This is a genomic window from Streptomyces sp. NPDC002784 (assembly GCF_053592135.1).
In genome coordinates, this window is record NZ_JBSFVD010000006.1 from 45,413 (window position 1) to 157,954 (window position 112,542).

Annotated in this window: 99 protein-coding genes, 1 tRNA gene and 2 pseudogenes (1 of these 102 running past the window's edge); 43 read left to right on the forward strand and 59 right to left on the reverse strand. The window is 71.4% G+C overall.

The genetic code is table 11. From position 1 onward, the window contains the following. The 8 genes from ACWD1Z_RS14250 to ACWD1Z_RS14285 all read right to left on the reverse strand — a co-directional run. The coding region (locus tag ACWD1Z_RS14250; RefSeq protein ID WP_451118545.1) for an MFS transporter at nt 1-662 on the reverse strand (662 nt) is incomplete at its 3' end. Between the two features lie 65 nt (nt 663-727). Continuing rightward, on the reverse strand, nt 728-1,750 hold the full coding sequence (fbaA, locus tag ACWD1Z_RS14255; RefSeq protein ID WP_451118546.1) for a class II fructose-bisphosphate aldolase: 1,023 nt from the start codon (nt 1,748-1,750) through the stop codon (nt 728-730). A gap of 127 nt (nt 1,751-1,877) precedes the next feature. Then, a complete protein-coding gene (gene pyrE, locus ACWD1Z_RS14260) occupies nt 1,878-2,426 on the reverse strand; it encodes an orotate phosphoribosyltransferase (RefSeq protein ID WP_451118548.1) in 549 nt (182 codons plus the stop codon). 10 nt (nt 2,427-2,436) lie between these two features. After that, entirely contained in the window at nt 2,437-3,234 is a 798-nt protein-coding gene (locus tag ACWD1Z_RS14265; RefSeq protein WP_451118549.1) for an aldose epimerase family protein, read from the reverse strand. Nucleotides 3,235-3,461: 227 nt separating this feature from the next. Further along, nucleotides 3,462-4,529 carry an SRPBCC domain-containing protein gene (locus ACWD1Z_RS14270; RefSeq protein WP_451118551.1) on the reverse strand — a complete coding sequence of 356 codons (1,068 nt, stop codon included), beginning with the start codon at nt 4,527-4,529 and terminating at the stop codon, nt 3,462-3,464. 51 nt (nt 4,530-4,580) lie between these two features. Continuing rightward, the gene (locus ACWD1Z_RS14275) at nt 4,581-6,218 is read right to left on the reverse strand and encodes a polyamine aminopropyltransferase (RefSeq protein ID WP_451118552.1); all 1,638 of its coding nucleotides are present in this window, start codon (nt 6,216-6,218) and stop codon (nt 4,581-4,583) included. Between the two features lie 62 nt (nt 6,219-6,280). Continuing rightward, the gene (locus ACWD1Z_RS14280) at nt 6,281-6,817 is read right to left on the reverse strand and encodes a DUF2617 family protein (protein ID WP_451118554.1); all 537 of its coding nucleotides are present in this window, start codon (nt 6,815-6,817) and stop codon (nt 6,281-6,283) included. Nucleotides 6,818-7,190: 373 nt separating this feature from the next. Further along, nucleotides 7,191-7,439: a hypothetical protein gene (locus tag ACWD1Z_RS14285; RefSeq protein WP_451118555.1), complete on the reverse strand. Its 249-nt coding sequence runs from the start codon at nt 7,437-7,439 to the stop codon at nt 7,191-7,193. A 137-nt stretch (nt 7,440-7,576) separates the two neighbouring features. Between ACWD1Z_RS14285 and ACWD1Z_RS14290 the strand changes: the two genes are divergently transcribed. Next, nucleotides 7,577-8,767 (forward strand): pyridoxal phosphate-dependent aminotransferase, encoded by a 1,191-nt coding sequence (locus ACWD1Z_RS14290; RefSeq protein WP_451118557.1) that lies wholly within the window; start codon nt 7,577-7,579, stop codon nt 8,765-8,767. Nucleotides 8,768-8,872: 105 nt separating this feature from the next. On the opposite strand, the gene ACWD1Z_RS14295 is transcribed toward ACWD1Z_RS14290, so the two are convergent. Both ACWD1Z_RS14295 and clpB read right to left on the reverse strand, forming a co-directional pair. After that, entirely contained in the window at nt 8,873-9,403 is a 531-nt protein-coding gene (locus ACWD1Z_RS14295) for a YbjN domain-containing protein (protein WP_451118558.1), read from the reverse strand. Nucleotides 9,404-9,505: 102 nt separating this feature from the next. After that, nucleotides 9,506-12,115 carry an ATP-dependent chaperone ClpB gene (clpB, locus tag ACWD1Z_RS14300; RefSeq protein ID WP_451118560.1) on the reverse strand — a complete coding sequence of 870 codons (2,610 nt, stop codon included), beginning with the start codon at nt 12,113-12,115 and terminating at the stop codon, nt 9,506-9,508. 130 nt (nt 12,116-12,245) lie between these two features. On the opposite strand from clpB, the gene ACWD1Z_RS14305 reads away from it, so the two are divergent. After that, a complete protein-coding gene (locus ACWD1Z_RS14305) occupies nt 12,246-12,656 on the forward strand; it encodes a pyridoxamine 5'-phosphate oxidase family protein (RefSeq protein WP_451118562.1) in 411 nt (136 codons plus the stop codon). Between the two features lie 152 nt (nt 12,657-12,808). On the opposite strand, the gene ACWD1Z_RS14310 is transcribed toward ACWD1Z_RS14305, so the two are convergent. Then, nucleotides 12,809-13,147 (reverse strand): hypothetical protein, encoded by a 339-nt coding sequence (locus tag ACWD1Z_RS14310; RefSeq protein ID WP_351984511.1) that lies wholly within the window; start codon nt 13,145-13,147, stop codon nt 12,809-12,811. A gap of 312 nt (nt 13,148-13,459) precedes the next feature. On the opposite strand from ACWD1Z_RS14310, the gene ACWD1Z_RS14315 reads away from it, so the two are divergent. After that, entirely contained in the window at nt 13,460-14,437 is a 978-nt protein-coding gene (locus tag ACWD1Z_RS14315) for a helix-turn-helix transcriptional regulator (RefSeq protein ID WP_451118563.1), read from the forward strand. Further along, the gene (locus ACWD1Z_RS14320; RefSeq protein WP_451118565.1) at nt 14,434-15,432 is read left to right on the forward strand and encodes a LuxR C-terminal-related transcriptional regulator; all 999 of its coding nucleotides are present in this window, start codon (nt 14,434-14,436) and stop codon (nt 15,430-15,432) included. Before ACWD1Z_RS14315 ends, ACWD1Z_RS14320 begins: the two co-directional genes overlap by 4 nt. On the opposite strand, the gene ACWD1Z_RS14325 is transcribed toward ACWD1Z_RS14320, so the two are convergent. Next, nucleotides 15,386-16,432 carry a LuxR C-terminal-related transcriptional regulator gene (locus tag ACWD1Z_RS14325; RefSeq protein ID WP_451118566.1) on the reverse strand — a complete coding sequence of 349 codons (1,047 nt, stop codon included), beginning with the start codon at nt 16,430-16,432 and terminating at the stop codon, nt 15,386-15,388. The genes ACWD1Z_RS14320 and ACWD1Z_RS14325 overlap by 47 nt on opposite strands. 95 nt (nt 16,433-16,527) lie before the next feature. Beyond that, entirely contained in the window at nt 16,528-17,634 is a 1,107-nt protein-coding gene (locus ACWD1Z_RS14330; RefSeq protein ID WP_451118568.1) for a sugar ABC transporter substrate-binding protein, read from the reverse strand. Between the two features lie 259 nt (nt 17,635-17,893). Here ACWD1Z_RS14330 and ACWD1Z_RS14335 point away from each other — a divergent pair, with 259 nt between their 5' ends. Further along, nucleotides 17,894-19,318, forward strand: coding sequence for a PA14 domain-containing protein (locus ACWD1Z_RS14335; protein ID WP_451118569.1), 1,425 nt, complete (start codon nt 17,894-17,896; stop codon nt 19,316-19,318). 69 nt (nt 19,319-19,387) lie between these two features. Here ACWD1Z_RS14335 and ACWD1Z_RS14340 read toward each other — a convergent pair whose 3' ends face one another. The 5 genes from ACWD1Z_RS14340 to ACWD1Z_RS14360 all read right to left on the reverse strand — a co-directional run bounded on the left by ACWD1Z_RS14340 (nt 19,388) and on the right by ACWD1Z_RS14360 (nt 24,655). Next, nucleotides 19,388-19,837, reverse strand: a complete 450-nt coding sequence (locus ACWD1Z_RS14340; protein ID WP_351984515.1) for a heat shock protein transcriptional repressor HspR — start codon at nt 19,835-19,837, stop codon at nt 19,388-19,390. A 6-nt stretch (nt 19,838-19,843) separates the two neighbouring features. Beyond that, entirely contained in the window at nt 19,844-21,022 is a 1,179-nt protein-coding gene (gene dnaJ / locus ACWD1Z_RS14345) for a molecular chaperone DnaJ (RefSeq protein ID WP_451118571.1), read from the reverse strand. 24 nt (nt 21,023-21,046) lie between these two features. After that, the gene (grpE, locus tag ACWD1Z_RS14350; protein ID WP_451118572.1) at nt 21,047-21,700 is read right to left on the reverse strand and encodes a nucleotide exchange factor GrpE; all 654 of its coding nucleotides are present in this window, start codon (nt 21,698-21,700) and stop codon (nt 21,047-21,049) included. After that, on the reverse strand, nt 21,697-23,541 hold the full coding sequence (dnaK, locus tag ACWD1Z_RS14355) for a molecular chaperone DnaK (RefSeq protein ID WP_451118574.1): 1,845 nt from the start codon (nt 23,539-23,541) through the stop codon (nt 21,697-21,699). Before dnaK ends, grpE begins: the two co-directional genes overlap by 4 nt. A 94-nt stretch (nt 23,542-23,635) precedes the next feature. After that, a complete protein-coding gene (locus ACWD1Z_RS14360; protein WP_451118576.1) occupies nt 23,636-24,655 on the reverse strand; it encodes an MraY family glycosyltransferase in 1,020 nt (339 codons plus the stop codon). Nucleotides 24,656-24,861: 206 nt separating this feature from the next. Here ACWD1Z_RS14360 and ACWD1Z_RS14365 point away from each other — a divergent pair, with 206 nt between their 5' ends. Both ACWD1Z_RS14365 and ACWD1Z_RS14370 read left to right on the forward strand, forming a co-directional pair. Further along, complete coding sequence (locus tag ACWD1Z_RS14365; RefSeq protein WP_451118578.1) at nt 24,862-27,129, forward strand: (Fe-S)-binding protein; 2,268 nt, start codon at nt 24,862-24,864, stop codon at nt 27,127-27,129. Nucleotides 27,130-27,232: 103 nt separating this feature from the next. Next, a complete protein-coding gene (locus tag ACWD1Z_RS14370; protein WP_451118580.1) occupies nt 27,233-27,520 on the forward strand; it encodes a zinc-ribbon domain-containing protein in 288 nt (95 codons plus the stop codon). Nucleotides 27,521-27,537: 17 nt separating this feature from the next. On the opposite strand, the gene ACWD1Z_RS14375 is transcribed toward ACWD1Z_RS14370, so the two are convergent. After that, nucleotides 27,538-27,888, reverse strand: coding sequence for an SCO4225 family membrane protein (locus ACWD1Z_RS14375; RefSeq protein ID WP_451118581.1), 351 nt, complete (start codon nt 27,886-27,888; stop codon nt 27,538-27,540). A 62-nt stretch (nt 27,889-27,950) separates the two neighbouring features. Continuing rightward, a complete protein-coding gene (locus tag ACWD1Z_RS14380; protein ID WP_451118583.1) occupies nt 27,951-28,286 on the reverse strand; it encodes an SCO4225 family membrane protein in 336 nt (111 codons plus the stop codon). A 184-nt stretch (nt 28,287-28,470) separates the two neighbouring features. Between ACWD1Z_RS14380 and ACWD1Z_RS14385 the strand changes: the two genes are divergently transcribed. The 5 genes from ACWD1Z_RS14385 (at nt 28,471) to ACWD1Z_RS14405 (ending at nt 35,529) form a co-directional block, all read left to right on the forward strand. Next, a complete protein-coding gene (locus tag ACWD1Z_RS14385; protein ID WP_451118585.1) occupies nt 28,471-29,772 on the forward strand; it encodes an FG-GAP repeat domain-containing protein in 1,302 nt (433 codons plus the stop codon). Between the two features lie 190 nt (nt 29,773-29,962). Further along, nucleotides 29,963-31,435: an FG-GAP and VCBS repeat-containing protein gene (locus ACWD1Z_RS14390; protein ID WP_451118586.1), complete on the forward strand. Its 1,473-nt coding sequence runs from the start codon at nt 29,963-29,965 to the stop codon at nt 31,433-31,435. A gap of 161 nt (nt 31,436-31,596) precedes the next feature. After that, complete coding sequence (locus ACWD1Z_RS14395; protein WP_451118588.1) at nt 31,597-33,015, forward strand: FG-GAP-like repeat-containing protein; 1,419 nt, start codon at nt 31,597-31,599, stop codon at nt 33,013-33,015. 32 nt (nt 33,016-33,047) lie between these two features. After that, nucleotides 33,048-34,382 carry an FG-GAP and VCBS repeat-containing protein gene (locus ACWD1Z_RS14400; protein ID WP_451118589.1) on the forward strand — a complete coding sequence of 445 codons (1,335 nt, stop codon included), beginning with the start codon at nt 33,048-33,050 and terminating at the stop codon, nt 34,380-34,382. A 175-nt stretch (nt 34,383-34,557) separates the two neighbouring features. Then, nucleotides 34,558-35,529 (forward strand): Yip1 family protein, encoded by a 972-nt coding sequence (locus ACWD1Z_RS14405; protein ID WP_451118591.1) that lies wholly within the window; start codon nt 34,558-34,560, stop codon nt 35,527-35,529. An 86-nt stretch (nt 35,530-35,615) separates the two neighbouring features. On the opposite strand, the gene ACWD1Z_RS14410 is transcribed toward ACWD1Z_RS14405, so the two are convergent. The 4 genes from ACWD1Z_RS14410 to ACWD1Z_RS14425 all read right to left on the reverse strand — a co-directional run bounded on the left by ACWD1Z_RS14410 (nt 35,616) and on the right by ACWD1Z_RS14425 (nt 37,857). Beyond that, nucleotides 35,616-36,398, reverse strand: a complete 783-nt coding sequence (locus tag ACWD1Z_RS14410; RefSeq protein WP_451118593.1) for a calcium-binding protein — start codon at nt 36,396-36,398, stop codon at nt 35,616-35,618. A gap of 92 nt (nt 36,399-36,490) precedes the next feature. Continuing rightward, nucleotides 36,491-37,000 (reverse strand): phosphoribosyltransferase, encoded by a 510-nt coding sequence (locus ACWD1Z_RS14415; RefSeq protein ID WP_451118595.1) that lies wholly within the window; start codon nt 36,998-37,000, stop codon nt 36,491-36,493. A 2-nt stretch (nt 37,001-37,002) separates the two neighbouring features. Continuing rightward, on the reverse strand, nt 37,003-37,578 hold the full coding sequence (gene dcd, locus ACWD1Z_RS14420) for a dCTP deaminase (protein WP_451118597.1): 576 nt from the start codon (nt 37,576-37,578) through the stop codon (nt 37,003-37,005). 96 nt (nt 37,579-37,674) lie between these two features. Next, nucleotides 37,675-37,857 (reverse strand): hypothetical protein, encoded by a 183-nt coding sequence (locus ACWD1Z_RS14425; RefSeq protein WP_389416762.1) that lies wholly within the window; start codon nt 37,855-37,857, stop codon nt 37,675-37,677. A 273-nt stretch (nt 37,858-38,130) separates the two neighbouring features. Between ACWD1Z_RS14425 and ACWD1Z_RS14430 the strand changes: the two genes are divergently transcribed. Further along, nucleotides 38,131-38,204 (forward strand) — tRNA-Gly (locus ACWD1Z_RS14430). Between the two features lie 194 nt (nt 38,205-38,398). Beyond that, nucleotides 38,399-38,737: a hypothetical protein gene (locus ACWD1Z_RS14435; RefSeq protein ID WP_451118599.1), complete on the forward strand. Its 339-nt coding sequence runs from the start codon at nt 38,399-38,401 to the stop codon at nt 38,735-38,737. A gap of 235 nt (nt 38,738-38,972) precedes the next feature. Here the strand turns inward: ACWD1Z_RS14435 and ACWD1Z_RS14440 are convergent, their stop codons facing one another. Beyond that, complete coding sequence (locus ACWD1Z_RS14440; protein WP_451118601.1) at nt 38,973-41,228, reverse strand: protein kinase domain-containing protein; 2,256 nt, start codon at nt 41,226-41,228, stop codon at nt 38,973-38,975. Nucleotides 41,229-41,289: 61 nt separating this feature from the next. Here ACWD1Z_RS14440 and ACWD1Z_RS14445 point away from each other — a divergent pair, with 61 nt between their 5' ends. Continuing rightward, nucleotides 41,290-41,691, forward strand: a complete 402-nt coding sequence (locus tag ACWD1Z_RS14445) for an ASCH domain-containing protein (RefSeq protein WP_451118924.1) — start codon at nt 41,290-41,292, stop codon at nt 41,689-41,691. Here ACWD1Z_RS14445 and ACWD1Z_RS14450 read toward each other — a convergent pair. The 3 genes and pseudogenes from ACWD1Z_RS14450 to ACWD1Z_RS14460 form a co-directional block, all read right to left on the reverse strand. Beyond that, nucleotides 41,650-42,706, reverse strand: a pseudogene (locus ACWD1Z_RS14450) (HTTM domain-containing protein). The gene ACWD1Z_RS14445 and the pseudogene ACWD1Z_RS14450 sit on opposite strands and share 42 nt — an antisense overlap. Further along, complete coding sequence (locus tag ACWD1Z_RS14455; protein ID WP_451118926.1) at nt 42,696-43,337, reverse strand: DUF5819 family protein; 642 nt, start codon at nt 43,335-43,337, stop codon at nt 42,696-42,698. The pseudogene ACWD1Z_RS14450 and the gene ACWD1Z_RS14455 overlap by 11 nt, the downstream one beginning before the upstream one ends. Nucleotides 43,338-43,445: 108 nt before the next feature. After that, the gene (locus ACWD1Z_RS14460) at nt 43,446-44,690 is read right to left on the reverse strand and encodes an ice-binding family protein (RefSeq protein ID WP_451118603.1); all 1,245 of its coding nucleotides are present in this window, start codon (nt 44,688-44,690) and stop codon (nt 43,446-43,448) included. A gap of 756 nt (nt 44,691-45,446) precedes the next feature. Here ACWD1Z_RS14460 and ACWD1Z_RS14465 point away from each other — a divergent pair. Beyond that, nucleotides 45,447-46,923 (forward strand): annotated as a pseudogene (locus tag ACWD1Z_RS14465) (GMC family oxidoreductase). Here the strand turns inward: ACWD1Z_RS14465 and ACWD1Z_RS14470 are convergent. The 3 genes from ACWD1Z_RS14470 to abc-f form a co-directional block, all read right to left on the reverse strand. Continuing rightward, the gene (locus ACWD1Z_RS14470; RefSeq protein ID WP_451118605.1) at nt 46,904-47,464 is read right to left on the reverse strand and encodes a carboxymuconolactone decarboxylase family protein; all 561 of its coding nucleotides are present in this window, start codon (nt 47,462-47,464) and stop codon (nt 46,904-46,906) included. The pseudogene ACWD1Z_RS14465 and the gene ACWD1Z_RS14470 overlap by 20 nt on opposite strands. A gap of 2 nt (nt 47,465-47,466) precedes the next feature. Then, nucleotides 47,467-48,543 (reverse strand): NAD(P)H-dependent amine dehydrogenase family protein, encoded by a 1,077-nt coding sequence (locus ACWD1Z_RS14475; protein WP_451118607.1) that lies wholly within the window; start codon nt 48,541-48,543, stop codon nt 47,467-47,469. A gap of 110 nt (nt 48,544-48,653) precedes the next feature. Next, nucleotides 48,654-50,261, reverse strand: a complete 1,608-nt coding sequence (abc-f, locus tag ACWD1Z_RS14480; protein ID WP_451118609.1) for a ribosomal protection-like ABC-F family protein — start codon at nt 50,259-50,261, stop codon at nt 48,654-48,656. A 324-nt stretch (nt 50,262-50,585) separates the two neighbouring features. Here abc-f and ACWD1Z_RS14485 point away from each other — a divergent pair, with 324 nt between their 5' ends. Both ACWD1Z_RS14485 and ACWD1Z_RS14490 read left to right on the forward strand, forming a co-directional pair. After that, on the forward strand, nt 50,586-51,548 hold the full coding sequence (locus tag ACWD1Z_RS14485; RefSeq protein ID WP_451118611.1) for a glycoside hydrolase family 11 protein: 963 nt from the start codon (nt 50,586-50,588) through the stop codon (nt 51,546-51,548). A 19-nt stretch (nt 51,549-51,567) separates the two neighbouring features. Continuing rightward, nucleotides 51,568-52,527, forward strand: a complete 960-nt coding sequence (locus ACWD1Z_RS14490; protein WP_451118613.1) for a polysaccharide deacetylase family protein — start codon at nt 51,568-51,570, stop codon at nt 52,525-52,527. Nucleotides 52,528-52,554: 27 nt separating this feature from the next. On the opposite strand, the gene ACWD1Z_RS14495 is transcribed toward ACWD1Z_RS14490, so the two are convergent. The 3 genes from ACWD1Z_RS14495 to ACWD1Z_RS14505 form a co-directional block, all read right to left on the reverse strand. Then, the gene (locus ACWD1Z_RS14495) at nt 52,555-53,472 is read right to left on the reverse strand and encodes a LysR family transcriptional regulator (protein ID WP_451118928.1); all 918 of its coding nucleotides are present in this window, start codon (nt 53,470-53,472) and stop codon (nt 52,555-52,557) included. Continuing rightward, on the reverse strand, nt 53,469-54,164 hold the full coding sequence (locus tag ACWD1Z_RS14500) for a type 1 glutamine amidotransferase domain-containing protein (RefSeq protein WP_451118615.1): 696 nt from the start codon (nt 54,162-54,164) through the stop codon (nt 53,469-53,471). Before ACWD1Z_RS14500 ends, ACWD1Z_RS14495 begins: the two co-directional genes overlap by 4 nt. Nucleotides 54,165-54,293: 129 nt before the next feature. Then, complete coding sequence (locus ACWD1Z_RS14505; protein ID WP_451118617.1) at nt 54,294-58,835, reverse strand: CHAT domain-containing protein; 4,542 nt, start codon at nt 58,833-58,835, stop codon at nt 54,294-54,296. Between the two features lie 88 nt (nt 58,836-58,923). Between ACWD1Z_RS14505 and ACWD1Z_RS14510 the strand changes: the two genes are divergently transcribed. Both ACWD1Z_RS14510 and ACWD1Z_RS14515 read left to right on the forward strand, forming a co-directional pair. Then, nucleotides 58,924-59,307, forward strand: a complete 384-nt coding sequence (locus ACWD1Z_RS14510; protein ID WP_451118618.1) for a hypothetical protein — start codon at nt 58,924-58,926, stop codon at nt 59,305-59,307. A gap of 2 nt (nt 59,308-59,309) precedes the next feature. Continuing rightward, nucleotides 59,310-60,143 carry a hypothetical protein gene (locus ACWD1Z_RS14515; RefSeq protein ID WP_451118620.1) on the forward strand — a complete coding sequence of 278 codons (834 nt, stop codon included), beginning with the start codon at nt 59,310-59,312 and terminating at the stop codon, nt 60,141-60,143. Nucleotides 60,144-60,166: 23 nt separating this feature from the next. Here ACWD1Z_RS14515 and ACWD1Z_RS14520 read toward each other — a convergent pair whose 3' ends face one another. The 3 genes from ACWD1Z_RS14520 to ACWD1Z_RS14530 all read right to left on the reverse strand — a co-directional run bounded on the left by ACWD1Z_RS14520 (nt 60,167) and on the right by ACWD1Z_RS14530 (nt 64,359). Further along, nucleotides 60,167-60,850, reverse strand: a complete 684-nt coding sequence (locus tag ACWD1Z_RS14520; protein ID WP_451118622.1) for a response regulator transcription factor — start codon at nt 60,848-60,850, stop codon at nt 60,167-60,169. Next, nucleotides 60,847-62,073: a sensor histidine kinase gene (locus tag ACWD1Z_RS14525; protein ID WP_451118623.1), complete on the reverse strand. Its 1,227-nt coding sequence runs from the start codon at nt 62,071-62,073 to the stop codon at nt 60,847-60,849. The genes ACWD1Z_RS14520 and ACWD1Z_RS14525 overlap by 4 nt, the downstream gene beginning before the upstream one ends. Before the next feature lie 84 nt (nt 62,074-62,157). Continuing rightward, nucleotides 62,158-64,359, reverse strand: coding sequence for an MMPL family transporter (locus ACWD1Z_RS14530; protein WP_451118625.1), 2,202 nt, complete (start codon nt 64,357-64,359; stop codon nt 62,158-62,160). Between the two features lie 272 nt (nt 64,360-64,631). On the opposite strand from ACWD1Z_RS14530, the gene ACWD1Z_RS14535 reads away from it, so the two are divergent. Continuing rightward, nucleotides 64,632-65,957: a lipase family protein gene (locus tag ACWD1Z_RS14535; protein ID WP_451118627.1), complete on the forward strand. Its 1,326-nt coding sequence runs from the start codon at nt 64,632-64,634 to the stop codon at nt 65,955-65,957. Here the strand turns inward: ACWD1Z_RS14535 and ACWD1Z_RS14540 are convergent. Then, entirely contained in the window at nt 65,948-66,715 is a 768-nt protein-coding gene (locus ACWD1Z_RS14540; protein ID WP_451118629.1) for an MBL fold metallo-hydrolase, read from the reverse strand. The two genes, ACWD1Z_RS14535 and ACWD1Z_RS14540, sit on opposite strands and share 10 nt — an antisense overlap. Nucleotides 66,716-66,798: 83 nt before the next feature. Between ACWD1Z_RS14540 and ACWD1Z_RS14545 the strand changes: the two genes are divergently transcribed. Further along, nucleotides 66,799-67,407 (forward strand): CGNR zinc finger domain-containing protein, encoded by a 609-nt coding sequence (locus tag ACWD1Z_RS14545; RefSeq protein ID WP_451118631.1) that lies wholly within the window; start codon nt 66,799-66,801, stop codon nt 67,405-67,407. A gap of 241 nt (nt 67,408-67,648) precedes the next feature. Further along, a complete protein-coding gene (locus tag ACWD1Z_RS14550; RefSeq protein WP_451118633.1) occupies nt 67,649-68,194 on the forward strand; it encodes a DUF7144 family membrane protein in 546 nt (181 codons plus the stop codon). Between the two features lie 38 nt (nt 68,195-68,232). Here ACWD1Z_RS14550 and ACWD1Z_RS14555 read toward each other — a convergent pair whose 3' ends face one another. From ACWD1Z_RS14555 to ACWD1Z_RS14570, 4 genes are all read right to left on the reverse strand, one after another. Then, a complete protein-coding gene (locus ACWD1Z_RS14555; protein ID WP_451118634.1) occupies nt 68,233-68,589 on the reverse strand; it encodes a DUF6479 family protein in 357 nt (118 codons plus the stop codon). 22 nt (nt 68,590-68,611) lie between these two features. Then, nucleotides 68,612-69,388 (reverse strand): carboxypeptidase regulatory-like domain-containing protein, encoded by a 777-nt coding sequence (locus ACWD1Z_RS14560; RefSeq protein ID WP_451118636.1) that lies wholly within the window; start codon nt 69,386-69,388, stop codon nt 68,612-68,614. Between the two features lie 109 nt (nt 69,389-69,497). Beyond that, on the reverse strand, nt 69,498-71,144 hold the full coding sequence (locus tag ACWD1Z_RS14565; protein ID WP_451118637.1) for a glycoside hydrolase family 13 protein: 1,647 nt from the start codon (nt 71,142-71,144) through the stop codon (nt 69,498-69,500). Nucleotides 71,145-71,231: 87 nt separating this feature from the next. Next, on the reverse strand, nt 71,232-72,017 hold the full coding sequence (locus tag ACWD1Z_RS14570) for a hypothetical protein (RefSeq protein WP_451118639.1): 786 nt from the start codon (nt 72,015-72,017) through the stop codon (nt 71,232-71,234). 293 nt (nt 72,018-72,310) lie between these two features. Here ACWD1Z_RS14570 and ACWD1Z_RS14575 point away from each other — a divergent pair, with 293 nt between their 5' ends. Continuing rightward, nucleotides 72,311-73,273 carry a nucleoside hydrolase gene (locus tag ACWD1Z_RS14575; protein WP_389416737.1) on the forward strand — a complete coding sequence of 321 codons (963 nt, stop codon included), beginning with the start codon at nt 72,311-72,313 and terminating at the stop codon, nt 73,271-73,273. On the opposite strand, the gene ACWD1Z_RS14580 is transcribed toward ACWD1Z_RS14575, so the two are convergent. The 4 genes from ACWD1Z_RS14580 to ACWD1Z_RS14595 all read right to left on the reverse strand — a co-directional run bounded on the left by ACWD1Z_RS14580 (nt 73,270) and on the right by ACWD1Z_RS14595 (nt 77,203). Then, nucleotides 73,270-74,022, reverse strand: coding sequence for a GAF and ANTAR domain-containing protein (locus ACWD1Z_RS14580; protein WP_451118641.1), 753 nt, complete (start codon nt 74,020-74,022; stop codon nt 73,270-73,272). The genes ACWD1Z_RS14575 and ACWD1Z_RS14580 overlap by 4 nt on opposite strands. A gap of 112 nt (nt 74,023-74,134) precedes the next feature. Further along, on the reverse strand, nt 74,135-74,812 hold the full coding sequence (locus ACWD1Z_RS14585; RefSeq protein ID WP_451118643.1) for a TIGR03943 family putative permease subunit: 678 nt from the start codon (nt 74,810-74,812) through the stop codon (nt 74,135-74,137). Continuing rightward, nucleotides 74,809-75,777: a permease gene (locus ACWD1Z_RS14590; RefSeq protein ID WP_451118930.1), complete on the reverse strand. Its 969-nt coding sequence runs from the start codon at nt 75,775-75,777 to the stop codon at nt 74,809-74,811. Before ACWD1Z_RS14590 ends, ACWD1Z_RS14585 begins: the two co-directional genes overlap by 4 nt. Before the next feature lie 82 nt (nt 75,778-75,859). After that, nucleotides 75,860-77,203 carry a tetratricopeptide repeat protein gene (locus ACWD1Z_RS14595; RefSeq protein WP_451118645.1) on the reverse strand — a complete coding sequence of 448 codons (1,344 nt, stop codon included), beginning with the start codon at nt 77,201-77,203 and terminating at the stop codon, nt 75,860-75,862. Nucleotides 77,204-77,327: 124 nt separating this feature from the next. Between ACWD1Z_RS14595 and ACWD1Z_RS14600 the strand changes: the two genes are divergently transcribed. After that, complete coding sequence (locus ACWD1Z_RS14600; protein WP_451118647.1) at nt 77,328-77,528, forward strand: hypothetical protein; 201 nt, start codon at nt 77,328-77,330, stop codon at nt 77,526-77,528. 32 nt (nt 77,529-77,560) lie between these two features. Further along, nucleotides 77,561-78,802 carry an amidohydrolase gene (locus ACWD1Z_RS14605; protein ID WP_451118649.1) on the forward strand — a complete coding sequence of 414 codons (1,242 nt, stop codon included), beginning with the start codon at nt 77,561-77,563 and terminating at the stop codon, nt 78,800-78,802. An 11-nt stretch (nt 78,803-78,813) separates the two neighbouring features. Here ACWD1Z_RS14605 and ACWD1Z_RS14610 read toward each other — a convergent pair whose 3' ends face one another. After that, on the reverse strand, nt 78,814-79,866 hold the full coding sequence (locus ACWD1Z_RS14610) for a hypothetical protein (RefSeq protein WP_451118650.1): 1,053 nt from the start codon (nt 79,864-79,866) through the stop codon (nt 78,814-78,816). A 52-nt stretch (nt 79,867-79,918) separates the two neighbouring features. Then, complete coding sequence (locus ACWD1Z_RS14615; RefSeq protein WP_451118651.1) at nt 79,919-81,109, reverse strand: PP2C family protein-serine/threonine phosphatase; 1,191 nt, start codon at nt 81,107-81,109, stop codon at nt 79,919-79,921. Between the two features lie 114 nt (nt 81,110-81,223). Between ACWD1Z_RS14615 and ACWD1Z_RS14620 the strand changes: the two genes are divergently transcribed. Further along, the gene (locus ACWD1Z_RS14620; RefSeq protein ID WP_451118653.1) at nt 81,224-81,670 is read left to right on the forward strand and encodes a hypothetical protein; all 447 of its coding nucleotides are present in this window, start codon (nt 81,224-81,226) and stop codon (nt 81,668-81,670) included. A gap of 58 nt (nt 81,671-81,728) precedes the next feature. Here ACWD1Z_RS14620 and ACWD1Z_RS14625 read toward each other — a convergent pair whose 3' ends face one another. Further along, nucleotides 81,729-82,265, reverse strand: a complete 537-nt coding sequence (locus tag ACWD1Z_RS14625) for an SH3 domain-containing protein (RefSeq protein WP_451118655.1) — start codon at nt 82,263-82,265, stop codon at nt 81,729-81,731. Nucleotides 82,266-82,418: 153 nt separating this feature from the next. On the opposite strand from ACWD1Z_RS14625, the gene ACWD1Z_RS14630 reads away from it, so the two are divergent. Both ACWD1Z_RS14630 and ACWD1Z_RS14635 read left to right on the forward strand, forming a co-directional pair. Then, nucleotides 82,419-83,264, forward strand: a complete 846-nt coding sequence (locus ACWD1Z_RS14630; protein WP_451118657.1) for a hypothetical protein — start codon at nt 82,419-82,421, stop codon at nt 83,262-83,264. 76 nt (nt 83,265-83,340) lie between these two features. Further along, nucleotides 83,341-85,281, forward strand: coding sequence for an FUSC family protein (locus tag ACWD1Z_RS14635; RefSeq protein WP_451118658.1), 1,941 nt, complete (start codon nt 83,341-83,343; stop codon nt 85,279-85,281). Nucleotides 85,282-85,294: 13 nt separating this feature from the next. On the opposite strand, the gene ACWD1Z_RS14640 is transcribed toward ACWD1Z_RS14635, so the two are convergent. After that, nucleotides 85,295-87,361: a PhoX family protein gene (locus ACWD1Z_RS14640; protein WP_451118660.1), complete on the reverse strand. Its 2,067-nt coding sequence runs from the start codon at nt 87,359-87,361 to the stop codon at nt 85,295-85,297. Nucleotides 87,362-87,597: 236 nt separating this feature from the next. Here ACWD1Z_RS14640 and ACWD1Z_RS14645 point away from each other — a divergent pair, with 236 nt between their 5' ends. From ACWD1Z_RS14645 to ACWD1Z_RS14660, 4 genes are all read left to right on the forward strand, one after another. After that, a complete protein-coding gene (locus tag ACWD1Z_RS14645) occupies nt 87,598-89,169 on the forward strand; it encodes a VWA domain-containing protein (RefSeq protein ID WP_451118662.1) in 1,572 nt (523 codons plus the stop codon). Between the two features lie 139 nt (nt 89,170-89,308). Beyond that, entirely contained in the window at nt 89,309-91,033 is a 1,725-nt protein-coding gene (gene metG / locus ACWD1Z_RS14650; RefSeq protein ID WP_451118664.1) for a methionine--tRNA ligase, read from the forward strand. Between the two features lie 93 nt (nt 91,034-91,126). Next, complete coding sequence (locus tag ACWD1Z_RS14655) at nt 91,127-91,492, forward strand: PH domain-containing protein (protein ID WP_250077801.1); 366 nt, start codon at nt 91,127-91,129, stop codon at nt 91,490-91,492. Nucleotides 91,493-91,610: 118 nt separating this feature from the next. Then, complete coding sequence (locus tag ACWD1Z_RS14660; RefSeq protein WP_451118666.1) at nt 91,611-93,098, forward strand: polysaccharide pyruvyl transferase family protein; 1,488 nt, start codon at nt 91,611-91,613, stop codon at nt 93,096-93,098. A 4-nt stretch (nt 93,099-93,102) separates the two neighbouring features. Here ACWD1Z_RS14660 and ACWD1Z_RS14665 read toward each other — a convergent pair whose 3' ends face one another. Further along, nucleotides 93,103-93,315, reverse strand: coding sequence for a DUF397 domain-containing protein (locus ACWD1Z_RS14665; RefSeq protein WP_451118668.1), 213 nt, complete (start codon nt 93,313-93,315; stop codon nt 93,103-93,105). Next, nucleotides 93,312-94,187 (reverse strand): helix-turn-helix domain-containing protein, encoded by an 876-nt coding sequence (locus ACWD1Z_RS14670; RefSeq protein WP_451118670.1) that lies wholly within the window; start codon nt 94,185-94,187, stop codon nt 93,312-93,314. Before ACWD1Z_RS14670 ends, ACWD1Z_RS14665 begins: the two co-directional genes overlap by 4 nt. Before the next feature lie 162 nt (nt 94,188-94,349). Between ACWD1Z_RS14670 and ACWD1Z_RS14675 the strand changes: the two genes are divergently transcribed. The 3 genes from ACWD1Z_RS14675 (at nt 94,350) to ACWD1Z_RS14685 (ending at nt 95,616) form a co-directional block, all read left to right on the forward strand. Beyond that, the gene (locus tag ACWD1Z_RS14675) at nt 94,350-94,904 is read left to right on the forward strand and encodes an ATP-binding protein (RefSeq protein WP_451118672.1); all 555 of its coding nucleotides are present in this window, start codon (nt 94,350-94,352) and stop codon (nt 94,902-94,904) included. A gap of 149 nt (nt 94,905-95,053) precedes the next feature. Next, on the forward strand, nt 95,054-95,302 hold the full coding sequence (locus tag ACWD1Z_RS14680; RefSeq protein WP_451118673.1) for a hypothetical protein: 249 nt from the start codon (nt 95,054-95,056) through the stop codon (nt 95,300-95,302). A 74-nt stretch (nt 95,303-95,376) separates the two neighbouring features. Beyond that, complete coding sequence (locus tag ACWD1Z_RS14685; protein WP_451118675.1) at nt 95,377-95,616, forward strand: hypothetical protein; 240 nt, start codon at nt 95,377-95,379, stop codon at nt 95,614-95,616. Nucleotides 95,617-95,821: 205 nt separating this feature from the next. Here ACWD1Z_RS14685 and aspS read toward each other — a convergent pair whose 3' ends face one another. Beyond that, a complete protein-coding gene (aspS, locus tag ACWD1Z_RS14690) occupies nt 95,822-97,585 on the reverse strand; it encodes an aspartate--tRNA ligase (RefSeq protein ID WP_451118677.1) in 1,764 nt (587 codons plus the stop codon). 141 nt (nt 97,586-97,726) lie between these two features. Here aspS and ACWD1Z_RS14695 point away from each other — a divergent pair, with 141 nt between their 5' ends. Further along, a complete protein-coding gene (locus ACWD1Z_RS14695; protein WP_451118679.1) occupies nt 97,727-99,856 on the forward strand; it encodes a SpoIIE family protein phosphatase in 2,130 nt (709 codons plus the stop codon). An 8-nt stretch (nt 99,857-99,864) separates the two neighbouring features. Here ACWD1Z_RS14695 and ACWD1Z_RS14700 read toward each other — a convergent pair whose 3' ends face one another. The 4 genes from ACWD1Z_RS14700 to ACWD1Z_RS14715 form a co-directional block, all read right to left on the reverse strand. Continuing rightward, the gene (locus tag ACWD1Z_RS14700) at nt 99,865-100,914 is read right to left on the reverse strand and encodes an AI-2E family transporter (RefSeq protein WP_451118681.1); all 1,050 of its coding nucleotides are present in this window, start codon (nt 100,912-100,914) and stop codon (nt 99,865-99,867) included. A gap of 76 nt (nt 100,915-100,990) precedes the next feature. Further along, the gene (locus tag ACWD1Z_RS14705) at nt 100,991-101,962 is read right to left on the reverse strand and encodes a pirin family protein (protein ID WP_389416711.1); all 972 of its coding nucleotides are present in this window, start codon (nt 101,960-101,962) and stop codon (nt 100,991-100,993) included. Nucleotides 101,963-102,073: 111 nt separating this feature from the next. Beyond that, nucleotides 102,074-104,002, reverse strand: a complete 1,929-nt coding sequence (locus tag ACWD1Z_RS14710) for an Ig-like domain repeat protein (protein ID WP_451118682.1) — start codon at nt 104,000-104,002, stop codon at nt 102,074-102,076. A gap of 191 nt (nt 104,003-104,193) precedes the next feature. Beyond that, on the reverse strand, nt 104,194-104,667 hold the full coding sequence (locus ACWD1Z_RS14715; RefSeq protein WP_389416709.1) for an SseB family protein: 474 nt from the start codon (nt 104,665-104,667) through the stop codon (nt 104,194-104,196). 136 nt (nt 104,668-104,803) lie between these two features. Here ACWD1Z_RS14715 and ACWD1Z_RS14720 point away from each other — a divergent pair, with 136 nt between their 5' ends. From ACWD1Z_RS14720 to ACWD1Z_RS14735, 4 genes are all read left to right on the forward strand, one after another. Further along, nucleotides 104,804-105,610 (forward strand): dioxygenase family protein, encoded by an 807-nt coding sequence (locus ACWD1Z_RS14720; protein ID WP_451118685.1) that lies wholly within the window; start codon nt 104,804-104,806, stop codon nt 105,608-105,610. Nucleotides 105,611-105,655: 45 nt separating this feature from the next. Further along, nucleotides 105,656-107,482, forward strand: coding sequence for an acyl-CoA dehydrogenase (locus ACWD1Z_RS14725; protein WP_451118686.1), 1,827 nt, complete (start codon nt 105,656-105,658; stop codon nt 107,480-107,482). A gap of 78 nt (nt 107,483-107,560) precedes the next feature. After that, nucleotides 107,561-108,853, forward strand: coding sequence for a M18 family aminopeptidase (locus ACWD1Z_RS14730; RefSeq protein ID WP_451118688.1), 1,293 nt, complete (start codon nt 107,561-107,563; stop codon nt 108,851-108,853). Between the two features lie 61 nt (nt 108,854-108,914). Continuing rightward, nucleotides 108,915-109,172: a DUF6458 family protein gene (locus ACWD1Z_RS14735; protein ID WP_451118690.1), complete on the forward strand. Its 258-nt coding sequence runs from the start codon at nt 108,915-108,917 to the stop codon at nt 109,170-109,172. Here ACWD1Z_RS14735 and ACWD1Z_RS14740 read toward each other — a convergent pair. Both ACWD1Z_RS14740 and ACWD1Z_RS14745 read right to left on the reverse strand, forming a co-directional pair. Further along, nucleotides 109,160-110,989 carry an NHL domain-containing thioredoxin family protein gene (locus tag ACWD1Z_RS14740; protein ID WP_451118692.1) on the reverse strand — a complete coding sequence of 610 codons (1,830 nt, stop codon included), beginning with the start codon at nt 110,987-110,989 and terminating at the stop codon, nt 109,160-109,162. The two genes, ACWD1Z_RS14735 and ACWD1Z_RS14740, sit on opposite strands and share 13 nt — an antisense overlap. Before the next feature lie 29 nt (nt 110,990-111,018). Further along, a complete protein-coding gene (locus ACWD1Z_RS14745) occupies nt 111,019-111,411 on the reverse strand; it encodes a cupin domain-containing protein (protein WP_451118694.1) in 393 nt (130 codons plus the stop codon). A gap of 52 nt (nt 111,412-111,463) precedes the next feature. On the opposite strand from ACWD1Z_RS14745, the gene ACWD1Z_RS14750 reads away from it, so the two are divergent. Together ACWD1Z_RS14750 and ACWD1Z_RS14755 are read left to right on the forward strand one after the other, a co-directional pair. Further along, complete coding sequence (locus ACWD1Z_RS14750) at nt 111,464-112,474, forward strand: GlxA family transcriptional regulator (protein ID WP_451118695.1); 1,011 nt, start codon at nt 111,464-111,466, stop codon at nt 112,472-112,474. Then, nucleotides 112,471-112,542, forward strand: the start of a protein-coding gene (locus tag ACWD1Z_RS14755) for an LURP-one-related/scramblase family protein (protein ID WP_451118697.1). Its footprint extends 426 nt past the window's final position; only the first 72 of its 498 coding nucleotides appear in the window; it begins with the start codon at nt 112,471-112,473; the stop codon falls past the right edge of the window. The genes ACWD1Z_RS14750 and ACWD1Z_RS14755 overlap by 4 nt, the downstream gene beginning before the upstream one ends.

The window sequence follows — 112,542 nt, forward strand, 5'->3', positions numbered from 1 at the left end:
ACGATCAGCGCGTACGTCACCAGCGCGAGCGCCAGCGCGCCGAGGGCGGCACCGAGCACGTCGAAGCGGCCGTGTTTGCTGCCGTCGCCCGATTCCGACACATGGCGCAGGGCGACCGGCACGCACAGCAGGGCCAGCGGCACGTTCAGCAGGAACACCCACCGCCAGCCGGGCCCGTCCACCAGCCAGCCGCCGAGGAACGGCCCCACGGCCGCCCCGATGCCGCCGAAACCGGACCACAGGCCCACCGCCCGGCCCCGGTCGTCGGGGTGGAAGGATGCCTGGATGAGGGCGAGGGAGCCGGGCGTGAGCAGCGCCCCGCCGATGCCCTGGAGGGCGCGGGCGGCGATCAGGATCTCGGCGTTCGGGGCGAGCCCGCACAGCAGGGAGGCGACGGCGAACCAGATCACGCCGATGACGAAGATCCGGCGGCGGCCGTAGCGGTCGCCCAGGGAGCCGCCGAGCAGGATCAGCCCGGCCAGGGCGAGCATGTACGCGTTGACCGTCCACTGCAGCGCGGAGAGGTTCGCGTCCAGGTCCTCGCCGATCCGCGGGAGGGCGACGTTGACCACGGTCGAGTCCAGCAGGGCCATGCTGGATCCGAGGACGGTGGTGAGCAGGATCCACTTGCCCTGCGCGGAGGCGATCCGGACGTCACGCATGCCCCCAGGTATACAGCGAGCCCGGCGCCGTAGACAGGCGCCGGGCTCAGCAGTGCACTCGGGAACTACTTGATCCTGGTGCCCGTGGAGCGCAGGTTCCCGCAGGCCTCGACGACGCGCGCGGCCATGCCCGCCTCGGCCAGCTTGCCCCAGGTGCGCGGGTCGTAGGTCTTCTTGTTGCCGACCTCGCCGTCGACCTTCAGGACGCCGTCGTAGTTCTGGAACATGTGGGCGGCGACCGGACGCGTGAAGGCGTACTGGGTGTCGGTGTCGAGGTTCATCTTCACGACGCCGTTCTCCAGCGCGGTGGCGATCTCCTCCGCGGTGGAGCCGGAGCCGCCGTGGAAGACGAAGTCGAACGGGCTGGACTTGCCGTACTTCTCGCCCACGCCCTGCTGGAGGTCCTTCAGCAGCTCGGGACGGAGGACGACGTTGCCCGGCTTGTAGACGCCGTGCACGTTGCCGAAGGAGGCGGCCAGCAGGTAGCGGCCCTTCTCGCCCAGGCCGAGGGCCTCGGCGGTGCGCAGGGCGTCATCGACGGTGGTGTACAGCTCGTCGTTGATCTCGTGGGTGACGCCGTCCTCCTCGCCGCCGGTCGGGGTGATCTCGACCTCGAGGATGATCTTCGCGGCGGCGGCGCGGGGCAGCAGCTCCTGGGCGATGGCCAGGTTGTCGGCCAGGGTCTCGGCGGAGCCGTCCCACATGTGCGACTGGAACAGCGGGTTGCGGCCGGCCTTCACGCGCTCCTCGGAGACCGCGAGCAGCGGGCGTACGTAGCCGTCCAGCTTGTCCTTCGGGCAGTGGTCGGTGTGCAGCGCGATGTTGACGTCGTACTTGGCGGCGACGATGTGCGCGAACTCGGCCAGGGCGACGGCGCCGGTGACCATGTCCTTGCTGTGCTGGCCGCCGAGGAACTCCGCGCCACCGGTGGAGATCTGGACGATGCCGTCGCTCTCGGCCTCCGCGAAGCCGCGCAGCGCAGCGTGCAGGGTCTGGGAGGAGGTCACGTTGATGGCCGGGTAGGCGAACTTGCCTGCCTTCGCCCGGTCGAGCATCTCGTTGTAGACCTCGGGGGTTGCGATGGGCATCTGTCCGCTCCTTGTGATGTGCGGGTTGCGTTCTGCGTGCTGACGGCCCTGACCTAGACCTGGGGAGGCGACATCGTCGTCGTCGCGCCCATCCTTCCAGACGAACCGGGATGCTCCGAGAGCTGTCTCAGTCCAGACCCAGCTCGTCCTTGGAGTACGCGAAAAGGTACGGCACCCCGGCGCCCGCCTCGATCTTCTCGGCGGCCCCGGTCGCCCGGTCGACGATCGTGGCGACGGCGACGACCTCGGCGCCGGCCTCGCGCACGGCCTCCACGGCGGTCAGCGGGGAGCCGCCGGTGGTGGAGGTGTCCTCGACGACGAGCACCCGGCGGCCCGCGATGTCCGGGCCCTCGACGCGGCGCTGGAGCCCGTGCGCCTTGGCGGCCTTGCGGACGACGAAGGCGTCCAGCTTGCGGCCCCGGGCGGCGGCCGCGTGCAGCATCGCCGCGGCGACCGGGTCGGCGCCCATGGTCAGGCCGCCGACCGCGTCGAAGTCCAAGCCGTCGGTGAGGTCCAGGAGCACCTGGCCGACCAGCGGGGCGGCCTCCCCGTCGAGGGTGATGCGGCGCAGGTCGACGTAGTAGTCGGCCTCCAGACCCGAGGAGAGGGTCACCTTGCCGTGCACCACGGCCTTGTCCTTGATCTGCTGCAGCAGTGCGCCACGTGCGTCCGTCATGCCGAACAGCTTATTCGGCATCGAGGCGGGTCCAGCTCCAGGTGGTCGTGGCCTCCAGCGGCTCCAGCGGGGTGACCAGGCGGGGGAGGGTGTTCAGCCCGTTCGGCGGACCGGTCTGCGGCTCCACGCAGACGGCGGCCTCCTGCTCGTCGTAGACGACGACCCACTTCTCGCGGCTGGTCACCCTCAGCGCGAGCCGGCCCGGCCAGGTGAGGGTGACGTCCACGCCGTCCGGCATGCCGAAGCAGTCGTCCCACGGGCCCGGCTTCGGGTCGGTGCGGTGACCGGTGGGCAGGTGGTCCTCGCCGCGCTCCTCCTGCCAGGCGGGGGCGAAGTCGAGGGTGGCGTCCGCGCCGCCGAGGGTGCGGTTGAACCACGGGTGCCAGCCGATCTGGGCCGGGAAGGAGTCCTCGTACGTCTCCACCGACATGGTGAGCGTCAACGAGCTCTCGGTCAGGCTCACCACCTGGGTGACCCGTCCGCTGTGCGGCCACGGGTCCACCAGGTCGTACGTCATCACCGCCTCGTCCGGTGTCCGGCGGGCGGTGCGCCAGGCGCCGTCGCGGGCCGTGCCGTGGATGGCGTGGGGCGGGGAGTTCAGGGGCATCTGGACGACGTCGGCGCCGTCCCTGAAGCGGCCGTCCCTGATGCGGCCGCACCACGGGACCATCGGGAAGCACCCGAACCGGTCGCCCTGGCGCAGGAGTTCGGTTCCGCCGACACGGAGTCCTCCGATCCGGCCGCCCTTGCCCGGTTGTACGGTCACCTCCGCGTCGCCCGCGGTCAGCGTGATCTCTGCGTCACTCACGGGACGACCCTACTGGGCCGTTCAAGAGGGCCTACGCCCACTGGGGAACGGGGACGGGGGACCGGCGGGGCCGGGACGGGACGTAGCAGCCGCGTCGGCCCTACCGACGTCTCCGCAGAGCCCGGCCCACGACGATCGCGGAGGCCACGGCGAGCGCCGCCCAGCGGAGCGCGGAGACGGGGACGGCGGACTGGGGGCGGGGCGGGGGCGTACCGGCTGCGTCGGTCCTACCGACGTCTCCGCAGAGCCCGGCCCACGACGATCGCGGAGGCCACGGCGAGCGCCGCCGCAGGGGCCGCCCAGCGGAGCGTGGAGGCGGGGACGGTGGAGTGGGGGGCGGGGACGGGGGCGTACCGGCCGCGGGGCGGGGCGTGGTCGACCTCTTCGGCGCTGCGGCCGATCATGGTGCGGCGCGCGTGCGCGGCTTCGGGGGCGACCTGCGAAGCCTCCTCGCCGTTCGCGGCCGGGGGCGGGCCCGGCGGATTCTCCGCGACATCCGCGGACTCGGGGGCCTCGGGCGCCGGGGTCTCCGGCTCGGGGGTAGCGGGCTCTGCGGTCTCGACCGCCGGGGCTTCCGGCTCGGGCGCCGGGGTCTCGGGCGCCGAAGCTTCCGGCTCGGGGGGCGCAGGCTGTGGGGTCTCGGCCGCAGGCGCCTCCGGCTCGGAAGTGGCGGGCTTTGTGGTCTCGGCCGCCGGAGCCTCCGGCTCAGAGGTAGCAGGCCCCGCGGTCTCAGCCGCCGCAGGCTCCGGCTCAGAGGTAGCAGGCCCCGCGGTCTCAGCCGCCGCAGGCTCCGGCTCGGAAGTAGCAGGCCCCGCGGTCTCAGCCGCCGCAGGCTCCGGCTTGGGCCGTGTGGGGGCCGGGGTGTGCTGGGGGTCCGCCGTCGGCAGGTTTTCCGCGAAGCGGGTCAGTAGTCTGGTCATCGCCGAGTCGACCTGGTCCGGCGGGAGTTGGGCGATGCGGCCGTCCGCCGTCGCCGTGGCGTCGAAGGTCAGCGTCGAGCCGTTCTCCGCCTCGCTCACGCGCAGCGTCAGGGACAGCTTCACCGAGCCCGTCCCCCGCGCCTCGGTCGCGTCGCCCTCCACCGCGTACGTGCCGTCCTCGCGCGGTGCCAGCCGCAGAACGCCGCGGTACGTGATCGTGTGGCCGCCCACCCGTACCTTCAGGCGTCCGCTCATCGGGGTCCGCGCACCCGCGTCCTGCTGGAGCCCGGGAAGCGCCCGGGCAACCCGCGCGGGGTCGGACAGCGCCTCCCGCAAGCGAGCCGTGGCTACCGGAACGAACACGTCAAGCTCCATGTCAGCGGAGCCTACCCAGGGAAGGCGCCACAGCACCCCCCGTCGCCGCAATCAGTAGCGCGGATGCACCAGCGTGGACGCCGGCAGCCCCCGTACCCGTGAGGCCCCCGCCGCCTTCGCGTCCTCCCGCAGCCGGGCCTCGGTCAGGGTGCGCAGGCGCGGCCCCTCGGGGGGCAGGCCCAGGGCCGGGGCGGAACCCCGCGCCGCCAGGACGAACCCCCAGTCGTGCGGTGCGTCCGCCCGCCTGGCGGAGCGGTCCGGGCCCGCCGCGAAGCCGTGGTCCCGCCCCGCCACGCAGTACGGCGCCGTCCGCAGGCCCGCCGCCCGCAGCGTCGCCTCGACCGTCCAGAAGACCCCGGGCCGGGACACCGCCGGGCCCGCGTGCACCACCAGGCGTCCGTCGTCGGCCAGCACCCGCCTGACCAGGCCGTAGAACTCCTGCGAGTACAGCTTGGTGCTCGCCGTGATGCCCGGGTCGGGGAGGTCGGAGACGACGACGTCGTAGCGGACGGCGGGCGTTCCGCGCAGATGGCGGAAGGCGTCCGCCGTGACGACCCGGACCCGGGGGTCGGCGTGGACATGGCCGTTGAGGCGGCTGAGGGCCGGGTCCTCGCGGGCCAGCCGGACCACCTCCGCGTCCAGTTCCACGATGTCCACCCGGCGCACCCCGCGCTGCCGCAGCACCTCCCGCGCCGCCAGCCCGTCACCGCCGCCCAGGATCAGCACCCGCTCGTGCGGACCGTTCATCGCCGGGTGGACCAGGGCCTCGTGGTAGCGGTGCTCGTCGCGGCCGCTGACCCGGAGGCGGCCGTCGAGGTAGAGGTCGACCGGGTCGCCGTCGGTGCCGCCGGTGAGGACCACCTCCTGGACGTCGGTCTGGACCGCCACGCGGACGTCGGCGCCGTACACCGCGTGCCGGGCGGCCCGCTCGAAGTCGTCGACATGGGCGGCGGCCGCGGCCAGGATGCCGAGGGCCGCGAGATTGCCGGCGACCAGCAGCAGCCGGGCACGCCGGGTCAGGTCGCCGCGGAACAGGCCGAGCACCAGGGCACCGCCGGCCAGCGCGTTGACCGCGCCGGTGATCAGGGCGCCGGTCAACTGGCCCAGCAGGGGCAGCAGGAGGAACGGAAAGGCGAGGCCCCCGACGAGCGCGCCGACGTAGTCCGCGGCGAACAGGTCGGCCACCGCGCCGCCCGCGTCCTGCCGCCGGATGCGCTGGATCAGCTCCATCAGCAACGGCACTTCGGCGCCGATCAGCAGGCCGATGGCGAGGGAGAAGGCGACCAGCAGCACCCGGGGCCCCTCGCCCCAGGGGCCGCCCCAGTCGCCGGTCCAGGCGAACACGCCGTACAGCGCCGGCGCGCTGCACCCGCCGACCAGGGCGAGGACCGTCTCGATCGCGCCGAAGCCGGCGGCGGCGTGCCAGCGCAGGCGCTTGGCGACGAGCGAGCCGAGGCCCATGGCGAAGACCATGACGGACAGCACCACGGAGGCCTGGGTGACCGAGTCGCCGATCAAGTAGGAGGCGAGGGCGACCAGTTCGAGTTCGTACACCAGTCCGCAGGCGGCGCAGACGAAGACGCACGCGAGGACCAGGAACCGGCCCGTCGCCGGCCGGACGGGCAGCCGCGCCGGGCCGCCCCAGGGTGCCGGGGCGGCGGGCGGGGCGGGCGCGTGCGGTTCGATCACGCTGCGACGTTACGTCACCGGCGCGTCACGCTTTGTCACCCACACGTGTGGAACTGCCGGTCTCAAACCCCCGATGCGCTCAGGGCGCTTGCCGGCACCCGGACCCCGACCCGGCTCCGGGTCGCCACCAACTGGCCGTCCTGCGGGTAGGCGTGCCAGGTCCGCCAGTGCACCTGGCCCTCGCGCCAGTGCGCCAGCATCGCGGTGAACGCGTGCGGGCTGCCGGGGAAGACGCCGGCCAGACCGTGCGGATGGTCGGCGACCAGGGCCAGCAACTCCTGGGCCCGCCCGGCGAACTGACCCGGCGCCAGCACCTCGACGCGGGCGGCGAACTCGTACTCCCAGTCGCCGACGCGCTTGGCGACGCCCAGCGGGAGGGGCGTGCTGCTGCCCGGGATGCACGCCACCGTCTCCGAGGAGCTGCCCCGTTCCTCCTCCAGGATCACCTGGTGGGACGCGCCGAGGAGTCTCAACTGGAGCTTCGCCGAGCACAGTTCGAGGTCGAGGGTGGCCAGTGCGGGGAGCGGCTCACGCCCCAGGGCCCAGGCGAGGTCGGCCGCGCGCGTGTCGGTGTAGGAGGTGTTCAGGGTCGTGAGCATGGATCGGCTCCGCTAGCGAGCAAAGAAAAGGGGAGGGGTGGTCCGGCGCATCCCGGTCGGCACCGGGAGATCGGCCCGGTCAGCCCGGTCGGCGAGTCAGGGGGGTGGCCGCGGGGCGTACGAGGGCTGCGTTGGTGTTTTAGAGGGAATCATGAACGGCGGTGCCACCACAGCGTTTTTACCCAACTTCGTAGGGTTTCCATCCCTCAGGGGGCTGCACAGCGCAACTGTTCAACCCCCGCGTGCGCCGTGTCGGCTGGGTCGTACGCCGGAGCACGGCCCCAGCCGCGCACACGACGGCGGGGCCCGCCCTCGTGGGCGGGCCCCGCCGGACCGGACGCGGTTCCCCCTGCCGGAGCTCAGCTGCCCCGTGTCAGCTGCCTCCCCCGCATCCGCCCCCGCCGCCGCCCCCGCCGCAGGACGACGATCCGCCCCCGCACGACGAGCCGCCGCTGTCCCCGCCCCCGGCCCACCAGCCGCCGCTGCCGCCGTCGGTGCCGTCGTGACGGCGGGACGAGCGCCGGCTGCCGTGGGCCATCTGCCGGTTACCGGCACCCACGAGCACCAGCATGATCAGACCCGCGAACAGAACCACCAGGATGATGCCGATAGCCATGGGCATGACGTCACCCTCCTCCCGTTTGGCGCAGCTCCCCCGAAGCGGCCCCCGTGGGCGCCTCGCCAGCTGCGTGACCGGGAAATGCCCTTCCCGCCCGCGGCCCAAAGCAGAGTTGAGGAACTCCAGAGCTTCGGCGCAGGATGACCGCCATGACCTCACGCGCGCGTCCCCTTCTCAACCGCAGCCTCGCCGAGTTCGGAACGACGATCTTCGCCGAGATGTCGGCGCTGGCCCTGACCACCGGAGCGATCAACCTGGGCCAGGGATTCCCCGACACCGACGGCCCCGAGGAGATCCGGGAGGCGGCGGTGCGCGCGCTGCGCGACGGACGCGGCAACCAGTACCCGCCGGGCCCCGGCGTGCCCGAGCTGCGCACCGCGGTCGCCGCGCACCAGCAGCGCCGGTACGGCCTGTCCTACGACCCGGACACCGAGGTCCTGGTGACGGCGGGGGCGACGGAGGCGATCGCCGCGTCCCTGCTGGCGCTGCTGGAGCCGGGCGACGAGGTGGTGGCGCTGGAGCCGTACTACGACTCCTACGCGGCCTGTATCGCGATGGCGGGTGGCCGCCGGGTCCCGGTCACCCTGCGCCCGGACCAGGGGCGCTTCCGCCTCGACCTCGACGAGCTGCGCGCCGCGGTCACCGACCGCACCCGGCTGCTGCTGATCAACACCCCGCACAACCCCACCGGCACGGTCCTCACCCGCGAGGAGCTGGCCGCGGTGGCGGAGCTGGCCGTGGCGCGGGACCTGCTGGTGGTGACGGACGAGGTGTACGAGCACCTGGTCTTCGACGGCGCCGAGCACCTGCCGCTGGCCGGCTTCCCCGGGATGCGGGAGCGGACGGTCACCATCGGCTCCGCGGGCAAGAGCTACTCGTTCACCGGCTGGAAGGTCGGCTGGGTGACCGCGGCTCCCGGGCTGGTGGCGGCCGTACGCTCGGCGAAGCAGTACCTGACGTACGTGGCCTCCGGGCCCTTCCAGTACGCCGTCGCCGAGGCGCTCGCGCTGCCCGACTCCTTCCTCGCCGGGTTCCGCGCGGACATGCAGGCCAAGCGGGACCTGCTGGCGGCGGGCCTGAGGGACGCGGGCTTCGGGGTGTTCACCCCGTCGGGCACCTACTTCATCACCACCGACATCCGCCCGCTCGGCGAGTCGGACGGCTTCGCCTTCTGCCGCGCCCTGCCCACGCGCGCGGGGGTCGTCGCCATCCCCAACGCCGTCTTCTACGACCACCGGGACGAGGGCGCGCCCTTCGTCCGGTTCGCGTTCTGCAAGCGGACCGAGGTGCTGGAGGAGGCCGTGCAGCGCCTGAAGCACCTGGCCGGCTGACACCGACCGGTTGACCGGCTGACCGGCGCGTACGGCAAGAGCCCGCCCCGGGCACGCGACCGTGACGGTCGGTGCCCCGGACGGGCTCTCGTGGGTCCGGGCCGGTTACTCCTCGTCGCCCTTGGGCTTCTCGGTGTCGTTGACCTCCTGCTCCAGGCCGAGCTGCTCCACCAGCCACTTGTCGAACTCGATGGCGGCGCGCACCCAGCTGACCGTGGAGGAGACGAAGTGCTCCAGGCTGACGCCGGTGCCGATCAGCATCTGCGCCTCGCCGATCAGGCGGACGGTGCCGTCGTCGTGGGTGTGGGTGTACAGCTTGGGCCACAGGGTGCGCCGGTTCCAGTCGTCGATGGACTCCAGCAGCTGCGGCTTCTCGTCGATCTGGTGGGGGCGGTCGTAGAACGTCCGCACCGAGAAGATCTGCTGCTCACCCTCGCCGCGGAACATGAAATACGTACGGAACTGCTCCCACGGCGCCGCGAGGTCACCCTCGTCGTCGACGACGTACTTGAGCTCCATCTGGTCGAGGAGCTGCTTCACGAGGTCCTGATCCGGGACGACGGGGCCCGCCGGACCTTGGGGCTGCGGCTCGGGCTGGCCCCCGAAGTTCGGAATCGAGGACGGGTCGATGGTCACCGTGTATTTCCCTTCGTACGGATCCCGCCATCCTCTCCCATGCGGGGAGGGGGGTGGCAAGCCCCGCCCCGCTTGGTTCACCTGCGGTTGGCGGATTTCAGCTCAGAGCGTTTTTCCGGTCGCCGGTCCTACGATCAGACCGTCGCCGAAGGTGTCCACGCGGACCGTGTCGCCGTCCTTGATCTCACCGGCCAAAATCTCCTTGGCGAGGCGGTCGCCGATGGCCGTCTGGATCAGGCGGCGCAGCGGCCGGGCACCGTAGGCGGGGTCGTTGCCCTCGTCGGCGAGCCAGGTCAGGGCCTCGTCGGTGATCTCCAGGGTGAGGCGGCGCTCGGCGAGCCGCTTGGCCAGGCGGTCGATCTGGAGGCGGGCGATCCGGCGCAGCTCGTCCTTGCCGAGCGCCGAGAAGACGACCAGGTCGTCCAGGCGGTTGAGGAACTCCGGCTTGAAGGCGGTCCGCACCACCTCCAGGACCTGTTCCTTCTTCTCCAGCTCGGTGCTGATCGGGTCGACCAGGAACTGGCTGCCGAGGTTCGAGGTCAGCACGAGGATGGTGTTGCGGAAGTCGACCGTGCGGCCCTGCCCGTCGGTGAGCCGTCCGTCGTCCAGCACCTGGAGCAGGATGTCGAAGACCTCCGGGTGCGCCTTCTCCACCTCGTCCAGCAGCACCACGGAGTACGGCCGCCTGCGCACCGCCTCGGTCAGCTGGCCGCCCTCCTCGTACCCGACGTAACCGGGAGGCGCGCCCACCAGCCGGGACACGCTGTGCTTCTCGCCGTACTCCGACATGTCGATGCGGACCATGGCCCGCTCGTCGTCGAAGAGGAAGTCGGCCAGCGCCTTGGCCAGCTCGGTCTTGCCGACGCCGGTGGGGCCGAGGAAGAGGAAGGAGCCGGTGGGCCGGTCGGGGTCGGCGATGCCCGCGCGGGTGCGCCGTACGGCGTCGGACACGGCCTGGACCGCCTCCGTCTGGCCGATGAGCCTGCGGCCCAGCTCCTCCTCCATGCGCAGCAGCTTCTGCGTCTCGCCCTCCAGCAGGCGCCCCGCCGGGATGCCGGTCCAGGCGGCCACGGTGTCGGCGATGTCGTCCGGCCCGACCTCCTCCTTGACCATGGTGTCCTTGGCGGCCTCCTCCTCGGCCTCGGAGGCTGCCTCCAGGTCCCGTTCCAGGGTCGGGATCTCGCCGTAGAGCAGCTTGGAGGCGGTGTCGAAGTCGCCGTCGCGCTGGGCCCGTTCGGCCTGGCCGCGCAGTTCGTCCAGCTTCTCCTTCAGCTCGCCGACCCGGTTGAGGGACTGCTTCTCCTTCTCCCAGCGGGCGGTCAGGCCGCGCAGCTCCTCCTCCTTGTCGGCGAGGTCACGGCGCAGCCGTTCCAGGCGCTCCCGGGAGGCGGGGTCGGTCTCCTTGCTCAGCGCCAGCTCCTCCATCTTCAGCCGGTCGACGGCGCGCTGGAGTTCGTCGATCTCCACGGGCGAGGAGTCGATCTCCATCCGGAGGCGGGAGGCCGCCTCGTCGACCAGGTCGATGGCCTTGTCGGGGAGGAAGCGGGAGGTGATGTAGCGGTCGGAGAGGGTGGCGGCGGCGACCAGGGCGCTGTCGGCGATCACGACTTTGTGGTGGGCCTCGTAGCGGCCCTTGAGTCCGCGCAGGATGGCGATCGTGTCCTCGACCGTCGGCTCGGCGACCAGCACCTGCTGGAAGCGGCGCTCCAGCGCGGGGTCCTTCTCGATCCGCTCGCGGTACTCGTCGAGGGTGGTGGCGCCGACCATGCGCAGCTCACCGCGGGCGAGCATGGGCTTGAGCATGTTCCCGGCGTCCATGGCGGAGTCGCCGCCGGCGCCGGCGCCCACGACGGTGTGCAGCTCGTCGATGAACGTGATGATCTGCCCGTCGGAGTCCTTGATCTCCGCGAGCACGGTCTTCAGCCGCTCCTCGAACTCACCCCGGTACTTGGCCCCGGCGACCATCGCGCCGAGGTCCAGCGCCACCAGCCGCTTGTCCTTCAGCGACTCGGGCACGTCCCCCTTCACGATCCGCTGGGCGAGGCCCTCCACGACGGCGGTCTTGCCGACGCCGGGCTCGCCGATGAGGACGGGGTTGTTCTTGGTACGGCGGGACAGCACCTGGACGACCCGGCGGATCTCCTGGTCCCGGCCGATGACGGGGTCGAGCTTGCCCTCCCGCGCGGCGGCCGTGAAGTCGGTACCGAACTTCTCCAGGGCCTTGTACTGGCCCTCCGGATCGGCTGTGGTCACCCGGCGTCCTCCCCTTGCCTTCCGGAACGCCTCCAGCAGCTTCTTCGCGGTGGCGCCCTGCTGGGAGAGTACGTCGGCGGCCGGGCCGCCCTTCGCCGCGATGCCGATGAGCAGGTGCTCGGTGGAGAGGTACTCGTCCCCCAGCTCCTGGGCCTTGGCCTGCGCCTCGGCGATCGCCGCGAGCAGTTCCCGGTTGGGCTGCGGGGGCGCCACGGTGGAGCCGGTGACGCTGGGCAGGCCGGCGAGCACCTTCTCGGCCCCGGCGCGCACGGCCGCCTGGTCGGCCTCCACGGCGGCCAGCAGGTCGGTGATGTTCTCGTTGTCCTGCCTGCGGCCTTGCCCCTGCAGCAGAGCCAGGAGCAGATGGGCGGGTGTGAGGTCGGGGTGGCCCTCCGTCACGGCCCGGTTGCCGGCCGCGTTGATGGCGTCCCGGCTCCTGTTGGTCAGCTCTGCGTCCACGGTCGACTTCTCCTCCTGTCGAGAGCCCTCATCCACGCTGACTCAGCCAACGTACACAAAGTTGAGTCTATTCCACTCAAGGTGGGAGTCGAATAGTGCCGGGAGGTTCCGGCGGCTAAGTTCCGGCGGCATGAGCTATTCCGTGGATCCGGGTGCCCCCGACGAGCCGTATCTCAGCTTCTGGCGGGAGCGGCACCTGTGCACGCTGACGACGCCGCGCCCGGACGGCAGCCCGCATGTGGTGCCGGTCGGGGTGACGTACGACCCGGAGGCGGGCCTGGCCCGGGTGATCACGAACAGGACGAGCGCCAAGGTGGCCCATGTGCTGGCCGCCGGGCCCGCCGGGGCGCGGGTCGCGGTGTGCCAGGTGGCCGGGCGGCGGTGGGCGACGCTGGAGGGGCGGGCGCGGGTGCGCACCGAGCCGGAGCGGATCGCGGAGGCCGAGCGGCGGTACGCCGAGCGCTACGAGCGGACACCGGCCCCGAATCCGGCGCGCGTGGTGATCGAGATCGAACTGGAGCGGGCCATGGGGCGCGGCTGACCGGGTGCGACCGGCGGTTTTCGGCCAGCACCGGATCAGGTGGATAACCCGACATGTCCCGTAAAACTGCAGCGGCGTCACCGTGTTCAGGTCACGGTGACGCCGCTGCGGGGGGAAGCACCTGAGCGATCTGTTACGACGGGGGAATCGCGTCAGGCACTGCGGGGGGTGGCTGAGATGGTCCGGTCCACCGGGACCTCCGGGTCCACCAGTTGCTCGTGGTCCCGCTGGTCCAGGTTCACAAAGATCATTCCGTAGCGGATGGCACAGCGCACCGGCTGCGGCGCCCCCCGGGGCCGTCGCAGACACCGGTAGGCACGCAGGTCCTCGTCCTCGTCCCGGGTGACGACGACCGGTTCTCCGAAGACAGTCACCATCAGCGAGTCACCAGGGTGGGGGATGGCGGTGACCAGATCGATGAAGTGCCAGCCGGAGCGGTAGGCGGTGGCCATTTCGCGGCGGAAGGAGCGGTCGTCGGGTGGGGTCGTCACGTCAGCTCCACGCGCTGTCATCCGTGTGGACAGGAGTATCGCCCCCAGCCGCGCCGGCGGCCGGACTCGACCAGGCACTGTCACCGTTCACACCCGAGAGCCCACTCAGCGATCCGAAGGCCACAACGGCGGAGAAGGCGGCGACAAGTACCGAGCGAAGCATTCTCTTACGCATAGTCGGCTTCGTCCTCACTTGAAGGTCCCCTCTTCCCCCGTCGGATAAGACGATGGCTCATTCGGGCACGTCATGGCCACACGATCGGTGCATCATGTTCCTGCATGTTCAGGACCCTGGGGGGTGGAGATTTAGCAATGAATCGGACTAAAGCGACGCATCCCCACGCTGTGACGGAGCTGTGCGAGGAAGGCGGTCGTCTTTACGCGAACGCGTTGCGCATGGGACGTATCGCCCGCTCGGACACGGAATCCGCCCCGTGCCTGATGGAGTTCGCCCTGCTCCACCCCGACCCCGACGACGCGAGCTGGCTGCGCCCGGTTCCGCCCGCGGTCGCCCTGGCACAACGGCTCAATCCCATAGAGCGGGAGATCACCGAGCACCGCCGGCTCTCGATCGAACTGGCCAACGCTTTCGAGCCGTTCATGGCCCTCAGCGCCCAGGGCGCGGCGTCCACCCACTCCATCACCGTATTGGAGGGCCTCGACCGCATCAATGCGGCGCTCGACCTGGCGATCGCCCAGTGCCAGAACGAGATGCTCACCGTCCAGCCCAGCCACCGGCACCCCGAGCGCCGGCTCGTCGAGGCGCTGGAGCGGGACAAGCTGCTGATCGAGCGCGGGGTCCGGATCCGCACCCTCTACCAGCACACCGCCCGCTACAGCCCCGAACGGCTCGCCTGGGTCGACCACTTCGCCGACGGCAAGGCGGAGTACCGCACCATCGACGAACTGGTCGAGCGGCTCATCATCTGCGACGAGGCGGTCGCCTTCATCCCCATCCGGGACGACCGGCAGGTCGCCCTGGAACTGCGCCACCCCGGCCTGGTGGGCTACCTCATCAAGGTGTTCGAGTTCATGTGGAGCCGCGCGGTCCCGCTGAGCGCCGGCGCTCCCTACGAGGCCGACCCGGACGGCATCACCGACATCCAGCATTCCATCGCCAAGCTGCTGGTGGAGGGCCATGTCGACGAGGCCATCGCCCGGCGCCTGGGCATGAACGTCCGCACCTGCCGGGCCCACATAGCCAAGCTCGCCAACGCCCTCGGCAGCGGCAGCCGGGCCCAGCTCGGCTACCTCATCGCACAGTCCGGGATCCTGGACCGCGCGCAGTGAACGGCACCGGGCACCCCGAACACGGCGTGGACGAGCTGTGCGCGCCCGGCGCACGCCTGTACGAGTACGCCCTGCGGCACGGCCCGATAGGCGCTCAGGAGGCCGCCCAGGCCCCTTGCCTGGTCGATGCGGGGCTGCTCCAGCCGACCGTGGGGGACATCGGCCTGCTGGAGCCGGTCGCCCCGGCCACCGCCCTGCACCGGCTGCTGCGCGCCTCCGCGGAACGCGTCGCCGAGGAACGCCGGCGCGAACTGGCCCTCGCGGAGACCTTCGAGGCGTGGATGCGGATCGACGGCCGGCACGCGGCCGACGACCGGCAGCCGCTGATCGAGGTGATCGGCGGCAAGCGGCGCATCAACGACGTCCTCACCGAGGCCATGGCCGAGGCCGAGCGCGAAGTGCTCAGCATCCAGCCGCACACCAGCTACGGCTCCCGCGCCAACCCCGCCACCCACCTCGCCGCCATGGCCCGCGACCAGGACCTGCTCGACCGCGGCGGCCGCATCCGCACCCTCTACCCGCACACCCTGCGCCACTCCCCCCAGGTCATGGCGCGGTACGAGGAACTGGTGGGCGATGTCGAGGCGCGCACCCTGGACGAGGTCACCGACCGGCTGATCTGCGTGGACCGCACGGTGGCCTTCATCCCGGCGAGCGCCGACGCCACCCACGCCCTGGAGATCCGCCACCCGGCGCTGATCTCCTACTTCGCCACCACCTTCGACCGGCTGTGGCAGCTGGCGACGCCGATGTACCCCGAGGCGGTCCAGCAGCCGACGCTCAACGGCATCACCCCGCGCCAGCGCGCCATCGCCCGGCTCCTGGTGGAGGGCCACACCGACACCGCCATCGCGGACCGGCTCGGCATGAACGTCCGTACCGCCCGGGTGCACATCGCCAAGCTCGCGGCGACGCTCGGCAGCGAGAGCCGGGCCCAGCTCGGCTATCTCATCGGGCAGTCGGGGATCCTTGGCCGGGAACATCGGGAAGGCTGACCGGTCCGAGGCCGCCCGGCCGGGGCGGTCCGTCCAGGCCGGCCTGGGCGATCCGGACGCCGAGCTGGGTACGGCTGGCCGCGCCGAGCGTCTCCGAGAGCCGGGCGATATGGGCGCGGCAGGTGCGGACGCTGATGCCGAGGCGCTCGGCGATCACCGCGTCCTGATGGCCCTCGGCGAGCAGGGCGGCGATGGACCGCTCCCGGGAGGAGATGCCCTCGATGCCGGTCTCCGGCAGCGGCGCGGTGAGCGGGATCGCCAGGCGCCACAGCCGTTCGAAGACCGTCACCAGGTACTGCACGAGCGCGGGGTGGCGCAGCTCCAGGGCGAGGGTGCGGTCGGCGTTGGCGGGGATGAAGGCGACCGTGCGGTCGAAGAGGATCAGCCGGTCGATGACCTCCTCCAGGGTGCGCGCCTCGACCGTGTCGCCCATCAGCTCCAGGTAGTTGAGCAGCCCCTGCCCGTGCCGGGCCACGTGCGTGTACAGGTCGCGCATCCGCACCCCGCGGGCGCGCAGGGCCATCGCGCGGTGCAGGCCCTCGGTCAGCTCGTGCTCGGGGCGGATGCCGCCCGGCTGCACGGTGAGCACCTCGGTGGTGCAGGCGTCGGTGGCCTCGTCCATCGCGGCCTGGATCCGGGAGAGCCCGTCCAGGACACGGATCGCGCTGCCCTCCGCGGGACCGTTGTGCGGCTGCGGGCCGAGCCCCGCGTACCACTCGAAGGCGGCGACCGCCGAGCCCATCCGCCGCTGGCCGGCGCTGACCTCGTCGTACACCCCGCGCAGCAGCCGGGTCATGACCTCCTGCGGGGAGGTCGGCACCAGCCAGGCCATGTCGTCGGGGTCCGGGTGCAGCAGCGCCAGTTCCAGCAGGCAGGGCACCGCCTCCGCGTCCTGGCGGGGCACACGGCCGCGCCGTACGGCCCGGGAATACACCCGATCCCCGGCCTCGCACAGTCGGTCAGCACCGTGTGGATGCCCGTCCGTCCCGTGCCCGGCCATCGTCCATCCCACCCCCGGTTCCAGCGTCTTCCGCAGCGCAAACTATGCGCGGACGGGACGTGGTCCGCAACACGCCTCGGCGGCCCCGGCGGTGGCTACGTGAGCCCGATCTCGTCGCACGCCGTCTCGTACTTGGCGGTGCAGATCTCGGAGAGCTTGTAGATGCCGTCGTCGACGACGGTGTCCTTGATGTTCTCCCGCGTCAGCGCGACCACCGGGACGAGCTGGGCGGGGATGTCCTGGGTGGTGGGGCTGTCGACGCGGTCCGCGGTGAGCGAGTCGAACTTGATGTCCTTGCCCTGGATCTTGGCCACGGCCATCTCGGCGGCGGCCTCGGCCTCCTCCGGGTAGGACTTGTACACGCTCATGTACTGCTCACCGGTGACGATCCGCTGCACGGCGTCGAGTTCGGCGTCCTGGCCGGTGATCGGCGGCAGCTCGGTGACGCCCGCCGCCTCCAGGGCCTTGATGACACCGCCGGCCATGCCGTCGTTGGCGGAGTAGACGGCCGCGATGTTGGCGGCGCCGATCTCCTCGATCGCCTCGGCCATGTTGGCCTCGGCGTTCTCCGGCTTCCAGTCCTTGGTGTCGTAGGACTTGGCGATCGTCACCTGGCCCTGGAGCTCGGAGAGCGCGCCCGCCTTGAACTGCTTGGCGTTCGGGTCGGTGGGCGAGCCGTTCATCATGACGATCTTCGTCGAGGTGTCGACGTCACCGCCGAGCTCGGCCATCAGGGAGCGGCCCTGCACCTCGCCGACGAGTTCGTTGTCGAAGGAGATGTACGCGTCGATCGGGCCCTCGGCCAGGCGGTCGTAGGCGATGACCGGGATGCCGGCGTCCTTGGCCTTCTGCACGTCGGTGGCGATGGCCTGGGAGTCCACCGCGTCCAGCAGGATGACGTCGACCTCGTCGTCGATCATCTTCTGCATCTGCCGGCTCTGCGTGGCGGCGCTGGCGTCGGCGTTGGCGTACGCGACCTGGCCCTTGTTGTCGGTGAGCTCGGCCACCTTGGCCCGGATGATGGGGTGGTCGAACTTGTCGTAGCGGGTGTTGGCCTTCTCCGGCAGGAGGAGGCCCACCGTGATGTCGTCCCCCTTGGTCGGGCTCGCGTCGGCGCTGTCTCCCGTCACTCCCAGGGCTCCGCAGGCGGAGAGCGAGAGGGCCATCGAGGACGCGGCCAGACATATGGCGGTACGACGCATTGGGGAGCTCACTTCTGGTGCCTTCCGGACGAGGGCGCAGCATTGCGACCCAGGTGACTGAAAAGCCAACGCGGCGGTGCCATCCCGCGTCAAGCGGAATCACTTAACGAGTGCGCAACACCACGCTCCGCTTGGCTTGTGAAGGTATGGCGGAACCCCCTCCAAACAGCCGTTACGACCCCTCCGTACAACCAACCCCCCTCCTCGCGGGTCGTGATCACGACAGCTGTCCCATGGCTGCCCTACCTCAGAGGACCGAATGAACCCAGCCAGAAGCACGGCCGCCGCGACCGTGCTCGCCACCGCGGCGGGCCTGCTCGCCGCCGTCGTCACCCCCGCCTCCGCGGCGGTCAGTTGCACCTCCCCCGTCTTCAAGCGGGCGTTCTACGCGAACACCACCTTCTCCGGCGCCCCGAAGAAGACGGACTGCGACAGCGTGATCGACCAGAACTGGGGCACGGGCGCCCCCGCGTCCGGCCTGCCGTCGAACAAGTTCGGCGTCCGCTGGACGGTGACCCGGGACTTCGGCTCCGGGGGGCCGTTCACCCTCAGCGCCTCCGGTCTCGACGGCATCCGGGTCTACCTGGACCCGGGCACCGAGAACGCCCGCAAGCTCAGCCTGTGGACGAACACCTCCACCACCGTCTCCAAGACCGTCGGCGTCACCATCCCCGAGGGCAAGCACACCCTGCGCGTCGACTACGTCAACTGGACCGGCTCCGCCAAGGTCAAGTTCGCCTACACACCCCGCACTTCGGCGAGCGTCGACAAGGTCGGCCCCCTCACCCCGGCGGGCGCCGCGGTGACGTACGACCGGACCACCGGCAAGGCCAGGGTGAGCTGGGCGAAGAACAAGGAGATGGACCTCGCGGGGTACCGGATCTACCGGCGCGAGAAGGGCGGTGCCCATCCCGCCACCCCGCTGGCGACGACGACTTCGCTCGCGTACACCGACGCCACCCTCCCGGTCACCGGCGCCGCCTACGAGTACACGGTCCGCGCCTACGACAAGGCAGGCAACGAGTCCTCGGGCACGGCGGCCCTGCCCGTCACCACCGCCGACCGGACGGCGCCTGCCGTGCCGGGCGGGCTGAGCACCGCCTCCGAGCTGGACGGGCTGTGGATCGGCTGGAGTGCCGTCGAGGGAGCCGCGTCGTACCGGGTGTACCGGGCGGCGAGCGCGGACGGGACGTACACGCGGGTGGCGACCGCCTCCGGGGTCTCCTCCGTGGACACCTCGGCCGAGGAGGGCGCCACCGCCTTCTACCGGGTGACCTCCCTCGACGCGGCCGGCAACGAGTCCGCGCCCTCCGCCGCCGTCAGCGGCAAGCGCAAGGACCTCACCCCGCCGTCCGCGGTGACCGGGGTGGAGGTCACGCCGACCGAGTACGGCTTCCTGGTGACCTGGGACGCCAACCCCACCCCCGACCTGGCGCGTTACGTGGTGCGCCGGGGCGAGCTGTGGGGGGACGAGGAGGCGCGCGTGTGCTCCCTCCACCCGGGCTACTACGTGTCCGCCGACACCACCTCGTACGAGTACCAGACCGTCCCGGACGGTGAGGAGTCCTGCTTCATCGTCGATGCCGTGGACGACGACGGGAACTCCTCCTTCCAGTGGACCGGCGAGGCGCAGATCGTCGTCGCGACCGAGCTGGACCTGGCGACACCCGACTCGACGGCATGAGGAAATCGGCATGAGAGAACCGGGCCCACCGCGGTGGGCCCGGTTCCTTCGTGCGCTCGCGCGCCGCGCTCAGTCCGACTGCTGCCGCTTGGGCCGCCACACCACCAGCGCGCTGGTCTGCTGGACCTCCTGATACGGCACCAGGTCGCGGCGGTACGACGCGTGCACCGCTGCCTCCCGCTGCTGCATCGCCGCCGCCGCGCCGTCCAGGGCCGACTGGAGTTCGGCGACCCGGTTCTGCAGGGCCGCCACCTGGTTCTCCAGCTCGATGATCCGCTTGATGCCGGCCAGGTTGATGCCCTCGTCCTGCGACAACTGCTGCACCTGGCGGAGCAGTTCGATGTCGCGGGCCGAGTAGCGCCGGCCCCGCCCGGCGGTGCGGTCCGGGGAGACGAGGCCGAGCCGGTCGTACTGGCGCAGCGTCTGCGGGTGCAGACCGGAGAGCTGGGCCGCCACCGAGATGACGTAGACCGGGGTCTCCTCGGTCAGCTCATACGGGTTGCGTCGACGGCCGTCCATCTGGCATCAAGCTCCCTTCGCGGACTGGAACAGCTCCGCCCGCGGATCCTCACCCGCGGTCGCCTCGCGATACGCCTCCAGTGCGTCACGAGCCTTCCCCGTCAGGTCCTTCGGGACACTCACCTCGACGGTGACCAGCAGGTCCCCGCGGGTGCCGTCCTTGCGGACCGCGCCCTTGCCCCGGGCCCGCATGGTGCGGCCGTTGGGGGTGCCGGGCGGCAGCTTCAGGGTGACCGGCGGTCCGCCCAGGGTGGGCACCCTGACCTCGCCGCCGAGGGCCGCCTCCGGATACGTCACCGGGACGGTCACCGTGAGGTTGTCGCCCTTGCGGCCGAACACCGGGTGGGTGTCCACATGCACCGTGACGTACAGGTCTCCGGCCGGGCCGCCCCGCTCGCCGGGCGCGCCCTTGCCGCGCAGCCGGATGCGCTGGTTGTCGCTCACCCCGGCCGGGATGCGCACCTGCATGGTCCGCGACGACTTCGCGCGACCGCTGCCCTTGCAGATCTCGCAGGGGGTCTCCGCGATCAGACCGCGGCCCTTGCAGTCCGGGCAGGGGTCGGTCAGCGAGAATCCGCCGCCGGAGCCCCGGGCCACCTGGCCGGTGCCGACACAGGTCGGGCACACCCGCGGGTTGCCGTTCTTGTCGCCGGTGCCCGAACAGGCCTTGCACGGAGACTGCGAGGACATCCTGAGGGGCACGGTCGCGCCCTCGATCGCCTCGGTGAAGGTGAGCGTGACCTCGGTGTCGATGTCCTGGCCGCGCCTGGGCTGGACCCGGGTGGTACCCGCGCCGCCCCGGTTGAACAGTCCCCCGAAGACGTCACCGAGTCCGCCGCCGAAGCCGCCCGCTCCCTGGCCGCCCTGGGCGGCGCCGCCGAAGAGGTCGCCCAGGTCGAAGTTGAACGAGCCGCCGCCCGCTCCCGGCCCCGGACGGAACCCGCCGTTGCCGAAGAGGGCGCGTGCCTCGTCGTACTCCTTGCGCTTCTTGGGGTCGCCGAGGATGTCGTTGGCCTCGGAGATCTCCTTGAAGCGCTCCTCGGCCTTGGTGTTGCCCTTGTTGGCGTCCGGGTGGTACTCGCGGGCGAGTTTGCGGTACGCCTTCTTGATCTCGGCCTCGGTGGCGTCCTTGGGGACGCCGAGGACCTTGTAGTAGTCCTTCTCGATGAAGTCCTTGGTGCTCATCCCCGACGTCCCTCCTTCCCGTGATCAGCCCTCTTCAGAGCTGCTGTCCTTCTCCTCGCCGGCCTCGGACGCCTCCTCGGCCTTCACCGTCTGCGCGCCCGGCTGCGGTTCGGCGACGGCCACCCGCGCGGGGCGGATGGTGCGCTCGCCGATGCGATACCCCGGCTGGAGGATCGCGACGCAGGTCGTCTCGGTGACATCCGGCGCGTAGCTGTGCATCAGGGCCTCGTGGATCGTCGGGTCGAAGGGCTCGCCCTCCTTGCCGAACTGCTGCAGACCCATCTTCGCCGCGACGGTCTCCAGCGACTCCGCGACGGACTTGAAGCCGCCGACGAGCTCGCCGTGCTCCCGGGCGCGGCCGATGTCGTCGAGCACGGGCAGGAGCTCGGTCAGGAGGTTCGCGACGGCGATCTCCCGCACCGTGATCCGGTCCCGCTCCACGCGGCGGCGGTAGTTCTGGAACTCGGCCTGGAGCCGCTGCAGGTCCGCGGTGCGCTCGTCGAGCGACTTGCGCACCTGGTCCAGCTGGGCCGTCAGGCCGGCGATCTGTGCTGCGTCCCCGGCCGGGGCCGCCCCCTCGTCGTCCGACGGGGTGGCGGCCTGCGGCTCGGCGTCGTCGGGGGTCGCGCCGGAGGGGACGTCGGGCTTCTCCTCGAAGCCCGGGGTCTCCTCGGTCACGCGGCACCGTCCTTGCGCTCGTCGTCGACGATCTCGGCGTCGACGACATCGTCGTCGGCCTTCGGGGCCTCGTCACCGGCGGACGCGCCGCCCGCGGCCTGGGCGCCCTGGGCGTCGGCGTACATCGCCTGGCCGAGCTTCTGCGAGACCGCGGCGACCTTCTCGGTGGCGGTACGGATCTCGGTGCTGTCCTCGCCCTTGAGCGCGGCCTTCAGCTCCTCGACGGACGCCTCGACCTCGGTCTTGATCTCGCCCGGGACCTTGTCCTCGTTGTCCTTGAGGAACTTCTCGGTCTGGTAGACGAGCTGCTCGCCCTGGTTGCGGGTCTCGGCGGCCTCGCGGCGCTTGTGGTCCTCCTCCGCGTACTGCTCGGCCTCCTGGCGCATGCGGTCGACCTCGTCCTTCGGCAGCGAGGAGCCGCCGGTGACGGTCATCTTCTGCTCCTTGCCCGTGCCCAGGTCCTTCGCGGTCACGTGCATGATGCCGTTGGCGTCGATGTCGAAGGAGACCTCGATCTGCGGGACGCCACGCGGCGCCGGCGGCAGACCGGTCAGCTCGAACATCCCGAGCTTCTTGTTGTACGCCGCGATCTCGCGCTCGCCCTGGTAGACCTGGATCTGCACGGACGGCTGGTTGTCCTCGGCCGTCGTGAAGATCTCGGACCGCTTGGTCGGGATCGTGGTGTTGCGCTCGATGAGCTTGGTCATGATGCCGCCCTTGGTCTCGATGCCGAGGGACAGCGGGGTCACGTCGAGGAGCAGGACGTCCTTGACCTCGCCCTTGAGGACACCGGCCTGGAGCGAGGCGCCGATGGCGACGACCTCGTCCGGGTTCACACCCTTGTTGGCCTCCTTGCCGCCGGTCAGCTCCTTGACGAGCTCGGCGACGGCGGGCATGCGGGTGGAGCCACCGACGAGGACGACGTGGTCGATCTCGTTGATGGAGATGCCGGCGTCCTTGATGACGTTGTGGAACGGCGTCTTGCAGCGCTCCAGCAGGTCGGCCGTCAGCTGCTGGAACTGAGCGCGGGTGAGCTTCTCGTCCAGGTGCAGCGGGCCCTCGGCGGACGCCGTGATGTAGGGCAGGTTGATCGAGGTCTCGGTGGAGGAGGACAGCTCGATCTTGGCCTTCTCGGCGGCCTCGCGGAGGCGCTGGAGGGCCATCTTGTCCTTGCCGAGGTCCACGCCGTGACCGGACTTGAACTGCTGCACCAGGTAGTCGACGACGCGCTGGTCCCAGTCGTCACCACCGAGGTGGTTGTCGCCGTTGGTGGCCTTCACCTCGACGACGCCGTCGCCGATCTCCAGCAGGGACACGTCGAAGGTGCCGCCGCCGAGGTCGAAGACGAGGATCGTCTGGTCGTCCTTGTCGAGGCCGTAGGCGAGGGCCGCCGCGGTCGGCTCGTTGACGATGCGCAGGACGTTCAGACCGGCGATCTCACCGGCCTCCTTGGTGGCCTGGCGCTCGGAGTCGTTGAAGTACGCCGGGACGGTGATGACCGCGTCGGTCACCTTCTCGCCCAGGTAGGACTCGGCGTCCCGCTTCAGCTTCTGCAGGATGAAGGCGGAGATCTGCTGCGGGTTGAAGGGCTTCCCGTCCAGCTCGATCTTCCAGTCGGTGCCCATGTGGCGCTTCACGGACCGGATGGTCCGGTCCACGTTGGTGACCGCCTGACGCTTGGCCACCTCGCCGACGAGCACCTCGCCGTTCTTCGCGAAGGCGACGACGGACGGCGTGGTCCTGGCGCCCTCGGCGTTGGTGATGACGGTGGGCTCGCCGCCCTCCAGAACGCTGACGACGGAGTTAGTCGTGCCCAGGTCGATGCCGACCGCACGTGCCATGGTTGATTCCTCCAGCTGACTTGAGTGGAACGGACTCAAGTGTGCATGAGCCGCCCCTCCCGGTCAACAGACCTGAGTCACCAGGGCTCAACTCTTATCCGTTCCTTACACGCAACTGCGGCCTGACCTGCAAGGATGCCGTAGGGCGAGGCCGCGTCCGTTTGACTTTCAGCAGCAGGAGTACGGCGATCAAGGCCGCGGCGCCCACCCAGAGCGCCGCCGACGCGGCGATCCACCCCAGGTGCACCAGCACCCCGACGAGCACCCCGCCGAAGCCGCCCGCACCGAGGACGACGGCCGCCCCCTGCGCGGTGAGCCCGAGCCGCCGCAGCCGGTGGGCGAGATGGTCGGGCCCGCCGCGCAGCACCGGCCGCCCGGCGAGCCGGCGCGCCGCGACCACCAGGACGACGTCGGCGCTCGCCACGGCGGTGAGCGCGAAGAGCGCCCCCGCGCTGGCGGAGCCCTCGTACCCGGCGCGGGTCAGCACGGCCGCCGAGGCGAGCAGGAACCCGGTGAACAGGGAGCCGCAGGCGCCGAGTCCCACGCGCGCGGGGGGCCAGTTGTGCATGAGGAACCCGGTGAGCGCGGCGGCCAGCACGCTCAGCAGCACCGCGAGCCCGTCCATCACCTCGGCCGCCGCACAGGCGCCCACCCCGAAGGCGGTGACCACGGCCACGGTCCCGGCGAGCGCGTCCGCGTGATCGAGCGACCGGAAGGCGAGCGTCACGCCCACGATCCAGCCGACGGCGGCCAGACCGCCCAGCACCCCGGTCTCCTCGTACGGCACCGCGCAGGCCGCCGCCACGGCCGTACCGCCCACCAGGAACCGCGCCTTGACCCGCCGCACGTCGGCGACCAGGCCGAGCGCGGCGACCGCCGCGGCCGCGACGAGCAGCCGGGCGATGTCCGAGCCGAGGGGGGCGAAGCCCGTCCGGTCGCCGGCCGCCGCGACCAGACAGGTGACGAGCACGACGGCCACACCGCCGCCCAGCGGCAGGGCACGCCGGCACCGCCGGTCCAGCAGCCCCAGGCGCAGGGCGGGAGCCCGGACCAGGGCGGTGAGGACGGCGGAGAGGAGCAGGGCGGCGGTGGCGGCGGCGATCCCGTAGAGCACGGCTCTAAATTAGCGCCGTATGTACTAATTTGGCGTGAATAACACGATCGGTTCTTAAGGCAACCCTCAGCGACACAGATCACCGAGGCGCTGACTACAGTGCGACGGAGGATGGGGGTAGTCTCAGACGGACTGCATAAGTTACCGCTTAGTAATACCGCTAAGTGTCCTCCCCGAAGAACCTCGCAGGCCCGAGGAGCCCCGAAATGCAACTCGCCGCGATCATCGTGTCGATGGTCCTCATGGCAGTCGGCGTCGCCCTGTTCGGCCGTGCCATCCTGCAGATCGTCCGCTTCATGATGCTCGGCCAGCCGCTCCCGGCGGGGGCCCGGACCAACGACCCCGTCCTGCGGACCGTCACCGTGGCCAAGGAGTTCCTCGGCCACACCCGGATGAACCGCTGGGGCGTCGTCGGCATCGCGCACTGGTTCGTGGCGATCGGCTTCTACACGCTGCTGCTGACCATCGTGAACGCCATCGGCCAGCTCTTCCAGGCCGACTGGCTGCTGCCGGTCATCGGCGAATGGGCGCCGTACAACGTCTTCGTCGAGTTCATCGGCACCATGACGGTCCTCGGCATCCTGGTGCTGATCGTCATCCGGCAGCTGTCGCGGCCGGGCAAGGCGGGCCGCAAGTCCCGGTTCGCGGGCTCCAACACGGGCCAGGCGTACTTCGTCGAGGCGGTCATCCTCACCGTCGGCGTCTGCATCTTCATGCTGCACGCCCTCGAGGGCGCCCAGCACCACGTGGACAGCTACGAAGCCTCGTTCTTCATCTCGTACCCCGTGGTCTCCGCCCTGGAGGGCCTGGACCTCTCGACGCTCCAGAACCTCACCTACTTCTTCGCGGCCCTGAAGATCGCGGCCTCCTTCATCTGGATGATCACGGTCGCCCTGAAGACCGACATGGGCGTGGCCTGGCACCGCTTCCTGGCCTTCCCGAACATCTGGTTCAAGCGCAACGCCGACGGCGCCACCTCGCTGGGCGCGCTGCTGCCGATGACCTCCGGCGGCAAGCCGATCGACTTCACCGACCCCGGCGAGGACGACGTCTTCGGTGTCTCCCAGGTCGAGCAGTTCTCCTGGAAGGGCCTGCTGGACTTCTCCACCTGCACCGAGTGCGGCCGCTGCCAGTCGCAGTGCCCGGCCTGGAACACCGGCAAGCCGCTCTCCCCGAAGCTCCTCATCATGTCGCTGCGCGACCACGCGCACGCCAAGGCGCCGTACCTGCTCGCGGGCGGCGGCAAGACGATGGAGGGCGAGGAGAAGGCGTCCGAGGAGCAGCTGGCCCAGGTGCCCGCCGCCGCGCTGGCCGAGGCCGAGCGTCCGCTCATCGGCACCGCCGAGGAGAACGGCGTCATCGACCCGGACGTCCTGTGGTCCTGCACCACCTGCGGCGCCTGCGTGGAGCAGTGCCCGGTGGACATCGAGCACATCGACCACATCGTCGACATGCGCCGCTACCAGGTGATGATCGAGTCCGCGTTCCCGTCCGAGGCGGGCACGATGCTCAAGAACCTGGAGAAGAAGGGCAACCCCTGGGGCCTGGCCAAGAAGCAGCGCCTGGAGTGGACGAAGGAAGTCGACTTCGAGGTGCCGGTCGTCGGCAAGGACATCGAGGACCTGTCCGAGGTCGAGTACCTGTACTGGGTGGGCTGCGCCGGCGCCCTGGAGGACCGCGCCAAGAAGACCACCAAGGCCTTCGCGGAGCTCCTCCACATGGCGGGCGTCAGCTTCGCCATCATGGGCGGCGACGAGAAGTGCACCGGTGACTCCGCCCGCCGCCTCGGCAACGAGCCCCTGTTCCAGGAACTCGGCATGGAGAACGTGGCCGCGCTGAACATGGCGTTCGGCGAGGATGACGACGACGAGTCGACCAAGAAGCCGAAGACGGCCAAGAAGATCGTCGCCACCTGCCCGCACTGCCTCAACACGCTCGGCAACGAGTACCCGCAGCTCGGCGGCGACTACGAGGTCATCCACCACACCCAGCTGCTGCAGCACCTGGTGGACGAGGGCAAGCTGGTCCCGGTGACCCCGGTCGAGGGCATCATCACCTACCACGACCCCTGCTACCTGGGCCGCCACAACAAGATCTACACGCCGCCGCGCGAGATCATCGCCAACGTCCCGGGCCTGCGCAACGAGGAGATGCACCGCCACAAGGAGCGGGGCTTCTGCTGCGGCGCCGGTGGCGCGCGGATGTGGATGGAGGAGCGGATCGGCAAGCGCATCAACAACGAGCGCGTGGACGAGGCCCTGTCCGTGAACCCGGACATCGTCTCGACGGCCTGCCCGTTCTGCCTGGTGATGCTGACCGACTCGGTCAACGGCAAGAAGAACGAGGGCAAGGCCAAGGAGTCGATCCAGGTCGTCGACGTCGCCCAGCTCCTGCTGGAGTCCGTGAAGACCCCGGCCGACCCGGAGGACGCCGCGGAGACGGAGAGCGAGCCCGAGCCGGAGCCGGTGAAGTAACGGCCGCCGCGCCACGACGGACGCCCCCTGCCCGCCCGGGTGGGGGGCGTTTGCCGTGATGGCCCACACTGGGACCAAGGAACCGATCCGGGAAGGCTGCGGCATGATCATCTTCGGTACCAAGGGCTACCTGTACCAGCTGGCGATACTCACCCTGATCTGCGCCCAGTGCGGCAACCCCGCCGCGCACACCCTGCGCAAGCGGGTCACCAAGTTCACGCTCTTCTTCGTGCCGCTGTTCCCGGTCTCGACGAAGTACGCCACTCAGTGCACCTTCTGCGGCGCCGAGCAGAAGGTGACGAAGGAACAGGCCGAGCAACTGCAGGCGCAGGGCGCGGGGGGCGCCGCCCAGCCGTACGGGCAGCCGCAGCAGCAGCAGCCGTACCAGTGACGCCCCACCACTGACGCTCAGGCCGCCGGGCGGGGCTGCGGGACGCGCACCCGGCGCACCAGCAGTCCGAGCACGGTGGCGTTGACCAGTCCGGCCACCGCCACTGCCGCGCTGAAGACGGCCGGGCTCAGCCACTCCACCGCCTGGACGGGAGTGGTCACCAGCAGGGCGAGGAAGCTGAACGGCGCCGTGGTGATCAGCGGATAGATGCCGGCGAACCCCGCGTCCGGCGAGAGATACACGGCGTACAGAAAGAACCCGACCGACGCGGCGACGAGCGCGAGATACCCGCGCGAGAGCCAGTTGTCGGTGGCGGGGGCCAGCAGGGTGCGAAGACGGCGGCTGCGGGGGCGGGAGGAGCGCTCCATGTGTGTGTCCTTTGTCCGGGGCGTGGGAGTGGTCGGGGCGATCAGTGCCGCAGGAGCCGACTTCACGCGTGCCGCGCGGCGCGGCTGTCGTGGATGTGGTGGGTGAGCGTGCCGACCGCGGCCGCGTTGATCAGTGCGGACAGCAGCAGCCATCCGGCCGAGAAGGTCAGGGCGAGCGTCTGGGCCGGTCCGCCGCCCTCGGTGCCCGGGCCGAAGGGGAGGGCGATCGTCATGGTGGACAGCGGCGCCGTGAGCAGCGGATGGGCCGAGGCGAAGAGGCTGTCCGGGAAGACGAACGCGGCCCCGAGCGAGGCCGCGCAGACGCCCAGATAGCCCCGGGCGGGCCAGCTGTCCGTGGCGAGCGCGAGCAGCCTGCGCGGGCGGGAGTCCTTCGGCATGGTCAGTCCCCTGAGATCGTCGTCCGTGGTGCGGTGAGATCCACAGTGGCCCGGCGGGCGCGGCCGGACATGAGTACGCGTACCTAACGGCAGCGGTGGGGCGTACCCACCCCACCCCTGTCGCCGTCGCTCGAACACATGCATCATGTCGAGGTCGTTGCCAGTGATGCTGACGAGGTGAGCGGTGCGCGTGCGAAGCAGCGGGACCTGTGTGGCTGCCCTGTTCCTGCTCGCCGCCTGCGGGCCGGCCCCGGACACCGCGACCCCGGACACCGCGGCCCCCACCCGGACCCCCTCTCCGTCGGTGCGGGCCGCCGACGCCCCGGCCGTACTGCCGGTCCCGCGCGGCGACGGCAGCCGCACCCCGGACGACTTCAACGGCGACGGCCACCGCGACCTCGTCCTCGACGAACTGGCCAGGCCGCAGCCGCACGCCGACGACCCGGGCATCGGCATCGTCTACGGCGGCACCCGCGGCCTCCTCCCCGGCGCCCGCCAGCTCCTGAGCCCCGCCGAACACGCCGCCGCGACCGACGGCCGGCTCCCGGCGCTGTTCGAGGCGGAGACCGCCTGCGACCTGGACGGCGACGGCTTCACCGACCTCGTCGTCGCCACCGATCCGCCCTACGACGGCCAGGGGCAGCCGCCGGTCCCGCTCCAGCTGCTCTTCGGCTCGCCCGGGGGCCTGACCGGCAAGGGCGTCGTCCTGGTCGTCCCCGCCCGGGCCCGCGTCGGCAACGACTGGCCGGACCGGCCGGTGTGCGGCGACTTCGACGGCGACGGCGCCGAGGACCTGGTCCTGCACGCCTCCGGCGGCCGGCTGAGCTTCCTGCGCGGCCCGTTCAGCCGCGCGGGCGCCCCCGAGACCGCCGCCGCCCCGATCGCCGCCCCCGGCAACCTCCCCACCGGCCCGGCCACCGACGTCGACCTCGACGGCGACGACGACCTGCTGATCCGTACCGCGGAGGGCTCCGGCCCCTCCACCGTGGTCCTCGGCGGCCCCGAGGGCCCGACCGGCGCCGGCGCCGCCCTGCCCGCCGGGATCGACGTCGCCCTCGGCGCCTTCGGCGAGGGCAAGGCGCTGGACGCCGCCGTCGGCACCATGGGCGAAACGTCCCTGCGCTACGACCTCCCCACCGCCGCCCGCGCCACCCTCGCCTCCGCCGGTTCGATGCTCGACGCCGCCGACTTCGACGGGGACGGCCTGAGCGAACTCGTCTCCAGCGGGGCCCGCCTGCGGCTCTTCCCCGGCCGTACGGCGGGACTGTCGACCCGGGGCATGGTCACCGTCGAACCGGCCGCGTCCGGCACCACCCGTGTGGTGTCCGTCGCCGACCTCGACGGCGACGGCCGGGCCGACCTGACCGTGCGGACGTACGCGAGCCAGACGCGCGACACCGTGGCCGTGTATCCGGGCACGGAACAGGGTCTGGTCGCACAGGAACCGGCGGTCACGTTCTCGACGGCCGGGTTCCTGAGCCGCTGACGCCCGGGCGGCTCACAGGTGGTTCAAAAATTTACCGAACTCACGTACAACCCTTGCGCACCAGCGCGGGTCTCTTGATCGCCGACCGAGACGTGAATCGCGGGACAACTCCCGGCGAACGCGACCGGCCGCACCCCGTTGACTGCGGATGCCCCGCCAGGCATCCCCCGCATGCAGCAGGAGAACCCGCATGCACCAGACGCTGCGACTCGCCCTCGCGACGGCCACCGCCGCCGCTCTGACGGGCGGGCTGCTCACCTTCACGGCCGCCACCGCGACGGCCGCGGACTCCACCGCCGTCGCCCAGGCCGACTTCAACGGCGACGGGGTCGGGAACCTCGCCTTCTCCGCGGACGGCGCCTACGTCAGCGGCAAGAAGGGCGCAGGCCAGCTGGTCGTCCTCTACGGCTCCGCCACCGGAGTCACGTCCACCAAGCGCGCCACCGTCAGCCAGAACACCACCGGCACCCCGGGCACCGCCGAGGCCGGCGACCGCTTCGGCTACGACACCGCCTACGCCGACTTCAACGGCGACGGCTACGACGACATCGCCGTCGGCTCGGCCGGCGAGGACATCGGCGGCGACACCGACGGCGGCAGCCTGGCCATCCTGTGGGGCTCGGCCTCCGGGATCACCGGCAGGGGCGTCACCGTCGCCGACCCGGCCCCCTCCTCGCACGACCGCTGGGGCGAGAACCTCGCCGCCGGGGACTTCGACGGCGACGGCAAGGCCGACCTGGCCGTCGGCACCAACACCGCCACGATCCACGTCCTCAAGGGCGGCTTCTCCGCCACCGGCACCGCGGGCGGCCGCTACACCGTCAAGCCCCCGATCATGGGCTCGGACGCGGGCGGCCCGATGAACCTGACCGCCGGCGACGTCAGCGGCGACGGCCGCACCGACCTGGTCGTCGACGGCTTCGAGACCCAGACCGAGTACGGCTGGAACCGCAACTACTACCTCCCCGGGTCCGCCGGCGGCCTGTCCACGGCCGGCATCAAGACCCTCAAGCCCGGCACGATCACCGCCATCGGCGACATCGACGGCGACGGCTTCGGCGACATCGTCAGCGGCGCCTCCTGGAACCCCACCCTCAGCGACGGCACGACCATCCCCGACTCCGGCAAGGGCGGCAAGGTCTGGGTGACGTACGGCACGGCCACCGGCCCCGGCACCGCCACCGGCATCACCCAGGACACCGGCAACGTCCCCGGCACCGCCGAGGGCAACGACTGGTTCGGCCACGAGCTCGACCTCGGCGACATCAACGGCGACGGCTTCCTCGACCTCGCCATCGGAGTCGCGGGCGAGAACATCGCCGACGCCGCGAACACCGGCACGGTCACCGTCCTCTACGGCACCCCCGACGGCCTGAACACCTCCTCCGGCGCCCAGTCCTTCGCCCAGAGCACCGCGGGCGTGCCCGGCACCGACGAGGACGACGACTACTTCGGCCTGGACGTCAAGCTCGACGACGTCACCGGCGACGGCCGCGCCGACCTGGCCGTCGGCTCGGGCGAGAACGCCTACAACGGCGCCGTCACCTACCTGCCGTCCAACGGCACGAAGATCATCACCACCGGTTCCCGGGCCATCTCGCCGAGCACCTCGGGCGTCTCGACGACGGGCACGCCGTACTTCGGCGCGAACTTCGCCGACTGACCCGCCGTAGAGCCACTGACCGGCCGTAGCGCCCAGTGACCAGCGCTGGAGCCCAGTGACCGGCCGTAGAGCCACTGACCGGCCCTAGAAGCCCACCGATCCACCGCAGAACCGCCTCGGGCCCGCACCGCGCGTGCGGGCCCTCCGACTGGAGTCCCGTCTTGCGCACTCTCGTGATCGCCGCCGCACTCACCACCGGCGTGCTCACCGTCCTGCCCGCGACCCCCGCCGTCGCCGCCCCCTCCGGGCCGGCGAGCGACTTCAACGGCGACGGCTACCGGGACATCGCCATCGGCGCCATGGGCGCCGACGTCGGCTCGGCGAGCAGCGCCGGTGCCGTGGTCGTGCTGTACGGCTCGTCCTCGGGCGTTCCGTCCACCAAGAAGACCGTGATCACCCAGAACTCCACCGGAGTTCCCGGCACCGCCGAGTCCGACGACCGCTTCGGCGCGAGCCTCGCCACCGGCGACCTGAACAAGGACGGCTACGCCGACCTGGTGGTGGGCGCCGAGTTCGAGAGCATCGGCACCCGCAAGGGCGTCGGCAGTGCCACCGTCATCTGGGGCGGTTCCGCGGGCCTGACCGGCGGCTCCGCGCTGCCGCAGCCCCCGGCGGAGGAGCTCAGCGAGTGGGGCGGCTACTCCCGGGGCGTCGCCACCGGCGACTTCGACGGCGACGGCGACACGGACGTCACCGCCACCGGCCAGACCCACACCCACCTGTACCAGGGCCCCTTCACCCGCACCGGCACCCCGCTCACCCACTCCGGCGTCTCCGAGCTGGGCACGACGTACGAGGTCGTCGCGGGCGACCTCACCGGCGACGGGAAGGCCGAGCGCGTGTACCCGCTCGCGCACGACGGCGACGTGGGCGGCGACATCCGCTACTTCCACCACGACCTCGGCGGCTGGGACCAGCACCCCGAGTCCGACTACGCCATGGTGGCGCTGCCGAAGGCCGACGGCTCCCTCGGCGCGAGCGGCGACATCAACGGCGACGGCTACGGCGACCTCGTCCTCGGCGACCACGCGGGCCCCGCCGCCCCCAAGGGCGGCCGCATCACCGTCTGGTACGGCGGCCCGAGCGGCCCCGACCCGCGGCAGACGCCCACCGTCGTCCACCAGGACACCCCGGGCGTGCCCGGCACCGACGAGGAGGCCGACCTGTTCGGCTCCGCGGTCGACGTCGGCGACATCAACGGCGACAAGTACGCCGACGTCGTCGTCGGCGCCTGGGGCGAGGACATCGGCTCGGCCCGCGACGCCGGCTCGGTGACCGTCCTGTTCGGCTCGGCCACCGGACTGCGCACCACCGGCGCCAAGTCGTACACCCAGAACACCGCGGGCGTGCCCGGCTCCGCCGAGACCGGCGACGCCTTCGGCATGACCGTCCGGCTGCTCGACCTCGACAAGACCGGCAAGGCCGACCTGGTGACCGGCGCGGGCTACGAGAACAGCAACGGCTCCGTCACCTACCTGCGCGGCACCGCCTCCGGCCTGACCACCACCGGCGCCAAGTCCCTCACCGCCGCCGGCGCCGGCCTCAAGGGCTCGACGTTCGGCTGGGACCTGGCCAGGTGACCCGACCCCGAGCCCGTCAGGAGACCTCCGTCATGTCCCGACGCACCGCCGCCGCACTCGCCGCGGCCCTCCTCGCCACCGGCGTCACCCCGCTGGTCCTCACCGCCCCCGCCGCGGCGGCCGTCGCCAAGCACTACGACGACTTCAACGGCGACGGCCACCGCGACGTGGCGTACGCCGGCCACAACGGCGTCGGGCAGCACGGCGGCACGGTCACCGTCGTCTACGGCACCGCGAGCGGCCTCGACACCGCGCACCCGAAGGCCGTCCACCAGGACACCGCCGGCATCCCCGGCACCGACGAGGACGGCGACCGGTTCGGCGACTCCCTCGCCGGCGCCGACCTCAACAAGGACGGCTACGCGGACCTGGTCGTCGGCAACCCGACCGAGGATGTGAGCAGCCACCAGTACCGCGGCTCGGTCACCGTCGTCTGGGGCTCCGCCTCCGGCCTGTCCGGCGGCACCGGCCTGGCCCTGAAGTCCGGCGCCCAGGGCCACTTCGGCCGCGACCTCGCCACCGGCGACTTCAACGGCGACGGCTCGCCCGACCTCGCGGTGGTCGGCGGCGGCGAGACCTGGCTGTACCGGGGCGGCTTCGGCAAGTCCGGCACGACCGGCGCCGTCAGCGAGATCGACAAGGAAGGGGCGGGCTGGTACTCGTACGGTCTCACCGCCGGAAAGGTCAACGGCGACGGGCGGACCGACCTGGTCGTCCTCGGCGAGCAGTTCACCGACGGGCAGCCCGTCGCGCGGGCCTGGTACCTCAAGGGCGCCCCGGGCGGCCTGACCTCCGGCCCGTCCAAGACGGTCACCGCGACGACCGCCGCGATCGGCGACTTCGACAAGAACGGCTACGGCGACATCGCCTTCGGCAGGCCCGACTCCCACGACGGGAAGGGCTCCCTCCTCGTCTGGCGCGGCACGTCCGCCGGCCCGAGCGGCTCGGCGATGTACAACCAGGCCACCTCCGGCGTCTCCGGCAGCGCCGAGGCGGGCGACAACTTCGGCTACGCCCTCTCGGCGGGCGACGTGAACGGCGACGGCTACCCGGACCTCGCGGTCGGCGTCCCGCACGAGGACGTCAGCGGCAAGGAGGACCAGGGCGGGGTGACCCTGTTCCACGGCGGCCCCGGCGGCCTGGACGGCCTGCGCTCCGCCTGGATCCCGCAGACCGTGAACGGCCCCGCGGACTCCCATTCCTCCTTCGGCCACACCCTGCGCCTGCGTGACGTGACGCACGACGGCAAGGCCGATCTCGGCATCGGCGCCGCGAACACCTCCCTGGTCCTGCGCGGCACCACCGCCACCCCGACGGCCACCGGCGCCTTCGTCCTGCCGGAGCTCGGCGGAAACTTCGCGGACTGAGGCCGCGCTCCCTCCACGAACGGAACCTGATGCACAAGGAGACCGCGACGGTGACCGGCGCGAAGTCCTGCAGCAGCACCACGCTGGGGGCCCGTCGGGCACGGCTTACTTCGGCACCGTACTGAAGGGTTGAGCCGCCGGTCCCTGACCCGCCCCCCAAGTCCCCCCTTAGGGGATGTCACAGCTCGGCCGCAAAGCCGGGCCCGGAAGCCCGGGCCCGGCACGCCACTCTCCGGGACCAGGTACGTTCGAAGACGTGGCTGGATTCAGGATCGGACGCGGCGGCCGGGACAACCGGGCCCCGCAGGCGCGAGGGCAACAACCTCCGTACGGGCAGCAGGGGCCGTCGCAGGGCTACCCCCCGCCGCCGCAGCAGCCGTACCACGGCGGCTACGGCGGCCAGGGCCATGGCCAGGGCTACGGCGGCCAGGGCGGCGGCTACGGCGGCCAGGGCGAGCCGGAGTACTTCGGCGACGGCGGCGCACACCACCCGCAGGGCCCTGACCCGTACGCGGCGAACAACCCTGGCCACACGCAGGCGTTCTCGATCCACGAGGACCCCTACTCCCAGGGCCAGACCTACCACGCCGGCGCGGCCCCGGTCGGGCCCCGCCTGCACTGGAAGGACCTCTTGAGGGGCATCGTCCTGTCCCCCGCCAGGACCTTCCTCCAGATGCGGGACTACGCGATGTGGGGCCCCGCCCTGGTCGTGACGTTCCTCTACGGCCTGCTCGCGGTCTTCGGCTTCGACGGCGCCCGCGAGGACGCGATCACCGCGACCCTGTCCAACGCGGTCCCGATCGTGCTGACCACGGCGATCGCCATGGTCCTGTCCGCCTTCATCCTGGGCGTGGTCACCCACACCCTGGCCCGCCAGATCGGCGGCAACGGCGCCTGGCAGCCGACGGTCGGCCTGTCGATGCTGATCATGTCGCTGACGGACGCCCCCCGCCTGGTGGTGGCCATGTTCCTCGGCGGCGACGCGGCCTTCGTCCAGGTCCTCGGCTGGGCGACCTGGGTGGCGGCCGGCGCGCTGCTGACGATGATGGTCAGCCGCTCCCACGACCTGCCGTGGCCGAAGGCGCTGGGCGCGTCGGCGATCCAGCTGGTGGCGTTGCTGTCGATCGTGAAGCTGGGCACGTTCTAGGACGTATCCAGGACGGACGCGGAAAGGGCCCCGGCGTGCAGTGCACGCCGGGGCCCTTTCCGCTGCTGTGTTCTTGTGCTGTGCGACTACTGGACGTCCACGAAGTCGCCGGCCGCGCTGACCGCCGGAGTGGTGCTCGTGCCCGCGAAGCTGTAGCGGAAGTAGCCGTCGGTGGCGGCGGTGACGGTCGTCCTGAGGCTGCCCGTCGAACTGGACTTGATCGTCCTCACCGTGGTGTAGGTGCTGCTGCCCTTCTTGCGGAACTGCAGCTTCACCGACTGGTTGGCGTAGCCGTGGTACAGGTTGTCCTCCCAGTTGGCCCGGGAGAGCTTGCCGGTGACCGTGATGGTCCGGCCCTTCTTCACCGGCTCCGGCGAGGCGTTGACCGTCAGCTTGGAGTAGCGCTGCACCTTGAACGTGGTGGCCGCGTCCCGGTGGATGTAGTCGGAGTCCAGGGCTGCGACCAGCGTGCTGAGCCTCCAGGTGGCCGCCGCGTTGTTGCCGTTGATGGCGGAGCCGCCCTGCGGGTCGAACGTCAGCGTGCCGGTGCAGGTCGAGGTGGTGGCGCTCACCTTGACGCAGCTGATCTCGCCGTCGTCGTACCAGATCTGGTCGTAGTTCGGCGTCGGGCCGTAGGCGCTGATGTACGTGGTCTCGTCGATGCCCGAGTCGTCCGACGCGGTGACGGAGACCTTGGCGGACACGACGTTGGTGGTACCGACCACGACCGGCTTGCCGCCGTTGACGACGACCTTGTCGATCGTGATGTCGCCCGAGCCACCGTCCGCTGCCCGGGCGGTGGCACCGGTCGCCCCGGCGACCAGCGCGACGCTGGTTCCGAGCACGGCAAGGCGCATGGCTGAGCGCATGAACATCCCCCACGGAGTATGCGGATGACCAGAATTTGATCAGAGGAAGCGTACGTGACGGCAGTGACGGCAGTGACGGCAGTGACCGCAGGTCAGAGCGCTTCCCGGTTTTCCTTGGCCGCTTCCCCCGACCTGCTGACGGGCGGCAGGACGCTCCACGGGAAGTTGATCCAGTCGTCGGTCCGCTTCCACACGTACTCGCACTTCACGAGGGAGTGGGACTTCTCGTAGACGACGGCGGAGCGGACCTCGGCGACGTGGTCGAGGCAGAAGTCGTGCACCAGCTTGAGCGTCTTGCCGGTGTCGGCGACGTCGTCGGTGATCAGGATCTTCTTGTCGGAGAAGTCGATGGCGTTGGGGACGGGAGCGAGCATGACGGGCATGTCCAGCGTGGTGCCCACCCCGGTGTAGAACTCCACGTTCACCAGGTGGATGTTCTTGCAGTCCAGGGCGTAGGCGAGCCCGCCGGCGACGAAGACACCGCCGCGCGCGATGGAGAGGACGATGTCGGGCTCGTACCCGTCGTCGGCGATGGTCTGCGCGAGCTCGCGGATGGCGACGCCGAACCGCTCGTAGGTGAGGTTCTCGCGTATGTCGCTCATGCTCACACCTGGGTCCGGTGGAAGTTCAGGAAGGACCGGGAGGCGGTCGGGCCGCGCTGCCCCTGGTACCGGGATCCGTACCGCTCGCTGCCGTAGGGGAACTCGGCGGGCGAGCTGAGCCGGAACATGCACAGCTGCCCGATCTTCATGCCGGGCCAGAGTTTGATGGGGAGCGTGGCGAGGTTGCTCAGCTCCAGCGTGACGTGCCCGGAGAACCCGGGGTCGATGAACCCGGCGGTGGAGTGGGTGACGAGCCCGAGCCGCCCGAGGGAACTCTTCCCCTCCAGCCGCGAGGCGAGATCGTCGGGCAGCGAGATGACCTCGTACGTGGAGGCGAGCACGAACTCCCCGGGATGGAGGATGAACGGCTCGTCGCCCTCGGGCTCCACGAGCCGCGTGAGGTCGGCCTGCTCGATGGAGGGGTCGATGTGCGGGTACCGGTGGTTCTCGAACACCCGGAAGTACCGGTCCAGCCGTACGTCGACGCTGGACGGCTGCACCATGGTCTGGTCGTAGGGATCGATCCGTACCCGCCCGGCGTCGATCTCGGCCCGGATGTCCTTGTCTGAGAGAAGCACGTCCCGAGGATACGCAAGGCGCGCGGACCGACCGAATCGGACGGCACCCGCGCGCCTGCGCCCCAGCTCTGTCTTGCTACGGCCTACTGCCGCTCGCTACCGCTTACTACTGCTTACTGCCGGCTCCAACGCCACCGGCACCGGCACGACACTGCGGAGCCGGGCACAACGCGGACACCGGACCAGTCGTCCGGGACCGAGCCGCTCGGCCTGCTGCATCGGGAACGAGGCGGTGCTGAATACGTGCCCATCGGCACAACGGACGACGGTGTGCTCCATCAAGTCCTTCGAGTCCCTTCCCCAAGAGCCGCGCCCGGCTGCTGCCCGCCGGACGACGAAAGCCCACATTACGGGATGAAAGGGACGGCCCTCCAGGCGGCACTCCGACCCACCCGAACCCTCTCCCACGCCTCCACCGTACGCCCCAACTCCGGGCGCCCGCAGCCGCATCCCACCCCTGAAACACAGTCAGACCCCGCGGCCTGAGCGCCGAGGGTCTGCCATGAGGTACAGTGAGCGAGCATTCGACACCGACTCCGGTCGGGGTCTTACGCGGGTGTAGTTTAATGGTAGAACATCAGCTTCCCAAGCTGAGAGCGCGAGTTCGATTCTCGTCACCCGCTCCAATACGAACCCCCAGGTCATGGGCCCGGGGGTTGTTTGTTGTCTAGACCGGTGGGCGGGGCTCCGCACCACCAGCTCTCGGTCACCTCCTCGCTGTGATGCTCGGGGCGCGCTTGTGGTGCTTGACACGAGTTGAACACGGTTTTTCCCCCTCGACGACTATCCGCCGGCGGTCGCCACACGGGAGCTCCGGCCGGTGCTGTTCGCAGCCGCCTACGCCTTCCTCGATGACGCCGACCGCCACGTGCGCGAAGCAGCCATCGCAGCATGCATCCCGCTCCTGGACGATGCCAGGCTGCTGCACCACCGAACTGCCCTGGTCCCCCTGCTCCGACAGGTACTGGGAACAAGCGAACTCTGGCAGCACCGCGAGCGCGCCATCGACGCACTCGACGCGTGGGGAGAGGACTCCACAGGCATAGAAGGCCAACGGAGCCCATTCCTCTTCTGCGACACCGACCCGCAGCCAGACGACTCCCTATGGCGGACAGACCCGAGCAACGCCCAAGGACGGACCGAAGAGCCGCCCTTCTGACGCAGCGCTCCCCGGTAACCAATGCCACCGGTCGTTGAGTGACAACTTTCTCTACTGGTTCAAGGCGGCTCGCTCCGCTCCCCGCGCGCGGCCCGACCCCCGGCCGGGCCTGCGCTCCTGTCTCCGCCCCGCCGGCGCCCGTGCCGCGCTCACAGCAATTAGCCGCCTAATGCCAGAGAAGGGGTACGTCGTGGCTGAGCGGTCGGCTCCGCGGACCTATTCATGCATGAAGATCCTAGCCTTCGAGAGCGGAAAAAACACTGCGTAGCATTTCGGCAAGTTGCGAGACGTCACTGCGAGTCATACGACTTGGGAACCATTCAACGAAAACCTCGTATGCGCCGCGCTGTCCAGGATGCCGAGCCGCCTTACTCCTGTAAGGCTGTATCGCTTGATCAACTCTCCTGTTGAGAATTCTCCTCATCCTGTCGTTCTTTACGTTCTCCAGTGAAACGCGACTAGTAGGTGCTATGCGCAACACCAATAGAGGGCGATATTCGCGGCCAGCGACTTTCTCTCGCCATTCAACGGAAGCTTCCCAAGCACCCGAAGCGCTGAGAAACGATGTAACTTCATCCTGCCTCTGCGCCTTGCGAGTAATCTGGAAGGCGAGCTCCTTTGCGTACTGAGTGGTGCTAACCTTGGCATCCAGTTCTGTATACTGAAGTCCATTGTAAATCTCCCCTAGGCGCCCGACCACTTCGGAGAACTCTTGGATGCGCTGGCGAGGGTCAAATTTCACGCAGTCTTCATAGATTTTCATAAGCTTAGCCGCAGATTCATTAGAGCAGGAACCCTTGACTGAACTATTAAGCTTCTCTGCATTTCCTGCCACATTGAGTGGATCGGGGTCGCGGTTAACGAAGCAGAATGCGAGAAGCTGCCCGAACGAGAAAACGTCAAGAGTGGGCTCTCGGCTGTAAGCTGCTTTAGGATCAAATGCAATATATTGTTCGGGGGCGGCGTAGTACACAACTCCCATCGCGCTCTTAGTGGCTCTCTGTGTCTGCGTGCTGAACCAAGCTAGATCGAAATCAGTAAGATAAGGAAGATATTCCCCTTCATCCGTGTACCTGCACACAATGTTTTCAGGCTTAATATCGCGATGAATCACGCCATGCGAATGGGCGTGCTCGATAGCCTCCGCAGATTTCAAAAGAATGGCAATGATTTCTGCAGGAGATAGGAAGGTGCCGGGCTGCAATTCTCGCAAATTACTGCCATCGACATAATCCATTACAAACCCTGTCGGACAGTCACTGTAGCGATGCACCCTGACAATCTGAGGATGGGCCAGCAGCTGCATGGCATCGTAACCATTTCGGAAGCGCTTCACTTTCTCCCGGTCGTGCAGTTCGTGCGGATGGTAGACCTTGTAGGCGTAAACAGAACTATCGCCCTCTTGGTCCTCCACCTTAAAAACCGAGCCGAACCCGCCAGCACCAATCTGCCTTGTAACGATGCCCTCTCGCGTCTTCGTTCCAGCTTCGATCAATCCAAGCTCAGTCTGATAACGCGTGAGCGTATCGCGCGCCTGCTTGTACTTTAATCGAGTAGCGAGTCCTTGGATTCTGTCTTTCTCATCGAACCACTTTGAGATATTCTCTAGCCTGCGACATGAGGCATAGTGCCCATCACTGCGCCAAGTGTTGATGTCAAAGCCGGACTTGAACCTGTTATAGGAGTCCAAAAATTCCTGAGCTTCTAGTTCATAACGCTCATATTCCGACTCCGGAGGAGGAGGTGCTAGTTCCGGCGTGAATCCAGCACCAATCAGGAGACGTCCACGAACGTGACCTCCAAAAATAGGCAGCTGGTCATGATCTGAGCTGCTTTGCGACATTTCACGCGAGATCACCTCATAGATACTGTGCGCAGTTACGCTGCCTGTATGGTCTGCTGCGGCGCCAGTCAAGGCGTAGAGCAGATAGTAAGTGAAAATTCCATGACCAAGGTTATTCACTTCCCAAGCGGTTTGATTTTCCGAGCAAGCTGCAACTACAGCTGAAGAGGAGTCAACCTGCCGCACGACATCCAGGATTTCCGAATTACGCAAATTCGTTACACGCATCACAGAGCCGCTGCGCCCACTTACTGCTCCGCCCGAGTGGCAGCAGTCAAGAAGCACAAAAACCTGAGAGTCTTGGGTGTCATTTGGTTCCAGGATTCGGAGGATATCCGGTAGGGGTACACCTTCGTCGAAATCACGGTTGTCATATGTGACAATGTAGTGTCCAAGCTCTGTGGAAGCCCCGTGTCCGGAAAAGTAAAAAAGAAGCTTGTCGGCTCCCGAATTTTTGGCATCGACAAGCCATCTCAAAATATTGGTTTTCGTGGCATCTTCATTCTGAAGAAGTGTCACGTTGAATTCGTACTCCTGCATCTGCAGGAGAGCTGCGACCTGATCTGCATCATGGACACAGCATGAGAGCTTCGGCCAGCGATCTTTGTAGGCGTCAATCCCGACAACCAAAGCAAGTGCTAGCACCACTGGCCCTCCTTGTGATCTGTGGCGCACCATTCTAAGGGGCGCCGTGTGGCTTAGCACCCCGATTGGGCAACTCCGCACTCGCTACTTCGGTAGGCCCCCACTCCACCTCTACCGGCAGTACTTCGGCCTCGTCACCGCGGGCACAAAGACCATCGAGGTACGGGTGAAATACCCGCACCTCGCCGTCCTGGTCGCAGGCGACACCATCCGCTTCCGCATCAAGGGCACCGACGAGACCTGCGAGGTCAAGGTCGTCCGGGTCACCGAGTACGCCGATTTCGAGACTCTGCTCGACGGCAAGGGGGCGGGCAACGTCAACCCGACCGCCACTCGCGACGGGCAACTGGCCAACATCCGCGCCATCTACCCACCCGAGAAGGAAGCACTTGGCGCCTTGGCCATCAAGCTCGCTCTTCGCTCGTCACAGCTGGGAGGGCGCCGGTTGGGACGGCACGAGGGGTAGTTCTGCGTGTGGTGGAGCGCCCGCCGTGTTCCTGGTATCCGGTTGGCTGGTCGTGGGTCGGCGGCGGGGCAGGGATTGGTAGAAGCGGTCCGGTAGGAAGGCTGCGTCCGCGATGATCATTGCTGCGGAGAAGAGCGGCAGGCCCATGAGGACGGCGATGCCTGCGTGCATGCCCAGCAGCATCGTCAGGACCGGGTACTTGAGTCGTCCGAACAGGACGAAGGGGAACGCCACCTGCAGCAGCACCGTCAGGTAGCAGGCGATGCTGATCAATACCTCGTGCTGGTCCACCATGTGCGAGAGCTCGGGCCAGGGGGCGGAACAGGTCGAGGTTCAGGACGTAGTGGAGGGCGGTGCCGTTGGCCCAGGTGGCGCCCTGCACCTTGTAGAGGCCCGCGGATCCGTAGAGGAAGCAGATCTGGGCCGCGATGACGAACATGGCGCAGTTGTGGAGTACGGCCGTCAACGTCCGTTGGGCGTCGCGGAGTCCGGTCGTCGGCGGACTTGTGGTCTTGTTCGCGGCAGCTCGTCGGCGGGTTCTTCTCGCGTCCAGGGACCAGCGTCTGCCACAGGCTGTGAAGACCAGGTAGATGGCCATCAGGAGGACCAGGTTGTCTCCGCCGTCGGTCATCAAGATGGCTCTGGCGTGGAACGAGGCCACCACCACCGCGAACAGCACGGACACCGCTCTGGTCCGCCAGCCCAGCATGAACAGCGCTGACGTGATGACTGCCAGCACGTAACACGTCTCGAAGTACGCTCGGCTGTCGGAGAGGGTGAGGATGCTGGCCCATCCCGTCTGGTCGAACAGCTGCCTCGCCAGCTCGGGCGTCCACGGGGACCCGGGGCCCCAGATCTCGTCGCGGTGCGGAAACTCGCGCAACAGGAAGACGAGGTAGAGGAGCCCGTACCCGATGCGCAGGACCGCCGCGGCGTAGAGCGAGACCGGCTGCTCGGTCAGGACGGTGAGGAGCGCAACGATCCGGTGCGGTGCGCGCGGCTGCTCAGTTTGCATGGGGGGTCACCTTCCGCCAGGGCAGGTACCGCGTTTCGGCAGACGTCGGTGTGGCGGCGGCCGGGCCCGCGGCGCCGTGCACGGCGATGGGCGCCGTGACCACCCGCAGCTGGACCGACTCGAAGGCGCCGCCCCGGTGGCCGGCGATGCGTTCCGCGGCGATGTTGGTCAGGTACTGCTGGATCATCAGCGCCCGCTCCGAGCGGGGGACGTCGTCACTCCCGTGTGTTTCCACGTACGAACTCCAGGCCCTCCGCAGCGTGTTCTGCGCCGTATGGCTCGGGAACGCGTTGTGCTTCACCGCCGCGTTGTCGACGGCCGTCAGATCGAACCAGCCGCTCACCTGCGCCGTGCCGTCCGGTCCGGTGTGCATGGTCCTCGCCGAAATCTTCCGGTTGACCGACTCGGGATCCGGAGCGAAGAGCCGCCAGTTCTGTTCGAACAGGGGGAAGACCCACGCGTTTACCTGGCGGGTGTACTGCCGGGAGAGGGGGTTCGGTGGTGCCACGTGCAGAAACACGAGGAGAACATGGATCAGGGTCGTCGCCAGGCAAAGGATCACCGCGGCAGTCGTTCCCGCTTTCAGGAGACCGGGCAAAGGCTTGGCCGCTCCGGTCCTGGCTTCTCTCATCGCTTCTCCTGAGAATTCGCCAACGGCGCGCGACGGAATCGACAACGATCCGCCGCGCGCCGCTCGTTCTGCTCGCTCCCATGGGGGCATGGGGCATGGGGGTCGGGGTCAGGCAGTCTTCTTGTGGTCACCTTCGTGATCGCTGCCGTAGCCCTCGGGCTTGCCAGGCTTCTCAGGCTTTTCGCCATGGCCATGGCCGCCGCCCGGCTTTCCACCGTGATCGTGGTCTCCGGGCTTCCCGCCGTGATCGTGGCCGTGGCCGTGCCCGTTGCCGCCGGTCGTGCCGCCGGTCGTGCCCCCGGTCACACCACCCGTTCCGCCACCCGTGACGCTGCCCGTCGTGCCCGCGACGAGGCCGCCCAGGACGCCTCCGGTGGTTCCGCCCGTCGTCAGGACGCCGCCGAGAACGCCGCCGGTTCCGCTACCCGTCGGCACGCCGCCGATGACGCCGCCCGTGGTACCGGCCGTCGTGGTACCGCCCGTGGTGCCACCCGTCGTACCGCCCGTCGTGGTACCGGCGATCACACCACCCGTGATCAAGCCACCGGTCGTGCCACCCGTACCCCCGGTCTCGCACGGCCCCAGGAAGATCCTGTTCGTGTCCAGCGTCACGGCGCCGCCACCGGTACCGCCCGCGTCGGCCGGCAGCCGGCCGTTGATGACCGCCCCCGTGGTGGCGCTGATCGAGGTGTTGGCCAGGATGGTGCCCACGAACGAGGTGTTGGTGCCGAGCGTGGCCGAACTGCCCACCTGCCAGAACACATTGCACGGCGAGGCGCCGTTGACGAGGCGCACCGTGCTGTTCTCGGCCGCCGTCGTCAGCGTCGAACCGATCTGGAACACCCAGACGGCATCGGGGTTGCCCTGGGCGTCCAGGGTGAGGGTGCCGGTGATCTCCGCGCTGCTGTTCGCCCTGTAGAGGCCCGCCGTCAGCGTCTGGCCACCGAACTCGTGGGGCGCGTCGTTGTACACCGCGTCCGTCAGCGCCTGCCCCGCGGCCTGGTTGTACGCCGTGGTCAGCTCGGTCTTGGCCTGGCCCGCGTGGGCATCGGCACTGTGCAGGGTCCCGGGCGGGGTCACGCTGCCGGGCGGGAACCCGGTGATGGCCGCACCGGGGCTGACACCGACGTTGAGCCCTTCGATCACCGTGGGGCCGGTGTTGGTGACGGTCGCACCACCCAGCACTCCGTAGGTGGCCAGGGTCGTACCCATGGGCACGGGGGTGGCAATGGCATTTGCGCGCGTCGGCGTCAGAGCGAGGATCACGGCGGCGATGACCACGGCCACCACCGCCGCGATCCACATCGACATGGTGCGCCGCAGGGGCGGCGCGTCAGGAATGTTCAGCGTCATCGAGGGGCCAGCTCCTTGTACGGGTGGTCTGGCAGATCCCGGTTGCGCAGAGTCGCCTGTTTTCTGCCGTCGGAATATTACTGAGGAGTGTGCCGGTCAATGATTCTGCTGAGCGGGTTCTCCCCAATCGCTGAATGGACCTTGAATTACATAGGAATACTTAATGGGCTGGATGGCTCAGGAATCCGAGCAGGCGGCGGAGGCGGTCGTCCGGCACGTTCGACGGGACGGCGGACCGCCTCCGGAAGATCGCACTGCCCTCCTGGCAGGCCGCCGCGTCTCTCGGTATCGCCGGATGCGGGACGACTTGATGATCTTGATATCCGTGGCGCGGGTCCGGCCCACCACCTGGGGATATCCGGTACGGGAGGGCCTGCTCGCCGGCGTCGGGTCACGGGTGATGCAACCGGCACGCTCGAAACGGCGCACCAGGGCCTCCGGCGCCGGGACAGCCCCGGGGAGAGTGCCGCCGAGGCATCGCTCGGCCGCGTCCGGCCCGCACCGCCCGCAGCACCACTGACCGCCGGTCGATTAACCCTCCCGCGCCGCCACCCGGAAGGCCGACTCCGGCGTGTTGCGCGGCGCGTGCGGCATGGGGTGCGCCTGTTGCGTCAAGCCCTGTCAAGCCTCGCCAAGTCCCGTCAAGCCCCGCCAAGCCCTCCGATCAGCAGTCAAGTTACCGGCAGGTTTCTCGTGGCTTGTTTCGTTGATTTCAGTAGAACCCGTTTCGATCGAGCAAAACGAAAGGGGATCTGCATGAGATCCGAAGCAGACGTCAGACCGGAAGGAAGAGAACTTCCCCGACGACGTTTCATTGGTAGAACTGGTTCTATTTTTGGCGCCGCCGCATTGGGGGCATTCGATCTGCCCGCCACCGCGGCGCTTCCTCTCGAAGAGCAGGTCGACGCTCTCGTCATCGGCACCGGATACGGCGGTTCCGTCACCGCGTTGCGGCTCGCTCAGGCCGGGGTGGACGTCCGCATGGTGGAAATGGGCATGGCCTGGGACACCCCGGGAACGGACGGCAACGTATTCGCCAACACCACCAGCCCGGACTACCGGTCCTTCTGGCTCCGCACCCGGACCAGGCAGCCGCTGAGCAACTTCCTCGGCTTCCCGCTCGACAAGGACGTGCCGCGGTACACGGGGATCCTGGACGCCGAGGACTTGGGCGGCATCGTCGTGTACCAGGGGCGGGGCGTCGGCGGCGGGTCGCTCGTCAACGGCGGGATGGCGGTCACGCCGCTGCGCTCCCGCTTCCCCGGGATCCTGCCCTCCGTCGACGTCGACGAGATGTACGACGTCTACTACCCGCGCGCCAACAGCACCCTCGGCGTCAGCGGCATCGACCCCGCCTGGTTCGAGACCGCGGAGTGCTACGGGTACGCCCGCGTCGGCCGCAAGCACGCGGGACGGTCCGGCTTCCGCTTCCTGTTCGTGCCCAACGTCTACGACTGGGACTACATGAAGCGGGAGGCGGCGGGAGCGGTGCCCGAGTCGGCCCTGGCCGGCGAGATCCTGTACGGCAACAACCACGGCAAGAAGTCCTTGCCGAGGACCTATCTCGCGCAGGCCCGCGCGACCGGCCGGGTGTCCGTCTCACCGCTGCACCGGGCCACCGGCGTCACACCCGCCACCGGCGGCTACGCCGTGACCGTCGAGCAGCTCGACACGGGCGGCGCCGTCATCGCCACCAAGTCGGTACGGGCCCGGCGGGTGTTCTTCGCCGCCGGCAGCGTGGGCACCAGCAAGCTGCTGGTCCGGCTGAAGGCCACGGGCGCGCTGCCGAACCTCAACGGCGAGGTCGGCAACGGCTGGGGCGAGAACGGCAACGTCATGTGCGGCCGGGCCAACCACCTGTGGGACCCGACCGGCGCGCTGCAGTCCTCGATCCCGACGGCGGGCATCGACAACTGGGCCGCGGGCGGGGCGTTCGCCGAGGTGGCGCCGCTGCCGACCGGCATCGAGACCTGGGCGTCGTTCTACCTGCTACCTGTCGATCACCAACAACCCCCACCGCGGCCGGTTCACCTGGAACGCTGCGGCGGGGAAGGTGGAGCTGAACTGGCAGACGGCCTGGAAGCAGCCGTCGATCACCATGGCGAAGACGATCTTCGACAAGATCAACGCCACCGAGGGCACGATCCCCGGCAACGTCACCGTCAATCCGTTCGTGACCATCACCGCGCTCGCCGAGCGCAACATCGAGAGGATCATCGCCGAGGATTTCTGAGCCGCCCGTGATCCACGCATGACTGTGGGCCGTGGCCCCTGGCCCGGCCCACACCCTCAACCGCGCGCCGACGGAAGGCGCAGACGCTGTCCAGCCCCAGCACGTGGTTGAGGCGGCCGAACGCCAGCCAGGAGCCGATGCTCATGCTCAGCTCCACGATCTCCGCCTGGCTGTAGTGCGCCGTCATCCGCTCCCAGAACTCCCCGTCCAGGCGGCGATGGTCGAGTGCGTAGCGCTCCGCGTACTCGGCGGCCAGCCGGGTCCGTTCGTCGAAGGCGTCCGTCGTACGCCACCGGGTGACCGCGTCGAGGAAGCCCTCCTCGACCTTCCGCCCGTCGCGTTCGGTGCGCCAGTCCAGGCAGAACAGGCATCCGTTGATCTGCGCGACGCGCAGCCGGGCGGCCTCGAACTCCCGCAGCCCGAGCGTCGAGTGCTCGTAGACGGCGAGGGAGAAGGCACTGGCCGCCGGGCCGATCCCGGGCACCATCTCGCCCCAGACGTACGCGAGGGGCTCGGCGCCCTCGGGAATGTCGATCCGCATGGTCACCTCTTTCCGAGCCGGCCCACGGCCGGGCGCAGCGGGACGTCGAGGGCGTCGTAGAGGCCCGGTTGGGCTGCTACGAGCCAGTCGACGGCGTTCACCAGACGGCCGGCCGCCGTGGCGTTGCCGCCGGCGGCCCGGTTGTCCCCCTCGTCCGTGGCCTCGACCGTGACCTCGATGCGGGGGCGGCCCTCGATGATCACGCGGTGTGCGCCCGCGCCGCCGCCGGGCGGCACCGGCCAGTCCGGGGCGCAGCCGGGGTGGATGCGGGTGATGTGCTCGATGACGAGGCGGGCCTCGCCCGCCACCATGCCGCGCACCTCGAGACGCACCGCGCCCTGGGTACCGGCCGCGAACTCCCCCATCGTGTCCGTGCGGACGGACGCGTCGAGCTCTCGCCGCTCCAAGTGCTCCTCGATGTGGTCGAGTTGGGCGCCCATGGCGCGGGCCATCATCCGCAGCTGGCCGCCCCAGATCATCGTGGGGATGCCCTCGGCGAGCATCAGCGGCTGGTAGTCCAGCGGGTGCCCCATGCCGATGAGATGGCGGACCGATTCCTCCTGGTCGTACGTCGAGTAGTCGAAGATCTCCTGGCAGCGGACCGCGTCGATGTCCGACCCCAACCCGCTGACCAGGAGCGGGAGTACGTCGTTGGCCCACCCGGGGTCCACGCCGGAGACGAACAGGGCGCCGCCCCCGGCCCTGGCGGCGTCGAACAGGCCGGCACGGATCTCGTCGGGGGCGTTGGCGCAGTCGTACATGCCGTACAGGGACGGGGTGACGACGACGGCGCCGGCGCGCAGGGCGCGGCTGATGTCCTCGATCGCGCCGTCCGGGCGTACGTCACCGGAGGCGGCGTACACGACCGCGCGCGGGCCTGCGGAGAGGACGGCGTCCACGTCGTCCGTCGCCGTCACGCCGAGGGTGCGGCCGAGGCCGCCGAGTTCCCCCGCGTCCTTGCCGACCTTGGCGGCAGTGGAGACCAGCACGGCCACCAGGCTGAGCATCGGGTGTGCCGCGACGGCCCGCACCGCCGCGCGCCCGACGTTGCCCGTGCCCCAGACCACCGTGGGAATCATGGGCGGAGGGTAGCGACGCACCCCGGAACTTCCCATAGCCGTGCACGGGGAATCGGGGGCCGGGGCAACAGGCGGCCGGATGCGCCCAGGGCAGGGGGGCGGGACGGTCGTCAGATCGGGCTCAGTTCCAGGGTGGGGCCCGGTAGGGCCGAGCGGAGGCGGCGGTCGTGGGTCGCGATGATCACTGTTCCCGTGTAGTCGGCCAGGGCCGCTTGCAGGTCCTCCACCAGGGCCGGGGCCAGGTGGTTCGTCGGCTCGTCGAGGAGGAGCGCGTCGTGCGGCTCGGTCAGGAGGCGGGCCAGTTCCAGGCGGCGGCGCTGGCCCGTGGAGAGGTCCCGCACCCGCCGGTCCAGGTCGGGCTCGCGGAAGAGGCCCAGCGAGAGCAGTTCCTGCGCCCGGTGCGCCCCGAAGGCCGCCGCCAGGGAGAGGTCGTCCTCGCTCGGTGTCCGCGGTGTCACCTGGCGGAGGAGACCGGCCCGCGCGGGCCGCCGTACCGTCGCGCCGGGCTCCGGGGTCAGTTCACCGGCCAGGACTCGCAACAGGGTCGACTTTCCCGCGCCGTTGGGACCGGTGACCAGCAGCCGGCCGCCCGCGGGCACGTGCAGGGAGTCCAGCAGCAGGCGTCCGGGCACCCACACGTCGGCCACCTCCACCGCCCGGTCCGCCGCACCCTCGATCCGCGCGGCGAACCGCAGCGGTTCCGGCGGTGCGGGCACCGGGTTCTCCGTCAGCCGCTGCACCCGTTCGCGCGCGTTGCGGATCCGGCTCATCGCCCCGTGCGCCCGGGAGCGGGCCCGGAAGGCGCCCGCCCCGCTGAACGCCCACGGCGCCTTGCGGGGGATCGCGTCCAGGCGCCCGATGTGGGAGTCGGCGAGCCGGGACTGGCGGGCCACCTCCGCCCGCCAGTCGGTGTACTCCCGTTCCTGGCGGGCGCGTTCGGCGGCCTTGGCGGTGAGGTATCCCTCGTAGCCGTCGCCGTAGCGGCGGACGGATCCGGCGTCCACCTCCAGGATGGTGTCCGTCACGCGGTCCAGGAAGGTCCGGTCGTGGGTCACGGCGACGAGCGTGCCCCGGTGGGCGCGCAGCCGCTCCTCCAGCCAGGCCACCGCCTCGTCGTCCAGGTCGTTGGTCGGCTCGTCGAGGAGGAGCAGTTCCGGCGAGGAGGCCAGCGTCGCCGCCAGGGCCAGCCGTGAGCGCCGGCCGCCGGAGAGGGTGCCGAGCCTGCGGGACCGGTCCAGGGCGGCCGACTCGCCCAGGTGGCGCAGGATCACGTCGACCCGTCGGTCCGCGTCGTAACCGCCGCGCGCCTCGAACTCCGCCTCCAGCGCGGCATAGTGCTCGTACGCCGAGGAGTCGGCGAGTTGGGCGCCGGCCGCCCGCAACCGGCGCTCCAGAGTGCGCAGTTCGGACAGCGCCAGGTCGACGGCGTCACCGACGCGTGCCGTGTCGGGCAGGTCCAGGGTCTGCGCCAGGTGCCCGGTCCCGCCCGGTGCTACGACGGTCAGGGCGCCGTTGTCGGGCGGTACGGCGCCGGCGAGCAGCCGCAGGAGGGTGGACTTGCCGGAGCCGTTGTCCCCGACGACCCCGGCCCGCTCACCGGGCCGGACGGTGAACGACACGCGGTCCAGGACGAGTCGGGTGCCGAAGCGCTTGCTGACATCGGTGACGGTGAGCTGGGGGACGGCGACGGGGGAGGGTGCTTCGGGAGCATGGAACAAGTGGGTCCTCTTTCGATGGCTGATGACTGATGACTAATGACTGGTAGCGAGACGAGACGTCTCGTCTTTCAGTACTCCTGGACCGTACTCCCCGCGCCCGATTGACGCAAGACGCCGCGTCTCGCTCACCTACGATCGACGCATCCGGCGAATTATTTCGGAATCAGACTCGGGCTTCTTGATCAGAAATATGGCGAGTAAAAAGTCAGGCGTCATCGGAACGGCATCTGAAATGCAGCGATGACCGATTCACCGTCTTCGAATGTTTCGTAACAGTAACCGAAACTATTGACACTTGACGTGCCCCGGCCAACACTCCGCCGCATGAAGAACTCACTCACACGGCTCCGGCTGCTCATCAGCAGCGCCTGTGCCGTCCTGCTGCTCGCCATCGGCTCGGTGACCGCTCACGCGGACACCGTCGTCACCACGAACCAGACCGGTACCAACAACGGCTACTACTACTCGTTCTGGACCGACGCCCAGGGCACGGTCTCCATGAACCTCGGCTCCGGCGGCAACTACAGCACCAGCTGGCGCAACACCGGGAACTTCGTCGCCGGCAAGGGCTGGGCCAACGGCGCGCGCCGGACCGTGACCTACTCCGGCACCTTCAACCCGTCCGGCAACGCCTACCTGACGCTCTACGGATGGACCGCGAACCCGCTCGTGGAGTACTACATCGTCGACAACTGGGGCACCTACCGCCCCACCGGCACCTTCAAGGGCACGGTCACCACCGACGGCGGCACGTACGACATCTACAAGACGACCCGGTACAACGCCCCCTCCGTCGAGGGCACCAAGACCTTCGACCAGTACTGGAGCGTCCGGCAGTCGAAGCGGACGGGCGGCACCATCACGACCGGCAACCACTTCGACGCGTGGACCCGTGCCGGAATGCCGCTCGGCAGCTTCAACTACTACATGATCATGGCGACCGAGGGCTACCAGAGCAGCGGCAGCTCCAACATCACGGTGGGCGGCACCGGTTCGGGCGGAGGGGGCGGCGGTGGCGGCACCGGCTGCTCCGCCACGCTCTCCGCCGGCCAGCAGTGGAGCGACCGCTACAACCTCAACGTCTCGGTCACCGGCTCCAGCAACTGGACCGTCACGATGAACGTGCCCTCACCCGCGAAGGTTCTCTCCACCTGGAACGTCAGCGCCAGTTACCCCAGTTCGCAAGTCCTCACCGCCAGGCCCAACGGCAGCGGCAACAACTGGGGAGCCACCATCCAGCACAACGGCAACCACACCTGGCCCACCGTCTCCTGCACGGCGAGCTGACCGCGAAGGAGGCCCGACCATGCGTCCCTTGATCGCGAAACTGGCGGTGGCGGCACTGGCAGTAGCGAGCACGATCACCGTCAGCACCGCCAATCCCACCCCGGCACAGGCCGCGACCTGCAACGGCTACGTCGCCCTCACCTTCGACGACGGCCCGTCCGGCAGCACCCCGGCCCTGCTGAACGCACTCACCCAGAACGGCCTTCGGGCCACGATGTTCAACCAGGGCCAGTACGCCGCCGCCAACCCGGCACAGGTCCGCGCCCAGGTGAACGCGGGCATGTGGGTGGCCAACCACAGCTACACCCACCCGCATCTGACCCAGCTCAGCCAGGCGCAGATCGACTCCGAGCTCTCCCGTACGCAACAGGCGATCAGCAACGCGGGCGGCGGTACGCCGGTGCTCTTCCGTCCGCCGTACGGCGAGACCAACGCGACCGTGAAGGCCGTGGCCGCCAAGTACGGTCTCACCGAGGTCATCTGGGACGTCGACTCCCAGGACTGGAACGGCGCGACCACGGACGCGATCGTGGCGGCCGCGGGGCGGCTCACCAACGGACAGGTCATGCTGATGCACGACTGGTCCGCCAACTCCCTGGCGGCGATCCCGCGCATCGCGCAGGGACTGGCGAGCCGTAATCTCTGCGCCGGGATGATCTCCCCGCAGACCGGCCGGGCGGTGGCGCCGACCGGCTCCGGCGGGGGCGGCGGCGGCAGCTGTACGGCCGCCCTGTCCGCAGGCCAGCAGTGGAGCGACCGCTACAACCTCAACGTCTCGGTCACCGGCTCCAGCAACTGGACCGTCACCATGAACGTGCCCTCACCCGCGAAGGTTCTCTCCACCTGGAACGTCAGCGCCAGTTACCCCAGTTCGCAAGTCCTCACCGCCAGGCCCAACGGCAGCGGCAACAACTGGGGCGTCACCATCCAGCACAACGGCAACCGGAACTGGCCCACGGTCAGCTGCACCGCGAGCTGACCCGGGGAGCGTGGGCCCCACCCTGTGTCACCAGGTGGGGCCCACGCGCAGCAAGGTGTCCCGGACCCGGGTGACATGAGGGTTTCCGGCGGGTCCCGGGCGCTGGACCACGTACGCCGTGTTGATCGGTGGGTCCTCGGGATCGTGCAGGAGGGTGAGGGCGGCCGAGGCGAGTTCCTGTTCGCACAAGTAGCGGGGCAGGACCGAGAAGCCCGCGCCCGCGGTGACCGCCGCCAGGACGCCGCGCAGGTCGGGCAGAGTGACGGCGGCGCGGCAGTTCAGGCGCTGGCCGAAGACGTGGCGCCAGTAGCGGCGGAGGATCGGCAGATCCTCGGCGTAGGCGATGAGCGGGACGGTGTGCAGGACGCCGGGGCCCTCGGCCGTCACCCGGCCGCCGATGCGGTCCGCCCACCCCGGCGCGGCGACCAGCACGAACTCCTCGTCGACCAACGGGGTCGCGAGCAGGGTACGGCCGCGCGGGCGGGTGGTGGCCAGGACCAGGTCGTGGCGGCCCGCGCGCAGTTCGTCGAGCAGGGGATCCGTCAGGCCCGGTGTCACCCGCAGCCGCAGCCCCTCCGCGACCAGCGGGGCCAGCGCGGGCAGGACGCGCAGGCAGAGGAGTTCCGCCGGGCCCGCGAGGTGGACCGGCGCGGGCGGGCCCGACTCCGCCGGGCCGTGGCCGGTGGCCGCCAGCAGCGCGTCCAGCGGGCCCGCGATCCGCGCCGCCAGGTCATGGGCGTACGGCGTGGGCGCCACGCCCCTGGGCAGGCGGGCGAAGAGCTCGCGGCCCGACTGCCGCTCCAGGGCCTTCACCTGCGTGGTCACCGTGGGCTGGGAGATGCCCAGCAGCTGCGCGGCGGCGGTGAAGGAGCCGGAGCGGTAGACGGCCAGGAACGTCCGGGCCAGGTTGAGGTCCTGGATGCCCGTTCCCGGGGACGCGCTCAGCCCAGCCTCTTCAGCAGTTCGGCCGCGAGCGGGGCCGAGGAGGCCGGGTTCTGGCCGGTCACCAGGTTGCGGTCGACGACCACGTGCGGCGCCCACGGCTCGCCCGCCTCGACGTGCACGCCCGCCTCCACGAGCCGCGACTGCAGCAGCCACTTCGCCTTGCCGGCGAGCCCGGCCTGGGTCTCCTCGGCGTCGGTGTAGGCGGCGATCCGGTAGCCGGCGAAGGCATTGGCGCCGTCCTCGCGGGTGGCGGCGAGCAGCGCGGCCGGGCCGTGGCAGACCACGCCGAGCGGCTTGCCGGAGTCCAGGGCGTCGACGAGGAGCCGGCCGGAGACGGCGTCGACCGCCAGGTCCTCCATGGGGCCGTGGCCGCCGGGGTAGAAGACGGCGGCGTAGTCGTCGAGGTCGACGTCCGCCAGGCTGACCGGGTTCTTCAGCTCGGTCATCGCGTCGAGGGCCCGCACGGTCTCGTCCGCGCCCTCCTGGCCGCCGTTGGCCTCCGGGGCGAGGCTGCCCCGGTCGACGGTGGGCTCGACTCCGCCGGGCGTGGCGACGACGATCTCGTGGCCCTCGGCCTTGAACCGCTGGTAGGGGGCGACGACCTCCTCGGCCCAGAAACCGGTGGGGTGGCGGGTGCCGTCGGCGAGCGTCCAGTGGTCGACGCCGGTCAGCACGAACAGGATCTTCGACATGGTGCGATCTCCAGAGGTTCGGTGGGACCTCGAACGTAAGCCCGTGGACCCATAGGTTTCCAATGAGGACTCCGATCCCGGGCATCGGAATTCCAATGGGTCACGGGGAATACGCCATCTCCCGCGAATCTAGGTCCCCGCGTGCACGTACGCCGCCCAGACGTGCGGCCGGTCGGGGATGCGGCGGCGGAGTCCGCGGACCGCCTCGTGCAGGGCGTGGGCCGCGCCCGGGGTGTCCGGGGCCGTCGTACGGCGGTAGAAGTCGCGGGTCATGTGGTCCGCGTGGGTGCTGTCGATGGTCCACAGGGTGCCGACCGCCGCGGGGAACCCGGCCAGCAGGAACGAGCTGGTGATGTGGATGGCCTCGTCGGTGAGGCGTTCCGCCGTCCGGGCGGTGCCGCACGCCGCCAGGAACGCCAGCCGCGCCGCGCTCGGCCGGGCCCGGCAGATCTCCAGCACCGACACCGGCTCACCGCTCGGCAGGCGGAGCAGGGCGCCGGAGGGTTCCGCGGGGTCGGTGGCCGCGTGGCAGCCGAAGTGGGCCCAGGAGGCGTGGTGCAGGGCGCCGAGGACGGCCTCGCGGGTGGCGGCCGCACCGATCAGGGGGGCGGGCGCGCCGAGGAGTCCGGCGGCGTAGGCGGTGGCCGCGGCGACTCCCGGGAGTTCCTGCTCCGGCTCGGCGACCAGCAGGGCACCGCCGGGGCCGGGCCGGCGGCGGGCCCGGGAGCGGGCGTGGGCGAGGGTCTTCAGGCCCGGGACGTACGACGACACCACCGCGTCCAGCGCCGCTCCGCAGCCGTCCAGCGCGCAGTCCGCTGCCGTGCACTGGGCCGCGTGCAGGGGCAGCGCGCCGAAGGCGCCGGTCGGCACCCACCACAGGCGGGGCCAGCTGCCGTGCCGGGGGACCGGCTCGGCGGCGCCCACCAGGTCCAGGACCGGACGGACGACCTGGTGCCAGGTCCACGCCAGCGTCTCGCGGACCGTGGTGCCCGCGGCGACCAGTTGCCGGGGGGAGGGCCGGGCGGTGCCCTGGGCGTTGATGGCGTCGACGGCGTCCCGCAGCCGCCGGGCGGCGCCCGCGACCTCGTCGGCCCCGACGTCGAGGTGCAGGGCGGTGATCGAGCGGGCGGTGACGACGAGGGCGTGGCAGTGGCGGCGGCCCTGGTTCAGGACCACGACCGGGCCGTCGGCCGCGAGGTCCCGCAACTGCGGTGCGGCCAGGGGCCGCAGGAAGTCCTCGAAGCCGGGCGCGGTCCGGATGCGGGCGATCAGCGCGTCGAGTTCGCGTGAGGCACGCAAGGCCGCGAGCCGGGCCCACTCGGCGTGTCCGGCGGGGGCGTCGGCGCCCTCGGGACCAGCGTCCCCGGGACCGGCATCCCCGGGACCGGCATCCCCGTGTCCGGCATCCCCGGGACCGGCGTCCCCGGGACCGGCGGCGAGCGTGTCCGTCAGCCGTTCGAACTCGGCCGCCAGATCCGGGTGCCCGGCGCGCAGGGTGTCGAGGTCGGCGCGGGCCTCGATGCGCCGGGCCAGCAGCAGCCCGCGGCCCCGGTCGAGGAGTTCGGCGGCCCGGTCCACCTCCGGCCCGGACGCGGTGCGGGGGTGCGCGGACGGCAGGCGCAGGGCCGCGAGGGCCTCGCGTACGGCGTCCGGGTCGTCGCCCGCCGCCGCCCGCTCGGTCACGGCCTTGAGACCGGCCAACTCCCCCGGCAACCGCGCCGCCAGGTCCCGTCCGACGAGGTGCGTGAGGATCAGCTCGACGATCGTCCGGATGTCCCCCTCGAACGTGGACAGGCCGTGCTCGGCGGACCGCTGGTCACTGCCCCGGTCGGTGAGCCCGGCCATCGCCTCGACGCCCGCTTCGAGATGGTCCAGGGCGAGGTCGACCCGGGGCCGGGGCCTGCCCAGCGCACCGGCCGCGGCAGCGATCTCGCCGTGGGCCCGCATCCACACCGGGACCGCCGGATCCCGCCACACCCTGGGGTCCGCGGCACCGGCGAAGCGGTCCCGCAGGGGGCCCATGACCGTCTCGAACAGGTCCGCCGACGGCCTGCCCGGTGCCTCACCGGTGGTGGCCTCGGGGAGCCGCCCCCTGGCCATGAGGTCGACGAACATACGGATCGTCCCGGCGATGTCCGGCGCCCCCTGCGGCGTCTCCTCGCCGAGCGCGCGCCCCAGTTCGTCCGCCTCCGCGACCAGGGCCGCCGCCCGCTCCGGGTCGGCCGGGCGGAGCAGCAGCGCGCGCTGGACGAGCGCCCGGGCCAGTGTCGTACCGGCCATGGGCCGCATCGGATGTCCGGCGGGGCAGGCCGCGAAGGTACGGCGGCACTGCTCGACGATCTCGTCGCCGAGGTCGCCGCGGGGGCCGCCGCCGGGGCCGACGGTCTCGACGAGGTCGGCGTAGGCGTCGCCCATCAGGTCGTACCAGGGCCGGCCGCCGGGCGAGGGCCGGCGGGTCAGCTCCCGCATCCGGGCGGCGGTCCGCCGGGCCCGCTCCAGCTGGGCCGGTTCATGGCCGAGGAGGTAGTTCTGGAGGGCGCTGTGGAATTCGGTGCGGGCCGCGAGGACGGCGTGGTCGGTGTCCGTCAACGTCGTCTCGCCGTACGGGGGTTGCGGTCCGTCCGTGGGGGCCGGGGAGGTGGCCGAAGCCAGCAGGGCGGAGGCCTCGCGGGCGTTCTCCGGGTCGAAGCGGCCCACGGACAGGGCGGTCAGCGCGTCGGCGAGGAGCTTGTCGAGGTGGCCCGCCGTGTCGGGGGCGTGGGTGCGGGCGTAGCGCAGCAGCTCGACGACCTCGTCCAGGGTGGCCGGGTCGCTCCGTCCGGCGGACCGGGCGGACAGGGCGCTGCCGAGGGCCGCGGCGAGGTAGGGGCGCAGGGAGGTGTCGTCCTCGTCGACGTCCGCGAACATCTCCCGGATGACCGCGATGTCGGAGTCGAGGTTCTCGGGGGCGTCGAGACGGATGTCCTGCATACGGGACAACTGCGCGGTGAGCTTGACCAGTTCGTCCGGCAGGGGCTCGCCGCTCACCGACACGACGGCGATGGGCAGGGCGGCCTCGTAGGCTTCCCGGCGCAGCAGGTCCGTCGCCGGGAAGCCGGGCGGGGCCTGTGCGGCCACCTCCTCGGTGAGCTCCCGGGACTCCGCCGCGAGGAGGTCGGCGCGGGCGGGCGCCGTCGGCCGCAGCGCCTGCGCCCGCATGCCGGTGAGGGCGGCCAGGACGGCGACGTAGGCGTGGCGGCGGGGGCCGTGGGCGGGGAGGGCCGCCCGGTAGCGGGCTATGCGCGCGTCGGCGGTGTCGTCGGGGACGAAACCGGAGGCCAGGTCGAGGATCTCGACGTCGATGTCGGGCGGGCCACCGGTACGGGTGGTGTGCCGCCGCACCTGCTCGACGAACCGGCCCAGGGCGACCGGCGATCCGTCGGACTCCAACTCCCGGTAGGCGTCGAGCACGGCCCGCTGTTCGTCGCCCAACAGGCCCGCGGAGCCGAGGATTTCCATCGCCTCCAACGCCGCGTCACCGTCCTCGCCCGCCCTGGCGAGCGCTGCCAGCGCCTGAGCGACGGCGGGGACGGGGGTGGGGGTCCCGGGAGCCGCGGGGTGGCCGGAGGTCGGCGCGGGTCGCCGTGCCTTCGGGGCAGTGGCGCCGGGCTCGGTCAAAGAACCCAGTGAATGCAGGAGTTGGGCTGCCTCTCCGGCCGCCTCCCGGTCGTTGCGGGCTCGGGCGAGGGCCGTGAGGGCCTGGGCCAGGGCGGTGGCGGTCCGGGCGTGGGCGGGGTGGTCGGTGGGGGTGGCGGCGAGGGCTGTGCGCAGGCGTCGTACGGCGCAGGCGATGCGGCTCGGGTCCTGTTCGGCGACGCCCGCCTCCGCGATGGCCGCGCCGATCCGGAGGTCGCGTTCGCCGGGCCAGGTGACGGGCTGGGCGACCAGCAGGCGGAGCGTCGCGAGGCCGTCGGAGTTCTCCTGGGTGAGCGAGCCGTCCGGAGCCATCGCCACCAGCCGCTCCACTACGGCGAGTTCGGGGGATCCGAGCAGCCGGGCCGCGTCCACGACCGTGCGCAGGGCGACCGAGGCGGCGGCCCGCGCGAGGTCGGGGCCGAGGAGGGGCAGGCGTTCGCACACCGCGCGGCCGTAGCGGGCGGCCGCCGCCAGGGAGCCGGGCTCCGCCTCGCGCTGGAAGCGGATGACGTGGAGTTCCAGGGCCTGGACCGCCACCTCCACGAACCCCGCGTGGTCGTCGTCCCGCACGTGATCGAGGGCCGTCTCCGCCCACGCCAGCGAGCGGTCGAGGGCCACCGCCCCGCCCTCGCCGGTGACTTCCTCCCCGTACGCGGAGCTGACCAGATGGGCGAACCGGGCCTCGTGGGAGGGGTCCCCGGGATCGAAGCCCTGACGGAGGGCGTCGGGGAGGTCGGCCTCCGCGGGCAGCCGGGGGCACAGGAAGCCGAACGTGCCGAAGACGACCGTCAGGTTCAGCTGGGCCTCGGGGTCCTCGTCGCCCCCGTGCCGGAACCAGAAGGTCCAGAACACCGCCGCGACCGATTCGAGGTCGATCGTGTCCTCGGGCGCCGACGCGGCCTCCCGCAACAGGGCCAGCGCGTCGGCCGCCGCCTCCGCCGCGCGCAAGGGCGCGGGATCGCGGGCGCTCTGGGCCGTGACGAGACGTGCGACCACTCGATCCCGAAGCTCCGTCATCGCTCGTTACATTAGTCTGACCGCCTGTCAGGGGGCAGTGGTTCTCGGGAGTTGCAGGGAGGCCGCCGTGGGCGACGGGGCGATGGCGCGGCAGGTGTACGAGGACGCCGTCGAGTATCTGTGCCGCAACATGGACGATCTGCGCGCCCTGGTCGGGCCCGGTGCCTGGGAGGCCGCCTTCCCGGCCGTACGGGACGCGGATCCCGCGAGCCCCGAGTGGCGGGACGGCGTACGCGCCCTGCACGACGCGGTCGAGGCGGCCGGGGTGCCGGGCGGACTGGGGCTGGATCCCACGCTGGGCGTCGGCGGCTGGCCCGGCGCTCCGACGCCCCGGTCGGCCGGCTGGGTGTGCCCCACGCGCCGCTGCGGCCGGGTCGACCTGCGCGAGGGGGACGTGGCCGCCACCCCGGCCTGCGCGCTGAACGGGCAGCCGATGCGCCTGGTGGACTGACCGTGGTGGGACTCCTCGCGGAGCTGCAAAAACGCATACCCGACGGCTGGTTCCTGCGCCGGCTGCTGCCCGCTGCGCTGTTCGTCGTGGTCGCGCTGGTCGGCGGCGGGGCCCTCGGGCACAGCCGGTGGAACGACGTTCCGCTCGCCCGCGCGCGGATCGCCGACGCCCTGCGCACGAGCGGGGGGCTGACCGCCGACGGGGTCGCCTCGCTGGTGCTGTTCGCGGTACCGGTGGTCGCCGCGGCGTTCGCGGTGCCGTATGCGGCCGCCGCGATCGGGGCGCTGGCGTCCGGGGCCTGGCCCTGGTGGCTGATGCCGGTGGGGCGGCGGGTGACCGCCTGGCGGGTGGGGCGCTGGGTGCCGCCGGACCTGCTGGCCCGGCAGTCGGTGCGGGCCCGCGCCGACGGCCACGCCCTGCGCGCCGACCGGCTCGACGCGCGGGCCGCCCGCGCCCGCTCCGCAGACCGCCCCGGCTCCCCCACCTGGTGCGGCGACCGGTTCCGGCGTACGGAGGCGCGGGTCGCGCGGGACACCGGCGGGGACGTGACGAGCGGCTGGACGGCCCTCCTGCTCGGCGCGGAGGAGGCACCGCGCGCCGCGCTGGCGGAGACCCGCGACTCCTACGACGCGGCCTGCGAGGCGCTCGCCTGGAGCGCGGCGTTCACGGTGCTCGGCGCCTGGTGGTGGCCGGCTGCCGTGGCCGGGGTCCTGCTGGGGCTCGCGTCCTGGCGGTCGCTGCGCACGGCGGTGGAGGCGCTGTGCCGCACGACGGAGGCGGCCTTCACCCTGCACCCCCCGGCCCCGCCTGCACCGGGCCCGCCTGACCCGCGATGACGACCGTACGACGGAGGCGACCCTCACCCCGCACCCGCCGGACCCGCCTGGACCAGCCCCGTCTGATACGCGATGACGACCAGTTGGGCCCGGTCGCGGGCGTTGAGCTTGGTCATCGCGCGGTGGATGTGGGTGCGGACGGTCAGGGGGCTCACCGTGAGCAGGTCCGCGATCTCGCCGTTCGACTTGCCCTCCGCCGCCAGTGCCATCACCTCCCGCTCCCGGACCGTGAGTTCGGCCAGCCGCTCGGGCGGCGCCGGCTGGTCGCCCGGCGCGGGAGAGGTGAGGAAGCGGGTGATCAGGGTGCGGGTGGCGCCGGGGGAGAGCAGGGCCTCGCCGGAGGCCACCGTGCGGATGCCGGCCAGCAGGGCGTCCGCGGTGACGTCCTTGCCGAGGAACCCGCTCGCCCCGGCCCGCAGCGCCTGGGCGACGTAGTCCTCGGTCTCGAAGGTGGTGAGGATCAGCACCTTCGTGGCGGTCAGGCCGGGGTCGGCGCAGATCGCGGAGGTGCCGGACAGGCCGTCCGTGCCGGGCATCCGGATGTCCATGAGGACGACGTCGGGGTGGTGGGCGCGGGCCAGTTCCAGCGCCTCGGCGCCGTCGGACGCCTCGCCGACGACCTCCATGTCGGGGCAGGAGTCGAGCAGGATCCGGAAGGTGGCCCGCAACAGGGCCTGGTCGTCGGCGAGCAGCACCCTGATGGTCATGGACGGTCTCCTTCTGGGACGGCGGCGGACGGCTGCAGCGGCAGTGCGGTGGTGACCTCGAAGCCGCCCTCGGGGCGCGGGCCCGCGCACAGTTCGCCGCCGATGGAGTGGGCGCGTTCGCGCATGCCCATCAGCCCGAAGCCGCCGGACCGCGGGGCGGGACCGACCGGTCCGTCGTTGCTGACCGTGATGAGCAGCCGGGAGTCGGCGTAGGTGAAGCGGACGCGGGCGCTGTGGGCGGCGGCGTGCTTGGAGACGTTGGTCAGGGCCTCCTGCACGATCCGGTACGCGGTCAGGTCCACGCCGGGTGACAGGGACCGCGGTACGCCCTGAGTGGTGACGGTGACGTCGAGGCCGGCCGAGGCGCACGCCGAGATCAGCTCGGGCAGCCGGGCCAGGCCGGGGGCGGGCTCCAGGCCCCCGTTGCCCGGGTGGTCGTCGTCGCGCAGCAGACCGAGGGTGGCCTTCAGCTCGCGCAGCGCCGAGGAGGTGGTGCCGGTGAGGTCGTCGAGGATCTTCTGGGTCTGCTCGGGGTCGCGGCGCGCGAGGTGGGCGGCGGTACCGGCCTGCGCGTTGGCCAGGGCCAGGTGGTGGGCGACGACGTCGTGCAGCTCGCGGGCGATGCGCACGCGCTCCTCGGTGACGCGCAGGCGCGCCTCCTCCTCCCGGGTGCGCTCGGCGTGCTCGGCGCGGGCCTGCACGGACTCCAGGTAGGCGCGCCGCAACTGGGTCATCCGCCCGGCGGCGAGCGGCAGCGCCAGCCAGAAGACCGGGCCGATCACCCGCAGGACCAGGGTGAGGCCGTCCATGGAGTCGGCGATCACGTTCGCGGTGCTCAGCGCCACCACGATGACGGTGCCGAAGACCCGGACGGTCTTCGGCTCGCAGAGCACCGCCAGCCAGTACAGCGCCGCGAGCAGCGGGGCCAGCAGCAGCGGGGTGAGCAGATAGCCGCGGGTGATGGCGGCGAGGGTGATCAGGGCGACCACGACGAGGACCGTGCGCGGATGGGTGCGGTACTTCAGCAGGACGAGGCAGCTCAGGCCGAGGAGGATCTCGGTGGGCCGGCCGGAGTCGGGGGGCCGGCTGCCGGGGAGGCTGAGCTGGGTGCCGAGGACCGCACAGCCGATCAGCGCGACGACCATCATCACGTCGAGGATGCGCGGGAAGCGTTCCGCGTACTGCTCGAAGCGGTCGGCGTAACGCTCCAGGCTCTTGCTCATCGGGGGGCTCTCCCGGTCAGGTACTGAGGTCCATGGTGGACGACGGACGGGCCGCCCGGCTCGCGGGCGGCCCGTCGCCCCGGCTCAGGCGCGGGCGACCTCCTTCGCGGCCGGGGCCGGTGCGGCCTCGGCGGGGCGGCTGAGCGCCTCGCCCTCCACGTCGACCCGGGGCAGGATCCGGTCCAGCCACTTCGGCAGCCACCAGGCCCGGTCGCCGAGCAGGGCGAGGACCGCGGGCACGATCGCCATCCGGACGACGAAGGCGTCGAACAGGACGGCGGAGGCGAGCCCGAAACCGATCATCTTGATCATGGAGTCGCTCTCGCCGATGAACCCGGCGAACACCGCGATCATGATCAGCGCGGCGGCCGTGACCACCCGGGCGCTGTGCCGGAAACCGGAGGTCACGGCCTGGGCCGGGCTCTCCCCGTGGACGTACGCCTCCCGCATCCGGGAGACCAGGAAGACCTCGTAGTCCATCGCGAGTCCGAAGACGATGCCGACCAGGAAGATCGGCATCAGGCTCATGATCGGCCCGGTGGTCTCCACGCCCAGCAGTCCCGCGCCGTGGCCCTGCTGGAAGACCACGACCACCGTGCCGAGGGAGGCGAGCACCGAGAGCAGGAAGCCGAGGGCCGCCTTCAGCGGGACGAGGACGGACCGGAAGACCACCAGCAGCAGGACGACGGCGAGCCCGACCACGACGATCAGATACGGCACCAGCGCGGACTGCACCTTCTCGGCGATGTCGATGTTCAGCGCGGTGGTGCCGGTGACGTCGAAGGTCGCCCCGGTCGCGGACTCCACGTCCGGCCGCTCGCCGCGGATGGCGGTGACCAGGTCCTTGGTCTTCTCGTCGGTGGGGGCGGTGGCCGGTACGACGGAGAGGACGGCGGTGTCACCGGCCTCGTTGAAGCGGGCGGGCGACACGGAGACCACGCCCTCGGTACCGCCGATCTCCTCGGCGACGGTCGCCGTGGCGGCCTTGGGGTCCTCGGCGCCCCGGGCGTCGACGACGACGGTCAGCGGCCCGTTGAAGCCGGGCCCGAAGCCCTCGGCGAGCGCGTCGTAGGCCCGCCGCTCGGTGGTCGACGTCGACTTGGCCTCGTCGCCGGGCATGCCGAGCTGGAGGTCGGCCACGGGTATCGCGAGGGCGCCGAGGCCCACGACGCCGAGCAGCAGCACGGGCAGCGGGCGGCGCAGCACGAACCGGGCCCAGCGGGTGCCGCCGTTGTCCTGGGCGGTCTCCTCGGTACGGCCGCGGCGGCGGGCCCGGCGGGAGAGCACCGCGTCGGGCCAGAAGCCGAGGAAGGCGGGGACGAGCGTCAGCGCGATCAGTACGCCGACGACGACCGCGCCCGCCGCGGCGAGCCCCATCTTGGTGAGCATCGGGATGCCGACCACGGAGAGTCCGGCGAGGGCGATGACGACGGTGAGGCCCGCGAAGACGACCGCGGATCCGGCGGTGCCGGTGGCGAGGGCGGCGGCCTCCTGGGGCGCGGCCCCCTTGGCGCGCTCCTCGCGGTAGCGCGAGACGACGAAGAGGGCGTAGTCGATGCCGACGGCCAGGCCCAGCATCATCGCCAGGGTGCCGGTGGTGGTGGACAGGCCCAGGGCACCGGAGAGGGCCAGGATCGTGGCCATGCTCACGCCGACGCCGATCACGGCGGTCAGCAGCGGCAGCCCGGCCGCGGCCAGCGAGCCGAAGGTGACCAGCAGCACCACGGCCGCGATGGCGATACCGATCGCCTCGGCCGCGCCGCCGGGTCCGCCGCCGTCCTCCAGGGCGGTCCCGCCGGCCTCGACGGTGAGCCCGGCGTCCCGGGCCCGCTCCAGGGTCTCCTCCAGCTGGGCCGTGCTCGCGTCGGTGAGGTCGGCGGGGCCGACCTCATAGGTGACGGTCGTGTACGCCGTGGTGCCGTCCTTGCTGACCGCGCCCGCCTGGAAGGGGTCGACGGCACCGGCCACCTGGGAGCCGTCGGCGAGTTCGGCGACCGCCGCCTCGACGGCCTCCTTGTGCTCGGACGCGGTGACCTTCTCGCCGCCCGGCGCGACGAAGACGACCCGGGCGGTCGCGCCGTCCGCCGCGGTGCCGGGGAATCGCTCCTCCATCAGGTCGAACGCCTGCTGCGACTCGATCCCCGGCATGGAGAACTCCTCGTCGGCGGCGCCCGGTGCCTTCATGGCGCCGAGCCCGACGGCGGCCAGCACCGCCGCCCAGACCAGGGCGACGTACCAGCGCCGCCGGAAGGCCAGGCGGCCCCATCGGTAAAGGAAAGTAGCCACGGGGGGAGGTCTCCACATCTGGACGTCGAAGGTGCCTCCAGGCTCTCCGGGCAGGGGGTGCCGTGTCGTCGTGCGGCTGCCGACACTGCGGCGTACTGAAAACGCAGTACGCCCCGCTTCACGCCTCACTCCCGGGGACGAGGACCCCTCCCCGGACGCACATTACTGAAACGTAACCTACCGGCCGGTATCCCCCGAGGTGTTACCGGCGGTACGGTCCCTGGCGAGCCCTTCCGCACCTTCCTGCCAGCCGCTTCACCAGGAGGTTCGCCATGCCCGCACGCAGACGGCTCGTGGCCGGGGGCGTCATCGCCGCCGCCTGCCTCGGCGCCCAGACCCTCACCGGCACCGCCGCCACGGCGGCCGACGAGGTGGTGTCCCGAGGGGTCACCATCCCCGCGTTCTACAACCCGCCCGCCACCCTGCCCGCCGCCGACGGCACCCTCGTGCGCACCGAGCCGCTCAAGCTGGCCCTGAGCCTGCCGAGCCTGAACGGCCCGCTGCCGGGCCGGGCCACCCGCCTGATGTACAAGTCCACCGACTCCACCGGCCGCCCGGTCGCCGTGACCGGCGCCTACATCGAACCCGCCGCCGCCTGGAAGGGCGAGGGCCCCCGCCCCCTGGTGGCGCTCGCGCCCGGCACGATGGGCCAGGGCGACCAGTGCGCCGCGTCCATGGGCCTGGAGCACCCGCTCCGGCTCAACGGCGAGACGGTCTCCGTCGGCTACGAGGACCTGGCCATCTACCGCCTCCTCGCCACCGGTACGGCCGTCGTCGTCACCGACTACGCCGGGCTCGGCGCGACCGACCGGCTGCACACCTACGTCAACCGGGTCGACGGGGCCCACGCCCTGCTGGACGCCGCCCGGGCCGCCCGCGCGGTGAGCGGGGCCTCGGTGACCGACCGGTCCCGGGTCGGTCTGTTCGGGTACAGCCAGGGCGGCGGGGCGAGCGCGGCCGCCGCGGAGCTCCAGCCCTCCTACGCCCCCGACGTCAACCTCGCCGGGACGTACTCCGGTGCCCCGCCCGCCGACCTGACCGAGGTCACCCGGGCGATCGACGGCAGCGAACTGGCCGGCGCGCTCGGCTGGTCCCTCAACGGCTTCGTCCAGTCCGAACCGGCCCTGAAGCCGATCGCGGACGCCCACCTGAACGCGGCGGGCAAGGCGGCGCTCAACGACCTGTCGACGATGTGCGTGGGCGACGCGCTGTTCGGGTACGGCGGGGCCAGGAGCACGGCGTGGACGACGGACGGCCGCTCGGTCAGCGAGATCATCGCCGCGACCCCGGCACTGAAGTCCTTCCTGAACAGCCAGCGCATCGGCGCCCTGAAGCCGGCCGGCCCGGTACGGGTGGCGACCGGCGTCAGCGACAACCTGGTCCCCCACGCCCAGTCCCGGCGCCTGGTGACCGACTGGTGCGCGAAGGGCGCGAACGTGACCTACGACCCGGTGCGCCTGCCCGACTCCGGCAGCGCCCTGCTCAACCACTTCGCCCCGCTGCTCACCGACCAGGGCGACGCGGTCGACTGGCTCACCGACCGTCTCAAGGGCAGGCCGGCCTCCTCCAACTGCTGGAGCATGCCGCTTCAGCCGTGAAGGTCGAGCACCTCCTGGAGACCGGCCTCGGCGAACGCGGCCACCAACTCCTCGCGCCCCTCGGTGAAATGGGCCCAGCTGTCGTAGTGGACGGGGACCACCCGGCGGGCGCCGAGGAGGCGGGCGGCCTCGGCGGCCTGGGCGCTGTCCAGGACGAGCGGGGCGTTGTCGAAGAGGACCGGGAAGCGGGGGGCGCCGGCGAAGAGGACGGCGGTGTCGACCGGGCCGAAGCGGTCCGCGATCTCCTTGACCGCTTCCAGGGAGGCGTTGTCGCCGCTGACGTAGACCGAGGGCAGGCCCTCGCCGGTCAGCACGAATCCGACGACCTCGCCGGTGAGCGGTTCCACCGCCTCCCGGGGGCCGGGGCCGTGGATCGCCGGTACGGCCGTCACCGTGACGGTGCCGCCGCCGGGGCGGTCGAGGTCGAGCGTCTCCCAGTCCGCCATGCCCTTGGCGTTGCCGCCGAGCCGGCTGCCGCCGCCGGGGGTGGTCAGGGTGAGCGGGACGTCGGCCAGCAGGGCGCGGCCCGCGTGGTCGAGGTTGTCCGCGTGCTCGTCGTGGGAGAGCAGCACCACGTCGATACGGCCCAGGTCGGCGGGGGTGACGGGGGCCGGGGCCAGCTTGCGCAGGGTGGGGCGGCCGGGGTCGCCGTACTCGCCGGGGGCGTCGAAGGTCGGGTCGGTGAGGAAGGTCAGGCCGCCGTACTCGAAGAAGGCGGTCGGGCCGCCGAGGACGCGCACGGGCAGGGGTATGGACATGGATCAGGTTCTCCTCACGGATGGTGAATCGTCTATCCGTGAGAGACGGTAGCCCTGTCTCACGGATGGGCGCAAGACGTACCATGAGAGTCATGACAGAGACCGTGGCCGCCGACGGTGCGCTGCCGCCCGCGCCCGGCGCGGAGCAGTACCCCGCGCTCGACTTCGCCAACAGCGCGATCGCCCTGCCCGGGGGGCACTACGTCGACTTCCTCGGCACACCCGGGGGCGCCGGGCGGTGGCTGGAGGAACACGGGCTCGCGCCCGCGGACGCGGGCATCCGGGAGATGTGCGCCGCGCAGTTGCGGTCGCTGCGCGAGCAGATCCGGGCGCTGCTCGCCGCCCGCCTCGACGGGGCGCCCGCGCCCACCGGGGCACTGGCCGCGGTCAATGACGCGCTCAGGCGGGCTCCGGCCGCGGCCCTGCTGCACTGGGACACCGGCCGGGGGCTGTACCGGGCCACCGCCCACCCCGTCGACCAGATCCTCGACCACGCGCTGGCGAACCTCGCCACGAACGCGGCCGACCTGCTGACCGGACCCGACGCCGACCGCCTCACGGCCTGCGGCTCACCCCCCTGCAACCGCTACCTCCTGCGCCACGGCCGCCGCCACTGGTGCTCCACCCGCTGCGGCGACAGAGCCCGCGCAGCCCGCGCCTACGCCCGCCGAACGAGCACCCCGGAGCCCTGACGAGGGGACCACGGAGTCCTGCCCACGTCGCCGACCGCACCCGCGCCGCGATGCCCCCGGGGGCAGGCGGACCGCGGAAGACGAATCCGCACCGAACCGCCTCCCACCCCCGCCTCACGACCCCGCACCCCGCGGCGCGGGCCCGCGCCGGTCACCCGGACGGCCCGCCCCCGTGGCCGGAGGGTGGGGGTGCGCGGAGGGTGGGGGCAATGACTGCCTATGAAGGAAGCGGGGTAGGTCCATGACCCAGCAGCCGCACGCCACGCCGCCGCCGGCCGGCGGGGGGCGCCACTCCCAGGCGCCCGCGCAGGAGGCACCCGTCTGGGACGACGCCCACCGTCCGGCCGGGACCGCACCCGGGACCAGGGGCTCCGCCGGGGCCGGCGGACCCGGCACCGACTGGCAGACCGGCGGGCTGGTCTTCGCCGGTGTCCTGATGATGGTCAACGGCATCGTCGCCATCCTCCAGGGCATCTCCGCGCTCGCCGCGGACGACGTGTACGACCGCATCGGCGAGTACGTCTACGAGATCAGCCTCACCGGCTGGGGCGTCATCCTGATCTGCCTGGGCGCACTGGTCGCGGCCGTCGGCTACGGCATCCTCAAGGGCGCCTGGTGGGCCCGGATGACCGGCATCTTCCTGGCGTCCCTGAGCCTGGTGGCGCACTTCCTCTTCCTGCCCTACCAGCCCGTCTGGTCGGTCCTCATGGTCGCGCTGGACTTCTTCGTGATCTGGGCCCTCGCCACGGCGCCCGGCAAGCCCGGCATGTCCCCCGCGGACCGGTAACCCCGGCTCCACGCGACCGGCCGGTGAGCGGCCACGGCTCAGACGTGCCCGAGACCGCCGCTTCCGAAGGACCCACTCGACCCCGGAAGCCAGCGCTTGCGCTTCTGGTCCGCGCCGCGCCTGGTGCTCTGCCGCCGGAGATCGTGCGGCATGAGCCGCTCACCGCCCGCCGCCAGCGGTATCTCCTCCGCCTCCCGCATCTCCCTGATCTCCCGGATGGGCCCCCCGACGGGCGGCGTCGGCTGTTCCTCGGGGCTCGGGTGCGGAAGCTCCCGGTCCATGACCCGCATGCCGAACTGCACGGCGAACACCAGCGCACCGGCGATGAACAGACCACCGGCGAAAGCGGCGACCACATTGAGGACGTCGCTTCCCGCGGCCGCAAGGTCAACCATCGAAGCACTCATAGCCCAATTATCACCCAATCAGCCGATTAGGCTCCTTATGGGCGTGAGGTTTCCCGGGCCGGCCCTCGACCGTCACCGCGATCTGCTCGCTCACCGCCCCGGCACCGTTCAGCGTGGCCACCGCCTGGAGCAGCGCCGGGCCCGCCGCGAGCGGGAGGCCCGGCACGCAGGACCAGTCGCCGTCGGCGGTGGCGGTCGTGGAGCAGACCTCGTTCTCCAGGGCGTCCCGCACGGTGACCTGCGCGCCCGGGTAGGCGGTCCCGGAGGTCTCCGGGCGCGCGCTCAGCGTTACGCCCGGCCGTGGCCGCAGCAGCGCCGGCGCGGGCAGGCCCACGGTGACCGCACAGCTGCCCCGGTCCCGCGGCACGCCCGCCGCGTCCGTCAGCACCAGCGCGCAGCCGGTGAGCCGGGTGCCGGGGACCGCCTGCGCGGGCACCGCCAGCACGAACGGGAAGCCGCGGCCCCGCCACGGCTCGTCCGCCGAGGGCCCGCCGAAGGTGTACGTGCCGCTGCGGCCGCCGCTGCCGACGGCACCGCGGTAGCCGCGGGCGTCGAGGGGCGTGCCCGTGACGACGGCCGGGGCGGGAGCCGTCAGCGTCAGCGCCGATCCGGTGCCGGGGCCGGGCCCGGTGTACCCGGCGACCTCGACCACGCCCTCCCGGCCCGGCTCGATGGTGGCGGCGCCCCACAGCTCGCCCCCGCTCTCCGCGCGGGCCTGCCCCGGCGCCCCCGCCAGCAGGGCGCCCGCCAGGGCGAGCCCGGACACGGTCGTGCGGTACCTGTTCATCGTCGGCAGAGCTCCTCGCACCGGGGGCGACACACCTGCTGCGATTCTCGCGGCCACCCCCGCGACCGACCTGCGCAGGTGGGCCGTACGGACGAGCCCCGGGCGCCGGTCAGGTGAGCCAGACGGTCGTGTCGTCGCCCAGCCGTCCGTCCGGCTCCAGCGGGGAGCTGCTGATGACGACCTCGCCCGCCGGAAGCGACACCGGCTCCCCCGACAGATTGGCCACGCACCGCCACCCGTCGGACCGGGCGAACTGCAGCACGCCCTCCGGCCCGTCCTCGGCCCAGGTCAGGAACTCCCCCTCCAGCAGCTTGCGTCGCAGCCGCAGCGCCCGCCGGTACAGCTCGAGGGTGGACTCCTCCACCCCGTCCTGGGCCTCGACGGAGTACTCGGCGAACCACTCCGGCTGCGGCAGCCAGGCACCGGACCCGCCGAACCCGTAGGAAGGGCCGCCGGTGGTCCACGGCAGCGGCACCCGGCACCCGTCCCGCCCCTTGCGCACCCGCCCGGTCTGCTCCCAGATCGGGTCCTGCAGGACGGTCACCGGCAGGTCGGCGACCTCGGGCAGCCCGAGTTCCTCGCCCTGGTAGACGTACGCGGATCCCGGCAACGCGAGCATCAGCAGGGTGGCGGCCCGGGCGCGCCGCAGCCCGGCCGCCCGGTCCACGGCCGGGGCCCGGCCGCCGGACAGCAGCCAGGCGTTGTCGTCGGTGCCCGGCGGGAGCATCAGGCGGGAGGCGTGCCGGACGACGTCGTGGTTGGACAGCACCCAGGTGGCGGAGGCGCCGGCGGCATGGGCCTGGGCGAGGGAGTCGCCGATGACGCGCCGCAGCTCCCGGGCGTCCCAAGCGGCTTGCAGGTACTCGAAGTTGAACGCCTGGCCGAGTTCTTCCGGGCGGGCGTACAGGACCCGGCGGGGGCCCGGGACCCAGGCCTCGGCGACGGCCATGCGGGGCGGGGAGTAGCCGTCGAGGAGCTGCCGCCAGTCGCGGTAGATCTCGTGGACCTCGTCGCGGTCGAAGAAGGGGTGGCTGCCGGGGGGCATCCCGGCCAGGGCCTCCTCCCCGCTCAGCGCCGGATCGCCGAGGTCGCGCAGGGGCTCGGCCAGGTCCTTGGCGAGGGCGTGGGCGACGTCGATCCGGAAGCCGTCCACGCCGCGGTCGGCCCAGAAGCGCAGGGTGGTGCGGAAGTCGGCGCGGACCTCGTCGTGGGCCCAGTTCAGGTCGGGCTGCTGGGCCGCGAACAGATGCAGGTACCACTGCCCGTCCGGCACCCGCTGCCAGGCGCTGCCGCCGAAGACGGACTGCCAGTCGGTGGGCGGGAATTCACCGTGCGCGCCCCGGCCGTCCCGGAAGACGTACCGCTCCCGCGCGGCCGAACCGGGCCCGTCCGCGAGCGCCTGCCGGAACCAGACGTGCTGGTCGGAGGTGTGGTTGGGCACGATGTCGACCATGACCTTCAGCCCGAGGCGATGGGCCTCCTCGATCAGGGCGTCGAAGTCGTCGAGGGTGCCGAGGCGGGGGTCGACATCGCGGTGATCGGCGACGTCGTACCCGCCGTCGGCTAGCTCGGAGGGGTAGAAGGGGCTCAGCCACAGGGCGTCGACGCCGAGGGCGGCGAGATGGGCGAGCCGCTCGGTGACACCCCGGATGTCGCCGAACCCGTCGCCGTCGGCGTCGGCGAAGCTGCGCGGATAGACCTGGTAGACGACGGCCTGGCGCCACCAGTCGGGGTTGCGGGACGAGAGGTCGGGCACACGGTCTCCTCTGCTCTGCGAGGCGGAACTAGGGCGGCAACCAGAACACTGTCCACTTCGGGCGGCGCCCAGTGCGGCAAGGCGCGATCACACCTCCACGCGCCCCAGTCTCCGTACCTCCGCCAGCCTGCGCGCCCCCAGGTCGGTCGCCGTCCAGGTCGCCTCCGCCGGTACGTCGCCGAGGCCGCCGTTGGTGAGGACCAGCGTGTCGTCGCCGACGCGGACCGCGGCCAGGTCGAGCGTGAGGGTGGTGTCGTCGGGGGTGCTCAGCATGATGCGCAGGCCCTGGCGGGCGTCACCGGCGTCCGGCAGGTCGGTCTCGTACACCTCGGCGTACTGCCGCTTCCCGGTCGCGGTCACCGCCGTGAACTCGCCGCACCTTTCGGGCAGGGACCGCAGCCAGGCCAGGGTGCGGTCGACCTCTTCGGCCGGGTGCGCCACGACCTGGTAGCGGAGCTGGGCGCCGTCCCAGTCGTCGTCCAGGCCGGTCACCGCGCGGGTGCGGGCCTCGGGGCCGAAGAACTCCTCCGTGTAGAGGACGTCCAGCAGCCGCCGGCAGTCGGCCCGGTCGGTGCTCGCCTTGAGCATGCCGTCCCGCCAGGTGGCGGCGCCCTGGGTCGCCGACCAGGGTTCCCCGAGGTCCGCCTCGGTGATCAGGGCCGCTCGGGCCTGCGCCTCGGTGAGGGCGGGAGCGGACGCCCGGGACGGGGCGGGGGCGCTCGGGACGGCGGTGGGGGAGGCGGGGGAAGCGCTCGCCGGGGGCTTGGCGGTGGCGTCCGGTCCCTCGGCGCCGCAGGCGGTCGCGGTCAGCAGGGCGCCCAGGGCGAGAGCCGGGGCGGTGAGAGCGCGGGTGCGGGCCGGGGGTCGGGGCATAGGGGAGCCTCCTGGGGGCTGGGAGCGGGAGCCGGCGGACCGGCGATGATCGACGGCGTGCTTTCAAGGCACCATCACGCGCGGCCGTCCACCAGTGCGCCGGTCCGTCCGGGTGAGCACGACACCCGGCCGGAGGCGCCCGCAAGGCTCGGGACCCCGTCGCCCGGATTGCCCCGGCCGCGAGATGCGGCACCTCTCGGGCCATCACGCGTGCCGGAGGCCGGGACGGTGGGGTGATCCGGACGGCAGGCTCTAAGGTCGGTCGGGTAGGGACCGACGATGAGGGAGCGCCCGTGACCGGTCAGCCCATTCCGGTGGTCATCGACTGCGACACCGGGGTCGACGACGCCCTGGCCCTGCTGTTCGCCGTGCGGCATCCGGGCCTCGATGTGCGGGCGGTTACCTGCGTGGCGGGGAACACCGACGTCGAGGGCGTCGTCCGCAACACGCTGACGGTGCTGGAGCACGCCGGTGCCGGGGACATCCCGGTCGCGCGGGGCGCCGAGCGGCCGCTGATCGAGCCGGTGCGCACGGCGCGCCATGTCCACGGCCAGGACGGGATGGGCGACCTGGGCCTGCCCGCGCCGACCCGGCGGCCGGTGGACGTGGACGCGGTGACGCTGCTGCGCCGCGAGATCCTGGCGTCGCCCCGGCCGGTGACGCTGATCCCGACCGCGCCGCTGACCAACATCGCGCTGTTGCTGCGTACGCACCCCGAGGTGGTGCGGAACATCGAGCGGATCGTGTTCATGGGCGGGGCGGTGGCGACCGGGAACGCCACACCGGTCGCCGAGTTCAACGTGTGGCACGACCCGGAGGCGGCGGCGGTGCTGCTCACCGCGGGGGTGCCGATCACGATGTACGGCCTCGACGTGTTCCAGCGGGTGCTGGTCCCGGCGGGGGACGTGGAGCGGCTGCGGGCGAGTGCGCAGCCGCGGCTGCGGCTGGCCGGGGAGCTCCTCGCCCACCGCGACCCGGCCCTGTCGGGCGACCCCACGCCGTCCGGCGGTCTCGGTGACGCGGGCGCGGTCTGCGCGGTCGTCGACCCGGCCGGCATCACCACCGAACTCCTCCCGGTGGAGGTCTCGTTGGCGCCGGGCCCGACCCGGGGCCAGACGATCGTGGACCGCCGCGCGCGGCCCGGCGAGGCGGAGATCCACGACGGGGAGCGGGAACAGCGGCTGGTGGACGTGGCGTTGGACGTCGACGTCGAGCGGTACGTGAAGCTGTGGCTGTCGGCGGTGGAGGGCGACTAGGCGCCCGGGGAGAACCGCAGCCGGTGGCTCACCACGTCGCGGGCCACGTCCGCCACCGTGCGGCCGCGGGCGAAGGCGTGGGCGCGCAGCCGGGCCACGGCCTCGTGGGCGCCGACGCCGAGCTGGGCCATCACCATGCCGATGGCCTGGTAGATGCCGTCGTGATCGGGGGCCAGCCCGTCCAGCCAGCCGGACCGCCCGTGACCGTCCTCGCCGCCCTCCCAGCCCTCGCCGTCCTCGCCGTCCCGGGACAGCGCCATCACCGCCATGGTCATGGCCCCGGCCAGGGCCCGCGCCGTCCGCAGCTCGGTGGCGGAGAGCCCGCCGGGGGTGTCGCGGTACAGGTCGAGCGTGCCCACGCAGACCGCGTCGTCGCCGAGCGGCAGCGAGTACGCCGCCAGCACCCCGGCCTCCGTGGCCTCCTCGGCGAAGACCGGCCAGCGGTCCACGTCCTGCCCCTGCGTCAGGTCGGAGGCGAGCACCGGCCGCCCGCTGCGCACCGCGCTGGGGCAGGGCCCGTCGCCCAAGGTGGCCTGGAGGTCCGTCACATACGCGGCCTGCGCGCCGGTCGCGCACAGCCGTACCGGCATCTCGTCGTCGTGCAGCGAGACACTGGCTCCGGTCACCGGGAGCAGTTCCAGCGCGACGGCACAGAGCCGGCGCGGGATCTCCGCGGGGCCGTTGCCCTCGGCCGGACGGTCGTCGCCGCCTGCGGCACCGCGGTGGTCGTCCCTGGGCCGCACGGTCACCGCCTCCTCACACCGTCGGCGCGGCGCACACCGTCCCCCGTGCTCGACGGCCCTGCGGCCGTCCCGCCCCGGACTCCGCCCGACTACCCGGCGCCCAGGGGGCGAAACCCGCTCACCGCTTCTCGTAGGGGTTGGCCGGCTGCGCGATCCGCCGCACCGACTCCGCGTCGAGCACGGCCGGCCAGGCGTCCTCGCCGCCGAGTGTCCCCTCGGGGTGCCAGGTGCCGGTGACCGTGACCCAGGTGTCGTCCGGCGCGGCGGCGGCGCCCCGGATCTCGACCTTGCCGGCGGTGGCGTCGGCGGCACAGCAGGAGACCAGCAGCCGGGTGACGTACCAGGTGCCGTCGGCGTCGTGGGTGACGAACCCGGTCAGCCGGACCGTGCGGCCCTTCAGCGACCGTTCGCTGTCGTAGACCGCCCGCGAGGAGAACTCCCCGAGGGTCAGGTCGACCGGGTCCCCGGCGGGCAGCGCGGGAAAGGTCCCGACGCCCTGCGCGGCCCGCTCGGCGGCCTCGCGCTCGGCGCTGTAGGAGCCGAGGGCGGGCGGCGGGAAGAGCAGCAGGGCCAGGGCGGGCAGGGCGAGCAGCCAGGCGACCCGGGGACCGGGACCCGTATGGGCGGAACGCCCCGCCGCCACCAGTCCCAGCACCACCAGCACCGCCCCCGACACGACCAGGTACGGCCGCAGACCGGGCTGGACGTACCGCAGATACACCTCGCTGAACAGCGAGATCCGCAGCACCGCCGCGCCGAGGAGCAGCAGCAGGACGGCCGGTCCGTACCGCCTCACAGCAGCCACCACCCCACGAGCGCACTGCTCGTCACGGCGACCACCCAGGTCGCCGCCGAGAAACGGATCGCGAAGGCCCGCCCGAAGGTGCCCGCCTGCAACGCGATGAGCTTCAGGTCGACCATCGGGCCGACCACCATGAACGCCAGCCGGGCGGTCGGCGAGAAGCCGCTCAGCGAGGCGGCGACGAAGGCGTCCGCCTCGCTGCACACGCACAGCAGCACGGCCAGCAGCGCCAGCATCAGGACGGCCGCCCACCCGGGGACGTCCAGCAGCGAGCGGGGCACCACGATGTTGAAGGTGGCCGCTGCCGCCGCGCCCACCACCAGGAAGCCGCCCGCGTGCAGGAAGTCGTGCTGGAGTCCGGCGACGAAGGCCGTCGCCCCGGAGCCGTGGTCGTGCCCGCGGCGTTTGCCGGGCCGCAGCCACTCCTCCCGGCCGAAGCGCACCCACAGCCATCCCATGACCACCGCCGTGGCCAGTGAGGCGACGAGCCGCCCCAGCACCATCTCGGGCTGTCCGGGGAAGGCGACGGAGGTGGCGACGAGCACCACCGGGTTGATCGCGGGCGCCGAGAGCAGGAAGGCGAGCGCGGCGGCGGGGGCGACCCCGCGGCGCATCAGGCTGTCGGCCACCGGCACGGACGCGCACTCGCACCCCGGCAGCACGACCCCGGCCGCACCGGCCACCGGCACGGCGAGCGCCGGGTTGCGCGGCAGCAGCCGGGTGAAGACCCGCTCGGGCACGAAGGCCCCGATCGCCGCCGACACCACGGTGCCGAGCAGCAGGAAGGGCACGCTCTGCACGGCGATGGCGGTGAACACGGTCCACCAGGCGGCCACGGCGGGCGTGTACAGGTCGAGCGCGAGGGTGGGCCCCAGCACGGACGCGACGGTGGCGATGGCGAGCAGCGCGGATCCGCCGACCACGGTGTACACGAGGGCGCGCAGGCCGCCGTAGACCATCGTCCGTTGGTTCGCCACGTGCCCGCCCTGGTTCCCGCTCGCCCTGTGCCCCGGGCAGGCTAACCGCAGGTGCTGTGCGCGGTCACAGCGGAGGCTGTGCGGGTGCGGGTCCGAGGGTGGTGGTGCCGGGGGCCGTACGGTGCCCGAGACCCGTCCGGTACGCGTCCAGGGCGGCCTCCACCCGGCCGGTACGGCGGAGCAGATCGCCGAGCAGCCGGCACAGGTCGGCCAGGTCGCCGGCCGCGCCGGCCCGCTCCAGCAGGCTGAGCGCGCGGACGTAGTGCTCCTCGGCGGCCTCGGTGTCGCGGGCGTCCTCGGCGATGATGCCGAGCAGCCGGTGGGCGGCGGCGGAGTGCAGGGCGCCGCGTTCGGAGCTGAGGTCGGCCAGCACCTCGTGGAGCAGGGCGGCGGCCTCGTCGGACTTGCCGCGCCGGTGCAGGACGTCGGCCAGCTCGACGGCGACCTGGCTGGTGTAGAGGGCGGCGCGCTTGGCCGACAGCATGGCCCGCGCCTCCCGCAGCTCGGTCTCGGCCCGGTCCAGCTCGCCGTTCTGCGCGCACACGTACCCGCGCATCCAGTGGCAGTGCGCCAGCTCGGTACGGATCTGCAGACCCCGGTACAGCTCGGCCGCCTTGGCCAGGGAGGCGTCGGCCTCGGCGATCCGCCCCTCGGCGAGCAGGGTGCGGGCCACGGACCGGTGCATCCGGGCGACCAGCGCCGGGTCCCCGGCCCGCGGCGCCAGGGCGAGCGCCAGCTCGGCGGCCTGGGCGGCGCGCGCGTGGGCGCCCAGGTCCATGTACGGGCCGATGACACTGGCGTAGAGCAGCAGCAGCGCGTCGGGGTCGTGCAGTCCGCCCCGGTTCAGCTCGTCGAGGGTGGACTCCAGCAGGTAGACGGCGTACCGCAGCTCACCGGCGAGGTAGTGGGCGACGGCCCGTCCGCGCAGCGCCGGGACCCGCGCCGGCAGCGGGGCCGCCCCGAGCGCCTGCTCGGCCTGCTCGAAGTGGCGGCGGGCGGCGTCCAGGTCGCCGGTGTCGATGCCGCACTCGCCAAGCCCGAGCAGCGCGGCCACCCGTTCCTCGACCAGCCCGTGCGTCTCCGCCTCGCCGAGCACCGCCGTGAACGCCTCGGCGGCGGCCTCGGTGGCGCCGGTGGCCAGGGTGCGCTGGGCGCCGGTGAGCTGGAGCCGCAGCTCGGTGGCGAGCCGGGCGGAGCGCCCGGTGACCAGCTCGTCGTAGGCCACGCCGAGCCGTTCGGCGATGTGCCGCAGCGCCTCGTCGGAGGCCCGCACCCGCCCGGCCTCCAGGGTGGAGACGTAGGCGGGCGTGTAGGCGGGCGCCGCCAACTGCTTCTGGGTCAGCCCGCGTTCCGCCCGCAGCTGCTGCACCCGGCGCCCGATCGTCACCGGGTCGTCGCGCTCCGACATGCCCAACTCCCCTGGTGCCCCTTGCCGTTCGCCTCGGACAGCCCCTAGGTTAAACCGGGAATTAAGCCTGCTTACCCGAACCGCTTAATACATCGCGTCCATACATGGCCGTTGCGAGGTCGCCGTGCTCGAACGCACCAGCACCACCGAGCGTTACGCCCGAGGCATCGCCGCCGCCGTGGTGGCGGTGGCCGCGCTGATCCTGGCCGCGAACGCCGGTCCGGCGAGAGCCACGGAGCCGGTTCGGGAACCGAGGGCGGGGTGTCCGACAGCGGCGGAGCAGGGTCACACAGCCGGGAGTGACCACCTGGCTGCGCACAGGTGACGGACGTCATGAAGGTCTGACAGGCTGATGTCATGACCTCCCCCGCCGCTCGTGCCGCGCTGGATCTCACCTCCGATCTCCCCGTCACCGGCCTCGAGGACTTCTACCGGGACCTGCACCGGCACCCGGAGCTGTCCTTCCGGGAGCACCGCACGGCGGTCCGGCTCGCGGCGCGGCTGACCGCGGCGGGGTTCGAGACGGCCGAGGGGATCGGCCGTACCGGCGTGGTGGGGCTGCTGCGCAACGGCGAGGGGCCCACCGTCCTGCTGCGCGCCGACATGGACGCCCTGCCCGTCGAGGAGCAGACCGGCCTGCCGTACGCCTCCACCGTGCCCGGGGTGATGCACGCCTGCGGGCACGACCTGCATGTCACCTGGCTGGCCGGGGCCGCTGAGGCGCTGGCGGCGGGGCGGGACGCCTGGTCGGGGACGCTGCTGATGGTGGGGCAGCCCGCGGAGGAGTCCGGCGGCGGGGCGGCGGCGATGGTCGCGGACGGGCTCTACGACCGGTTCCCCCGCCCCGACGTGCTGCTCGGTCAGCATGTGGCGCCGGGTCCGGTGGGCGGGATCGCGCATGTGCCGGGGCTGATCATGTCGGCGACGACGGATGTGGAGATCGTCGTGCACGGGCGGGGCGGGCACGGCTCGCGGCCCGAGACGACGGTCGATCCGGTGGTGACGGCCGCGTTCCTCGTCACGCGCCTGCAGACCGTGGTCAGCCGGGAGATGGCCCCGCGGGAGCAGGCCGTGCTGACCGTCGGGCGGATCGAGGCCGGTACGGCGGCCAACGTCATCCCGGCCACCGCCCGCATCTCCCTCAACCTGCGGACCCAGTCCGAGGCCGTCCGGGACCGGATGCTCGCGGCGATCCGGCGGATGGCGGCCGGGGAGTGCCTGGCCGCCGGCTGCCCGCGCGAGCCGGAGGTGACGGTGAGCGGCACGTTCGCCGTGACCGTCAACGACGCCGACACCGACCACCGGGTGGCCGCGGCGCACCGCGAGGTCTTCGGCGCCGACGCCGTGTTCGACCCGGGCCCGGCGATGGGCAGCGAGGACTTCTCGCACCTGGCCGTGGGCGAGCTGCCGTACTCCTACTGGTTCGTGACGAGCACCCCGCCCGCGCTCTGGGACGCGGCGCCCGGGGACGATGTGCCGGCCCGCTCGGAGTCGGTACCGAGCAACCACAGCCCGCTCTTCGCCCCCGACCTGGCCACGGTGCCGACGGGGGTGCGGACCCTGGTGTCGGGGGCGCTCTCCTTCTTGTCGGTGGCGTGACTACTGCATCCTCACGAGCCGAGCCGCTGCAACTGCCGCTGGACGTGGTCCAGCGCGCCCTGCCGCCGTCCCGGCACCCGGGTCCGCAACTCCGCCAGCGCGGGCCCCAGTTCACGGGCGCGCGCCGGGTCGTCGATGCGGCCCCACTGGTGGTGGGCCCGGTCTACGGCGGACTCGACGTCCGGGTCCGCCGCCGACTGCCCGGCGGCCAGCCGGGCGGACGCCACCCCCAGCCAGGCGCGGCAACTGCGGACGGCGTCCCCCGCGAACATCGCCAGATCGGCCCGGACTCCGGCCCAGTGCAGGGCCTCGGGCGAGCCCGGCCCGTGGGCCAGCACGGCGCTGCGCTCATGGTGGGCGGCGACCGCGTCGGCGTCACCGTGCCGGCCGGCGTTCACGGCCTCGGTGATGACGGTGTGGGGGTCGGGCGCGGGGGCGCCGACGGCCCCGAGGACGAGGTCCGCGTACCCCTCCGGGCCCACCCGCGCCCACGCCTGCTGGTGCAGCTGCGCCAGCTCCGGCCGCCGGCCGCTGCGCAGAATCGTGGCGACCGCCTTCATGTACGAGGGTGCCGCCACCGTCCGCCGTCGCGGGGGCGGCGCGATACGGCCGTAGACCGCGCTGGTGCGCCCGCAGTCCAGCGGCTGGGTCCGCAGCAGCTCCCAGGTCGCCGCGTCCGCGTGCAGATCGAGCACCAGGCTGGTGCTGCCCGGCGCGCGCAGCCGCAGCTCCTCCCGGATCCAGTGCCAGGGCAGGGCCGTGTAGCGCACGGTCGACGCGGTCGTGCGGGCCAGCGCCAGGTGCACCAGCCGTTGCCTGCGGTCGAGTTGGAGCTGGCCGGTGAGGAACACGGTGAGCGGGCCGGGAGCCGCGGCGGCGGCGCGCAGCCGGGTCAGGACGGCCTGCGGTTCGAGGGGGTCGGCGAGTTCGACGACGTTCGCCGTGTCCGTGCCCGCGAGCACCGCGGGCGGTACCGCCGCGAGGACGGGGAGCACGGACGCCGCGTCCACCAGACAGTCCTTGCCCGCCGGGGCGGCGGCGAGCAGCAGCACGGTTCCGGGCATCGGTCCCTCCCCATCCCCCGTCGATCACGTACGGCAGCACCGTAACGGGCTTTCACCCCGCCCGTCGTACGGCGAACACCGTGGTGTCATCGGCCAGCAGGCCGCCGCAGTGGCGCAGGGTGCCGTCGCGGACGAAGGCGACCAGCACGTGCGGGTCGGTGCGGCGGGGGTCGGCGGCCACGGCGCGGGCGACCTCGTCGGCGAGCGGGTAGAAGGCGCCGGTGGCGTCCCGGGCCTCGGTGACACCGTCGGTGGTCAGCAGCACCGTCTCGCCGGGGGCCAGGACGGAGTGGAGCACCGGGGGCGGGCCCGCGGGGCGGGTCAGTTCGCCCAGGCCCAGCGGAAGGGCCTCGCCCGGCGGCAGCTGCCGTACCCCCGAGGGGCCCGCGACCAGGGGCGGGTCATGGCCGAAGACGACCGATTCCAGGGTGCCGGGCTCGTCGGCGGGGAAGCTCAGCAGGACGGCGGTGGCGAAGCGGTCGGCGTCCTCCCGGCCGAGGGCCGCGCAGTGGCCGGCGTGCCGGACCATACGGATCTCCAGGCGCTCGGCGACGGTGGCGAGGTCCGGCTCGTGGTACGCGGACTCGCGGAAGGTGCCGAGCAGGGCCGCGGCCGCCTCCACCGCGCCGAGCCCCTTGCCCTGGACGTCACCGAGGAGGACGCGGGTGCCGTGCGGGCCGGGCTGGATGTCGTAGAAGTCGCCGCCCACCGCCGCCTCCACGTCGGCGGTGAGATAGACGGCGGCGTGGTCCAGGCCGCCCCAGCCCGGTGGCAGCGGACGCAGCACGGTACGGCGGATGGTGTCGGTGACGTCCCGCATGTGCAGCATCCGCCGCTCGCCGCGCACCCGGACGGCGCAGGCCAGCGTGGCCAGGACGCCGCCGATCGCGCAGAGCAGGAAGTCGGCGAGCCCGGCCTGGAACTCCTGCGGCCAGGTGCTGTCCGCGACGAAGTAGGTGGTCGTGGTGAGCACCGCGAACGCGGCGGTGCCCCCCACCCCGCAGATCGCCGCGGCGATACCGGGGACGAGGACCACCCAGGAGATGATCCGGAAGTCCCGGGCGGTGTTCCAGTCGGTCGCCACGATCGCGACGAGCAGCAGCAGCGGCGGCACCCAGGTCACGCTCCGGCCGCCCACCCGCAGGATCTGGTGCCGCTGGAGACGGTCCGGGGCAGCGGTGGCCGGAAGCCTCCGGCGGCGGGCCGGGGGACCGCTCACCGGTCTCAGTCCGCGCCCGCTCATGCCGCCAGCGAAACACGCGGCCGTACGCACCGCATCTTCGAGTTGCCAGGCTCCCCGCCCCGGGTGTGCTCTGGAAGCCGGGGGTGGACAAGACCCCAAGGAGGAGGTGCTCCCATGGCTCATGCGGCACCCAGACCCGGCCGGCGTACGACCGGGGTGACGGTCACATCCGACGTCTTCAGCGAGCGCACCCACACCCTCGCGCGGTTCGGCATCCCGGTCGTCCTCGGTCTGGTCTACGGCTACTGGGCCGCGGCCAACCGGCGCGACGGCGGTGAGATCACCGGCTGGAACATCCTGTTCGGCTTCACCACCGCGATCACGTTCATGGTGCTGTGCATCGCGGTGGCCGTGCTGGCGCCCAGGCTGAAGAGGGAGCTGCACTCGCTGACGAAGTCCGCCTTCGCGGGCGCGGCCTTCGGCTTCCTGTACAGCCAGGCCGGCGCCACGGTCCTCAGGTCCGTGACGATGAGCCTGCTGGTCACGGCGGCCGTCTTCGCGGTGTTCTTCTACCGCTACTACACGCACGAGGACGGCGAGGGCAATCCGCTGCCCCGCTGACCCCCACGCGTGGGCCCCGGCACTGCTGCCGGGGCCCACGCGCTCCCTCACCTTCCCCTCACCAGCCGCCCAGCAAGCTCCAGCCGCTGGACGACGATCCGGAGGCGCTCCAGCTCCACGAGCCGGACGCGCTCCACGAGCCGGACGCGCTCCAGGAGCCGTTGACGTACGGGTCCTCCCAGTTGGTCCAGGACCCGTCCTTCCATACCGGACAGGGGTCCGCGCAGTTCGGCACCCGTGCCCCGCCGGTGTCGACGAAGGCGGCGCTGGCCCAGCCCTGGGCGCCCTCCAGCCAGTACCAGTGCGGGTTGCCGTTGACGCTCTGGCCGCGGACCTTGCACTCCACGCGGTCCTGGCTGCCCGGCGCGAGCCGGTCCACGACGGGCGAGTGAACGGTCGGTTCCAGCCTGACGTTGAGCTTCGTGTGGGAAACGACGGTGCCCCAGATCGGACCGCCATGGCCGCCTCCGCCGTGTCCGTCGGCGTAGCTGGGCGGTGCTGCCGCGGCTGCCGTCGCGCCCGCTGTGGCGGCGATCAGGGAGCCGCCGGTGAGCAGGGCCACGGCCAGGGTCCGCAGGGCCGGAGTGGTGCGCATGATCGCCTCCTTCTCCCCAGCACCAGGAAACACCCGTTCGGGTGAACCCTCCACCGGAGAGCCGGGAGCCCAGTTCCCCCAAGGGGTCCGGCCGCTCGGCCAGACGGCCGCTCACCGCTGGCGGGCCCGGCCCGGTCCGGCTTGCCTGAAGGCGTGTCCTCCCGGCTGCACAACGCCCTCTCGGCCGCGCTGATCGCGCTGGCCTGCCTCCTGGTGCCGTTCGGCGCGCTGGCCGCCTGGGTGTCGTACGGGCTCGCCGACACCGGCCGGTACGTCACCGCGATGGCACCGCTGGCCGCCGATCCGGCCGTGCGGGACGCGGTCGCGGACACGGTGGGTGACGGGATCGTGCGGGAGACGGACGCCGGGGCGCCGATGCGGCCGTTCGTGCACGACGCGGTGCGGTCCTTCACCGGCACCGCCGCCTTCCGCGCCGCCTGGGACAGCGGCAACCGGGCCGTCCACGACGCGGTCCTGCAAGCCGTGCGCGACGGCGGCGAGGGCGAGGTGCGGGTCGATCTCGCTCCGGTCGCCGCCGAGGTGAAGCAACAACTGGCCGCCGACCACGTGCCGCTGGCGCACCGGATCCCGGTCGAGCACACCGAGGTCGCCGTGCTCCCCGCCGGTGAACTGGAGCGGCTGCGCCGGGGGTTGTCGGTGGTGGAGGTCGCCGGTTTCTGGCTGCCCGTCACGGCCGCGCTGCTCGCCGTCGCCGGGATCGCCGTCGCCGCCTGCCGCCGGCGCGCGGTGACCGCGACCGCGCTCGGCACCGCGCTGGGCGGCGCGTTCCTCGCCCTCGCCGTCTTCCTGGGCCGCCGGCTGACCCTGGCCGACCTGCCCGACACCGTGCACCGCCCGGCCGCGGAGGCGGTGTACGACGCGCTCACCGCGACCCTGCGCACGGTGTCCTGGCTGCTGGTCGCCGTCGGCCTGGCGGTGGCGCTCACCACCTGGCTGATCGCCCGGTACAGGCAGTCTCCGGCGGCCCCCCGTCCTTGAGGACCACCGGGCCGTGCTCGCCGATGTCACGCCGCACGGGCCCGGCTGATCCGCGCCGCCCGCCCATAATGGGCGCATGTCCCGCGAGTTCCCCATCGGCCTCACCCCTCCCGACTGGCTGGTCCGGAACCTCCAGGCACAGCCGGCCCCCGTCAACCGGGCGGCCGTGGCACGGGCGGCCGTCGCGATGGCGCTGCCGCTCGCCGTCGGACTCGTCGCCGGCGAACCGGCGTACGGGGCGCTCGCCTCCATGGGCGCGCTGTCCGGGGTGATCGGGGACACCGCCGACGCCTACCGCATGCGGCTCCTCAACATCGCCGTACCGCAGCTCTTCGGCGCCGTCGGCATCACCCTGGGCGCGCTGGTGTACGGGCACGGGTGGCTGGCGGTCGCCGCCGTGACGGCTGTCGCGCTGGTCTCCGGGATGATCTCGACGATCGGCGCGGTGGCCTCCGTGTCGGGGCTGCTCCTGCTGCTGAACTCGGTGGTCGGGGCGGGGCTGCCGATGCCCGGCCCGTGGTGGCTGGCGCCGGTGCTGATGACCGGCGGCGGGCTGCTGGTGCTGCTGCTGGCGCTGCTCGCCTGGCCGCTGCGCGGCGGGGTGCCGGAGCGGACGGCGGTGGCGGACACGTACCGCACGGTCGCCGATCTGCTGGCGGCGACGGGCCGGACGGAGGCGTACGACGCCGTCCGGCACACCGTCACCCAGTCCCTGAACCAGTCCTACGACCTCGTCCTCGCCCGGCGCACCCGCCACCACGGCCGCAGCCCCGAACTGACCCGGCTGCTCGCCCAGTTGAACGCGGTCATCCCGATCGTGGAGGTCGCCCCCGCCGCCCACCAGGACGGCAGGCCCCTGCCCCCCGAACTCCCCCAGGCGGTACGGCACCTCGCGCAGGCCGTGGAGACCGGCTTCACCGGCCCGATAGGACTCAGCCTCCCCGTACCCACGACGGAGACCGGGCGCGCCGTCGACCACGCCCTGCGCCATGCCGCCGACGTGGTCGCCGCCCCCGACGTGGACCCCCGCGGCACCGACGACCGGCTCGGCCGCCCCGCGGCCCTCGGCATCCGGGCCGCCCGCGCCGCCCGCAACGTCGCCCTGTCCGCCGCGTCCTGGCGCTACGGCCTGCGGCTGGCCCTGTGCATCGGGGTGGCCCAGGTGCTGGTGTCGATCGTGCCGGTGCCGCGCTCCTACTGGGTGGCGCTGACCATCACCTTCGTGATGAAGCCCGACTTCGGCTCGGTCTTCTCCCGGGCCCTGCTGCGCGCGCTCGGCACGGTCGCCGGACTGGTCGTCGCGGCGGCGGTGCTCTCCCAGGTGCCCCGGGGCTGGTGGGACGTGCCGGTGATGCTGCTGCTCGCCCCGCTGATCCCGGCCCTCACCCCGCGCGGCTACGGCTATCAGACCGCGGCCATCACCCCGGTGATCCTGCTCCTGTCCGACACCCTGAACCAGCAGGGCACCGCCCTGCTCCTGCCCCGGCTGGTGGACTCGCTGATGGGCTGCGGCATCGCGCTGGTCGCCGGGTACCTGCTGTGGCCGGAGAGCTGGCACACCCGGGTCGGCGACCGGCTCGCGGAGGCGGTGGCGGCCACCGCCCGCTATGTGGAGGGCGCCTTCGGCGCGGACGCCGTCGACCCGCCCGCCCGCGCGCGGATGCGCCGCGGCCTGTACCGGGATCTGTCCGTCATCCGTACGGAGTTCCAGCGCGCCCTGACCGAACCGCCGCCCACCGGCCGCCGGGCCGCCGCCTGGTGGCCGCTGGTCGTCGCCGTGGAACGGATCGTCGACGCGACGACGGCGGCCCGGGTCCGGGTCAAGCACGGAGCGGTGCCGCCGTCGCAGGCGGAGGTCGTCCAGGTCGCCCGGCAGCTGAGGGAGCTGTCGGACGGACTGCGGCGGGCGGACGTGCTGTACGCGGTCCGCACCGACCTCACCGGACCGTCGGGCAGCGTCCTGGAGCCGGTGCGGCAGGAAGTGGCGGCGGCCAGAGCCATCGCCTCCCCGCGCTGAGCGGCCGGGCGGGTCAGACGCCGATGTCGCGGCCGTCCTTGCGCCACACGGCCACGACAGCCGGGCGGACGTAGGTGCCGGGCCCGTCGGGCCAGGTGCTCGCCGGGTTCTCGACGCTCGCGCCGTCGACCTCGCCCGGGTGCTGCACGGCGACCAGGACACGGCGGTCCTGGATGATCGGGCCGCAGGTCTCGGCGCCCTTCGGCACGGTCAGGAACTGCTTCAGCTCACCGCGCCGGTCGCCGCGCGTGGCGACACCGAACAGGCCGTCGTGCGAGCCCAGCTGGGCGCCGTCGGTGGAGATCCACAGGTTGCCGTACGGGTCGAAGGCCACGTTGTCCGGGCAGGAGATCGGGCTGACCTGGTCCTTCGGGAAGCCCGCGAAGTAGGTGGCCGGGTCGCTCGGGTCGCCGGCGACCAGGAACAGGCTCCAGGCGAACCGGGTGCTGTCGGCGCGGTTCCAGCGCTCGGTCAGCTCCAGGACCTGGCCGTGCTTGTTGCTGTTGCGCGGGTTGGCCTCGTCGACACCGGGGTAGCCGGTGGTGCCGCGGCGGGTGTTGTTGGTGAGCGCCACGTACACCTTGCCGGTGTGCGGGTTGGGCTCGACGTCCTCCGGCCGGTCCATCTTGGTGGCGCCGACCTTGTCACCGGCGAGCCGGGTGAAGACGAACACCTCCTCGGCGGTCATGCCCTCGACGTGGCTGACGGCGCCCTTGGCGGTGGCGGTGGCCAGCGGGATCCACTCGCCGGAGCCGTCGAACTCGCCATCGGAGGGGAGCTTGCCGGTTCCGTCGATCTCGATGGCGGGGGTGTCACCGGTGAGCTTGGCGACGTACAGCGTCCCCTCGTCGAGCAGGGAGAGGTTGTGCTCGCGCACCGCGCGGCCGGAACCCTTCTTCATCCGCTTGCTGCCGACGAACTTGTAGAAGTAGTCGAAGCGCTCGTCGTCACCGGAGTAGACGACGGGACGGCCGTCGTCGGTGAGCCGCACGGTCCCGCCCTCGTGCTTGAAGCGGCCGAGCGCGGTGTGCTTGCGCGGCGTGGAGTGCGGGTCGTACGGGTCGAGCTCGACGACGTAACCGTGCCGGTGCACCTCGTTGGGCTCCTGGGCGACGTCGAAGCGCTTGTCGAACAGCTCCCACTTGCGCTCGGTGGCGCCGGTCGGGACGCCGTACCGCTTGTCGGTGGCACTGCTGCCGTTGCCGAAGTACTGGTTGAAGTTCTCCTCACCGTGCAGCGTGGTGCCCCACGGGGTGACGCCGCCCGCGCAGTCGTTGAGGGTGCCGAGGACCTTGGTGCCGGAGGGGTCGGCGGAGGTCTTCAGCAGGTCGGACCCGGCGGCGGGGCCGGTGATCCGGAACTCGGTGGTGGCGGTGATGCGCCGGTTGAGCGGGTGCCGGGGGACGGGCTTGAGCTGCCCGTTCTTCTTGTTCCCCTCCACCACGACGGCGGACAGCCCGTGCGCGGCCCAGGCGATCTCGACCTGCTCGCGGGTGGGGTTGGCGGCGTCGTAGCCGCGGAACATCAGCATCTCGTCGGTGTACTCGTGGTTGGCGACGAGGATCTGCCGGTTGTACTCGCCGGGCAGCGGGAGCAGGGCGAGGAAGTCGCAGTTGTAGCCGAACTGCTGGGCCTGCGCCCGGGCGGTCTGCTTCTCCGGGTCGAAGGCGGGCGCGCCGCGCAGGATGGGCTCACCCCAGCGGATGACGACGTTCTGGCCGTAGCCCTCGGGCACGGTGACGGCGTCGGCGGTGTTGGGCGCGACGGCCGTGAAGCGCAGGCCCCGGGCACCCTTGGCGGTGCCGGGCTTGCCCGTGCCGGCGGGCGCGGCCTCGGCGGCGGGCGCGGCGGCGACGGTGGCGGCGGTGCCGGCGGCGGCCGCGGCGGTCACGACGGCGGCGGCACGCATCACGCTACGGCGGCTCAGGGCGCCGGCGATGACGTCGCCGACGTACGGGTTGGCGGTGGTGTTGGGCACCTCGTGGAAACAGGCGTCACCACACCGGAAACGGCAGGTCATGGCGGAACGGCCGCCGGGATGGGAACCGTTCGTCCTGATGAGCGGTAGCGGAATGCGCACGTTGTTCTCCCCTTGCTTCCCCTTGGATCCAGCGTGTCGGACGGTAGGTGGGCGTTTGTGCGAACGCGGGGACGAGCGATGAACGACGCGTGAACTGGAGGTATCGGTAACTCAGTTGCCACGAGCGACGTGACTCGGGGGAGGGCAGCCGAAGATCATCGCCGGGGGCGGCTAACCTTACGTGTCCGTCCTGGCCAGGGATTTACGGGCTACAACTCATCCGAAGGGTTGCGCACATGGGCATTCTCACTCTCCTGCGGAACGCATTGGGCCGGTCCCGCAAGGGGCGCACGGCCGAGGCAGAGGGTGCGGAAGGGACAAAGCCGACCGTGCCGACGCAGCCTGCGCCGACCCCGGCGGCCGACCCCACCCCGACCCCGGCACCGGCGACCGCCCCCACCGCCCAGCTCCCGGAACCCCGCCCGGCAACGGACGACGAGCACGACCTGGTAGCGGCGGCCTTCGACAACGTCACGGTCCCGAAGCAGCCGACCACGTCGGAGACGGCAGAGCAGGAGCCGACGGCGAAGAAGCCGGAACCGGAACCGGAACCGGTGGCGGAGAAGCCGGAGCCGAAGCCGGAACCGGTCGCGGAGAAGCCGGAGCCGGTGGTCGAGCCGGAGCCGGAGCCGGAGAAGCCGGTAGTGGTGATCGAGCTCGAGCCGGTGGCGGAGACCCCCGACCCGGTGATCGAGCCGGTGGCGGAGACACCCGAGCCGGTGACCGAGCCCGAGCCCGAGCCGGTGACCGAGGCCGAGCCGGTGGCCGAGGCCGAGCCGGTGGCCGAGGCCGAGCCCCAGGCCGTGGCGGAGACGCCCGAGCCGGAGGCGGAGACGGCGAAGCCCGTCGCGGACGAGGAGCCCGAGCCGGTCGTGGCGGCGGAGCCGGTCGCGGAGCCGGAGCAGGTGGCGGAGCAGCCCGCAGCCGCCGACGGCGAGGACGCCCCACAGGGGCCACCCGCACCCGACAACGAGACCCGCACGGGTGGTGCGGGTGGGAACGAAACGGCCGAAGGCGAAGCCGAGGCCAAGGCCGACCAGCAGCCCGCAGCCGCCGACGGCGAGGACACCCCACAGGAGCCCACGCCCTCGGCCACCGCCACCCCCGCCTCCCCCGCCACCCCCCTCACCCACCTGAAGACCACCGCCCCCGGCCTGGCCACCGCCTACAAGGCAGCCACCACCACCCTCAAGAAGAACGACCTCACCGGCACCCGAGCCAAGGTCTACCTCGTCCTCGACCGCTCCGCCTCCATGCGCCCGTACTACAAGGACGGCTCCGCCCAGGCCCTCGCCGAGCAGACCCTCGCCCTCGCCGCCCACCTCGACCCCGAGGCCACGGTCCACGTCACCTTCTTCTCCACCGAACTCGACGGCACCGGCGAACTCACCCTCACCGACCACGAGAACAAGATCGACGAGCTGCACGCGGCCCTGGGCCGCATGGGCCGCACCAGCTACCACGTCGCGGTGGAGGAAGTCATCACCCACCACCAGAAGACGACCGCCGACACCGTCGACGCCTCCCACACCTCCGGCACCCCCGCCACCCCCGCCCTCGTGATCTTCCAGACCGACGGCGCCCCGGACGCGAAGACCCCCGCCACCCAGGCCCTCACCGACGCCGCGAAGAGCCACCCCCACATCCACTTCGCCTTCGTCGCCTTCGGGGAGCACGACAACAAGGCCTTCGACTACCTCCGCAAACTGAAGACCGGCAACACGTCCTTCTTCCACGCGGGCCCCACCCCCCGCGAGCTGACCGACACCGAGCTCTACACCGGCGTACTCGCGAACTGGAAGCCGTAACCGAAGCCGTAATCGAAACCGAAACCGAAAAGACGACGGCCGCCCCCTTCCCACCCCTCAAAACGGGAAGCGGGCGGCCCACCCATGTCGGCTACGATTTCAAGGTTCGAAAAACAACCGACCTGGGAGCAGCCAAACCATGGCTCGACACCTCATCACCAGCGCCCTTCCGTACATCAACGGGATCAAGCACCTGGGCAACATGGTGGGGTCCATGCTCCCGGCGGACGTGTACGCCCGGTACCTCCGCCAGCGCGGCCACGACGTCCTGTACATCTGCGCCACCGACGAGCACGGCACCCCCGCCGAACTGGCCGCGAAGGAGCAGGGCCTGCCGGTGGCCGAGTTCTGCGCGCAGGCGCACGACGCGCAGAAGGCGGTCTACGACGGCTTCGCGCTGGCCTTCGACTACTTCGGCCGCAGCTCCAGCCCGCAGAACGTGGAGATCACCCAGCACTTCGCCCGCCGCCTGAACGAGAACGGCTTCATCGAAGAGCGCGCCATCCGCCAGGTGTACAGCCCCACCGACGGCCGTTTCCTCCCGGACCGCTACGTCGAGGGCACCTGCCCCCACTGCGGCTACGACAAGGCCCGCGGCGACCAGTGCGAGAACTGCACCCGCGTCCTGGACCCCACCGACCTGATCGACCCGCGCTCGGCGATCTCCGGCTCCACCGACCTGGAGGTCCGCGAGACCAAGCACCTCTTCCTCCTGCAGTCCAAGCTGCAGCACGAGGTCGAGGAGTGGGTCGCCCGCCACGAGGACGACTGGCCCCAGCTCGCCTCCTCGATCGCCCGCAAGTGGCTGAACGAGGGCCTGCTCGACCGCGCCATCACCCGTGACCTGGACTGGGGCGTCCCCGTCCCGGCCGACACCTGGCCGGAGCTGGCGGCGGAGGGCAAGGTCTTCTACGTCTGGTTCGACGCCCCGATCGAGTACATCGGCGCGACGAAGGAGTGGGCGGACGCGGCCCCCGCCGGGGAGACCCGGGACTGGAAGTCCTGGTGGTACGAGGCGGACGACACCGTCCGCTACACCGAGTTCATGGCGAAGGACAACGTCCCGTTCCACACGGTGATGTTCCCGGCCACCGAGCTGGGCGTGCGCGAGCCGTGGAAGAAGGTCGACTACGTCAAGGCGTTCAACTGGCTGACGTACTACGGCGGCAAGTTCTCCACGAGCCAGAAGCGCGGCGTCTTCACCGACCAGGCCCTGGACATCCTCCCCGCCGACTACTGGCGCTACTTCCTGATCGCCAACGCCCCGGAGTCGGACGACTCGTCCTTCACCTGGGAGCACTTCACGGCGACGGTGAACAAGGACCTGGCCGACACCCTGGGCAACTTCGTCAACCGCGTGCTGTCCTTCTCCAAGAAGCGCTTCGGCGAGGAGGCCCCGGCCGGCGGCGAGCCCGGCGAGGCGGAGGCCCGCCTCGGCGAGGAGATCGCCCGCCTGCTCGCGGAGTACGAGCAGCAGATGGAGGCCCTCCAGTTCCGCAAGGCCGCGGCCGCCCTGCGCGCGCTGTGGTCGGCGGGCAACTCCTACCTGGAGGAGAAGGCCCCCTGGCTGGAGATCAAGACCGACAAGGACGCCGCGGCCCTGACGCTGCGTACCGCGATGAACCTGATCCACCTGTACGCGGTGGTCTCGGAGCCCTTCATCCCGGCGACCTCGGCGGCCATGCGCCAGTCCTTCGCGCTCGCCGACGACACCGCCGCCTGGGTCTCGGCGGACGAGGCGAAGTCCCTGTCCTCCGTCCCGGCGGGCACGCCCTTCACGGTCCCGCCGGTGCTGTTCGCCAAGCTGACGGACGAGGACCTGCAGACGTACAAGGAACGCTTCGGCGGGGACACAGCCGCGTAACAGCCCTTCTCGGACCCCTCACTCACCAGATATATCTGGCCAAGATCACATGGCTGCTCAAGGCCGTGTGACATTCGAGTGGGGGGTCCTCTCATGGCTCTTTTCGGCAACGCACACCCGATCGACCCGGCGCAGGCCGCGCAGGACTACGCCCGGCTGCTGGGCCAGGGTGAGCAGGTGCACGCCGCCTACCTGCTGGTGCGCGACACCATCCTGCTGACCGACCGCCGCCTGATCCTGGTCGACAAGCAGGGCATCACCGGCAAGAAGACGGAGTACCACTCGATCCCCTACCGCAGCATCACGCACTTCGCGGTGGAGACGGCCGGCACCTTCGACCTCGACGCCGAGCTGAAGATCTGGGTCTCCGGCGCCCAGCTCCCCATCACCAAGACCTTCACCAAGGGCGTCGACATCTACGAGGTCCAGGCCATCCTGACCCAGTACGTGGCCCGCTGACGGACCCCCTCGGGCGAACGGTGACAAGTCCTTCACTATTCGTTTACGTACGGATAGTGTTCGATTCAATAAATGTCATCGTTCGCCTCACCGGCGACCCTCAGCATCAAGGAACGTCGTGAAGCGCATCCTGATCCGCTCCGGCAAGAGCCCTTTCCGGGTCGCCACTCCGACGGAGTTCATCCACCAGGACCTCATCGGGACGAACACCGGCAATCTGCTCTTCAGCGACTCCGCGCACAAGATGCTGACGACACCGGACACCGAGGTCACTTCCAACGGCATCCGCACCAACCCGTCCGCCGAGCGCGCCGCGGAGATCAACGAGCAGTACGACGTCTTCGTCGTCCCGCTCGCCAACGCCTTCCGCCCTCAGTTCCAGGCATCCCTGGACCGGCTCTCCACGCTGATCGAACAGCTCACCATCCCCGTGGTGGTGTTCGGCGTCGGCGCCCAGGCCACCGACGACTACGCGACCGAGATGCTCAAGCCGATGGAAGCATCCGTGAAGCGCTTCCTGCGGGCCGTCCTGGACCGGTCGGCGTCCATCGGCGTGCGCGGCGAGCTCACCGCCCGCTACCTGAAGGACCACGGCGCCCCGGACAGCGGCATCGACATCATGGGCTGCCCGTCGATGTTCCTCTACGGCGACACCTTCCCGGCGATCCGCGCCGCGGAGATCACCGCCGCCTCCCGGCTCGCCATCAACCTGTCGCCGAACGCGATACCCGTCGGCCCCCTCACCGGCATCGCCGAGTACGCCCACGCGCACTACCCGAACCTCACCTACTACGCGCAGAACACCGCGGACGCGGAACTGCTGCTGTGGGGCGACACCACGCCCGAGTCCGGCATCGAGGACCCCTTCCCGCTCCAGCTCAGCCACGCCCTGCTGCGCGAGAACAAGGTGCGCATGCCGCTGGACCCGGCGACCTGGATCGACGAGCTGCGCGGCTACGACTTCGCCTACGGCACCCGCATCCACGGCAACATCGCCGCTCTGCTGGCCGGTACGCCCGCCGTCGTCCTCACCCACGACTCGCGCACCCTGGAGCTGTGCCGGTACTTCGACATCCCGCACCGCCCGCTCTCCACGCTGGCAGCCGACACCGACCCGCGCGACCTGTACGAGGCCGCCGACTTCTCGGCCATGGTCAAGGGGCACGCGGAGCGGTTCGAGCGCATCACCGCCTTCCTCACCCGCAACGGCCTGGACAACGCCTACCAGCACGGCGACGGCGGTGCCGCCTACGAGGCCCGCGTCGCCTCCCTGGACCTGCCCGCATCCATGGAGGTCTGGGACGGCACCGAGGACGGCCGGATGCGCTACCGCATCAGCCGGCTGCGCGAGCGGATCACCGTCTCCGAGGACAAGCTCACCACGAAGCTCACGGCGGCCACCAAGAAGAACGCCGAACTGCGGGCCAAGCTGACCGCCGCCGAGAAGCGGGCCGCGCAGACGGCCGACCGGCTCGACGCCACCGTCCAGCAGCTGGAGGCCACCCGCAAGCAGCTCGCCGCCCTCGAACGCCGCGTAACGGGCATGGAAAAGCGCGTCCTGGTCCGCCTCGGCCCGGCCCTCCGCCGCCGCATCCGCAAACTCTGAAGGGTCAGCGCCCCGACGCGTACGCCACGAAGTCAGCCCAGGCCTGCGGCGCCAGCGCGAGGCGGGGGCTGGCGTCGCGGTGCTTGGAGTCGCGGACGTGGATGGTGCCGGGAGCGTGGGCGACCTCTACACAGGAGTTGCCGTCGTTGCCGCCGCTGTAACTGCTCTTGAACCACTCCAGCTCGGAGGTGGGCCCAGCAGTGGCCTTGCGGATCATGTTTCTCCCAGCAGTTGCTCGATGAGGGCCAGCGTCTCCCGGGGTGAGAGTGCCTGAGCCCGGATGGTGCCATACCTCAGTTCGAGGATGCGCAAGTGCTTGGGATCATGGACCGGCCGACCGTTGAACGCACCGTCAGAGCGGCCCACCGCCGTACCGTCCGTGAACTTCAGCAGTTCGATACGCCCGTCCAGTCCTGAGTGGGTGTCACAGTTCATCGGCATCACCTGGAGCACGACGTTGTGCAACCGCCCCACCTCCAGCAGTCGTTCGAGCTGGTGACGCCACACAATTGTCCCCCCGATGGGCCGCCGCAGCACGCCCTCTTCCAGGACGAAACTGAGCGCGGGTGCCGGGTCGCGCTCGAACACTGATTGCCGAGCCACACGAGCCGCCACCATGCGCTCCACGTCCTCCGGTGAGTACGGCGGCTGCGCCGCCCCGATGACGGATCGGGCATGGTCCGGCGTCTGCAGGAGCCCAGCAATGATGTTGCACTCGTACATCCCGATCTCGACCGCCTTGGCCTCCATGTCCGCCAAGGCGCGCACCTTCTTCGGGTACCGAACCTTCTCCACGTCCTCCTTCATCGCGGAGATCAGCCCACCCGCCTCCAACACCCTGTCGGCGTCGTCCAGATACTCGGGCCTGGGAATCCGCTTCCCACCCTCGATCTTGTAGACCATGTCCTCGCCGTACCCCACCGCCTTCCCGAACTCCGCGGCCCGCATCCCCACCGCCTCCCGCCGCAGCTTCAACTGCCGCCCCACGGTGGCGACTACAGCCACGCCCCACTCATCGTCCGGATCCACCTCCCACCCCGGCTCATCCGCCTCCGTCCTGAGCCGTCCCGCCTCCGCGTCCACCGACATCTCCGTGCCGCCCCTCCGTCGTACCGCCTCGTACCCGCCACGCCCTTACCCGTACGCACCGCCCCGACAAGCCCGGACACCACCGGACAACCACTGGACAGTCACCGTACGCAACCATGACGTCACTCCTCACGGTAGGAAGTTCCGGCCACGCTGAGTGACGTGATTCAGAAACTCGCCCAACCCGAGGGCCACATCCGCAACTTCCGCGTCCTGCTGTCCCCCACCCCCCGCGGCGCCCGCCTCGCCCGCCTGCTCGCCACGGAGGAACTGCGCAGCTGGGGACTCCCGTTGGATCCGGCGGCGAACATCGTCGCCGAGCTGGCGAACAACGCGGCCACCCACGGCCGCGTCCCCGGACGGAACTTCCAGCTCCTGCTCTACGTGGTCGGCGACACCCTCCGTATCGAGGTCACCGACACACTCGGTGACTGGCTGCCGCACCCGCAGCCCACCACCGCGGACACCGCCGAAACCGGCCGTGGCCTGATCCTCGTGACCGCGCTCGCCGACCGCTGGGGAGTGAACCGGGACCTGCCACCCCGCAAGACGGTCTGGGCCGAAGTCGAACTCGCCGCCCCGGCACCGGAGTCACCGAAGCCTGACGCCCCACGCTCCGGTCAGACCTGCGCTCCCTATGCACCACCCACTGGGGACAAAGAACCCCACCAAGCCCCACCCCTCCCTCCCGCCGGGCAAACTCACTCCCGCGAGTGAATATGCCCAACTCACCTGGATTTGGGGGTGGTTGCCTGCTCTACGCTCAGCGCGAGCAACACCACACGACCGCAAACATGCGACGGCCCCCGCCGGGACGGCAATCCCAGTGCGAGGGCCTGACCACCGAGGAAGAAAGCCGCTTCCCGATGGACTCCGAAAACCCTAGCGCGCCCTCCCGCGCCCAGTCCCGTATCCCGGGAAAAAACCACCCCCACGAGCGCCCGAACTCCGGCGTGGTCCACGACAACGTCCGCCTCACCGAGAACTTCACGGTGATCGGCAACGACCTCACCCAGCACAAGGAGCTGTCGCTGCTCGCGATCGGGCTGGGCTGCTACATCCAGTCGGTGCGACCGGGCACGGCGATCGACATCAAGACCCTCGCCGCCCGCTGATCCCCCGCCCCGAGCAGACCCCTGACGCCCTGCGCACGGCCCTCGCGGTCGTGGCTCCCGCCCGCTTGGAGGAGATGCAGGCCACGAAGGATGAGGCGTTCGCCAAGGCCGTGGAGTGGGAGTCTCTGAGCCCCGTACGGAGCTGGGTCCTCCTTTGGGCCCGGGACATCGAGATCGCCCGCCGTCCTGACCTGGCCGTCCGTTTCGAGCGCGCGCGGAGCACGCTGGAGGACGAGGATCCCGATGTCGCTCGGGAGGCTCTGCGGGAGCTGACCGCCGTACTGGACGAAGCCATGAAGGCAGTGCGCGGTTGAGCTGGAAGTGGGAGTACGCCTTCGGAGCGGAAGAAGCCGCCCGGGCCGCGCCCGCCGACTTTCTCGCCAGGGTGGCAAGCAAAGCGGATGAGCTGGTCAGGATCACGTACCTGGGTTTCTGAGGCCGCGAGCCGGTGAAACGACGCCGGCGCCGAGAACCCAAGTCGGTTCCCGGCGCCGGCGTCCTACGTCGTGCGAGGTGGAACTACTTCGGCTGCGGCTTGCGCACCGACAGGTGCAGTTCCCTCAGCCGGGTCTCGTCCAGCTCCGTCGGCGCGCCCATCATCAGGTCCTGGGCGTTGCCGTTGAGCGGGAAGGCGATCGTCTCGCGGATGTTGGGCTCGTCCGCGAGCAGCATCACGATGCGGTCGACGCCCGGGGCGATACCGCCGTGCGGCGGGGCGCCGAAGCGGAAGGCGCGCAGCATGCCGGCGAACTGCTCCTCGACGGTGTCGCGGTCGTAGCCCGCGATCTCGAAGGCCTTGAGCATGATCTCCGGCTCGTGGTTCCGGATCGCGCCGGAGGACAGCTCGACGCCGTTGCAGACGATGTCGTACTGCCAGCCCAGGATGTCCAGCGGGTCCTGGGTCTCCAGGGCTTCGAGGCCGCCCTGCGGCATCGAGAAGGGGTTGTGCGAGAAGTCGATCTTCCCGGTCTCCTCGTCCTTCTCGTACATCGGGAAGTCGACGATCCAGCAGAACCGGAAGACGTCCGTCTCGAACTGGCCCGCGCGCTTGGCGGCTTCCACCCGCACCGCGCCCATGATCTTCGAGACCTCGTCGAACTCACCGGCGCCGAAGAACACGGCGTGACCGGCGGCCAGGGACAGCCGCTTGGTCAGCTCCGCGACGTTCTCCTCGGTCAGGAACTTCGCGATCGGGCCGGACAGCGAGCCGTCCTCTGCCACCCGCACCCAGGCCAGGCCCTTGGCGCCCTGCGAGACCGCGAAGTCACCGAGCTGGTCGAAGAACTTCCGGGGCTGCGCGGAGACGTCCGGCACCGCCAGCGCGCGCACGTGCTTGCCGGCGAACGCCTTGAACTCCGAGCCATCGAAGACGTCCGTGATGTCGACGAGCTCCAGCTGGGCCCGCAGGTCCGGCTTGTCGGAGCCGTACTTCAGCATCGCCTCGCGGAACGGGATCCGCGGGAAGGGGGAGGTGACAGGACGGCCGCCACCGAACTCCTCGAACAGCTCCGTCATGAGCTTCTCGATCGGCTGGAAGACGTCCTCCTGCTCGACGAAGCTCATCTCGACGTCGAGCTGGTAGAACTCGCCCGGCGACCGGTCGGCACGGGCGTCCTCGTCGCGGAAGCAGGGCGCGATCTGGAAGTACCGGTCGAAGCCCGAGATCATCAGCAGCTGCTTGAACTGCTGCGGCGCCTGGGGGAGGGCGTAGAACTTGCCCGGGTTCAGCCGGGAGGGGACCACGAAGTCACGGGCGCCCTCGGGGGAGGTCGCGGACAGGATCGGGGTCGCCATCTCGTTGAAGCCCAGCGCCGTCATCTTGTGCCGGATCGCCGAGATGACCGCCGTACGCAGCATGATGTTGCGGTGCATGCGCTCGCGGCGCAGGTCGAGGAAGCGGTACTCCAGGCGCCGCTCCTCGTTGACGCCGTCCTCGGCGTTGATCGTGAACGGCAGCGGGGCGGCCGCGCCGAGCAGCTCGACCTCGCCGACCTCGACCTCGATCTCACCGGTGGGCAGCTCGGGGTTGACGTTCTCCGTGCCACGCGAGACGACCTTGCCGTCCACCCGGACCGTGGACTCCTTGGACAGCTTGTCCAGGGCCTCGTAGGCGGGGGTGCCGGGGCGCGCGACGAGCTGCGTGATGCCGTAGTGGTCGCGCAGATCGATGAAGAGGATGCCGCCCAGGTCGCGCCGATTGTGCAGCCAGCCGCTCAGCCGGACGTCGCTGCCGACGTCAGAGGCGCGGAGCTCGCCGCAGGTGTGGGACCTGTACCGATGCATCGTCGTTCATCCAGTCTTCGCGGATCGGGGTCGTGTTTCACGTGAAACACCCCCAGCGTACCGGGCACGTGATGATCGGCTCCCCACATTGTCGGCGGTCTTCGGTGGCAGCCTTCGATCTCCTGTTCTTAGAGTGGGTCAATGCGCACTGGTGAGCCCCTGCCCGCCGTGGAGGAGGTACTCGCCGCTCTGGCGACCGGTCAATGGCACTGGTCCACCGCCACCGGTCTGGTCACGGTGGACGCCGAGGCGGCCAGGCTGCTCGGGCTGCCCGCGGAGCCGGCCACGCTCCGGGAGTCCGAGGTGCGCGCCCGTCTCCACCCCGTCGACTGGAACGAGATCACCGGGGTGATCCAGCTCGCCGTCGCCGAGACCACGCTCGGCGAGGTGCGGGTGCGGATCATGGACGAGCGGGGCGAGGTCGTCCGCATCACCCGCAGCCGCTTCAAACCCGGCTTCGACCCCGACAAGCGGTCCTACGAGGTGATCGGCACCCTCCAGGAGGTCACCGAGCCGACACCGGGCACCCCGGCCGGGCGGCGCGCGGTCACCGGGGACTGGCGGCGCTCCCGGGAGGCGTTCCTGCTGGACGCGGGCCGGGCGCTGGCGGAGGCCCGGTCCACGGAGGAGGTGCTGCGGGTCGCGGCGGGGCTGTCGATGCCGGGGTTCTCCCCGGACGGGCTCGCGGTGTTCGGCGTGGAGGCGGACCGGCTGACGATCATCGGCCACCACGGGCAGCAGCCCGGCGACGAGGGCCCCTTCACGCACATGTCCCTCCAGACCGACTACCCGGCCGCCGAAGTGGTGCGCACCGGCCGGGCGGTCTACCTCTCCTCCCCCGAGCAGTACCGCTCCCGCTACCCGCTGACCTGGCCGCTCGCCGCCCACTTCGGCCGCCGCTCCTGGGCGTTCCTGCCGCTGACGGTGGCCGGGCGCACGATGGGCGCCTGGATGGCCGCGTTCACGTATCCGGTCGCCTTCACCCCCGACGAACGCTCGGTGCTGACGACGGTGGCCCGGATGCTGGCGCAGGCGCTGTCCCGGGCCGGGGCCGCGGAGACCCAACGGGAGCTCACCGACGGCCTCCAGCGCTCCATGCTGCCCATGCTCGCCCCCCGGGAGATACCGGGCATGAGCGTCGCCGCCCGCTATGTGCCCACCGGCGGCGGCCTCCAGGTCGGCGGTGACTGGTACGACATGATCCCGCTGCCCGGCGGAGACAGGTTCGCCCTGGTCATCGGGGACGTGCAGGGCCATGACGTACGGGCCGCCGGGCTGATGGGCCAGCTGCGGATCGCCCTGCGCGCCTACGCCTCCGAGGGACACCGCCCGGACGCCGTGCTCTCCCGCGCCTCCCGCTTCCTGCACGGCATGACGGACGGCGACCCCGACTCCCTCGACCTGCGCTTCGCGACCTGCCTGTACGTCGAGGTCGACCCCGCGACGGCGGCCCTGGAGATCGCCCGTGCCGGGCACCCGGACCCGGCGATCCGGCTGGCGGACGGCACGGTGCTGACCCGCCCCACGGCGGGCGGGCTGCCGCTCGGCATCGATCCGGACGCGGACTACCCGACGACCAGGGTCGTGATGGAGCCCGGCGAGACGATGCTGCTGTGCACCGACGGTCTGATCGAGACCGGCGGCCACGACATGGAGACCGGCTGGAAGCGGATCCGCTCGATCCTGGAGGCGCACCAGGGCGACCCCGAGGAGCTGGCGGACGCCCTGGTGCAGGCGGTGCACGGGCCCTCCTCGCACCACACCACCGGCCCGCTGGCCGACCGGCGCGAGGACGACATAGCCGTGGTGCTGCTGTGCCGTGACGGGGAGGGCTGCGGCTGCGGGGAGTCCGTCGCCGTACGGCCGGCCGTGCGCCGCACGATGCTGACGGTGGCCCAGGACGAGCCCGAGCGGGTCGCGGTGGCCCGGCAACTGCTGCGGGAGCTGCTGCACGACTGGCCCTCCGACGACCAGATCGACTCGGCGGTGCTGCTGCTGTCCGAGACGCTGACGAACGTCCTCGTGCACACCGACGCCGACGCCCTGCTGCTGGCCGAGGTGCGCGGCGAGGCGGGCGGGCGCCGGATGCGCGTGGAGGTCACCGACACCAGCGACGACCTGCCGCACAAGCGCCGCCCCGGCGAGCTGGCCTCCTCCGGCCGGGGCCTGATGCTGATCGAGCTGCTCGCGGACACCTGGGGGGTGGATCCGCGGGGCGAGGGCAAGAGCATCTGGTTCGAGCTGGCCGAACGGGACGGGACGGGGACGTAGGCCGAGGGCTACGGCTCGGGTGCGGGCTCGCGCGTGCGCAGCTCATGGACGATCCCGAACGCCGCCGCCGTGAGCGGCAGCGCCAGCAGCATCCCGAGGATGCCGGCCACCGAGGCGCCCGCGGTGATCGTCAGCATCACCACCGCCGGGTGCATCTGCACGGTGCGGCTCTGGATCATCGGCTGGAGTACATGCCCCTCCAGCATCTGTACGGCGAGCACGACGCCGAGCACCCACAGCGCGATCACGAATCCCCGGTCGGCCAGCGCGACGAGGACGGCGACCGCACCGGAGAGGAAGGCGCCGAGGTAGGGGATGTAGGCGCCGACGAAGACCAGGGCGGCGAGTCCGACGGCGCCCGGCACATCCAGGATCAGCAGGCCCACCAGGATGCAGATCGCGTCGATGAACGCGATGAAGGTGGTCCCCCGCATGAACCCCTCGACCGCCTCGAACGCCCGCCGCGCCATCGCCTCCACGGTGTCGGCGGTGCCGCGCGGCGCCATCGTCCGCAGGGTGCCGGCGGCCCGGTCGGAGTCGCGCAGGAAGAAGAAGACGAGCAGCAGCGCCAGTACGGCCATGGCGATGGCCTCGCCGACGACGCTGATCCCGCTGATGACGCCCGAGGCGGCGGTGCCGCCGAACTTGGAGAGCAGTCCCCGGGCGTTGGAGGCGATGTCGTCCAGCGAGGTGCCGGCGGCCCCGAAGTGATCGGCGAGATCCGCGGCGGCGGTCCGGAGCGAGGCGACGATCTCGTCACCGGAGTCGACGAGCGCGGCCACCACGAGGTACACGGCCCCGCCGACCACGGCCACCACGGCGACACAGGTGACGGCGGCCGCGATCGACCGGTTGACGCCCGCCTTGACCAGGCGCCGGTGGAACGGCCCGAGCAGCGCGCTGCCGAGCAGCGCGAGCAGCACCGGCACGATGGCCGTACGGAACTCCGCGCACAGCCGGATGCCGACGTACACCACCCCGGCGACCAGCAACGTCACGGCACACCAGGCCCCGACCCGCCACACGGGCCCGGGAAGCAGCGCTCGGGAGTCCTGCACCCTCCCACCCGATCACGCGCGGGGTGGGCCCACCTTCCGGCGGACCCACCCGGGTGACGAGGTGTCAGTACGCGGCCTACAGCCCGCCCTCGGTCATCCCGTGGACGGCCGGAACGGTGCCGAGGCGGCCCTTCTGGAAGTCCTCGAACGCCTGCTGCAGCTCCTCGCGGGTGTTCATGACGAACGGGCCGTAGTGGGCCATGGGCTCGCGGATGGGCTGCCCGCCGAGGAGGACGACTTCCAGGTCCGGGGTGTGGGAGTCCTGCTTGTCGTCCGCGCGGACGGTCAGCGAACCGCCGGTGCCGAAGACGGCGGTCTGGCCCAGGTGGATCGGACGGCGTTCGGCACCGACCGCGCCCTTGCCCGCCAGCACGTACGCCAGGCCGTTGAAGTCCTCGCGCCAGGGCAGGGTCAGCTCCGCGCCCGGCGCCAGGGTGGCGTGCACCATCGTGATCGGGGTGTGGGTGATGCCGGGACCGGCGTGCCCGTCCAGCTCACCGGCGATCACGCGCAGCAGCGCGCCGCCGTCGGGCGTGGTCAGCAGCTGCACGTTGCCGCCGCGGATGTCCTGGTAGCGCGGGGGCATCATCTTGTCCTTGGCCGGCAGGTTCACCCACAGCTGGAGGCCGTGGAAGAGGCCGCCGGACATCACCAGGTGCTCCGGCGGCGCCTCGATGTGCAGCAGTCCGGACCCGGCGGTCATCCACTGGGTGTCGCCGTTGGTGATGGTGCCGCCACCGCCCTGGCTGTCCTGGTGGTCGAAGATGCCGTCGATGATGTAGGTGACGGTCTCGAAGCCGCGGTGGGGATGCCAAGGGGTGCCTTTCGGCTCACCCGGCTGATATTCCACCTCACCCATCTGGTCCATCATGATGAACGGGTCCAGATGGCGGTAATCGATCCCGGCGAACGCGCGGCGCACCGGGAAGCCCTCGCCCTCGAAACCGCTCGGCGCGGTCGTGACGGCGAGCACGGGACGGGCCACGGCCTCCGCGGGTGCGGCGACTCGGGGCAGCGTCAGCGGGTTCTCGACGGTCACTGCAGGCATGTCGGTACCTCCTTGGGCGACGTACATCCGAGTTTAGTTGAGCATTGAACTTCCTGCCACCCGTAACGGCGGAAGCCCGGAGGGCATTCCCCCGGGCTTTCGCCTTCACCCTCAGTTGCTGAAGTAGAGGTACTTCCAGGACCCGTACGTCGTCGAGTTCACGCTGTCGCCGGACGAGCCGTTGACGTACACCGACCGCATCCGCGCCCGGATCCCCGACTCACCGGGCGCCTCCAGGGTCACGGCCGACTTCCCGCTGGTGCCGAGCGGGAAGTACTGCGAGTCCGCCGAGTACCACGAGCCCTGGTAGTAGACCTGCAGGTCGAAGCGCTGCTGGCGGCCCGGGTAGTAGGACATCGTCGTGGTGAGCAGCGGGTCGGTGCTCTTGCGGAACCAGTAGTACGTCGTCGACCCGATCTTCGCCGTCTTGTAGTGCTTGGAGACGGCGGTGGAGACCTTCACCTTGGCGTACGCCGTGACGTTCACCGTCTTCGGCTTGTAGCGGGCGTCGCCCTTGAACACCGCGGTGACGGTGGTGTCCCGGGTCATGTCCACCCAGGCGGCGATGTTGCCGTCGGAGTTGACCGTGCCGCTCTTGATCAGCTTCTTCGGCTTGTCACCGCCGAAGGGGTTGGCCCAGATCTCGACCGAGCGGTTCTTGTACGTCGTGCCGAGGTGCGCGGTGAACTTGACGTCGGCGCCGTGGCTGTACAGCTTGCCGTTGTTGTTCAGGCTGAGCGAGGTCGAGGCACGGGAGACCTCGACGGTGTCGGAGGCGCTCACCGCGGTGTGCGCGGCGTCGCCCGCGTACTTCACCGTGTACTTGACCTTGCCGCCGGCCGGCGGGGTGGTGGTGAAGGAGTACGTGCCGTCGGCCTTGACCGTCACCGGGGCCAGCGCCTTGCCGTCGGGGCTCTCCACGTCGGTACGGGTGACGCTCAGCTGGACGCCGGCGGGCAGCGCCACGGTCGCCGAGATCTTGCCGGTGACGGTGAGCTGCTTGGCGCGGGTGGCGGTCGAGGGGGCGTTGACCGTGAGGGTGGGGACGTTCTTCGTCGGGTCGGTGAGGGCCTTGAGGGTGTAGCGGCCGCCCGAGGTGCCGACCAGCGCGAAGATACGGGAGGAGTCCGGTGCCCACGTCAGGTCGGGGGTGCCGTACGTGCCCACGTCGTACGTGCGCAGCGGCTTCGTCGCGTCGGGCCGGAACACGGCCAGCTTCGTGCCGTTGAACTGCGCGACCAGTCCGTCGGGGGCGATGTCGGCGTGGTGGCCGGTCGGGTACGTGCCGACCTGCTTGAAGCCGCCGTTCTCGTAGCCGTCCCGCAGATGGCCGTTGACCAGCACCTGCGGGGCGGCCGGAACCACGTCGATGTCGCTGATGCCCTGGTTCAGGGTGTAGTCGCCATTGTGGAAGGCGACCGTCTTCAGGCTGCCGTCCGTGACGTTGAACACGGCCATCGAGTCCGAGGACAGACCGGTCTCGCCCACGGCCAGCAGACCGGGGGTGTTCGGATCGGTGTCGAGCAGGCCCGGATCGTTGATCCAGGTGCCCGACGGCAGCCCGTGGAGTGTCACCGGATCGGTGCCGCTCGCCGGGTCGACCGAGCCGATGCCGCTGCTCCACTGGTCGCCGTAGCTGAACCACAGCTTGCCTGCGGTGAAGGCGACGTAGCGCGGTCCCTTGTCGGTGGCGACGAAGTATCGCGCCTTTACGTCGAGGGTGGCCGGGTCCAGGGCCACGATCTCGTGCAGTGCCGGCGAGGCCGCGTACAGCGTGCTGCCGTCGTCCGACAGCGCCAGGTCGGTGACGCCGGGGACACCGCTCACCGATTCGAGCACGGCACCGGACCAGTCGGCGGCCACGACCGTGCCGGCCGAGCTGTCACCGACGAAGACCCGCCGGTGGACGCCGTCCGCGACGATGCCGCCGGGCGCGCCGACCACGGCGCCGGCCGCCGACGCGGGACCGGCGGCCACGACGCTCAGCGCCGCCGAGCTGAACAGGACCGCGAGCGACGTCGCGGCCGAAATGCTGCGCATGCGCACAGTGTTGAACCCCCACAGAAGTCCCGGCATGGCCGGGAGATGATGAGAGCGCCGCGCGGCACCCGGACGTGGACCGCGGGAAGGCGGTGACGTGCGGGGCGCGGCTGCCAGGGGGCACTCTATGGCATGGCTGTGACAACGGGGAGGGGGATATTCCGGCCCCCCTCCCGCCCGGTGGGGTCCGGCTAGCCGTACATCCGGCGCATCGCGAAGTCGACCATCTGCTCGACCGCCTTCGCGTCGAAGACCATGCGGTGCTCGCCCTCCATGTCGAGGACGAAGCCGTAGCCGGTCGGCAGCAGGTCGATCACCTCGGCGCCGGTGATGACGAAGTACTTGGACTCCTTGCCCGCGTACCGGCGCAGCTCCTTGAGGGAGGTGAACATCGGGATCACCGGCTGCTGGGTGTTGTGCAGGGCGAGGAAGCCGGGGTTGTCACCGCGGGGGCAGTAGACCTTGGAGGTCGCGAAGACCTGCTGGAAGTCCTCCGCGGACATCTGGCCCGTGGTGAAGGCCCGCACCGCGTCCGCGAGCGAGGGCGGGGACGGCTCGGGGTAGAGCGGGGGCTGCTGGCCGTAGCCGCCGGACATGGGCTGCTGCGGCGGGGCGTAGCCCTGTTGTGCGGCGCCGCCGTCCATGGGCTGGCCGTATCCATACATGCGCGCAAGCCTACCGAGCGGACGGAGGCGGAGGGCCGGTACGGCGGGCCGGGCGAACCGACAGCGGCCTGACAGCCGACGCACAGCGCGCCGCCGTAGCGTCCGTCGCCGGAAGCCGAGCCAGGGGAGACAGACCATGCGCAGCCACCACGACGACGAGGTCCACGAGCACGACCGGGGACTCTCCTACGACCTTCCCGTCCTCGCCCGCCGACGGATGATCCGGCTCATGGCGGGGGCGGGCCTGATCCCGCTGGTGGGCTGCTCCGCCGAGGACGGCACCGCCGCGAGCCCCGCTGCCTCCTCCTCGGCCGGGTCCCCGCCCTCCGCCTCCTCCGCCGAGTGTGCCGTGATCCCCGAGGAGACCGCCGGTCCCTACCCCGGCGACGGTTCCAACGGGGTCAACGTGCTCAAGGAGAGCGGTGTCGTGCGCGGCGACATCACCTCCAGCTTCGGCGACTCGGCCGGCGGCACCGCCGAGGGCGTGCCCCTGACGATCACGCTCACGGTCGTCGACGCCGCCTCCGGCTGCGGGACCCCCAAGGCGGGCGCCGCGGTCTACCTGTGGCACTGCGACCGGGACGGCAACTACTCCCTGTACTCGGAGGGTGTCACGGAGGAGAACTACCTGCGGGGCGTCCAGGAGACCGACGACGAGGGCCGGGTCACCTTCACGAGCATCTTCCCCGCCTGCTACACCGGCCGCTGGCCGCACATCCACTTCGAGGTCTACGGCAGCCTCGCCGACGCCACCTCGGCGACCTCCATCACCAGTACCTCGCAGCTCGCGCTGCCCCAGGACGTCTGCGAGACGGTGTACGCGACGGACGGCTACGGCCACGCTGACCATTCCGGTGTGACCCGTCACAGATGGCCGGATCGAGGTTGCGCCTTATTACCGACGGGTAGCATCATCGGAGCTACTTGTTGGTACGTGAACTAGCGCGAGGATCCAGTGCCTCGCCGATCTCTCTACGGAGCCGTCGCCATGGGGCACTACAAGTCGAATCTCCGCGACATCGAGTTCAACCTCTTCGAGGTGCTCGGGCGCGACAAGCTGTACGGCACCGGACCCTTCGCCGAGATGGACACGGACACCGCGAAGAGCATCCTCGGGGAGATGACCCGCCTCGCGGAGAACGACCTCGCGGAGTCCTTCGCCGACGCCGACCGCAACCCGCCGGTCTTCGACCCGGAGACGAACACCGCGCCGGTCCCCGCGTCCTTCAAGAAGAGCTACAAGGCGTTCATGGAGTCCGAGTACTGGCGCCTCGGCCTCCCGGAGGAGATCGGCGGCACCACCGCTCCCCCGTCGCTGATCTGGTCGTACGCGGAGCTGATCCTCGGCGCCAACCCGGCCGTGTGGATGTACTCCTCCGGTCCGGCCTTCGCCGGGATCCTCTACGACGAGGGCAACGACGTCCAGAAGAGGATCGCCCAGATCGCCGTCGAGCGGACCTGGGGCTCCACCATGGTGCTGACCGAGCCCGACGCGGGCTCCGACGTCGGCGCCGGGCGCACCAAGGCCGTCCAGCAGGAGGACGGCTCCTGGCACATCGAGGGCGTGAAGCGCTTCATCACCTCCGGTGAGCACGACATGGAGGAGAACATCCTCCACTACGTCCTCGCCCGCCCCGAGGGCCACGGCCCCGGCACCAAGGGCCTGTCCCTCTTCCTGGTCCCGAAGTACCTCTTCGACTTCGAGACCGGCGAGCTGGGCGAGCGCAACGGTGTCTACGCCACCAACGTCGAGCACAAGATGGGCCTGAAGGCCTCCAACACCTGCGAGATGACCTTCGGCGACCGGCACCCCGCCAAGGGCTGGCTGATCGGCGACAAGCACGACGGCATCCGCCAGATGTTCCGCATCATCGAGTTCGCCCGCATGATGGTCGGCACGAAGGCCATCTCCACGCTCTCCACCGGCTACCTCAACGCCCTGGAGTACGCCAAGGAGCGCGTCCAGGGTCCGGACCTGGCGAACTTCATGGACAAGACCGCGCCCAAGGTCACCATCACCCACCACCCCGACGTGCGCCGCGCGCTGATGACGCAGAAGGCGTACGCCGAGGGCATGCGCGCCCTCGTCCTCTACACCGCCTCCGTCCAGGACGCCATCGCCGTCAAGGAGGCCGCCGGCGAGGACGCCAAGGCCGAGCACGCGCTCAACGACCTGCTCCTGCCGATCGTGAAGGGCTACGGCTCCGAGAAGGGCTACGAGCAGCTCGCCCAGTCGCTGCAGACCTTCGGCGGCTCCGGGTTCCTCCAGGAGTACCCGATCGAGCAGTACATCCGGGACGCCAAGATCGACACCCTCTACGAGGGCACCACCGCCATCCAGGGCCAGGACTTCTTCTTCCGGAAGATCGTCCGCAACCAGGGTGCCGCGCTGAACGGCCTCGCCGAGGACATCAAGAAGTTCCTGGCGCTCGGCACCGGCGGCGAGGAACTGGCCGGTGCCCGCGAGCACCTGGCCAAGGCCGCCGTCGAACTGGAGGCGATCGTCGGCCTGATGCTGACCGACCTGGCCGCCACCGAGCAGGACGTCAAGAACATCTACAAGGTCGGCCTGAACACCACCCGCCTGCTGATGGCCTCCGGTGACGTCGTCGTCGGCTACCTGCTGCTCAAGGGCGCCGCCGTGGCGGCCGAGAAGCTGGAGACGGCCTCCGCCAAAGACAAGCCCTTCTACACCGGCAAGATCGCGGCGGCGAAGTTCTTCGCGGCCAACGTCCTGCCCGGCGTCACCGGCGCGCGCAAGCTCGCCCAGGGCGTCGAGCTGGACCTGATGGAGCTGGACGAAGCCGCCTTCTAGTCCCCGCCTCTTTCCCCGCCAGGGCCCGCCTCCTCACAAACGGGGGGCGGGCCCTGGTACGTCGTTAAGGTGAACCCCATGAGCGAACCCTCCCGCTTCGACCGCGGCCACACCGACGACCTCATGTCCTTCCTGGCGGCCGGACCGTCGCCGTACCACGCCGTGGCGAACACCGCCGAGCGGCTGGAGAAGGCAGGATTCCGCCAGGTCGCCGAGACGGACGCCTGGGACGGGACGAGCGGCGGCAAGTACGTGGTACGGGGCGGCGCGATCGTGGCCTGGTACGTGCCCGAGGGGGCCGCGGCGCACACCCCGTTCCGGATCGTCGGCGCGCACACCGACTCCCCCAACCTGCGCGTCAAGCCGCTGCCCGACTCCGGGGCGCACGGCTGGCGGCAGGTGGCCGTGGAGGTCTACGGCGGACCCCTGCTCAACTCCTGGCTCGACCGCGACCTGGGCCTGGCCGGCCGGCTGGCCCTGCGCGAGGGCTCGACCCGGCTGGTGAACATCGACCGGCCCCTGCTGCGCGTCCCCCAACTCGCCATCCACCTGGACCGCGCGGTCTCCTCCGAGGGCCTCAAGCTCGACAAGCAGCGCCACCTCCAGCCGATTTGGGGACTCGGCGACGATGTCCGCGACGGCGATCTGATCGCCTTCCTGGAGGAGGAGAGCGGACTGACGGCGGGCGAGGTCACCGGCTGGGACCTGATGGTGCACTCCGTCGAACCGCCCGCCTACCTCGGCCGCGACCGCGAACTGCTGGCCGGGCCGCGCATGGACAACCTGCTCTCGGTGCACGCCGCGGTGGCGGCGCTGACGGCCGTGTCCGGCCCGGACCTGCCGTACATCCCCGTCCTCGCCGCCTTCGACCACGAGGAGAACGGCTCGCAGTCCGACACCGGCGCGGACGGACCGCTGCTCGGCGGAGTGCTGGAGCGCTCGGTGTTCGCGCGCGGAGGGTCCTACGAGGACAAGGCCCGTGCCTTCGCCGGGACGGTGTGCCTCTCCTCCGACACCGGGCACGCCGTGCACCCCAACTACGCCGAGCGGCACGACCCCACGCACCACCCGCGGATCAACGGCGGGCCGATCCTCAAGGTCAACGTCAACAACCGCTACGCCACGGACGGTTCGGGCCGCGCGGTGTTCGCCGCCGCCTGCGAACGCGCCGGGGTGCCCTTCCAGTCCTTCGTCTCCAACAACTCCATGCCCTGCGGCACCACCATCGGCCCGATCACCGCGGCCCGGCACGGCATCCGCACCGTCGACATCGGCGTGGCGATCCTCTCCATGCACAGCGCACGCGAACTGTGCGGCGCCGACGACCCGTTCCTCCTGGCGAACACGCTGGTTGCCTTCCTGCGGGGGTAGTCCGCGGCGATACGGGGTACCCGCCAGCGACCGGAACCACCGGACAGGGAGGCGACAACTCATGGGCCTCGGCGGGTGCATCATCCTCATCGCCGTGGGAGCCATCCTCACGTTCGCAACGGATTGGAACATGGAGGGCGTCAATCTCGACCTCGTCGGGGTCATCCTGATGATCGTCGGATTGATCGGCGTGACCACGTTCAGCAGCATCGCCCGGCGCAGGCGGGTGGTGGTACCGCCCACCACACCGCCGACCGTGATCGACGAGGGGGGACACCACCGGCGCAACGACGGCTACAGCAACGGCTACGGCGCCTGAGCGTCCAGGCCCGCGAGTACCAGGGGCAGGCGGTCCGCTCCGCCTTCGACGAGGCGGACGGGCACGCCCCAGTCCTGCTGGTGCACATGGCAGGCCGGGTACTCGTGGGCGGGGTCGTCGTCACAGGACGCGGCCATCGCCGAGATGTGCAGGACGCCCTCCGCGATCCCGGGATCGAGGCGCAGGGTGCGGGAGAGTTCCGTGTCCGCGCCCTCGCCCCGCAGCAGCAGGCCGGGCGGGGTGGCGGAGACCAGCAGACGCGTCGAGGGGCCGTACCGCGTGTCCGGCTTCTGGCCGGGCGGCGCCTGGAAGATCACGTCCAACCGGAGCGTGCCCGGGGCCACTTCGGTGGCGGCGCGCTGGGTGCGGTGGGCGACGGACTCCACCCGCACCGCCTCTTCCGGCAACCGCAGCCGGGTCAGCCGGTGCCGGGCCGACTCCACGACCACGATGTCCTCGCCGGCCAGCACCGCGGCACTGGGCTCGCGCAGATCGGTGGCCAGGGTGGTGACCTCGCCGGTCGCCGGGTCGTAGCGGCGCAGGGCGTGGTTGTACGTGTCGCTGACGGCCACCGAGCCGTCGGGCAGCGCCGTCACGCCCAACGGGTGCTGGAACAGGGCCTGTCCGGCGGGGCCGTCGCGGTGCCCGAAGTCGAACAGGCCGGTGCCGACCGCGGTGCGCACGGTGCCGTCGGGATCCACCCAGCGCAGGGCGCTGGTCTCGGAGTCGGCGACCCAGAGGCGGTCGGCGGTGGCGGCGAGCCCGGAGGGCTGCGCGAACCACGCCTCGGCGGCGGGCCCGTCGACCAGCCCCTCGTTGGTGGTCCCGGCCGCGACGGCCACGGTGCCGTCCTGAAGGTCGTACGTCCACAGCTGGTGGATGCCCGCCATGGCGATCCACACCTTGCCCTGCCAGAAGGCCACGTCCCAGGGCGAGGAGAGGTTGACCTCCCGGCCGGGGCCGCCGGTGGCGTCGCCCCGCATCCACTGCTCGCCCGTGCCGGCCAGGGTCGTGGTGCGGCCCGACTCCGGGTCGAAGCGCCGCAGCTTGTGGTTCACCGTGTCGGCGACGACCACGGACCCGTCCGGCAGCAGCGCCAGCCCCTGCGGCTCGTTGAACCGTGAGCGCGCCGAGGTGCCGTCCGTCGCCCCCCGGTGATCCCCCTGGCCGATCCGCCGCACGGCCGTCTCCCCGTCCGGCGCCAGCTCCACCAGCTGATGCCGGGTGGTGTCACTGACCAGGAAGTTCCCGGACGGCAGCAGCACCGCCTTGCCCGGGAACCTGAGCGCGGTCGGCTCCGGCTCCGGCGCCACGTAGGGCCCGCCGCCGCGCCGGAGCGTGCCCTTCGCCCCGTGCTCGGCCGCCAGCTCCGTCACCAGCCGCTCGATCGCGTGCACATGCCCTTCCCCGGCGTGCTGGGCGACGACGTACCCCTCGGGGTCGACGACCACGAGCGTGGGCCAGGCCCGCACCGCGTACTGCTTCCAGGTCGCGAGCTCCGGGTCGTCCAGCACGGGATGCTCCACCCCGTACCGCTCCACGGCGTCCACGACCGCCTGGTGCTCGGCCTCATGGACGAACTTCGGCGAGTGCACCCCGACGACCACGACGGTGTCGGGGTGCTTGTGCTCCAGGGCCCGCAGTTCGTCGATGACGTGCAGGCAGTTCACACAGCAGAAGGTCCAGAAGTCCAGGATCAGTACGCGGCCCCGGAAGTCGGCGAGCCTCAGGTCCTTCCCGCCGGTGTTGATCCACCCGCCGCGGCCGGTCAGCTCGGGGGCGCGGACGCGGACGCGGCGGGGTGCGGAAGCGGTCATGGATCAAGGGTGCCACCCGGCACCGACAGTCACCTCAGCGCGTGTCCGGTGGTGACGTCCACGTGGGCGGGGACCTCTTCGTGGCGGTCGCCGACGGTGGAGGTGCCGGAGGGCTCCAGCAGGAGGATGTCGGTGGGGACGGGGGCGTACGGCTTGTGCTCGGTGCCGCGGGGGACCGTGAAGACCGACAGCGGGGGCAGGACGACCGTGCGCTCCCCGGCCGGCTCCCGCAGGCTGATGTGCAGCTCGCCGCTGAGCACCAGGAAGAACTCGTCGGTGTCGTCGTGGACGTGCCAGAGGTGCTCGCCCTCCACATGGGTCACGCGGACGTCGTAGTCGTTGACCGTGGTGGCGATGCGGGGGCTCCACTGCTCGGTGAAGGAGGCGAGGGCGGCGGGCAGCGAGACGGGTTCGGGAGTCATGCCGTCATCGTGCGGGTGGCCGGGGACGGCCCACGAGTGCTAGGAATCGCACATGACGCAAGGATCCTCGCAACCGCACCGGGTGGCCGTCATCGTCGACGAGGGCACCAACCCCTTCGAGGTGGGCGTCGCCACCGAGCTGTTCGGCCTGCCGCGGCCCGAGCTCGGCCGGCCCGCCCCGCTGTACGTGGTCACGCTGTGCACGCCCACGCGCGCGGTGCGGATGAACCACGGGTTCTTCACCATGACCGGCACGGCCGGGCTCGACGCCGTGGACGACGCCGACACCCTCGTCGTGCCCGGACGCCCCGACAACGTCGTCCCGCGCGGCGCCGACGTCCTGGACGCCGTCCGCCGCACCCACGCGCGCGGGGCGCGGGTGGTCAGCTTCTGCACGGGCAGCTTCGCGCTCGCCGAGGCCGGGCTGCTGGACGGGCGCCGGGCCACCACGCACTGGATGTGGGCCGAGGCGTTCCGGGAACTGCATCCGCGGGTGCGGCTCGAACCGGACGTGCTCTTCGTGGACGAGGGGCGGATCGGCGAGGGACGGATCCTCACCGCCGCGGGGAGCGCCGCCGCGCTCGACCTCGGCCTGTATCTCGTCCGGCAGGACCACGGCGCCGAGATCGCCAACGCCGTCTCCCGGCGGCTCGTGTTCGCCGCGCACCGGGACGGCGGGCAGCGGCAGTTCGTGGAGCGGCCGGTGCCCGAGGTGCCGGACGAGTCGCTGGGGCCGCTGCTGGCGTGGGCGCAGGAGCGGCTGGGCGAGCCGTTGACGGTGGCGGAGCTGGCGGCGCGGGCCGCGGTGTCGCCGGCCACGCTCCACCGGCGGTTCCGCACCCAGCTGGGGACGACGCCGCTGGCCTGGCTGACCGGGGAGCGGGTGGCGCTGGCCTGCCGGCTGATCGAGCGCGGGGAGGAGCGGCTCGACGTCGTCGCCGCGCGCAGCGGGCTCGGTACGGCGGCCAACCTGCGCGCGCGGGTGCGGCGCGAGACCGGACTCAGCCCGTCGGCCTACCGGCGGCGTTTCGGACCGCGCCCCGGGGAAGCCCTGGTGTCATGAGATTCCTCGTACGCGACCGGCTCCTCGGCTTCGGTGACGACTACTGGATCGAGGACGACCGGGGCAAC

Excerpts from the sequence above, each read along its gene's own strand:
- ACWD1Z_RS14485 (WP_451118611.1), top strand. The coding sequence starts at position 50,586 with ATGAAGAACTCACTCACACGGCTCCGGCTGCTCATCAGCAGCGCCTGT.
- ACWD1Z_RS14740 (WP_451118692.1), bottom strand. The coding sequence starts at position 110,989 with ATGACCGCTTCCGCACCCCGCCGCGTCCGCGTCCGCGCCCCCGAGCTG.
- ACWD1Z_RS14705 (WP_389416711.1), bottom strand. The coding sequence starts at position 101,962 with ATGCCTGCAGTGACCGTCGAGAACCCGCTGACGCTGCCCCGAGTCGCC.
- ACWD1Z_RS14535 (WP_451118627.1), top strand. The coding sequence starts at position 64,632 with ATGCCCGCACGCAGACGGCTCGTGGCCGGGGGCGTCATCGCCGCCGCC.
- ACWD1Z_RS14340 (WP_351984515.1), bottom strand. The coding sequence starts at position 19,837 with ATGGACGGCCGTCGACGCAACCCGTATGAGCTGACCGAGGAGACCCCG.
- ACWD1Z_RS14720 (WP_451118685.1), top strand. The coding sequence starts at position 104,804 with ATGCGCAGCCACCACGACGACGAGGTCCACGAGCACGACCGGGGACTC.
- ACWD1Z_RS14560 (WP_451118636.1), bottom strand. The coding sequence starts at position 69,388 with ATGAACAGGTACCGCACGACCGTGTCCGGGCTCGCCCTGGCGGGCGCC.
- ACWD1Z_RS14625 (WP_451118655.1), bottom strand. The coding sequence starts at position 82,265 with ATGCGCACCACTCCGGCCCTGCGGACCCTGGCCGTGGCCCTGCTCACC.
- ACWD1Z_RS14665 (WP_451118668.1), bottom strand. The coding sequence starts at position 93,315 with ATGATCCGCAAGGCCACTGCTGGGCCCACCTCCGAGCTGGAGTGGTTC.
- ACWD1Z_RS14425 (WP_389416762.1), bottom strand. The coding sequence starts at position 37,857 with ATGGAGCACACCGTCGTCCGTTGTGCCGATGGGCACGTATTCAGCACC.
- ACWD1Z_RS14635 (WP_451118658.1), top strand. The coding sequence starts at position 83,341 with ATGTCCCGCGAGTTCCCCATCGGCCTCACCCCTCCCGACTGGCTGGTC.
- ACWD1Z_RS14680 (WP_451118673.1), top strand. The coding sequence starts at position 95,054 with ATGGACTCCGAAAACCCTAGCGCGCCCTCCCGCGCCCAGTCCCGTATC.
- ACWD1Z_RS14475 (WP_451118607.1), bottom strand. The coding sequence starts at position 48,543 with ATGATTCCCACGGTGGTCTGGGGCACGGGCAACGTCGGGCGCGCGGCG.
- ACWD1Z_RS14685 (WP_451118675.1), top strand. The coding sequence starts at position 95,377 with ATGCAGGCCACGAAGGATGAGGCGTTCGCCAAGGCCGTGGAGTGGGAG.
- ACWD1Z_RS14525 (WP_451118623.1), bottom strand. The coding sequence starts at position 62,073 with ATGAGCAAGAGCCTGGAGCGTTACGCCGACCGCTTCGAGCAGTACGCG.
- ACWD1Z_RS14550 (WP_451118633.1), top strand. The coding sequence starts at position 67,649 with ATGACCCAGCAGCCGCACGCCACGCCGCCGCCGGCCGGCGGGGGGCGC.
- ACWD1Z_RS14655 (WP_250077801.1), top strand. The coding sequence starts at position 91,127 with ATGGCTCTTTTCGGCAACGCACACCCGATCGACCCGGCGCAGGCCGCG.
- ACWD1Z_RS14290 (WP_451118557.1), top strand. The coding sequence starts at position 7,577 with ATGACCGCCATGACCTCACGCGCGCGTCCCCTTCTCAACCGCAGCCTC.
- pyrE (WP_451118548.1), bottom strand. The coding sequence starts at position 2,426 with ATGACGGACGCACGTGGCGCACTGCTGCAGCAGATCAAGGACAAGGCC.
- dnaJ (WP_451118571.1), bottom strand. The coding sequence starts at position 21,022 with ATGAGCACCAAGGACTTCATCGAGAAGGACTACTACAAGGTCCTCGGC.
- ACWD1Z_RS14270 (WP_451118551.1), bottom strand. The coding sequence starts at position 4,529 with ATGGAGCTTGACGTGTTCGTTCCGGTAGCCACGGCTCGCTTGCGGGAG.
- ACWD1Z_RS14750 (WP_451118695.1), top strand. The coding sequence starts at position 111,464 with ATGACGCAAGGATCCTCGCAACCGCACCGGGTGGCCGTCATCGTCGAC.
- ACWD1Z_RS14365 (WP_451118578.1), top strand. The coding sequence starts at position 24,862 with ATGCAACTCGCCGCGATCATCGTGTCGATGGTCCTCATGGCAGTCGGC.
- ACWD1Z_RS14615 (WP_451118651.1), bottom strand. The coding sequence starts at position 81,109 with ATGAGCGGGCGCGGACTGAGACCGGTGAGCGGTCCCCCGGCCCGCCGC.
- ACWD1Z_RS14715 (WP_389416709.1), bottom strand. The coding sequence starts at position 104,667 with ATGTATGGATACGGCCAGCCCATGGACGGCGGCGCCGCACAACAGGGC.
- ACWD1Z_RS14735 (WP_451118690.1), top strand. The coding sequence starts at position 108,915 with ATGGGCCTCGGCGGGTGCATCATCCTCATCGCCGTGGGAGCCATCCTC.
- ACWD1Z_RS14415 (WP_451118595.1), bottom strand. The coding sequence starts at position 37,000 with ATGAGCGACATACGCGAGAACCTCACCTACGAGCGGTTCGGCGTCGCC.
- dnaK (WP_451118574.1), bottom strand. The coding sequence starts at position 23,541 with ATGGCACGTGCGGTCGGCATCGACCTGGGCACGACTAACTCCGTCGTC.
- ACWD1Z_RS14730 (WP_451118688.1), top strand. The coding sequence starts at position 107,561 with ATGAGCGAACCCTCCCGCTTCGACCGCGGCCACACCGACGACCTCATG.
- ACWD1Z_RS14460 (WP_451118603.1), bottom strand. The coding sequence starts at position 44,690 with ATGACGCTGAACATTCCTGACGCGCCGCCCCTGCGGCGCACCATGTCG.
- ACWD1Z_RS14725 (WP_451118686.1), top strand. The coding sequence starts at position 105,656 with ATGGGGCACTACAAGTCGAATCTCCGCGACATCGAGTTCAACCTCTTC.
- ACWD1Z_RS14335 (WP_451118569.1), top strand. The coding sequence starts at position 17,894 with ATGAACCCAGCCAGAAGCACGGCCGCCGCGACCGTGCTCGCCACCGCG.
- ACWD1Z_RS14400 (WP_451118589.1), top strand. The coding sequence starts at position 33,048 with ATGTCCCGACGCACCGCCGCCGCACTCGCCGCGGCCCTCCTCGCCACC.
- ACWD1Z_RS14330 (WP_451118568.1), bottom strand. The coding sequence starts at position 17,634 with ATGCGTCGTACCGCCATATGTCTGGCCGCGTCCTCGATGGCCCTCTCG.
- ACWD1Z_RS14390 (WP_451118586.1), top strand. The coding sequence starts at position 29,963 with ATGCACCAGACGCTGCGACTCGCCCTCGCGACGGCCACCGCCGCCGCT.
- ACWD1Z_RS14540 (WP_451118629.1), bottom strand. The coding sequence starts at position 66,715 with ATGTCCATACCCCTGCCCGTGCGCGTCCTCGGCGGCCCGACCGCCTTC.
- ACWD1Z_RS14545 (WP_451118631.1), top strand. The coding sequence starts at position 66,799 with ATGAGAGTCATGACAGAGACCGTGGCCGCCGACGGTGCGCTGCCGCCC.
- ACWD1Z_RS14490 (WP_451118613.1), top strand. The coding sequence starts at position 51,568 with ATGCGTCCCTTGATCGCGAAACTGGCGGTGGCGGCACTGGCAGTAGCG.
- aspS (WP_451118677.1), bottom strand. The coding sequence starts at position 97,585 with ATGCATCGGTACAGGTCCCACACCTGCGGCGAGCTCCGCGCCTCTGAC.
- ACWD1Z_RS14380 (WP_451118583.1), bottom strand. The coding sequence starts at position 28,286 with ATGCCGAAGGACTCCCGCCCGCGCAGGCTGCTCGCGCTCGCCACGGAC.
- metG (WP_451118664.1), top strand. The coding sequence starts at position 89,309 with ATGGCTCGACACCTCATCACCAGCGCCCTTCCGTACATCAACGGGATC.
- ACWD1Z_RS14670 (WP_451118670.1), bottom strand. The coding sequence starts at position 94,187 with ATGTCGGTGGACGCGGAGGCGGGACGGCTCAGGACGGAGGCGGATGAG.
- ACWD1Z_RS14595 (WP_451118645.1), bottom strand. The coding sequence starts at position 77,203 with ATGTCGGAGCGCGACGACCCGGTGACGATCGGGCGCCGGGTGCAGCAG.
- ACWD1Z_RS14710 (WP_451118682.1), bottom strand. The coding sequence starts at position 104,002 with ATGCGCAGCATTTCGGCCGCGACGTCGCTCGCGGTCCTGTTCAGCTCG.
- ACWD1Z_RS14280 (WP_451118554.1), bottom strand. The coding sequence starts at position 6,817 with ATGCTCACGACCCTGAACACCTCCTACACCGACACGCGCGCGGCCGAC.
- fbaA (WP_451118546.1), bottom strand. The coding sequence starts at position 1,750 with ATGCCCATCGCAACCCCCGAGGTCTACAACGAGATGCTCGACCGGGCG.
- ACWD1Z_RS14410 (WP_451118593.1), bottom strand. The coding sequence starts at position 36,398 with ATGCGCTCAGCCATGCGCCTTGCCGTGCTCGGAACCAGCGTCGCGCTG.
- ACWD1Z_RS14555 (WP_451118634.1), bottom strand. The coding sequence starts at position 68,589 with ATGGTTGACCTTGCGGCCGCGGGAAGCGACGTCCTCAATGTGGTCGCC.
- ACWD1Z_RS14325 (WP_451118566.1), bottom strand. The coding sequence starts at position 16,432 with ATGGCCGGGCACGGGACGGACGGGCATCCACACGGTGCTGACCGACTG.
- ACWD1Z_RS14520 (WP_451118622.1), bottom strand. The coding sequence starts at position 60,850 with ATGACCATCAGGGTGCTGCTCGCCGACGACCAGGCCCTGTTGCGGGCC.
- ACWD1Z_RS14610 (WP_451118650.1), bottom strand. The coding sequence starts at position 79,866 with ATGCCCGGAACCGTGCTGCTGCTCGCCGCCGCCCCGGCGGGCAAGGAC.
- ACWD1Z_RS14745 (WP_451118694.1), bottom strand. The coding sequence starts at position 111,411 with ATGACTCCCGAACCCGTCTCGCTGCCCGCCGCCCTCGCCTCCTTCACC.
- ACWD1Z_RS14695 (WP_451118679.1), top strand. The coding sequence starts at position 97,727 with ATGCGCACTGGTGAGCCCCTGCCCGCCGTGGAGGAGGTACTCGCCGCT.
- ACWD1Z_RS14305 (WP_451118562.1), top strand. The coding sequence starts at position 12,246 with ATGAGCTATTCCGTGGATCCGGGTGCCCCCGACGAGCCGTATCTCAGC.
- ACWD1Z_RS14375 (WP_451118581.1), bottom strand. The coding sequence starts at position 27,888 with ATGGAGCGCTCCTCCCGCCCCCGCAGCCGCCGTCTTCGCACCCTGCTG.
- ACWD1Z_RS14455 (WP_451118926.1), bottom strand. The coding sequence starts at position 43,337 with ATGAGAGAAGCCAGGACCGGAGCGGCCAAGCCTTTGCCCGGTCTCCTG.
- ACWD1Z_RS14500 (WP_451118615.1), bottom strand. The coding sequence starts at position 54,164 with ATGTCGAAGATCCTGTTCGTGCTGACCGGCGTCGACCACTGGACGCTC.
- ACWD1Z_RS14405 (WP_451118591.1), top strand. The coding sequence starts at position 34,558 with ATGTCACAGCTCGGCCGCAAAGCCGGGCCCGGAAGCCCGGGCCCGGCA.
- ACWD1Z_RS14605 (WP_451118649.1), top strand. The coding sequence starts at position 77,561 with ATGACCTCCCCCGCCGCTCGTGCCGCGCTGGATCTCACCTCCGATCTC.
- ACWD1Z_RS14570 (WP_451118639.1), bottom strand. The coding sequence starts at position 72,017 with ATGCCCCGACCCCCGGCCCGCACCCGCGCTCTCACCGCCCCGGCTCTC.
- ACWD1Z_RS14285 (WP_451118555.1), bottom strand. The coding sequence starts at position 7,439 with ATGCCCATGGCTATCGGCATCATCCTGGTGGTTCTGTTCGCGGGTCTG.
- ACWD1Z_RS14315 (WP_451118563.1), top strand. The coding sequence starts at position 13,460 with ATGAATCGGACTAAAGCGACGCATCCCCACGCTGTGACGGAGCTGTGC.
- ACWD1Z_RS14645 (WP_451118662.1), top strand. The coding sequence starts at position 87,598 with ATGGGCATTCTCACTCTCCTGCGGAACGCATTGGGCCGGTCCCGCAAG.
- ACWD1Z_RS14620 (WP_451118653.1), top strand. The coding sequence starts at position 81,224 with ATGGCTCATGCGGCACCCAGACCCGGCCGGCGTACGACCGGGGTGACG.
- ACWD1Z_RS14370 (WP_451118580.1), top strand. The coding sequence starts at position 27,233 with ATGATCATCTTCGGTACCAAGGGCTACCTGTACCAGCTGGCGATACTC.
- ACWD1Z_RS14590 (WP_451118930.1), bottom strand. The coding sequence starts at position 75,777 with ATGGTCTACGGCGGCCTGCGCGCCCTCGTGTACACCGTGGTCGGCGGA.
- ACWD1Z_RS14470 (WP_451118605.1), bottom strand. The coding sequence starts at position 47,464 with ATGCGGATCGACATTCCCGAGGGCGCCGAGCCCCTCGCGTACGTCTGG.